The organism is Serratia sp. JKS296, from assembly GCF_900215445.1.
GTDB lineage: Bacteria > Pseudomonadota > Gammaproteobacteria > Enterobacterales > Enterobacteriaceae > Serratia > Serratia marcescens.
Genome location: NZ_OCMX01000001.1, coordinates 3,011,740 through 3,123,623 on the forward strand (window position 1 = coordinate 3,011,740; position 111,884 = coordinate 3,123,623).

General features: G+C 59.7%; 113 protein-coding genes, 2 tRNA genes, 4 other RNA genes and 2 pseudogenes (1 of these 121 running past the window's edge). 51 read left to right on the forward strand and 70 right to left on the reverse strand.

What is annotated here, in order from left to right; genetic code table 11:
• Nucleotides 1–1,453, forward strand: the 3' portion of a protein-coding gene (gene mfd / locus CRO23_RS14365) for a transcription-repair coupling factor (protein ID WP_049300657.1). Its footprint begins 2,021 nt before the window's first position; the window shows 1,453 of its 3,474 coding nt (coding positions 2,022–3,474); its start codon lies beyond the left edge, outside the window; it ends in the stop codon at nt 1,451–1,453.
• Between the two features lie 32 nt (nt 1,454–1,485).
• Here mfd and CRO23_RS14370 read toward each other — a convergent pair whose 3' ends face one another.
• Nucleotides 1,486–2,586, reverse strand: coding sequence for a GGDEF domain-containing protein (locus CRO23_RS14370; protein ID WP_016928092.1), 1,101 nt, complete (start codon nt 2,584–2,586; stop codon nt 1,486–1,488).
• Nucleotides 2,587–2,910: 324 nt separating this feature from the next.
• On the opposite strand from CRO23_RS14370, the gene CRO23_RS14380 reads away from it, so the two are divergent.
• Both CRO23_RS14380 and dauA read left to right on the forward strand, forming a co-directional pair.
• Nucleotides 2,911–3,396: a heme-degrading domain-containing protein gene (locus CRO23_RS14380; RefSeq protein ID WP_004941092.1), complete on the forward strand. Its 486-nt coding sequence runs from the start codon at nt 2,911–2,913 to the stop codon at nt 3,394–3,396.
• A 232-nt stretch (nt 3,397–3,628) separates the two neighbouring features.
• Nucleotides 3,629–5,317 (forward strand): C4-dicarboxylic acid transporter DauA, encoded by a 1,689-nt coding sequence (gene dauA / locus CRO23_RS14385; protein WP_016928094.1) that lies wholly within the window; start codon nt 3,629–3,631, stop codon nt 5,315–5,317.
• Nucleotides 5,318–5,364: 47 nt separating this feature from the next.
• On the opposite strand, the gene kdsA is transcribed toward dauA, so the two are convergent.
• The 6 genes from kdsA to hemA are packed head-to-tail and all read right to left on the reverse strand — an operon-like array spanning nt 5,365 to nt 10,739.
• Complete coding sequence (gene kdsA / locus CRO23_RS14390) at nt 5,365–6,219, reverse strand: 3-deoxy-8-phosphooctulonate synthase (RefSeq protein WP_004941087.1); 855 nt, start codon at nt 6,217–6,219, stop codon at nt 5,365–5,367.
• Nucleotides 6,220–6,277: 58 nt separating this feature from the next.
• A complete protein-coding gene (gene sirB1 / locus CRO23_RS14395) occupies nt 6,278–7,087 on the reverse strand; it encodes an invasion regulator SirB1 (RefSeq protein ID WP_016928096.1) in 810 nt (269 codons plus the stop codon).
• Nucleotides 7,084–7,485, reverse strand: a complete 402-nt coding sequence (locus tag CRO23_RS14400) for a SirB2 family protein (RefSeq protein ID WP_170913124.1) — start codon at nt 7,483–7,485, stop codon at nt 7,084–7,086. The genes sirB1 and CRO23_RS14400 overlap by 4 nt, the downstream gene beginning before the upstream one ends.
• Nucleotides 7,486–7,526: 41 nt before the next feature.
• On the reverse strand, nt 7,527–8,360 hold the full coding sequence (gene prmC / locus CRO23_RS14405) for a peptide chain release factor N(5)-glutamine methyltransferase (RefSeq protein ID WP_097102321.1): 834 nt from the start codon (nt 8,358–8,360) through the stop codon (nt 7,527–7,529).
• Nucleotides 8,360–9,445: a peptide chain release factor 1 gene (prfA, locus tag CRO23_RS14410; RefSeq protein ID WP_016928099.1), complete on the reverse strand. Its 1,086-nt coding sequence runs from the start codon at nt 9,443–9,445 to the stop codon at nt 8,360–8,362. Before prfA ends, prmC begins: the two co-directional genes overlap by 1 nt.
• A 31-nt stretch (nt 9,446–9,476) precedes the next feature.
• The gene (hemA, locus tag CRO23_RS14415) at nt 9,477–10,739 is read right to left on the reverse strand and encodes a glutamyl-tRNA reductase (protein ID WP_016928100.1); all 1,263 of its coding nucleotides are present in this window, start codon (nt 10,737–10,739) and stop codon (nt 9,477–9,479) included.
• A gap of 467 nt (nt 10,740–11,206) precedes the next feature.
• On the opposite strand from hemA, the gene lolB reads away from it, so the two are divergent.
• The 3 genes from lolB (at nt 11,207) to prs (ending at nt 13,815) form a co-directional block, all read left to right on the forward strand.
• Entirely contained in the window at nt 11,207–11,830 is a 624-nt protein-coding gene (gene lolB, locus CRO23_RS14420; RefSeq protein ID WP_004941069.1) for a lipoprotein insertase outer membrane protein LolB, read from the forward strand.
• Complete coding sequence (ispE, locus tag CRO23_RS14425) at nt 11,827–12,693, forward strand: 4-(cytidine 5'-diphospho)-2-C-methyl-D-erythritol kinase (protein WP_016928102.1); 867 nt, start codon at nt 11,827–11,829, stop codon at nt 12,691–12,693. The genes lolB and ispE overlap by 4 nt, the downstream gene beginning before the upstream one ends.
• Nucleotides 12,694–12,867: 174 nt before the next feature.
• Entirely contained in the window at nt 12,868–13,815 is a 948-nt protein-coding gene (prs, locus tag CRO23_RS14430; protein ID WP_004941061.1) for a ribose-phosphate diphosphokinase, read from the forward strand.
• Nucleotides 13,816–14,000: 185 nt separating this feature from the next.
• Here prs and ychH read toward each other — a convergent pair whose 3' ends face one another.
• On the reverse strand, nt 14,001–14,279 hold the full coding sequence (gene ychH / locus CRO23_RS14435; RefSeq protein ID WP_004941056.1) for a stress-induced protein YchH: 279 nt from the start codon (nt 14,277–14,279) through the stop codon (nt 14,001–14,003).
• A 301-nt stretch (nt 14,280–14,580) separates the two neighbouring features.
• Between ychH and pth the strand changes: the two genes are divergently transcribed.
• The gene (gene pth, locus CRO23_RS14440; protein ID WP_028128042.1) at nt 14,581–15,171 is read left to right on the forward strand and encodes an aminoacyl-tRNA hydrolase; all 591 of its coding nucleotides are present in this window, start codon (nt 14,581–14,583) and stop codon (nt 15,169–15,171) included.
• A 37-nt stretch (nt 15,172–15,208) separates the two neighbouring features.
• Here pth and CRO23_RS14445 read toward each other — a convergent pair whose 3' ends face one another.
• Nucleotides 15,209–16,738 carry a SulP family inorganic anion transporter gene (locus tag CRO23_RS14445; protein ID WP_016928106.1) on the reverse strand — a complete coding sequence of 510 codons (1,530 nt, stop codon included), beginning with the start codon at nt 16,736–16,738 and terminating at the stop codon, nt 15,209–15,211.
• A 334-nt stretch (nt 16,739–17,072) separates the two neighbouring features.
• Here CRO23_RS14445 and ychF point away from each other — a divergent pair, with 334 nt between their 5' ends.
• The 4 genes from ychF (at nt 17,073) to CRO23_RS14465 (ending at nt 24,468) form a co-directional block, all read left to right on the forward strand.
• Entirely contained in the window at nt 17,073–18,164 is a 1,092-nt protein-coding gene (gene ychF / locus CRO23_RS14450) for a redox-regulated ATPase YchF (protein ID WP_004941048.1), read from the forward strand.
• Between the two features lie 296 nt (nt 18,165–18,460).
• On the forward strand, nt 18,461–19,045 hold the full coding sequence (locus CRO23_RS14455) for a TetR/AcrR family transcriptional regulator (protein ID WP_016928107.1): 585 nt from the start codon (nt 18,461–18,463) through the stop codon (nt 19,043–19,045).
• Between the two features lie 919 nt (nt 19,046–19,964).
• The gene (locus tag CRO23_RS14460) at nt 19,965–21,131 is read left to right on the forward strand and encodes an efflux RND transporter periplasmic adaptor subunit (RefSeq protein ID WP_100225597.1); all 1,167 of its coding nucleotides are present in this window, start codon (nt 19,965–19,967) and stop codon (nt 21,129–21,131) included.
• Nucleotides 21,132–21,141: 10 nt separating this feature from the next.
• On the forward strand, nt 21,142–24,468 hold the full coding sequence (locus tag CRO23_RS14465) for an efflux RND transporter permease subunit (RefSeq protein ID WP_097102323.1): 3,327 nt from the start codon (nt 21,142–21,144) through the stop codon (nt 24,466–24,468).
• Here CRO23_RS14465 and CRO23_RS14470 read toward each other — a convergent pair.
• Both CRO23_RS14470 and CRO23_RS14475 read right to left on the reverse strand, forming a co-directional pair.
• Nucleotides 24,465–24,896, reverse strand: a pseudogene (locus tag CRO23_RS14470) (tautomerase family protein); the annotation flags it as partial. The gene CRO23_RS14465 and the pseudogene CRO23_RS14470 sit on opposite strands and share 4 nt — an antisense overlap.
• 38 nt (nt 24,897–24,934) lie before the next feature.
• Nucleotides 24,935–25,375: a helix-turn-helix transcriptional regulator gene (locus CRO23_RS14475; protein ID WP_255253511.1), complete on the reverse strand. Its 441-nt coding sequence runs from the start codon at nt 25,373–25,375 to the stop codon at nt 24,935–24,937.
• Nucleotides 25,376–25,993: 618 nt separating this feature from the next.
• On the opposite strand from CRO23_RS14475, the gene CRO23_RS14480 reads away from it, so the two are divergent.
• From CRO23_RS14480 to CRO23_RS14505, 6 genes are read left to right on the forward strand one after another with little or no spacing between them, the layout of a single operon-like run.
• A complete protein-coding gene (locus tag CRO23_RS14480; RefSeq protein ID WP_033640638.1) occupies nt 25,994–26,527 on the forward strand; it encodes a fimbrial protein in 534 nt (177 codons plus the stop codon).
• 59 nt (nt 26,528–26,586) lie between these two features.
• The gene (locus tag CRO23_RS14485) at nt 26,587–27,339 is read left to right on the forward strand and encodes a fimbrial biogenesis chaperone (protein WP_255253512.1); all 753 of its coding nucleotides are present in this window, start codon (nt 26,587–26,589) and stop codon (nt 27,337–27,339) included.
• 20 nt (nt 27,340–27,359) lie between these two features.
• Nucleotides 27,360–29,891: a fimbria/pilus outer membrane usher protein gene (locus CRO23_RS14490; protein ID WP_097102328.1), complete on the forward strand. Its 2,532-nt coding sequence runs from the start codon at nt 27,360–27,362 to the stop codon at nt 29,889–29,891.
• 27 nt (nt 29,892–29,918) lie between these two features.
• Nucleotides 29,919–31,259 (forward strand): fimbrial protein, encoded by a 1,341-nt coding sequence (locus CRO23_RS14495; protein WP_016928116.1) that lies wholly within the window; start codon nt 29,919–29,921, stop codon nt 31,257–31,259.
• Entirely contained in the window at nt 31,259–32,008 is a 750-nt protein-coding gene (locus tag CRO23_RS14500) for a fimbrial biogenesis chaperone (RefSeq protein WP_028128038.1), read from the forward strand. Before CRO23_RS14495 ends, CRO23_RS14500 begins: the two co-directional genes overlap by 1 nt.
• 43 nt (nt 32,009–32,051) lie before the next feature.
• On the forward strand, nt 32,052–32,918 hold the full coding sequence (locus CRO23_RS14505; RefSeq protein WP_016928118.1) for a hypothetical protein: 867 nt from the start codon (nt 32,052–32,054) through the stop codon (nt 32,916–32,918).
• 5 nt (nt 32,919–32,923) lie between these two features.
• On the opposite strand, the gene CRO23_RS14510 is transcribed toward CRO23_RS14505, so the two are convergent.
• The 5 genes from CRO23_RS14510 to CRO23_RS14530 all read right to left on the reverse strand — a co-directional run bounded on the left by CRO23_RS14510 (nt 32,924) and on the right by CRO23_RS14530 (nt 35,405).
• Nucleotides 32,924–33,517: an ATP-dependent Clp protease proteolytic subunit gene (locus tag CRO23_RS14510; protein ID WP_016928119.1), complete on the reverse strand. Its 594-nt coding sequence runs from the start codon at nt 33,515–33,517 to the stop codon at nt 32,924–32,926.
• A 45-nt stretch (nt 33,518–33,562) separates the two neighbouring features.
• Nucleotides 33,563–33,892: an SRPBCC family protein gene (locus CRO23_RS14515; protein WP_097102330.1), complete on the reverse strand. Its 330-nt coding sequence runs from the start codon at nt 33,890–33,892 to the stop codon at nt 33,563–33,565.
• Nucleotides 33,889–34,203, reverse strand: coding sequence for an ArsR/SmtB family transcription factor (locus tag CRO23_RS14520; protein ID WP_097102332.1), 315 nt, complete (start codon nt 34,201–34,203; stop codon nt 33,889–33,891). The genes CRO23_RS14515 and CRO23_RS14520 overlap by 4 nt, the downstream gene beginning before the upstream one ends.
• A gap of 110 nt (nt 34,204–34,313) precedes the next feature.
• On the reverse strand, nt 34,314–34,739 hold the full coding sequence (locus CRO23_RS14525) for a universal stress protein (RefSeq protein WP_015377548.1): 426 nt from the start codon (nt 34,737–34,739) through the stop codon (nt 34,314–34,316).
• A gap of 147 nt (nt 34,740–34,886) precedes the next feature.
• Nucleotides 34,887–35,405 (reverse strand): hypothetical protein, encoded by a 519-nt coding sequence (locus tag CRO23_RS14530; protein WP_048795217.1) that lies wholly within the window; start codon nt 35,403–35,405, stop codon nt 34,887–34,889.
• Between the two features lie 231 nt (nt 35,406–35,636).
• Between CRO23_RS14530 and metQ the strand changes: the two genes are divergently transcribed.
• The gene (gene metQ / locus CRO23_RS14535; RefSeq protein ID WP_016928123.1) at nt 35,637–36,452 is read left to right on the forward strand and encodes a methionine ABC transporter substrate-binding lipoprotein MetQ; all 816 of its coding nucleotides are present in this window, start codon (nt 35,637–35,639) and stop codon (nt 36,450–36,452) included.
• A 46-nt stretch (nt 36,453–36,498) separates the two neighbouring features.
• Here metQ and CRO23_RS14540 read toward each other — a convergent pair whose 3' ends face one another.
• The 5 genes from CRO23_RS14540 to CRO23_RS14560 form a co-directional block, all read right to left on the reverse strand.
• A complete protein-coding gene (locus CRO23_RS14540; protein ID WP_033640649.1) occupies nt 36,499–37,263 on the reverse strand; it encodes an SDR family oxidoreductase in 765 nt (254 codons plus the stop codon).
• 139 nt (nt 37,264–37,402) lie between these two features.
• Nucleotides 37,403–38,323: a sugar ABC transporter substrate-binding protein gene (locus CRO23_RS14545; RefSeq protein WP_097102334.1), complete on the reverse strand. Its 921-nt coding sequence runs from the start codon at nt 38,321–38,323 to the stop codon at nt 37,403–37,405.
• 63 nt (nt 38,324–38,386) lie between these two features.
• Entirely contained in the window at nt 38,387–39,427 is a 1,041-nt protein-coding gene (locus tag CRO23_RS14550; RefSeq protein ID WP_025160279.1) for an ABC transporter permease, read from the reverse strand.
• A 15-nt stretch (nt 39,428–39,442) separates the two neighbouring features.
• Nucleotides 39,443–40,927, reverse strand: coding sequence for a sugar ABC transporter ATP-binding protein (locus tag CRO23_RS14555; protein WP_097102335.1), 1,485 nt, complete (start codon nt 40,925–40,927; stop codon nt 39,443–39,445).
• 75 nt (nt 40,928–41,002) lie between these two features.
• Nucleotides 41,003–41,932: a sugar ABC transporter substrate-binding protein gene (locus CRO23_RS14560; RefSeq protein ID WP_016928128.1), complete on the reverse strand. Its 930-nt coding sequence runs from the start codon at nt 41,930–41,932 to the stop codon at nt 41,003–41,005.
• Nucleotides 41,933–42,416: 484 nt separating this feature from the next.
• Between CRO23_RS14560 and CRO23_RS14565 the strand changes: the two genes are divergently transcribed.
• The 3 genes from CRO23_RS14565 (at nt 42,417) to dcuR (ending at nt 45,710) form a co-directional block, all read left to right on the forward strand.
• Nucleotides 42,417–43,259: a class I fructose-bisphosphate aldolase gene (locus tag CRO23_RS14565; RefSeq protein ID WP_033640653.1), complete on the forward strand. Its 843-nt coding sequence runs from the start codon at nt 42,417–42,419 to the stop codon at nt 43,257–43,259.
• Between the two features lie 125 nt (nt 43,260–43,384).
• Complete coding sequence (locus CRO23_RS14570; RefSeq protein ID WP_016928129.1) at nt 43,385–44,998, forward strand: sensor histidine kinase; 1,614 nt, start codon at nt 43,385–43,387, stop codon at nt 44,996–44,998.
• Nucleotides 44,991–45,710, forward strand: coding sequence for a two-component system response regulator DcuR (gene dcuR / locus CRO23_RS14575; protein ID WP_016928130.1), 720 nt, complete (start codon nt 44,991–44,993; stop codon nt 45,708–45,710). Before CRO23_RS14570 ends, dcuR begins: the two co-directional genes overlap by 8 nt.
• A gap of 37 nt (nt 45,711–45,747) precedes the next feature.
• On the opposite strand, the gene CRO23_RS14580 is transcribed toward dcuR, so the two are convergent.
• The 5 genes from CRO23_RS14580 to CRO23_RS14600 form a co-directional block, all read right to left on the reverse strand.
• Nucleotides 45,748–46,083 carry a hypothetical protein gene (locus tag CRO23_RS14580; protein ID WP_097102337.1) on the reverse strand — a complete coding sequence of 112 codons (336 nt, stop codon included), beginning with the start codon at nt 46,081–46,083 and terminating at the stop codon, nt 45,748–45,750.
• A 48-nt stretch (nt 46,084–46,131) separates the two neighbouring features.
• Nucleotides 46,132–46,437 carry a hypothetical protein gene (locus CRO23_RS14585; protein ID WP_016928132.1) on the reverse strand — a complete coding sequence of 102 codons (306 nt, stop codon included), beginning with the start codon at nt 46,435–46,437 and terminating at the stop codon, nt 46,132–46,134.
• A gap of 171 nt (nt 46,438–46,608) precedes the next feature.
• A complete protein-coding gene (locus CRO23_RS14590) occupies nt 46,609–46,827 on the reverse strand; it encodes a hypothetical protein (RefSeq protein WP_016928133.1) in 219 nt (72 codons plus the stop codon).
• A gap of 226 nt (nt 46,828–47,053) precedes the next feature.
• Nucleotides 47,054–48,253 carry an enoyl-ACP reductase FabV gene (gene fabV, locus CRO23_RS14595; RefSeq protein WP_016928134.1) on the reverse strand — a complete coding sequence of 400 codons (1,200 nt, stop codon included), beginning with the start codon at nt 48,251–48,253 and terminating at the stop codon, nt 47,054–47,056.
• Nucleotides 48,254–48,436: 183 nt separating this feature from the next.
• A complete protein-coding gene (locus CRO23_RS14600; protein ID WP_097102340.1) occupies nt 48,437–48,787 on the reverse strand; it encodes a DUF4377 domain-containing protein in 351 nt (116 codons plus the stop codon).
• Nucleotides 48,788–49,035: 248 nt separating this feature from the next.
• Between CRO23_RS14600 and CRO23_RS14605 the strand changes: the two genes are divergently transcribed.
• Entirely contained in the window at nt 49,036–49,386 is a 351-nt protein-coding gene (locus CRO23_RS14605) for a hypothetical protein (RefSeq protein WP_033640660.1), read from the forward strand.
• 74 nt (nt 49,387–49,460) lie between these two features.
• Nucleotides 49,461–49,679, forward strand: a complete 219-nt coding sequence (locus tag CRO23_RS14610; protein ID WP_033640661.1) for a hypothetical protein — start codon at nt 49,461–49,463, stop codon at nt 49,677–49,679.
• On the opposite strand, the gene CRO23_RS14615 is transcribed toward CRO23_RS14610, so the two are convergent.
• From CRO23_RS14615 to ftnA, 5 genes are all read right to left on the reverse strand, one after another.
• Nucleotides 49,676–50,080 (reverse strand): hypothetical protein, encoded by a 405-nt coding sequence (locus tag CRO23_RS14615; RefSeq protein WP_079449358.1) that lies wholly within the window; start codon nt 50,078–50,080, stop codon nt 49,676–49,678. The genes CRO23_RS14610 and CRO23_RS14615 overlap by 4 nt on opposite strands.
• Nucleotides 50,081–50,569: 489 nt before the next feature.
• Nucleotides 50,570–50,911 (reverse strand): YebY family protein, encoded by a 342-nt coding sequence (locus CRO23_RS14620; RefSeq protein WP_004940890.1) that lies wholly within the window; start codon nt 50,909–50,911, stop codon nt 50,570–50,572.
• Between the two features lie 69 nt (nt 50,912–50,980).
• Nucleotides 50,981–51,862 (reverse strand): copper homeostasis membrane protein CopD, encoded by an 882-nt coding sequence (gene copD / locus CRO23_RS14625; protein ID WP_097102342.1) that lies wholly within the window; start codon nt 51,860–51,862, stop codon nt 50,981–50,983.
• A gap of 2 nt (nt 51,863–51,864) precedes the next feature.
• Nucleotides 51,865–52,248 carry a CopC domain-containing protein YobA gene (yobA, locus tag CRO23_RS14630; RefSeq protein ID WP_004940886.1) on the reverse strand — a complete coding sequence of 128 codons (384 nt, stop codon included), beginning with the start codon at nt 52,246–52,248 and terminating at the stop codon, nt 51,865–51,867.
• A gap of 325 nt (nt 52,249–52,573) precedes the next feature.
• The gene (gene ftnA, locus CRO23_RS14635; RefSeq protein WP_015377481.1) at nt 52,574–53,092 is read right to left on the reverse strand and encodes a non-heme ferritin; all 519 of its coding nucleotides are present in this window, start codon (nt 53,090–53,092) and stop codon (nt 52,574–52,576) included.
• A gap of 344 nt (nt 53,093–53,436) precedes the next feature.
• Between ftnA and CRO23_RS14640 the strand changes: the two genes are divergently transcribed.
• Nucleotides 53,437–53,667, forward strand: coding sequence for a DNA polymerase III subunit theta (locus CRO23_RS14640; RefSeq protein WP_016928156.1), 231 nt, complete (start codon nt 53,437–53,439; stop codon nt 53,665–53,667).
• Between the two features lie 31 nt (nt 53,668–53,698).
• Here CRO23_RS14640 and pip read toward each other — a convergent pair whose 3' ends face one another.
• Nucleotides 53,699–54,652 (reverse strand): prolyl aminopeptidase, encoded by a 954-nt coding sequence (gene pip / locus CRO23_RS14645; protein WP_097103111.1) that lies wholly within the window; start codon nt 54,650–54,652, stop codon nt 53,699–53,701.
• A gap of 156 nt (nt 54,653–54,808) precedes the next feature.
• Nucleotides 54,809–55,204, reverse strand: a complete 396-nt coding sequence (locus tag CRO23_RS14650) for a RidA family protein (protein WP_097102344.1) — start codon at nt 55,202–55,204, stop codon at nt 54,809–54,811.
• Between the two features lie 148 nt (nt 55,205–55,352).
• Here CRO23_RS14650 and CRO23_RS14655 point away from each other — a divergent pair, with 148 nt between their 5' ends.
• The gene (locus CRO23_RS14655; RefSeq protein ID WP_004928843.1) at nt 55,353–56,249 is read left to right on the forward strand and encodes a LysR family transcriptional regulator; all 897 of its coding nucleotides are present in this window, start codon (nt 55,353–55,355) and stop codon (nt 56,247–56,249) included.
• 4 nt (nt 56,250–56,253) lie between these two features.
• On the opposite strand, the gene dksA is transcribed toward CRO23_RS14655, so the two are convergent.
• Complete coding sequence (gene dksA / locus CRO23_RS14660; protein WP_004928840.1) at nt 56,254–56,679, reverse strand: RNA polymerase-binding protein DksA; 426 nt, start codon at nt 56,677–56,679, stop codon at nt 56,254–56,256.
• Between the two features lie 369 nt (nt 56,680–57,048).
• Between dksA and CRO23_RS14665 the strand changes: the two genes are divergently transcribed.
• Both CRO23_RS14665 and exoX read left to right on the forward strand, forming a co-directional pair.
• Nucleotides 57,049–57,795 carry a carbon-nitrogen hydrolase family protein gene (locus CRO23_RS14665; protein ID WP_097102347.1) on the forward strand — a complete coding sequence of 249 codons (747 nt, stop codon included), beginning with the start codon at nt 57,049–57,051 and terminating at the stop codon, nt 57,793–57,795.
• A gap of 26 nt (nt 57,796–57,821) precedes the next feature.
• Complete coding sequence (exoX, locus tag CRO23_RS14670) at nt 57,822–58,490, forward strand: exodeoxyribonuclease X (protein ID WP_048797014.1); 669 nt, start codon at nt 57,822–57,824, stop codon at nt 58,488–58,490.
• Between the two features lie 35 nt (nt 58,491–58,525).
• Here the strand turns inward: exoX and CRO23_RS14675 are convergent, their stop codons facing one another.
• From CRO23_RS14675 to CRO23_RS14700, 6 genes are all read right to left on the reverse strand, one after another.
• Nucleotides 58,526–60,559: a S9 family peptidase gene (locus CRO23_RS14675; RefSeq protein ID WP_097102349.1), complete on the reverse strand. Its 2,034-nt coding sequence runs from the start codon at nt 60,557–60,559 to the stop codon at nt 58,526–58,528.
• A 68-nt stretch (nt 60,560–60,627) separates the two neighbouring features.
• Nucleotides 60,628–61,281, reverse strand: a complete 654-nt coding sequence (locus CRO23_RS14680; protein ID WP_033641437.1) for a tellurite resistance TerB family protein — start codon at nt 61,279–61,281, stop codon at nt 60,628–60,630.
• Between the two features lie 149 nt (nt 61,282–61,430).
• Complete coding sequence (locus CRO23_RS14685) at nt 61,431–62,009, reverse strand: TorD/DmsD family molecular chaperone (RefSeq protein ID WP_016928163.1); 579 nt, start codon at nt 62,007–62,009, stop codon at nt 61,431–61,433.
• A 42-nt stretch (nt 62,010–62,051) separates the two neighbouring features.
• Nucleotides 62,052–62,789 (reverse strand): phosphatase, encoded by a 738-nt coding sequence (locus CRO23_RS14690; RefSeq protein WP_004928821.1) that lies wholly within the window; start codon nt 62,787–62,789, stop codon nt 62,052–62,054.
• Between the two features lie 90 nt (nt 62,790–62,879).
• Nucleotides 62,880–63,821 (reverse strand): glyoxylate/hydroxypyruvate reductase GhrA, encoded by a 942-nt coding sequence (gene ghrA, locus CRO23_RS14695; protein ID WP_097102351.1) that lies wholly within the window; start codon nt 63,819–63,821, stop codon nt 62,880–62,882.
• A gap of 127 nt (nt 63,822–63,948) precedes the next feature.
• Nucleotides 63,949–65,415 carry a peptide MFS transporter gene (locus tag CRO23_RS14700; RefSeq protein ID WP_097102353.1) on the reverse strand — a complete coding sequence of 489 codons (1,467 nt, stop codon included), beginning with the start codon at nt 65,413–65,415 and terminating at the stop codon, nt 63,949–63,951.
• A 447-nt stretch (nt 65,416–65,862) separates the two neighbouring features.
• On the opposite strand from CRO23_RS14700, the gene CRO23_RS14705 reads away from it, so the two are divergent.
• From CRO23_RS14705 to CRO23_RS14730, 6 genes are all read left to right on the forward strand, one after another.
• Nucleotides 65,863–65,952: transfer RNA gene (locus tag CRO23_RS14705), tRNA-Ser, on the forward strand.
• Nucleotides 65,953–65,995: 43 nt separating this feature from the next.
• Nucleotides 65,996–66,116: non-coding RNA, RtT sRNA (locus CRO23_RS14710), on the forward strand.
• Between the two features lie 375 nt (nt 66,117–66,491).
• Nucleotides 66,492–66,581, forward strand: a tRNA-Ser gene (locus tag CRO23_RS14715).
• A gap of 47 nt (nt 66,582–66,628) precedes the next feature.
• Nucleotides 66,629–66,748, forward strand: a non-coding RNA gene (locus CRO23_RS14720) — RtT sRNA.
• A gap of 46 nt (nt 66,749–66,794) precedes the next feature.
• A non-coding RNA gene (locus CRO23_RS14725) (RtT sRNA) lies at nt 66,795–66,914 on the forward strand.
• Between the two features lie 46 nt (nt 66,915–66,960).
• Nucleotides 66,961–67,080: non-coding RNA, RtT sRNA (locus CRO23_RS14730), on the forward strand.
• A 54-nt stretch (nt 67,081–67,134) separates the two neighbouring features.
• Here the strand turns inward: CRO23_RS14730 and CRO23_RS14735 are convergent.
• On the reverse strand, nt 67,135–67,491 hold the full coding sequence (locus CRO23_RS14735) for a helix-turn-helix domain-containing protein (RefSeq protein ID WP_060444322.1): 357 nt from the start codon (nt 67,489–67,491) through the stop codon (nt 67,135–67,137).
• A 296-nt stretch (nt 67,492–67,787) separates the two neighbouring features.
• On the opposite strand from CRO23_RS14735, the gene sdeA reads away from it, so the two are divergent.
• Complete coding sequence (sdeA, locus tag CRO23_RS14740; protein ID WP_016928167.1) at nt 67,788–68,975, forward strand: multidrug efflux RND transporter periplasmic adaptor subunit SdeA; 1,188 nt, start codon at nt 67,788–67,790, stop codon at nt 68,973–68,975.
• A 24-nt stretch (nt 68,976–68,999) separates the two neighbouring features.
• Nucleotides 69,000–72,143 carry a multidrug efflux RND transporter permease subunit SdeB gene (gene sdeB, locus CRO23_RS14745; RefSeq protein ID WP_097102355.1) on the forward strand — a complete coding sequence of 1,048 codons (3,144 nt, stop codon included), beginning with the start codon at nt 69,000–69,002 and terminating at the stop codon, nt 72,141–72,143.
• Nucleotides 72,144–72,208: 65 nt separating this feature from the next.
• Here sdeB and CRO23_RS14750 read toward each other — a convergent pair whose 3' ends face one another.
• The 9 genes from CRO23_RS14750 to hinT form a co-directional block, all read right to left on the reverse strand.
• Nucleotides 72,209–72,688 carry an RrF2 family transcriptional regulator gene (locus CRO23_RS14750; protein ID WP_028128027.1) on the reverse strand — a complete coding sequence of 160 codons (480 nt, stop codon included), beginning with the start codon at nt 72,686–72,688 and terminating at the stop codon, nt 72,209–72,211.
• Between the two features lie 264 nt (nt 72,689–72,952).
• Nucleotides 72,953–73,489 carry a glycine zipper 2TM domain-containing protein gene (locus tag CRO23_RS14755; RefSeq protein ID WP_167325016.1) on the reverse strand — a complete coding sequence of 179 codons (537 nt, stop codon included), beginning with the start codon at nt 73,487–73,489 and terminating at the stop codon, nt 72,953–72,955.
• 355 nt (nt 73,490–73,844) lie between these two features.
• Nucleotides 73,845–75,149: an NAD(P)/FAD-dependent oxidoreductase gene (locus CRO23_RS14760; protein WP_004928794.1), complete on the reverse strand. Its 1,305-nt coding sequence runs from the start codon at nt 75,147–75,149 to the stop codon at nt 73,845–73,847.
• Between the two features lie 332 nt (nt 75,150–75,481).
• Nucleotides 75,482–76,024, reverse strand: a complete 543-nt coding sequence (gene ycfP / locus CRO23_RS14765; protein WP_016928172.1) for an alpha/beta hydrolase YcfP — start codon at nt 76,022–76,024, stop codon at nt 75,482–75,484.
• A gap of 79 nt (nt 76,025–76,103) precedes the next feature.
• Nucleotides 76,104–77,123 carry a beta-N-acetylhexosaminidase gene (gene nagZ, locus CRO23_RS14770; RefSeq protein WP_016928173.1) on the reverse strand — a complete coding sequence of 340 codons (1,020 nt, stop codon included), beginning with the start codon at nt 77,121–77,123 and terminating at the stop codon, nt 76,104–76,106.
• A 37-nt stretch (nt 77,124–77,160) separates the two neighbouring features.
• Nucleotides 77,161–78,027 (reverse strand): thiamine kinase, encoded by an 867-nt coding sequence (thiK, locus tag CRO23_RS14775; protein WP_097102357.1) that lies wholly within the window; start codon nt 78,025–78,027, stop codon nt 77,161–77,163.
• Nucleotides 78,008–78,598, reverse strand: coding sequence for a penicillin-binding protein activator LpoB (gene lpoB, locus CRO23_RS14780; RefSeq protein WP_004928784.1), 591 nt, complete (start codon nt 78,596–78,598; stop codon nt 78,008–78,010). Before lpoB ends, thiK begins: the two co-directional genes overlap by 20 nt.
• Nucleotides 78,599–78,624: 26 nt before the next feature.
• Nucleotides 78,625–79,014 carry a YcfL family protein gene (locus CRO23_RS14785; RefSeq protein WP_016928175.1) on the reverse strand — a complete coding sequence of 130 codons (390 nt, stop codon included), beginning with the start codon at nt 79,012–79,014 and terminating at the stop codon, nt 78,625–78,627.
• Nucleotides 79,015–79,025: 11 nt separating this feature from the next.
• Nucleotides 79,026–79,376, reverse strand: a complete 351-nt coding sequence (gene hinT / locus CRO23_RS14790; protein ID WP_004928776.1) for a purine nucleoside phosphoramidase — start codon at nt 79,374–79,376, stop codon at nt 79,026–79,028.
• 221 nt (nt 79,377–79,597) lie between these two features.
• Here hinT and CRO23_RS14795 point away from each other — a divergent pair, with 221 nt between their 5' ends.
• Complete coding sequence (locus CRO23_RS14795) at nt 79,598–80,503, forward strand: ABC transporter substrate-binding protein (RefSeq protein WP_016928176.1); 906 nt, start codon at nt 79,598–79,600, stop codon at nt 80,501–80,503.
• Here the strand turns inward: CRO23_RS14795 and CRO23_RS14800 are convergent.
• Nucleotides 80,500–80,877 carry a winged helix-turn-helix transcriptional regulator gene (locus CRO23_RS14800; protein ID WP_075205923.1) on the reverse strand — a complete coding sequence of 126 codons (378 nt, stop codon included), beginning with the start codon at nt 80,875–80,877 and terminating at the stop codon, nt 80,500–80,502. The genes CRO23_RS14795 and CRO23_RS14800 overlap by 4 nt on opposite strands.
• A gap of 99 nt (nt 80,878–80,976) precedes the next feature.
• Here CRO23_RS14800 and CRO23_RS14805 point away from each other — a divergent pair, with 99 nt between their 5' ends.
• The gene (locus CRO23_RS14805) at nt 80,977–81,726 is read left to right on the forward strand and encodes an SDR family oxidoreductase (RefSeq protein WP_079449375.1); all 750 of its coding nucleotides are present in this window, start codon (nt 80,977–80,979) and stop codon (nt 81,724–81,726) included.
• A gap of 51 nt (nt 81,727–81,777) precedes the next feature.
• On the opposite strand, the gene CRO23_RS14810 is transcribed toward CRO23_RS14805, so the two are convergent.
• Nucleotides 81,778–82,296, reverse strand: a complete 519-nt coding sequence (locus tag CRO23_RS14810; protein ID WP_097102360.1) for a YybH family protein — start codon at nt 82,294–82,296, stop codon at nt 81,778–81,780.
• 157 nt (nt 82,297–82,453) lie between these two features.
• On the opposite strand from CRO23_RS14810, the gene CRO23_RS14815 reads away from it, so the two are divergent.
• A complete protein-coding gene (locus tag CRO23_RS14815) occupies nt 82,454–83,359 on the forward strand; it encodes a LysR family transcriptional regulator (RefSeq protein WP_016928180.1) in 906 nt (301 codons plus the stop codon).
• Nucleotides 83,360–83,368: 9 nt separating this feature from the next.
• On the opposite strand, the gene CRO23_RS14820 is transcribed toward CRO23_RS14815, so the two are convergent.
• Nucleotides 83,369–84,673, reverse strand: coding sequence for an Nramp family divalent metal transporter (locus CRO23_RS14820; protein WP_028128024.1), 1,305 nt, complete (start codon nt 84,671–84,673; stop codon nt 83,369–83,371).
• A 230-nt stretch (nt 84,674–84,903) separates the two neighbouring features.
• On the opposite strand from CRO23_RS14820, the gene mntR reads away from it, so the two are divergent.
• The 3 genes from mntR to CRO23_RS14840 all read left to right on the forward strand — a co-directional run bounded on the left by mntR (nt 84,904) and on the right by CRO23_RS14840 (nt 86,579).
• Nucleotides 84,904–85,374 carry a manganese-binding transcriptional regulator MntR gene (mntR, locus tag CRO23_RS14825; protein WP_016928182.1) on the forward strand — a complete coding sequence of 157 codons (471 nt, stop codon included), beginning with the start codon at nt 84,904–84,906 and terminating at the stop codon, nt 85,372–85,374.
• A gap of 14 nt (nt 85,375–85,388) precedes the next feature.
• Nucleotides 85,389–85,754 (forward strand): DUF4180 domain-containing protein, encoded by a 366-nt coding sequence (locus CRO23_RS14830; RefSeq protein WP_079449376.1) that lies wholly within the window; start codon nt 85,389–85,391, stop codon nt 85,752–85,754.
• 645 nt (nt 85,755–86,399) lie between these two features.
• Nucleotides 86,400–86,579: an ogr/Delta-like zinc finger family protein gene (locus tag CRO23_RS14840; RefSeq protein ID WP_071525972.1), complete on the forward strand. Its 180-nt coding sequence runs from the start codon at nt 86,400–86,402 to the stop codon at nt 86,577–86,579.
• A gap of 176 nt (nt 86,580–86,755) precedes the next feature.
• On the opposite strand, the pseudogene ptsG reads toward CRO23_RS14840, so the two are convergent.
• The 14 genes and pseudogenes from ptsG to yceD form a co-directional block, all read right to left on the reverse strand.
• Nucleotides 86,756–88,188: pseudogene (ptsG, locus tag CRO23_RS14845) on the reverse strand (PTS glucose transporter subunit IIBC).
• A gap of 342 nt (nt 88,189–88,530) precedes the next feature.
• Entirely contained in the window at nt 88,531–89,307 is a 777-nt protein-coding gene (locus tag CRO23_RS14855) for a metal-dependent hydrolase (RefSeq protein ID WP_033633350.1), read from the reverse strand.
• 19 nt (nt 89,308–89,326) lie between these two features.
• Nucleotides 89,327–90,334 carry a DNA polymerase III subunit delta' gene (gene holB, locus CRO23_RS14860; RefSeq protein ID WP_033640744.1) on the reverse strand — a complete coding sequence of 336 codons (1,008 nt, stop codon included), beginning with the start codon at nt 90,332–90,334 and terminating at the stop codon, nt 89,327–89,329.
• Nucleotides 90,334–90,972, reverse strand: a complete 639-nt coding sequence (gene tmk, locus CRO23_RS14865) for a dTMP kinase (protein WP_016928188.1) — start codon at nt 90,970–90,972, stop codon at nt 90,334–90,336. The genes holB and tmk overlap by 1 nt, the downstream gene beginning before the upstream one ends.
• Nucleotides 90,962–91,987, reverse strand: a complete 1,026-nt coding sequence (mltG, locus tag CRO23_RS14870; RefSeq protein WP_016928189.1) for an endolytic transglycosylase MltG — start codon at nt 91,985–91,987, stop codon at nt 90,962–90,964. Before mltG ends, tmk begins: the two co-directional genes overlap by 11 nt.
• A gap of 13 nt (nt 91,988–92,000) precedes the next feature.
• Complete coding sequence (gene pabC, locus CRO23_RS14875; protein ID WP_016928190.1) at nt 92,001–92,798, reverse strand: aminodeoxychorismate lyase; 798 nt, start codon at nt 92,796–92,798, stop codon at nt 92,001–92,003.
• A 145-nt stretch (nt 92,799–92,943) separates the two neighbouring features.
• Nucleotides 92,944–94,185 (reverse strand): beta-ketoacyl-ACP synthase II, encoded by a 1,242-nt coding sequence (fabF, locus tag CRO23_RS14880; RefSeq protein WP_004928734.1) that lies wholly within the window; start codon nt 94,183–94,185, stop codon nt 92,944–92,946.
• A gap of 82 nt (nt 94,186–94,267) precedes the next feature.
• Nucleotides 94,268–94,504, reverse strand: a complete 237-nt coding sequence (gene acpP, locus CRO23_RS14885) for an acyl carrier protein (protein WP_004719003.1) — start codon at nt 94,502–94,504, stop codon at nt 94,268–94,270.
• 154 nt (nt 94,505–94,658) lie between these two features.
• Complete coding sequence (gene fabG, locus CRO23_RS14890; RefSeq protein ID WP_016928193.1) at nt 94,659–95,393, reverse strand: 3-oxoacyl-ACP reductase FabG; 735 nt, start codon at nt 95,391–95,393, stop codon at nt 94,659–94,661.
• An 11-nt stretch (nt 95,394–95,404) separates the two neighbouring features.
• Entirely contained in the window at nt 95,405–96,334 is a 930-nt protein-coding gene (gene fabD / locus CRO23_RS14895; RefSeq protein ID WP_015377451.1) for an ACP S-malonyltransferase, read from the reverse strand.
• Nucleotides 96,335–96,352: 18 nt separating this feature from the next.
• On the reverse strand, nt 96,353–97,306 hold the full coding sequence (locus CRO23_RS14900; RefSeq protein WP_028128023.1) for a beta-ketoacyl-ACP synthase III: 954 nt from the start codon (nt 97,304–97,306) through the stop codon (nt 96,353–96,355).
• A 6-nt stretch (nt 97,307–97,312) separates the two neighbouring features.
• On the reverse strand, nt 97,313–98,347 hold the full coding sequence (gene plsX / locus CRO23_RS14905; protein WP_004928717.1) for a phosphate acyltransferase PlsX: 1,035 nt from the start codon (nt 98,345–98,347) through the stop codon (nt 97,313–97,315).
• A gap of 11 nt (nt 98,348–98,358) precedes the next feature.
• Nucleotides 98,359–98,526 carry a 50S ribosomal protein L32 gene (gene rpmF, locus CRO23_RS14910; RefSeq protein ID WP_004927778.1) on the reverse strand — a complete coding sequence of 56 codons (168 nt, stop codon included), beginning with the start codon at nt 98,524–98,526 and terminating at the stop codon, nt 98,359–98,361.
• 16 nt (nt 98,527–98,542) lie between these two features.
• Complete coding sequence (yceD, locus tag CRO23_RS14915) at nt 98,543–99,064, reverse strand: 23S rRNA accumulation protein YceD (protein ID WP_004927780.1); 522 nt, start codon at nt 99,062–99,064, stop codon at nt 98,543–98,545.
• A 141-nt stretch (nt 99,065–99,205) separates the two neighbouring features.
• On the opposite strand from yceD, the gene CRO23_RS14920 reads away from it, so the two are divergent.
• Complete coding sequence (locus CRO23_RS14920) at nt 99,206–99,787, forward strand: Maf family protein (RefSeq protein ID WP_028128022.1); 582 nt, start codon at nt 99,206–99,208, stop codon at nt 99,785–99,787.
• A 6-nt stretch (nt 99,788–99,793) separates the two neighbouring features.
• Here the strand turns inward: CRO23_RS14920 and rluC are convergent, their stop codons facing one another.
• The gene (gene rluC, locus CRO23_RS14925; RefSeq protein WP_015377448.1) at nt 99,794–100,753 is read right to left on the reverse strand and encodes a 23S rRNA pseudouridine(955/2504/2580) synthase RluC; all 960 of its coding nucleotides are present in this window, start codon (nt 100,751–100,753) and stop codon (nt 99,794–99,796) included.
• A gap of 552 nt (nt 100,754–101,305) precedes the next feature.
• Here rluC and rne point away from each other — a divergent pair.
• Complete coding sequence (gene rne, locus CRO23_RS14930) at nt 101,306–104,677, forward strand: ribonuclease E (protein ID WP_097102361.1); 3,372 nt, start codon at nt 101,306–101,308, stop codon at nt 104,675–104,677.
• 60 nt (nt 104,678–104,737) lie between these two features.
• On the opposite strand, the gene CRO23_RS14935 is transcribed toward rne, so the two are convergent.
• Nucleotides 104,738–105,025, reverse strand: coding sequence for a putative quinol monooxygenase (locus CRO23_RS14935; protein ID WP_015377446.1), 288 nt, complete (start codon nt 105,023–105,025; stop codon nt 104,738–104,740).
• A gap of 213 nt (nt 105,026–105,238) precedes the next feature.
• On the opposite strand from CRO23_RS14935, the gene pyrC reads away from it, so the two are divergent.
• The 8 genes from pyrC (at nt 105,239) to CRO23_RS14975 (ending at nt 110,809) form a co-directional block, all read left to right on the forward strand.
• A complete protein-coding gene (pyrC, locus tag CRO23_RS14940; protein WP_033640751.1) occupies nt 105,239–106,285 on the forward strand; it encodes a dihydroorotase in 1,047 nt (348 codons plus the stop codon).
• A 75-nt stretch (nt 106,286–106,360) separates the two neighbouring features.
• Nucleotides 106,361–106,600: a DNA damage-inducible protein I gene (gene dinI, locus CRO23_RS14945; RefSeq protein ID WP_015377444.1), complete on the forward strand. Its 240-nt coding sequence runs from the start codon at nt 106,361–106,363 to the stop codon at nt 106,598–106,600.
• Between the two features lie 130 nt (nt 106,601–106,730).
• Nucleotides 106,731–107,009: a hypothetical protein gene (locus CRO23_RS14950; RefSeq protein ID WP_004927809.1), complete on the forward strand. Its 279-nt coding sequence runs from the start codon at nt 106,731–106,733 to the stop codon at nt 107,007–107,009.
• Between the two features lie 200 nt (nt 107,010–107,209).
• Complete coding sequence (gene bssS / locus CRO23_RS14955) at nt 107,210–107,464, forward strand: biofilm formation regulator BssS (protein WP_004927812.1); 255 nt, start codon at nt 107,210–107,212, stop codon at nt 107,462–107,464.
• A gap of 139 nt (nt 107,465–107,603) precedes the next feature.
• Nucleotides 107,604–108,719 (forward strand): N-methyl-L-tryptophan oxidase, encoded by a 1,116-nt coding sequence (solA, locus tag CRO23_RS14960; RefSeq protein ID WP_028128020.1) that lies wholly within the window; start codon nt 107,604–107,606, stop codon nt 108,717–108,719.
• Between the two features lie 216 nt (nt 108,720–108,935).
• Nucleotides 108,936–109,562: a LuxR C-terminal-related transcriptional regulator gene (locus CRO23_RS14965; RefSeq protein ID WP_028128019.1), complete on the forward strand. Its 627-nt coding sequence runs from the start codon at nt 108,936–108,938 to the stop codon at nt 109,560–109,562.
• A 122-nt stretch (nt 109,563–109,684) separates the two neighbouring features.
• Complete coding sequence (locus CRO23_RS14970; protein ID WP_004927822.1) at nt 109,685–109,801, forward strand: DUF2770 family protein; 117 nt, start codon at nt 109,685–109,687, stop codon at nt 109,799–109,801.
• Between the two features lie 3 nt (nt 109,802–109,804).
• A complete protein-coding gene (locus CRO23_RS14975) occupies nt 109,805–110,809 on the forward strand; it encodes a zinc-dependent alcohol dehydrogenase family protein (protein WP_097102363.1) in 1,005 nt (334 codons plus the stop codon).
• On the opposite strand, the gene CRO23_RS14980 is transcribed toward CRO23_RS14975, so the two are convergent.
• Entirely contained in the window at nt 110,757–111,815 is a 1,059-nt protein-coding gene (locus CRO23_RS14980) for an AI-2E family transporter (RefSeq protein WP_079451367.1), read from the reverse strand. The two genes, CRO23_RS14975 and CRO23_RS14980, sit on opposite strands and share 53 nt — an antisense overlap.
• Between the last annotated feature and the right edge of the window lie 69 nt (nt 111,816–111,884).

Sequence of the window (111,884 nt, forward strand, 5' to 3'; positions counted from 1 at the left end):
CGACAACTTCCGCGATCGCTTCGCCACCTGGCCGATCCGCATCGAGATGATGTCGCGTTTCCGCAGCGCCAAAGAGCAGCAGCAGGTGCTGGACGACGCGGCCGAAGGCAAAGTGGACATCATTATCGGCACCCACAAGCTGTTGCAGAGCGATCTGCGCTGGAAAGACCTGGGGCTGCTGATCGTCGATGAAGAGCACCGCTTTGGCGTGCGCCACAAGGAACGCATCAAAGCGATGCGCGCCGACGTCGATATCCTGACGCTGACCGCCACGCCGATCCCGCGTACGCTGAACATGGCGATGAGCGGCATGCGCGATCTGTCGATCATCGCCACCCCACCGGCGCGCCGGCTGGCGGTGAAGACCTTCGTGCGCGAATACGACAGTCTGGTGGTGCGCGAGGCGATCCTGCGCGAAGTGCTGCGCGGCGGCCAGGTTTACTACCTCTACAACGACGTGGAAAACATCGAGAAAGCGGCGCAGCGCCTGGCTGAGCTGGTGCCGGAAGCGCGCATCGCCATCGGCCACGGCCAGATGCGCGAACGCGATCTGGAGCGGGTGATGAACGATTTCCACCACCAGCGCTTCAACGTGCTGGTGTGCACCACTATCATCGAAACCGGCATCGATATCCCCAGCGCCAACACCATCATCATCGAGCGGGCCGATCGCTTCGGCCTGGCGCAGCTGCACCAACTGCGCGGCCGCGTCGGGCGTTCGCACCACCAGGCTTACGCCTATCTGCTGACGCCAAACCCGAAAGCCATGGGCACCGACGCTCATAAACGGCTCGAGGCCATCGCGTCGCTGGAAGATCTCGGCGCCGGTTTCGCGCTGGCGACCCACGATCTGGAGATCCGCGGCGCCGGTGAGCTGCTTGGAGAAGATCAGAGCGGCCAGATGACCACCGTCGGCTTCTCGCTCTATATGGAGCTGCTGGAAAGCGCCGTCGACGCGTTGAAAAACGGCCGAGAACCGTCGCTGGAAGATCTCACCAGCAGCCAGACCGAGGTAGAGTTGCGCATGCCGGCGCTGCTGCCGGAAGATTTCATTCCCGACGTCAATACCCGCCTGTCCCTGTATAAGCGTATCGCCAGCGCGAAAAACGACGGTGAGCTTGACGAGCTGAAGGTCGAGCTGATCGACCGCTTCGGTCAACTGCCGGATGCGGCGCGCAATCTGTTGCAGTGCGCGGCGCTGCGCCTGCATGCGCAGAAACTGGGGATCAAACGCATCGAGAGCAACGAGCGCGGCGGCTTTATCGAGTTCGGCGACAACAACCGCGTCGATCCGGGTTATCTGATCGGCCTGTTGCAGGGCAATCCGCAGGTTTACCGCCTGGACGGCCCGAGCAAGCTGAAGTTCACGCTCGATCTGGCCGATCGCCAAAAACGCCTGTCGTTCACCGAAGAGCTGCTGAACGCCTTCCGCGAGCATACGCTGGCGGCCTGAGCCAACGCCCCCGCCGTGGCGGCGGAGGCGGCTTATTCGCGCGGGAATCCGGCGCCCAGCGGCGCCAGCTGCATCACGCGGCTGGTCACCACCCGGTTTTTACCGCCGCGCTTCGCCTCATACAAGGCCTCGTCGGTCATGGCGATCGCCTTGTCCAGCGTCATGCCCGGCAGATACAGCGACACGCCGATCGACAGCGTGATGTGCGCTTCGTCATGCGCATTCAGCAAGAACGTCGAGCTCTCAACCGCGCTGCGAATGCGCTCCGCCACCCCGCCGATGACCTTCGGATCGTAGCTGGCGGTGATCACCATAAACTCTTCGCCACCGTAGCGCCCGACGAAGTCCTCATTGCGCACGCTGTTTTGCAGCAGCCGGCCGACGCTGGCCAGCAGCACGTCACCGGCCGGATGACCGTAGGTATCGTTGATGCTTTTGAAGTTATCCAAATCGAGGATCATCAGCCCACACGGGCGGCGCTCGGCACGCTGCAGCATCAGCTGATAATCGACGCTGGCGCGGTTGTTGATGTGGGTCAGGCTGTCGGTAGTGGCGCGCGCGCGCATCGCGAAATAGGCGTAGATATGGCGCTCTTTGAAATTCAGCGCATGATAACAAATCGCCAGACAGAGCGCCGAAGCCGCCTGGTACAGCAACACATCCGGCCACAGCCCGCTCAGGTCCACCAACAGCCACACCACAACGATGCGATACAGCGCGATGACGCCGATCGTCAGGTAAAACACCCGATGGGATTTCTTCAGCCACACCCGCGACAGCAGCAGCGGCGCGACGATCGAGGCGATGAACAAGTTATCGACGGTGAAACCGCCGGTCAGCGCCATGGCGAACAGAAAACTCACCAGCCCGCTGACGCCGCCGCCGAAGAAAGTCACCAATATCATCGGGATCATAGCAAAGCTGTAATGCACCTTATCGGTCAGCTCCAGCCGATCCTGGCTCAAATACAGCACCGCCACCCCGGCCAGCAGGCCGAAAACAACGCGCTTCCACAGTGCGGATTGATAAGAAAAAGGGGCATTCTTGCTGAGAAGGAAATAGCTTATCGACAACGTCGCGTAGGTGATGCAGGCGTCGCTGTAAAGGGTGGAAATGGACGCAATGTAAGTCATAAATAGTCAGCGCGCTCCTCGGGATCGCCAGGGGGGTAATGTGCAGACGTTGAATAACGCATCCCTGTCGTCTCCGCTTCGGCGGCGGCCATTTATACCCGTCGTCTTTCAAACCGCAGCGTTGTTACCTGCACGCTCTCACCCCAGTCACTTACCTGAGGAAGCTCCTGGGGATGCGATCGCTGGGCGCCTAGCTGCAATTTGAAATCCATAGGGATACACAGTCTATTAATAGAGTAGCAGTTCTATCTTATCGCCAAGCCGTCTATCTCACGACGCACGCTTCAGGCTACTCTGAGCGTTGTGTTATCGGGGGAGAACCGCATGAATATCGACGATGAACTGCAAGCGCTCAGCGAACAGGAAGCGACGCTGGCCTTTACCCATTTTGACGCCGCCACCGCCTGGGAACTGGGCGCGGCGCTGAAAACCGCCGCCGAGCGGCGCGGCCTGAGCATCGCCATCGAGATCCAACTGGCCGGGCAGACGCTGTTTTATTACGCCATGCCGGGCGCCACGCCGGACATTGCCGACTGGGTGCGGCGCAAGCGCAATCTGGTGAACCATTTTCACAAAAGCTCTTACGCCATCGGCCTGCGCCTGCAGCAGCGGCAAACGTCGCTGGAGGAGCGTTACGGGCTGAGCGTGCGCGACTATTCGGTGCACGGCGGCGCCTTCCCGCTCACCCTGACCGGCCTCGGCTGCGTCGGCAGCATCAGCATTTCCGGCGCGCCGCAGAAGGAAGATCACCAACTATTGGTGAGCACTTTAGCCCACTTTCTCGGCTTATCCCTGCCCGCCCTGCAATAACCGTTAAAACCTTGACTGTCACTTTCCTTTTCAGCCGCAGAATCTGCGGCTGACTTCTCTATTTTCGGCATTTAGCGCCGAACAAAAGGGCGACTCTCTGATTTCCTGCGCCAAATTGACACAGGTCTGGTAATCCGCTGAACAAAAGGCGTATGGTATCTGTCACGTGACAAGACGGACCTCATCGGGCCCGCCATTCCTTTCACTTTTGAAGATTTGGTACGCACCGTAGATGAAAACCCATGAAATAAACAAAATTCGCCCCTTCAGCGCGCTGATAGACGCCTGCTGGCGGGAACCTTATAACCTGGCGCGGTTGCTGAAAGACGCTATCGCCGGGGTGACGGTCGGTATTATCGCCATCCCGCTGGCGATGGCGCTGGCGATCGCCAGCGGCGTGCCGCCGCAGTACGGCCTGTATACCGCCGCCATCGCCGGCATCGTCATCGCCGTCAGCGGCGGTTCGCGCTACAGCGTCTCCGGCCCCACCGCCGCCTTCGTAGTGATCCTGTATCCGGTTTCTCAGCAGTTCGGCCTGGCCGGCCTGCTGGTCGCCACGCTGATCTCCGGGGTATTTCTGCTGCTGATGGGGCTGGCGCGCTTTGGCCGGCTGATCGAGTACATTCCGCTGCCGGTGACGCTCGGCTTTACCTCCGGCATCGCCATCACCATCGCCACCATGCAGATCAAGGACTTTTTCGGCCTGCAGCTGGCGCACACGCCGGAAAATTACGTCGGCAAGCTGTACGCCCTGCTGCAGGCGCTGCCGACGCTGGATTTCGGCGATACCCTGATCGGCGCCGTGACGCTGCTGATCCTGATCTTCTGGCCCAAGCTCGGCCTGCGGGTGCCAGGCCACCTGCCGGCGCTGCTGGCGGGCACCGCGCTGATGGGGCTGCTGACGCTGTTTGACCACCCGGTGGCGACCATCGGCTCCCGCTTCAGCTACCTGCTGGCCGATGGCAGCAGCGGCCAGGGCATCCCGCCTATCTTGCCGCAGCTGCTGCTGCCCTGGGATCTGCCGGGCGGCGGCGGGCAGCCGTTCACTCTGAGTTGGCAAACCGTTTCCGCCCTGTTGCCGGCGGCGTTTTCGATGGCGATGCTCGGGGCGATCGAATCGCTGCTGTGCGCGGTGGTGCTCGACGGCATGACCGGCAAGAAGCATAACTCGAACAGCGAACTGATCGGCCAGGGCGCGGGCAACATCATCGCGCCGTTCTTCGGCGGCATCACCGCGACCGCCGCGATTGCCCGCTCGGCCGCCAACGTGCGCGCCGGCGCCACCTCGCCGGTGTCCGCCATCATCCACGCGCTGCTGGTGCTGTTGGCGCTGCTGGTTCTGGCGCCATGGCTCTCTTATCTGCCGCTGGCGGCGATGGCGGCGCTGCTGTTGATGGTCGCCTGGAACATGAGCGAGGCTCACAAAGTGATTTACCTGCTGCGCCGGGCGCCGAAGGACGACATTCTGGTACTGCTGCTGTGCATGTCGCTGACGGTGTTGTTCGACATGGTGATCGCCATTACCGTGGGCATCGTGTTGGCGTCGCTGCTGTTTATGCGCCGCATCGCCCGCATGACGCGGCTAAGCGAACTGAGCACCGATGACGGCCGTCTGGTGCTGCGAGTGAATGGCCCGCTGTTCTTCGCCGCCGCCGAGCGCATCTTTAGCGAACTGCTGGCGCGCAGCGAGGACTACCGAACAATCGTGCTGCAGTGGGATGCGGTGCCGGTGCTCGACGCCGGCGGCCTGAACGCCCTGCGGCGCTTTATCGACGTGCTGCCGGCGGATAAAAAGCTGGTGATCACCGACGTGCCATTCCAGCCGCTGAAAACCCTGGCGCGCGCGCGGGTGCAGCCGATCGAGGGCCGCTTGCAGTTCTATCCGACCCTGCCGGAAGCGCTGGCGGCCACCGGCGCCTAAACGTAAAAAAGCCCGACAAGTCGGGCTTTTTTTATGGCGACGAGCGCTTAGTTGCTGGTATCCAGCTCCGGGAAGCTCTTCACCAGGTCGTCAATGGCTTTCATCTGCGCCAGGAACGGTTCCAGTTTGTCCAACGGCAGCGCGGAAGGACCGTCGCACTTGGCGTTGTTCGGATCCGGGTGCGCTTCGAGGAACAGGCCGGCCAGGCCAACCGCCATACCGGCGCGCGCCAACTCGGCCACCTGAGCGCGGCGGCCGCCGGACGCGGCACCGAATGGATCGCGGGTCTGCAGCGCGTGGGTCACGTCGAAGATCACCGGATGGCCGCCAGTGACGTTCTTCATCACGTTGATGCCCAGCATGTCGACCACCAGGTTGTCATAGCCAAAGTTGCTGCCGCGATCGCACAGGATCACCTGGTCGTTGCCGCCCTCTTTGAACTTGTCGACAATGTTGCCCATCTGCCCCGGGCTGACGAACTGCGGCTTCTTGACGTTGATCACCGCGCCGGTTTTCGCCATCGCTTCCACCAGATCGGTCTGACGCGCCAGGAAGGCCGGCAGTTGGATCACATCAACCACTTCGGAAACCGGCTGCGCCTGCGCCGCTTCATGCACGTCGGTGATGATTTTCACGCCGAAGGTTTTTTTCAGCTCTTCGAAGATCTTCATCCCTTCTTCCAGGCCCGGACCGCGGTACGAGTGGATGGAAGAACGGTTGGCTTTGTCGAAGGAAGCTTTGAATACGTAAGGAATGCCCAGTTTTTGCGTCACGGTGACGTAGTGCTCGCAGATGCTCATCGCCAGATCGCGCGATTCCAGCACGTTCATACCGCCAAACAGCACAAACGGCAGGTCGTTTGCTACGTCGATGTCGCCAATGCTAACCACTTTCTGTTTCATGCTTTCGCCTTTGTTAAGGTTGTTACCGTCGCCTTGCAAACTGCACGGAGTCATTGAATTAATGCAGCGTCACCTGTTTCGGCTCAATCGAGTGGATCTGTACTTTGATCACTTCGCTGACCGGGTCTTCAGGACACTGCTCGACAAAATAGTTGAGATCGGAAATCGCGATGTGGTTGCACTCCAGCTGGGCATAAATCAGCCCGCGGTCGCGGATCTCGTACGGATCTTCCGGATCGAAGCACAGCACCGTTTCGCTGGTGCGCAGCGCCATTTCCAGCTGCTTTTCTTCCATCAGGGCGGCCTTCAACGTGTCCAGCATCTTGCGCACCACCATGATGTTCTCCGACTCATCGAGGTCGTCGTCTTCCAGCTCGGCACCCAGCCCCAGGTTGCCCTTGATCCACACTTCCAGCTGGTGCTCACTCAGGGTTTCGCCGTTCAGCGGGTTGATCAGCCACAGCTCTTCGTCCAGCCAATCGGCGCGCAGGATCAGCTGGGTGGGGAAAATCACCGGCAGCAGCGGCAGATCCAGCGCGTTGGCGATGTGCAGGAAAATGGTGCCCAGAGAGACCGGCGTGCCCTGCCGCCCTTCCAGCACCTTGTCCAGCCAGATGGCGTCCGACAGGCGGTACACGCCGCTGGCGCCGCCGAATCCCCAGGTCTTGTAGAACAGTTCAATGAGCGCATCCAGTTGCTGCTCCTGAGTGATATCGACCGGCACTGCCGCACGCGCTTCATCCACCAGCTGTTGCAGCTTTCGCTCCACGTCGGCAGCCGGGAAGTCGCGCCGCACCGACTGCGACACCAGGATCACCCCTTCGCTCAGCGGCGAGGTGTTAAATTCAAAATCAGCAATGCTACTCATAGGTATCCCATCAGAAACGGTATTTTCGTCGTGGCAAGTTTAATTATCAGATACAGACAGCCCAACGCCAGCACGAACGCCACGGTTCGCAGCCGCTGACTTTTGGTCTTCTTGCCCAATGCGACATAGCCAAGCAGGATATAGATAATAACGCCAAACAGCTTCTCGGTCAGCCATGAGTCCATACCCAGCAGCGGATAAAACCCGAACGTCACCACCAGCGCGATGCCGCTGACGAACAGCAGCGTGTCATTCAGGTGCGGCGCTACCTTGACCCAGCGGCGCCCCATGATCGGCGAGCGGCGCCACTGCCAGTAGAAACGCAGCACAAACAAGGTAATACTGATGGCGACCGTCAGCAAATGGAAATGTTTCAACGCGGTGTATGCAGTCATGATGCTCCCTTAAATGGCCCGGGCGTCGTTATTATGAGGGGCGCTTATCCCGGCCATTGGCCGAGCGTCACGCGGTCGTTGTCGCCGTAATCACGGTGGGTGGCGACAGCGGAAAATCCGGCGGCCTGCAGCAGCGCGCGCACGCTCTCGCCCTGCTGCCAACCATGTTCCAATAGCAGCCAGCCCTGCGGCTGCAAATAGTGCGGCGCCTGGCGCACGATGGCGGCCAGATCCGCCAGCCCGCGATCGGCGGCGACCAGCGCGCTGCCCGGCTCGAAGCGCACGTCGCCCTGTGACAAATGCGGATCGGCGGCGTCGATATAGGGCGGATTGCTGGCGATCAGCGCAAAGCGTTGCCCCGCGACGGGCGCAAACCAGCTGCCCTGTAGAAATCGGACGTTGTCGATCCTCAGCTTGTGCGCATTGTGCTGCGCCAGCGCAACTGCGTCCGGCTGCACATCGACGCCGATTGCCGAACAATCCGGGCGCTCGCTGGCCAGCGCCAGCGCGATGGCGCCGGTGCCGGTGCCGAGATCGAGAAAGTGACAGGATTGCGGCGGCAGGCGCGCCAGCGCCAGCTCCACCAGGCATTCGGTATCCGGGCGTGGGATCAGCGTCGCGGGCGAGACCGACAGCGGCAGCGACCAAAACTCGCGCTCACCCACCAGATAGGCCACCGGCTCACCGCGTTCGCGGCGCGCCAGCAGCGTCTCCAGTTGCTGTTGCTGCGGCGGCGTCAGCAGGGTTTCCCCGAACGCCATCAGGAAGGTTCTGGCCTTGCCGGTCACGAAACCCAACAGGATTTCCGCGTCGCGCCGGGCGCTGTCGCTGTGGGTCAGACGCGCGGCGGCGGCTTTCAGCCAGTGTTGATAGTCCATCACTCTTGCTCGGCGGACAGCGCAGCCAGCTGATCGGCCTGATACTCCTGCACGATCGGCTGGATCAGCATGTCCAGTTTGCCTTCCATCACTTCGTCCAGACGGTAGAGCGTCAGGTTGATACGGTGGTCGGTCACCCGCCCCTGCGGGAAGTTGTAGGTGCGGTTGCGGTCGGAACGATCGCCGCTGCCCAGCAGGTTGCGGCGCGTGGACGCCTCGGCCTGCTGGCGCTTGGCCATCTCGGCGGCGCGAATGCGCGCGCCCAGCACCGACATCGCCTTGGCTTTGTTTTTGTGCTGCGAACGTTCGTCCTGGCACTCCACCACGATGCCGGTCGGCAGGTGGGTGATGCGGATCGCCGAGTCGGTGGTGTTAACGTGCTGACCACCGGCGCCGGAGGAGCGGAAGGTGTCGATTTTCAGATCGCCCGGGTTGATGTCCGGCAGCTCGGCTTCCGGCACTTCCGGCATCACCGCCACGGTACAGGCGGAGGTGTGGATGCGCCCCTGGGATTCGGTTTCCGGCACGCGCTGCACGCGGTGGCCGCCGGATTCAAACTTCAGCTGGCCGTACACGCCGTCGCCGGAAACTTTGGCGATCACTTCTTTGAAGCCGCCGTGTTCGCCTTCGTTGGCGCTCATCACCTCGACGCGCCAGCGGCGGCTTTCCGCATAGCGGCTGTACATGCGGAACAGATCGCCGGCGAAGATCGCCGCCTCATCGCCGCCGGTGCCGGCGCGCACTTCGAGGAAGCAGCTGCGCTCATCGTCCGGATCTTTTGGCAGCAGCAACACCTGCAGCTGCTGTTCCAGCGCTTCGCTGGTCGCCCGCGCCTGTTTCAGCTCTTCCTGCGCCATCTCGCGCATTTCCGGATCGTCCAGCATCATTTCCGCCGTCTCCAGATCCTCCTGCACCTGACGCCATTCCAGGAAGCAGCGGCTGACGTCGGTCAGCTGCGCGTATTCTCGCGACAGCGCGCGGAACCGGTCTTGCTCGGCGATGACGCCGGCATCGCCGAGCAGCGCCTGCACTTCTTCATGGCGCTCTTGTAACGCTTCCAGTTTGGCAACAATAGAAGGCTTCATGCGTGGTAATAAACCCTGTTAATAGAGAAAACTAATGCTGATCCAGCCCGAGGCTGTCGCGTAATAACTGCAACCGCTCCACGTCGCCGTCGCCGGCGGCCTGCTGGAGGGATTTGGTAGGGGCATGAATAAGACGGTTGGTCAGTTTATGGGCCAGCTCGTGAATAACCTGCTCCACGCTGGCGCCCTGCGCGATGGCGGCCAGCGCTTTGGCCTCCATCTCTGCGCGGATCTGGTCGGCCTGCGAACGGTAGTCGCGGATGGTTTCCACCGCGCCCTGCGAGCGCAGCCAGGCCATGAAGTTGGTGCTTTCCTGCTGCACGATCGACTCCGCCTGCACCGCCGCCGCTTTGCGCTGCGCCAGATTGCTTTGAATGATGGCGTGCAGATCGTCCACGCTGTACAGATAGGCGTTGGCCAGTTTGCCGACCTCCGGTTCGATATCGCGCGGTACGGCGATATCCACCAGCAGCATCGGCTGGTTGCGGCGCGCCTTCAGCGCGCGCTCCACCATCCCTTTTCCGATGATTGGCAGCGGGCTGGCGGTGGAACTGATGATGATGTCGGCGTCCGCCAGGCGTTCGTCGATCTCCGGCAGGGTGATCACTTCCGCGCCGACTTCGTCCGCCAGCAATTGCGCGCGCTCGCGGGTGCGGTTAGCGATGATCATGTGCCGCACTTTGTGCTCGCGCAGGTGGCGCGCCACCAGCTCGATGGTTTCACCGGCGCCCACCAGCAAGACGTTGAGATCGGCCAGAGATTCGAAGATCTGCCGCGCCAGCGTACAGGCGGCGAAAGCCACGGAGACCGCGCTGGCGCCGATGTCGGTTTCGGTGCGCACGCGCTTGGCAACGGAGAAGGATTTCTGGAACAGCCGCTCCAGCTCGCCGGACAGCGACTGGCCGCGTTGGGATTCGGCGAAGGCCTTTTTCACCTGGCCGAGGATTTGCGGTTCGCCCAGCACCAGCGAGTCCAACCCGCTGGCCACCCGCATCAGATGGCTGACCGCGTCGTTGCCTTGATGCCAGTAGAGGCTTTTCTTCACCTCTTCCGGACGCAGGTTGTGGTAGGCGCACAGCCAGGCGACCAGCTGTTCGTGCATGTGCTCCTGCTGCTCCACGCTGAGGTACAGCTCGGTGCGGTTGCAGGTGGACAACACGACGCCGCCCTGCACCAACGGTTGTTGGAGCAAGCTGGTCAGCGCCTCATCGATGGACTCTGGCGAGAAGGTCACCCTTTCACGCAGAGAAACCGGAGCGGTTTTGTGATTTATACCTAACGCCAGCAGGGTCATTGCTTCGAGTAATACTTCTGTTGGTACGGGTTCTCGTTGAACGGCATTCTACTTGATGCGCGGGATCAATAAAAGTAACAACCGCATCTTCCGTTCAATCGCTGTCATAGACGACATCAATTAATGAATAAGTAATAAATACAGCGGGATAAATAGTCAAAGGGTAGGTTGATTGTTTAAATTTTAGCGCAGTTTGCGATGACGCGCACGCTATTCGACGCACATAACGGCGGCGTTTGCGCAACTCTGCACCGCTTATCGGGAGCGCCTCCCCCGCCTTCAGGCGATTGTGTTACGCTTAATGGCAACCCCGACGCGCGCGCCGCGTTGGCACTACGCCGGTAAACGCGGCAAGATTCAACGCGATGCAGCAAAAAATTGACGCGCCGCCGGCGCCCCGTTAGCGTGAGCGCTGAATCCGGGTTTCGTCGCGCATGCCCGCAAGGACAAAAGGACAAGAAAAAGTTATGCCAATACGCAAAGTTAGTTTGCTCCGTCTGATCCCGCTGGCCAGCCTGGTGCTGGCCGCCTGTACCACCACCAAGCCGACCGGCCCGGCCACCAGCCCGACCTCACCGCAGTGGCGCGCCCATGAGCAGGCGGTGCAGCAGCTTAGCACCTATCAGACCCGCGGCTCTTTCGCCTACTTGTCTGATCAGAAAAAAGTCTATGCCCGCTTCTTCTGGCAACAGTTTTCGCCGGAGCGCTACCGCCTGCTGCTGACTAACCCGCTGGGCAGCACGGAAATGGATCTCAACGTACAGAAAAACGTGGTGCAGCTGACCGACAACCAGGGCAAACGCTACGTCAGCGACAACCCGGAAGAGATGATCCGCAAGCTGACCGGCATGGCGATCCCGCTGAACAACCTGCGCCAGTGGATGGTCGGCCTGCCGGGCGAAGCCAGCGATTTTGCGCTGGATGACCAATATCGACTGAGCAAACTGACCTACCAGCAAGGCGGCCAGACCTGGAAAGTGGATTACCAGAGCTACAGCACCGAGGTGCAGCCGACGCTGCCGAACCGTCTGGAGCTGCAGCAGGGCGACCAGCGCATCAAGCTGAAAATGGATAACTGGACGCTCAAATGATCCGCCAGTGGCCCTCCCCCGCGAAACTCAACCTGTTTCTGTACATCACCGGCCGTCGTGAAGACGGCTATCACCTGCTGCAAACGCTGTTCCAGTTTTTGGACTACGGCGACACCCTGACCATTGACCCGCGCCAGGACGATCGCATTAACCTGCTGACGCCGGTCGACGGCGTGCCGGACGAGCAGAACCTGATCGTGCGCGCCGCCCGCCTGCTGCAGCGCTATTGTGATGAACAGGGTCTGCAGACCGCGCCGCGCGGCGCCGACATCAGCATCGACAAGCGCCTGCCGATGGGCGGCGGTTTGGGCGGCGGCTCCTCCAACGCCGCCACCGTGCTGGTGGCGCTGAACGAACTGTGGCGCTGCGGTCTTGGCGACGACCAACTGGCTGCATTGGGGCTCAGCCTCGGCGCCGATGTGCCGGTGTTCGTGCGCGGCCACGCCGCCTTCGCCGAAGGCATCGGCGAGCGTCTGCAGCCGGCCGAGCCGCAGGAAAAATGGTATCTGGTGGCGCATCCCGGCGTCGGCATCCCGACGCCGGTTATCTTCGGCGACCCCGAATTAAAAAGAAACACCCCGGTTCGCTCCTTAAGTGAGCTGTTGCAGGCGCCGTACGCAAATGATTGCGAACCGATCGCAAGAAAACGTTTTCGCGAGGTTGAACAGCTTCTTTCATGGCTGTTAGAATACGCCCCGTCACGCCTGACTGGCACAGGTGCTTGTGTGTTTGCTGAATTCGACACAGAAATCGCCGCCCGTCAGGTGTTAAATCAAGCCCCGGAGTGGTTGTGTGGTTTTGTAGCGCGCGGCGTTAACGTCTCCCCACTACATCGCATTCGTTCCGGGCGGTTTGAGTCGTAGCTCAACGTTTCGCTGCGCAGGGTCATGCACACCTGGCCCTGTTATCCCTGCGCTGCCTGCGGTCTCAATTTTAGTTTTACATACCCGTATGTATATTGCGCCGGCGTCGCCGACTGCCCCTTGGCGATGTCGCATGACAATATCTTCTCTGGACGCAAGCCTGAGGTTCTTCTCGTGCCTGATATGAAGCTTTTTGCTGGTAACGCCACCCCGGAACTAGCACAACGTATTGCCAACCGTTTGTACACCAGCCTTGGTGACGCCGCTGTAGGTCGTTTTAGCGACGGCGAAGTGAGCGTGCAAATCAACGAAAATGTACGCGGCGGTGATATTTTCATCATCCAGTCCACCTGTGCCCCGACCAACGACAACCTGATGGAACTGGTTGTGATGGTCGACGCCCTGCGTCGCGCCTCCGCAGGTCGTATTACCGCCGTTATCCCTTACTTCGGCTATGCCCGCCAGGATCGCCGCGTGCGTTCCGCGCGTGTGCCAATCACCGCCAAGGTTGTCGCCGATTTCCTCTCCAGCGTAGGGGTTGACCGCGTTCTGACGGTGGATCTGCATGCTGAGCAGATTCAAGGCTTCTTCGACGTACCGGTAGACAACGTGTTCGGCAGCCCGATCCTGCTGGAAGACATGCTGCAGCAGAACCTGGAAAACCCGATCGTGGTTTCCCCGGACATCGGCGGCGTCGTGCGCGCCCGCGCCATCGCCAAACTGCTGAACGACACCGATATGGCCATCATCGACAAACGCCGCCCGCGCGCGAACGTTTCTCAGGTGATGCACATCATCGGTGACGTGGCAGGCCGCGACTGCGTGCTGGTCGACGACATGATCGACACCGGCGGCACCTTGTGTAAAGCGGCTGAAGCGTTGAAAGAACGCGGTGCCAAGCGCGTATTCGCCTACGCGACGCACCCGATCTTCTCCGGCAACGCCGTGGACAACATCAAGAACTCGGTGATTGATGAAGTGATCGTCTGCGACACCATTCCGCTGTCGCCGGAAATCAAGGCACTGAAAAACGTTCGCACTCTGACCCTGTCCGGCATGCTGGCTGAAGCCATCCGCCGCATCAGCAACGAAGAGTCGATCTCTGCGATGTTCGAGCATTGATCCGTCATCTTTCCGGTGCGGCGCCCACTGCGCCGGAAAGATAGCGCGCTCGACAGCAGAAAAAGAAAAACCCGTTGGTGCGTGAGCAACAACGGGTTTTCTACTCGTAGTCCGACATGACCTCAAACCTTAATGCACGGCAGATGTTCCCTTGCCCTGCTCTTGCTTCCCTTCTGTTTTTTTAATCAATGCGACGAACGATGTTGATCGTTGCGGCACCGTTTATCAAAGTGTTTTACCCACCAGTAGCGATCCGCCACCTGCTCGCGGCCGCCGATACGCGCGCCCACCAGCCACAACAGCGCGCCGACGAAGATGCTCATGATGGCGCCGTGGGCGAAAAACTGCGGCAGATTGAACTGGGATACTTCAGCAATAATGGAGTATCCGACACCGCCGATCATCACGACCAGCCCCAGCCCCATAAAAAAGTTGCCCACTCTGTCCGCGCTTCTACGTTTCATATGCCACCTCCATGATTGCCATGTGCCAACCGGGATAACGCTGCAACTTGTTAACCCACTTTGATAAGTTAAGTATAGTCCCTGTTGCGGCAAGGGGATTGCGGAGGCGATCACAAATGGTAAAGAATTATTGACACTTCTTAACACGGCGCTGAAAATTAGCGGACAAATTGAATTATTCAGCTAATGAATCACTCGCCTTTCTTACCTAAGGTGACGGCAGAGATCGGGTTTTGTCATTCACCGCCCCGACAGGTAGACTAAGGCCCTTTCCATTACCCTGATCATAGCGAATCTCCCAGTGAGCAGTATTAAATTGATAGTCGGCCTCGCCAACCCGGGCGCGGAATACGCCCAGACACGCCACAACGCCGGCGCCTGGTACGTCGATCTGCTGGCCCAGCGCCACAATCAGCAGTTAAAAGAAGAGAGCAAGTTCTTCGGCTACACCGCCCGTTTGAACCTGGCGGGCAACGACGTGCGCCTGCTGGTGCCGACCACCTTCATGAACCTGAGCGGCAAAGCGGTGTTGGCGATGGCCAATTTCTATCGCATCGAACCCAACGAGATCCTGGTGGCGCACGACGAGCTGGATCTGCCGCCCGGCGTGGCCAAAATCAAGCTCGGCGGCGGCAACGGCGGCCACAACGGCCTGAAAGACATCCAGAACAAGTTCGGCAACAACCCGAACTTCTACCGCCTGCGCATCGGCATCGGCCATCCGGGCGACAAGAACAAGGTGGTGGGCTTCGTGCTCGGCAAGCCGCCGGCCGGCGAGCAGAAGATGATCGACGAAGCGATCGACGAATCGCTGCGCTGCACCGAGATGCTGATGAAGGACGGGCTGGAAAAAACCGTTCAGCGCCTGCACAGCTTCAAGGCGCAGGCCTGAACCTTGCCGCAGCGGGCGCCCTGCCCGCTACCGGCTTCTAGCCGCGCGGGTTGAAGGTCTCCTCGCCCACGCGGCGCTCATCGGCGGTGAAGCCCTCTTCCGCCACATAATACTGCGGATCGTCCAGCTCATGGCTGCAGAACGGCCCGGCGCGCTTGAGCAGGCGCACGCAGTCAGCGCTCAGGTGGCGCAGACGAATGCTTTTCCCCGCCGCCAGATAGCGCGCCGTCAGCTTATCGATCGCCTCTACGCCGCTGGAATCCATCACCCGGGTGCCGGCAAAATCCAGCACCACGCTCTGCGGATCGCTCTGCGGGTCGAACAGCTCGGCGAAAGCCGCAGCAGAGCCGAAGAACAGCGGGCCATCCAGTTGATACACCGCCACGTCGCCCGTTACCTGCCGCTGACGCACGCGGATGCGCGCCTGCTGCCAGGCGAACACCAGCGCCGAAATAATCACCCCGCTGATCACCGCCACCGCCAGATCGGTAAAGATGGTGATCAGCGTGACGGCGACCATCACCAGCGCGTCCGCCTTCGGCATGCGGCGCAAGCGACGCAGCGAGCTCCACTCGAAGGTGTTGTAACACACCACCAGCATCACCCCGGCCAGCGCCGCCACCGGCAGCAGGCCGATATAGCGCGACAGGCTGACCACGAACAGGATCAGCAGGATGGCGCCTACCGTGCCGGAGATGCGCCCGCGCCCGCCCGAGGTGAAGTTGATGATCGACTGGCCGATCATCGCGCAGCCGGCGAAGCAGCCGAACAGGCCGCATACCGCGTTACCGGCGCCCTGCGCGATACTCTCGCGGTTGCCGTTGCCCTTCTTGCCGCCCATTTCATCCAGCACCGTCATGGTCAGCAGCGATTCGATCAAACCGACCAGGGCGATCACCACCGCATAGGGCAGCACCACTCGCACCATCTCCAGGGTAAACGGCGCCGTCGGCAGGCTGAAGTGCGGCAGCGCGCCGGAAATGTCCGCCAGGTCGCCCACCCGCAGCGTGTGCAGGTTGAGGCCGATCGCCAATGCCGAGACCACCAGCAGCGCCGCCAGCGAAGACGGAATGGCTTTGGTCAGGCGCGGGAACAGCACCACCACCGCAATCGCCAGCGCCACCAAGCCGTACATCAGCGGGCCCTGCCCGGCGATCATCTTCAGCTGTGCCAGCATGATGACGATCGCCAGACCGTTGACGAAGCCGTGGATCGCCGGCAGCGGCACCAGCCGAATGAACTTGCCCAACCGGAAGGCGCCGATCAGAATTTGGATCCCCCCGGCAAACAGCGTGGCCCACAGCACGTAACCCATGCCGTACTGCGCCGCCAGACTCATCAGCACCACCACAATGGAGCCGGCGGCGCCGGAAACCATGCCCGGCTTGCCGCCGAACAGCGCCGTGACCAGGCCGATAATAAACGCGGTATGCAAACCGACGATCGGCGAAAGACCGGCGACCAGCGAAAAGCCGACCGCCTCGGGGATCATCGAAACCGCCACCACAAAGCCCGCCAGGACTTCATTTTTAACGTCCGCGATCCTGACGTTACTCAGGTTAAACATGCATTATTCACTTATGACAGATGACATCATCTCCCCGCGTAGCGGGTATGGGGTACCGCAAGGCGCGGCAGAGTGCAGGCGGGCACAGCTCAGGGTGGCGTAGGCAAGAAATACATCCGGCGCGTTTCCTGTCGGTTAATCGAAACGGCCAGTATGGGTAAATGTGATCCAAATCTCAATCAAAAACCGGTCGCCCGCGCTGCGCTCCCCCCCGCCAAGCAAGTCTGATCGAGATAAACGCCCATTACGTGTATAATGGCGGCATTATTTTGCCCTTTATGCAGTCGGTTAAACCTAACCAGCTGATAGTTAAGATATTTAAGGTGATTACAACATGGGATTCAAATGCGGTATCGTCGGCCTGCCTAACGTAGGCAAATCCACCCTGTTCAACGCGTTGACCAAAGCGGGCATTGAAGCAGCCAACTTCCCGTTCTGCACCATTGAACCGAACACCGGTGTGGTGCCGATGCCCGATCCGCGTCTGGATAAGCTGGCCGAGATCGTCAAGCCGCAGCGCATTCTGCCGACCACCATGGAATTCGTCGACATCGCCGGCCTGGTGAAAGGCGCGTCCAAGGGTGAAGGCCTGGGCAACCAGTTCCTGACCAACATCCGCGAAACCGAAGCCATCGGCCACGTGGTGCGCTGCTTCGAGAACGACAACATCATCCACGTCAACAACAAGGTCGATCCGGCCGAAGACATCGACGTCATCAACACCGAGCTGGCGCTGTCTGACCTGGACACCTGCGAGCGCGCCATCCACCGCGTGCAGAAGAAAGCCAAAGGCGGCGACAAAGACGCCAAGGCCGAGCTGGCGGCGCTGGAGAAATGCCTGCCGCACCTGGAAAACGCCGGCATGCTGCGCGCGCTGGATCTGACCGCGGAAGACAAGGCGGCGATCAAATACCTGAGCTTCCTGACGCTGAAGCCGACCATGTACATCGCCAACGTCAACGAAGACGGCTTCGAGAACAACCCGTACCTGGACACCGTGCGTAAAATCGCCGACGCCGAAGGCTCCGTGGTGGTCGCCGTGTGCGCCGCCGTGGAATCCGACATCGCCGAGCTGGAAGACGAAGAGCGCGACGAATTCATGGCCGAGCTGGGTCTGGAAGAGCCGGGCCTGAACCGCGTGATCCGCGCCGGTTACGAGCTGCTGAACCTGCAGACCTACTTCACCGCCGGCGTGAAAGAAGTGCGCGCCTGGACCATCCCGGTCGGCGCCACCGCTCCGCAGGCGGCCGGCAAGATCCACACCGACTTCGAGAAAGGCTTTATCCGCGCGCAAACCATCGCCTTTGACGACTTCATCACCTACAAGGGTGAGCAAGGCGCCAAGGAAGCCGGCAAAATGCGCTCCGAAGGTAAAGACTACATCGTCAAAGACGGCGACGTGATGAACTTCTTGTTCAACGTCTAACCCCTTCCCCGCAGCGCTTTTCTCCGCTGCCGGAAACGGAAACATCCACGCTTCGGCGTGGATTTTTTGTTTCTCGGCTCTGTGTTTTGACGGTCTGGACACAGAGCATCACGGTCTCATGTTTCCCACAGAACGATCTCGCCGTACGTTTCATTGCGCCCGTCATGACGGCATTATTCGCATCGCAGCACGAAAAACGGCTCTCGTGTTGATCCCTTGTCCTACAGGAAAAAGCTTGTCATCTTCCCTCACGCCCTTATAATGAGTATTTACTCACTTATTAAAGGAGCCTCACCGTGGCCCGTCCCCGCAGTGAAGAAAAGCAGCAGGCGCTCTTGCAGGCCGCCACCGACATTTTTGCCGAACAAGGATTAGCGGCGCCCACATCGGCCATCGCCAGGAAAGCCGGCGTCTCGGAAGGCACGCTGTTCCGCTACTTTGAAAATAAGGACGTACTGCTGAGCGCAGTCTGCGACTACCTGCTTGATGAAATGGAGCGCCTGCTGACGCAAAGCTTGCAGGGCGTTTTGCCGGGTAAAGATCAAATGCAGCTCGCCTGGGATGCCTACATTGATTGGGCGCTCGCCAATCCCGCCGCGTATGCGACAGGGAACAAATTGATGGTCTCCGGCAAGTTATCCCCTGCACAGAGGGAAAGAAGCGTACGGTTCGGTGATATTTCCCAGCTGGGTATTCCATTGGTCCAAGGGCTGGATTTAGCGCAGTCGAGCGAGTTTCAGGGCATGATCTGCACGGTAATGGCCAATGGCGTTATCGATATGGCCGTTCAAAAACCGCACCTGTTGGATATTTACAAACGCGCAGGTTATGAAGCCATGGTGCGGGCCATTGAGCTTCCTGGCGCTCATACAGCCATCTAGCTTCTTTTTTTTTAATTTAATAATGAGTATGTACTCACGCATTAAAAAAGACACGACAATCATGCCACCCGTTTCAAAACTAAAAATGCTGCGGAGACGGGCCTGTCCAAGGCTCCGCCGACTCACAATCGTTTCTTTTATTCTCAACGTGTCTTTGATCCTCTGCGGGTGCGTAACCTCGCCTGCATCAGACCGTCTGTCAGGAACCCAGCATGTTCCTGCAACATGGCGAGCCTCCCTGCCTGACTCGGCACATGTGCCTGTGTGGAATGCATGGCCCTCCGCCCGAAATGAATCAGGCGCCCGGCGCTTGCGCGCTCCGGCTGGCAAGCCCAGCCACGAGGAGAATGAGCGCGGAGCAAAAACGCCGGTTGCGCGTGCAAATTTGGAGTGCGTTCAAGCGTTATGGAATGACGCTCGCAAACTGGTTGCGGCAGAGGCTGCGGCCCTCTATTACGCATCACGCACCTGCCGGCGACAACACGCGTTCTCTCTCCAAAGCGCGCCATTGCCTGAATCCCCCGAACGGGCGAGACAAACGCCTCCGCTTCGAACGACCTCCCCTCTGCGTGGGGACGTCGCCGAGCGTGGCAAGACCGCTGCCGATGGAAACGGGAGCAACCGCCACACCACCAGGAATTCCGTTTCCTTGATGTTGGATTTATCGCGCGTGGATACCGAACCCGGCGAAAGCGCAGCGGATTGGCAGGCTGAACCGCATGAGCATCATAACCGCGTGCGATCGACCGTGCGGAAGTGGATACGGCGTTTGTTCACTTCGTCAGAGCGGGCAATGCTTCAACGCCAGGCTGAACCGCAGCAGAACAGCACCGGATTCGTTTGAAATTCAATACAGAACAATACATCGCCGCGCCGTTGGCGACTGGTCCGACAAATAATTACCTTATGGGTTCTCCCGATGACACAACTGATAGCTCAAAACACGCGCCCCCGCTTTTGGTCTTTACAGACACTTCGTACAACCGCGCTGATGATGCCGATTGCCGCCGCCTTATCGGCCTGCGATGCGCCGGCGGACAAGGTTGCCCCACCGGCAGATAAACCGACGCTGACCGTGGCCCTGACGACGCCGGCAAGACAATCCCTTTCCCGCACCATCACGGCCAATGGTTCGATTGCGGCCTGGCAAGAGGCGATCATCAGCCCGGAGGCCAATGGACTGCGCGTGCAAAAACTGTTGGTGCAGGAAGGGGATGTGGTGCGCCAGGGCCAACCTCTGGCGGAATTTACACGCGATTCCGTGATGAATGACTGGCTGCTGGCGAAAGCCGATCTCAACGAAGCGAAAGCGGTCGCGTTGAATGCGCAAGCGGACGGAAAACGAGCGCGGTTGTTGCGCGGTGTCGGCAGCCTGAGCGAACAGGATATCCAAAAGCTGTTAACCCAGGAAAAGACGGCGCAGGCGCGTCTGGAATCGGCGAAAGCGCGGATGGCGGCCCAGCAGTTGCGACTAGACCAGACGATATTGCGCGCCCCCGATGACGGCATCATTTCCGCGCGATCGGCCGCGGTCGGTTCAGTTCCTATGCAAAGCACCGAAATGTTCCGCCTGATCCGCCAGGCAAAATTTGAATGGCGAGCGGAATTGTCGGCGCAGCAGCTGGAACAAATCCAACCGGGGCAAAAAGCGCAGATCGCTTCACCTGGCGGTAACACCTGGGAAGGCATCGTGCGCCTGGCGGCACCGACGCTCAATTCGACCTCGCGCCGCGGAATTGCCTATGTGGACATCCTCCCATCAACCGCGAAGAATGCCTCGCCGATTCGGCCCGGCACGTATGCCAGCGGTACGATTACGGTAGGCGATCGGCAAGGGCTGACCGTACCGCAATCCGCCGTCGTGGCGCGCGACGGTTTTCACCTGGTGTTCACCGTAGATGACGAGCTGCATGCACATCCGCTTAAAGTCGCGGTAGGCCGTCTGGTGAATGACCAGCAGGAGATCCTGTCCGGTCTTCAAGGCGCGGAACGCATCGTCGCCAGCGGCGGCGTGTTCCTCAATGAGGGCGATAAAGTCCAGTTGGCCAACACGGCCGAGGCTTCCCACTCATCGGAACCGCGCTAAGAGGCTCATTATGAATATCTCAACCTGGTCCATTCGCAACCCTATTCCGTCCATCTTGCTCTTTGTCATCTTGAGCGTTGCCGGCTTTTATTCTTTCAAATTGATGAAGATCCAGAGCTTCCCGGACATGGATGTGCCCACGGTCACCGTATCCGCTTCGCTTCCGGGTGCAGCGCCGCCCCAGCTCGAAACGGAGGTGGCGCGCAAGCTGGAGGACACCGTCTCTTCGGTACAGGGTTTGAAGAACCTGCGCACCACGATCCAGGATGGACTGGTCGATATCTCAGCGGAGTTTCGTCTGGAAAAACCCGTTCAGGAAGCGGTGGATGAAGTCCGCTCAGCCGTGCAAAGCATTCGCACCGAATTGCCGACGGATTTGCGTGATCCTATCGTTCGCAAGCTCAACATCACGGGCAAGCCTGTCCTGGCCTTTTCCATCAGCGCCAGCAAGATGGATGAGAATGAGCTGTCCTGGTTTGTGGACAATACCCTGTCGCGGCGTCTGAGAGGCGTCGCCGGCGTAGGGTCGGTCACCCGTGTGGGCGGCGTGAACCGCGAGATCCAAGTCGAACTCGATCCGGTCAAACTGGAGGCGATTGGCGCCACCGCCGCCGAGGTTTCCCGCCAGTTGCGCGATGTACAGATGGACGCGACGGGCGGGCGAGTCGATCTGGGGCGGGGAAAACAGCCGCTGCGTTTGGTCGCCCGCGTCAAGAACGTGGATGAATTAGCCGCGGTCGAACTGTCGTTGCCCGGCGGGCAACGTTTTCGCCTGGACGACGTGGCGACGCTGAAAGACACCATTGCGGAACGCAGTTCGCTTGCGCTCCTCAACGGCCAGAAGGTGGTTGGCTTTGAGATCACGCGCGCCAAAGGCGCCGGTGAAGTCGAGGTCGGCGACAAGGTTGAAAAAGTTCTGGCGCAATTGCGTGCGGAGCGGCCTGATTTGCACGTCACGCAGGTCTTCGACTTTGTCCGGCCTGTGCAGGAGGAGTTCGACGCCTCCATGCACATGATTTATGAAGGCGCCATTCTCGCTATCCTGGTGGTCTTCATGTTTCTGCGCGATATCCGTGCGACGTTGATCTCGGCGGCGGCGTTGCCCCTGTCGATTTTACCGGCCTTCATCGGTATGGACATGATGGGCTTCTCGCTCAGTATCGTCACGCTGCTGGCGCTGTCGCTGGTGATTGGCCTGTTGGTGGATGATGCCATCGTCGAAGTGGAGAACATCGAACGCCACATCGGCATGGGCAAACCGCCGTACCAGGCCGCGATGGATGCCGCCTCGGAAATCGGCCTGGCCGTCGTCGCCACGACATTTGCCTTGATCGCCGTTTTCCTGCCGACGGCCTTCATGTCCGGCGTTGCCGGAAGATTCTTCACGCAGTTTGGATGGACGGCGGCGCTGGCGGTGTTTGCCTCGCTGGTTGTGGCGCGCTTGCTGACGCCGATGATGGCCGCCTACCTGATGAAGCCGCATACGCGCCCTCAGCGCGATCCTTTCTGGATGGCGCTCTACCTGCGCGCCTGTCGGTGGACGCTGCGGCACCGCGGGCTCACCCTGGCGCTGGCCGGCGGGTTCTTTATCGGCTCTCTGATGCTTATCCCTCTGCTGCCCCAGGGCTTTTTCCCTGCAGATGACAACTCCCAGACGCAGGTGACGTTGGAACTGCCGCCGGGGAGCACGCTGGAACAAACCCAGGCAGTGGCCGAACGCGCTCGGCATCGCCTGGCCCCCATCCCGCATATCCGCAACATCTATACCACCATCGGTGGCGGCGCAACGGGCGGCGATGTCATGGCTTCCGACGGAAAAACCGATGTTCGCATGGCAACGCTGACGGTGTTGTTGGATGCGCGTAACGAGCGTCCGAAGAAACAGGTCATCGAAGGCGAGATACGCACGGCGATGGCAGCGCTTCCGGGCGTGCGCAGCAAGGTGGGGTTTGGCGGCTCAGGTGAGAAATACCAATTGGTGCTGGCCGGCGATGATCCTCTGCTGCTGGCAAAGGCGGCCGATGCCGTATTAAGTGACCTGCGGCAGATCCCTGGCCTCGGCAATATTGCCTCCAGCGCCGGGCTGGCGCGCAGCGAAGTCCTCTTGCAGCCCAATTTCGCCAAAGCGGCCGATCTGGGGGTATCGGGCGTCGCGATTGCCGATACCTTGCGTATCGCAACCGTGGGTGACTACGATCAGTTTCTGTCAAAATTCAACGTGGAGCAGCGCCAGATCCCGATCGTCGTCAAGCTGTCAAAGGACATCCGTGAAGATATGGGGGTACTTGAACGTTTGACCGTACCAGGCGCCAGAGGCCCGGTGCTGCTCAATCAGATCGTCAATATCGAGCAAGGCAGTGGGCCGGCGCAGATTAATCGCATCAATCGCACACGCAGCGTGACCCTTGACGTGGAACTGTCGGGCACCCAGCTCGGGGATCTGGCCGCTCAGGTGGCGAAGCTGCCGTCAGTCCAGAATCTGCCGGCCGGCGTGCACCAGGTTGTGCAGGGTGATGACGAAATGATGAAGGAGCTGTTTTCCGGTTTCGGTACGGCAATGGTCGCCGGCATCCTGGCCATCTATATCGTGCTGGTTCTGCTGTTCAAAGACTTCTTCCAACCGATCACCATTCTGGCCGCGCTCCCGCTGTCATTGGGCGGCGCATTCGTTGGGTTACTGCTGGCGGGCCAGTCTTTCTCGATGTCATCCCTGATCGGGTTAATCATGTTGATGGGGATTGCGACCAAAAACTCGATCCTGCTGGTCGATTATGCGATCGAGTCACGGCGCGGCCATTACGGCCCGAATGGCGAAGTGCTCAATAAACCCATGAGCCGGACAGAGGCGCTGATTGATGCCTGCCACAAACGTTCCCGCCCCGTCATCATGACGACGTTAGCGATGGGGGCGGGCATGTTGCCCGTGGCTCTGGGTTTCGGCAGTGCCGATCCCAGCTTCCGCAGCCCGATGGCGGTGGCCGTCATCGGAGGATTGATCACCTCCACCGTGCTGAGCCTGCTGGTTATCCCTGTCGTTTATACCCTGATTGACGATCTCGAAAACTGGCTGCGCAAGTTGCCCAGCCTACTGGCACGCAGCAAGAACCTGAGCGGGAGGAAAAAAGCCGGGTTTGCCATGCTTATCGTGGTTTTGCTGTATTGGCTGGCATTTCCTGTCATTCCGTTCCTCGACATTCCCTACAAGATTGTCGTTGTCTCTACGCTTGTCGTGGTCGGTGAAACCTTGTTTGTCATTGCCATCGCCCTGCTGGGCAAAGAGTATTGGGGCCAGATCAAACACTGGCTGCGGCAGAAGGTCTTTAAGCGAAAAGGCTAAGCGCTGATGACGGTTCGCGGTGGCGAATAGCGTTTTGCCGCCGCCGCGCCCCCATCAACGTCTCCCCACGCCGAAGGCCGATTCTCGCTGCGCCACCTCACCCCCGCTGAAGACCCCGGCGCCGGCGGTTTCAATCCGTCAATGGTCCACAGCGAGAACGGCGTTTCGTCGGCGTGCAGTTCCCGACACAGCCCGCGGGCGGCGATGTCGGGTTGCAGGATGCGGGTGCAGGCCGCCAGGAATTGCTGCTGCTCCGCGTCGTTGTCCATGGCTCGGGCGATATGATCGATGGTCACCCGCACGAAGTCATCGGCCGGCTCGCCGCCGAGATAGGCCGACCCTGGCGGCAGCGCGTGAAAAAACACGTTGACGTAAAAACGCGGCAAGAAGTCCTGATACAGGGCGGTGGCCTTCTGTGCGATCGCGCGATGGCGGCTGGCCGTCGTCCAGGCCCGTTAACGGCGCGCTACAACAGCGCAATCATCTTCAGCAGTTCCACCCGATTACGGATGCCGAACTTCTTGCCGGCATTGTTGAGGTGCGAATAAACGGTTTTCGGGTGCAAATTCAGCCGCCGCGCGGTCTGGCGGATATCTTCGGTGCGGGCGGTTTCACACAGTACCGCCACCTCGCCAGGCGTGATCGCCGCCGCCCGATGCCGGCTCACCACGCGCCGTTCGCCCGCCGCTTCACGGCGGACTAGCGCCGCGCAGGTTTCCCGCACCACCTGCAGCGCTTCCCGTTTGTGCAAAATCGCATCCGGCCGCGCCGCCGCGATAAATGCCAGGATCAGCGGCGAAGTCTTATCGACGAAGAACAGTATCCGGACGTCTTTATATTCAGCGCGGCAAAGGTCAACAAACCTCAAATAGGCTTCGAACCGATAGATTTCATGGGGAAAATCCATGATAATTAAATCAGGCGCCGGGCTTATATTTTTAACGATGTTAATATTAGGCGCAGATAAGGTTATCACCCCACCGCCCAATAATGTTTTCATACCTAACCGGCACAACGACGAACCGTCGATATAAATCACTCTCACTTTAATTCTCCTTATCAGCATGAAAACATGCTTCCACACCTTAGGCAGCTTGTCGCTGTTCTTTTTTGGGGTAATTCGTTTGCAAAGCACACCGATATAAAACATCTTGATAACATGTTTTTCAAATAATCACGCAACATTCAGCACGTTGATTAATACGCAAAAAAGGCATGAATGTTTCAAATTATTTCATAAGTAAAAACTGACAACCCAATAAAAACGCAACGCAATGATATAGATCTATTTTCCATTTTGTATGATATAAGGGAAAATGAAAATAAATGTAACAACCCACACCATCACCTTATTACCATGTGGAAAACACCTATAGGGAAAATTCTTAGTTTGTTAGGATGAAAATCCATGTTTGCCGACGCGTTTAAAAAACAATTGCGCAACATGATTAATCAACAAACGCACGTCAGTAATTTATTACTGTCAGGAAAGCTTTTCTCTAAAGTTAATTAAAGGGCATTTCACATGAATGTTAAATTAGTCGCATTATCCATGCTGGCTCTCTCCGGCGCCTGTGCGGCCGCCTCATCCAATACCGTGCAATTCAAAGGCGAAGTCAGCACGCAAACCTGTTCGGTGAATATTAACGGCAACCAATCCAACCCGGTCGTGTTGCTGCCGACCGTCGCCGCCAGCAAACTCGCCGCCAAAGGCGCCACCGCCGGCGACACCACCTTTACCGTTAACGTGACGGGCTGCGCCGCGGCGACCAGCGATACGGCGATCAAAACCGTGCTGGCGGGCAACAACCCGACCACCAACGGCAACCTGGGCAACGCGGGCGATGCGGCCAAGGTGTCCATTCAACTGCTGGACAGCGACGCCACCACGCCGCTGTCATTCGCCAGCGGTTCGACCGTCACCACCTCCGCGATGACGCTGGCGAAGGACGCCACCTCCACCTCACAGAATCTGGTGGCCCGCTACTACGCGGAAGACACCGGCGTGGCGGCCGGTTCGGTGATCGCCACCGCCCAGTTCGCCATTAGCTACAAATAAGCCGGCGTCAGGCGCCATACCTGTTGATGCCAGCGCCGTTCCTTAGCGGGCGGCGCTGAATGACTCGCTCCCTTTATCGGTTCACGTTTATGCCGCAGATAACCCGCTCCGCCCGCCGATGGGCCGCCCTGTCGCTTTGCCTGATGAGTTTTGCCGCCACCCACGCCTTGGCCAGCGTAACGCTGCTCGGCAACCGCGTGATCTACCCCGCCGAGGCGCGGGAAAAAACGCTGCAGTTCACCAATGACGACGGCACCCCGGCGCTGATGCAGATCTGGCTCGACATCAATAATCCGCAGTCCACGCCGGAAAACGCCGATGCGCCCTTTGTCGCCTCGCCGCAAATCTTCCGCATGAATCCGCACAGCGGGCAAATGGTGCGGCTGTCGTTCGTCGGCCAGCCGCTGGCGCGCGATCGCGAATCGCTGTTCTACCTCAACTTCCTGCAGGTGCCCGCCGTGCGTCAGACGGACAGCGACAAGAACAAACTGCTGCTGGTGGTCACCAATCGGCTGAAGGTGTTCTATCGCCCCGCCGGGCTGGCCGGCGACGCCAACCACGTCATCGATCGCCTTAGCCTGCGCCAGATCGGCAACGCGCTGCGCGTCGACAACCCGACCGGCTACTACGCCAACGTCAGCCAGGCCACGATCCTGAGCGGCGCGAAACGCACCGTGATCCCGCAGGCGGATCTGATCCCGCCGTTTTCGCAGGCCAGTTGGCCGGTGAACGGGGAGGTGCGGCAGGTCGAGCTGCGCGTCATCAATGACTATGGGGTGGAAATCACGCGCACCCTGAACGTCGCGCGCTGAAACCAGACAGGGAGGTTTTCATGTTCGATGTCCGCAAGGCGACGCCGCTGCCCGCGCGCTGGTGCTGCGCGCTGCTGGCGCTGCCGCTGGGCTGCGCCGCCGCCGACGGCTATACCTTCGATCCCACGCTGCTGCGCGGCAGCGTGCTGAGCAACAGCGCCCTGAGCCAGTTCAACCAACAGGACGCCGTCGCCCCCGGCAGCTATCAGATCGATCTGTACCTCAACGGCCAGTTTCTCGAGCGCGACCAAATTCGCTTCGTGCGCGCAGACAAGCAGGTGCTGCCCTGTTTCGATCGGCCGCAGCTGACACGCTTCGGGCTGAAGAATCCGCCGGCGGCCGAGGCGGAATGCCTGCTGCCCGGCCGGGATCTCAAAGACATCGCGGTGAACGCCGATATCTCGCGGCTGCGGCTGGATCTGAGCATTCCGCAGGCGCTGTTGAACGGCCAGCCGCGCGGCAGCGTCAACCCCGCCAGCCTGGACAGCGGCGAATCGATGGCCTTCGTCAATTACAACCTCAACCAGTACCACGTCAGCTACCGGCAGGGGCAAACCCGCGACCTCGATTCGACCTACGCCAACCTGAACGGCGGGTTCAACCTCGGGCTATGGCGCTACCGTCAGCAGTCCAGCTACCGCTACGATCGGGAGTTCGGCGGTCACCTGGACACCAGCCGCCGCTACGTGCAGCGCGCAATCCTGCCCTGGCGCAGCGAAATGCTGTTGGGCGAAGGCTTTACCGACGGGCACTTCTTCTCTGGCCTGGGCTTTCGCGGCATTCAGCTCAGTTCGGACGATCGCATGCTGCCGGATTCACAGCGCGGCTATGCGCCGGTGGTGCGCGGCGTGGCGAAAAGCAACGCGCGCGTGACGGTGCTGCAGGGCAAAAGCACGCTGTACGAAACCACCGTAGCGCCGGGGCCGTTCGCCATCAACGATCTGTACGCCACCAACTACGCCGGCGATCTGACCGTAGTGGTGACCGAAGCCGACGGCAGCGTCAGCACCTTCACCGTGCCGTTCGCCGCAGTGCCGGAATCCATCCGCCCCGGCCAGTCTCGCTACTCCGCCATTGTCGGCCGTTCCCGCTACGTCGGCGACAACGATCTGTTCAGCGAAGTGACCTGGCAGCACGGCCTGACCAACGCCCTGACCTTCAACCTCGGCAACCAACTGGCGGACGGCTATCAGGCGATGATGCTGGGCGGCGTGTACAGCAACGAACTGGGCGCCTTCGGCATGGACACCACCTATTCCCACGCCAGCCTGCCGGACGGCGGCGCCTCAGGCTGGATGCTGCATCTCTCTTACAGCCGAACCTTCAGCCCGACGGACACCACATTATCCATCGCCGGCTACCGCTACTCCACCGAAGGTTTCCGCGATCTCAGCGACGTGCTCGGCGTGCGGCGCGCCGCCGTCACCGGCCAACGCTGGCAGTCCGACTCCTACCGCCAGCGTTCGCGTTTCGAGGTGGCCGTCAATCAGGGCATGGGCGCGTTCGGCAGCCTGACGATGTCCGGCTCGACCCAGGACTACCGCGATCAGCGCGGCCGCGATAATCAGCTCCAGTTGGGCTGGGGGAAAACCTTCGGCAACGGCGTGGCGCTTAACCTCTCCGTCACCCGCACCCGCAGCTTGGGCTACAGCAACGGCGACTACCGCGGCTACGGGCCGCTGGACAACGTCTACAGCGCGCCGCTGGCGCAGAACACGCAGACCGTCACCGCCCTGTCGCTGAGCTTCCCGCTCGGGCGTTCGTCATCCGCCCCCAGCGTCTCGCTGCTGGCCAACCACAGCCAGGGTCAGGGCGGCAACTATCAGGCTGCGCTGTCGGGCAGCGTCGGTGACGAGCAGCCAGTCAGCTACGGCCTGAACTTCACCACCGACGACGATCGCCAACAAAGCATCTGGGGCGGCAACCTGCAAACCCGCCTGCCCTACGCCAACGTCACCGGCTCGTTCTCCACCGCGCGCCAGTATCGACAAGGCTCACTGTCGCTGCAGGGCGCGGTGGTGGCGCACCGCGGCGGCGTGACATTAGGGCCGTATGTCGGTGACACCTTCGCCCTGATCGAGGCGCCCGGCGCCAACGGCGCGCAGGTGATGGACGGCCAAGGCGCGCGTGTCGATCGCTTCGGCTATGCGCTGGCGCCGGCGCTGGTGCCCTATCACTACAACACCGTCGCGCTGAACCCCGAGGGCATGAATGACAAAGCGGAACTGGAAGACGGCCAGCGGCGCGTCGCGCCGTACGCCGGCGCCACGGTGCGCCTGCGCTTCAACACCGTGCGCGGCCAGGCACTGCTGATCACCGCGCAGCGGCCCGATAACGCGCCGATCCCGATGGGCGCCAACGTATTGGATAAGGCGGGGAACAGCGTGGGCATGGTCGGCCAGGCCAATCAGGTGTATCTGCGCAGTGACCGGAATGCCGGTGTGCTGAGGCTGAACTGGGGCGACGCGCCCGGTCAGCAGTGCACGCTGCATTACCGCCTGCCCGTCGCGGAAGACAGCCCGATCCAACGGCTCAGCGCCCCGTGCCGCTAGCCCGTTTAACTTATCTCAGGAGAGACGATGAAACGCATTTCTTATCTGGTCGCCGCCCCGGCGCTGTTCGCCCTGTCGCTGTTCGGCGCGCCCGCGGCGCTGGCGCAATGCACGCGGGTCGCCCCCTGGATCGACTCCGGCTGCGATCCTTGCGGGGTGGGCACGGCGCTGGGTCGGGTCAACCTGACCAGCACCTATCTGCAGCCCGTCGGCACGCCGCTCGGCACCAGCGTGTTCGATCTGACCTCCGGCACCCGCTATCCCGATCCCAATAAGGTGCTGTATGAATGCGATGCCGGCGATGTCGGGCAAATTTATGAAGTCTTCGCCACCAACGGCGACGATCGCGTCGGCGGCTATTACGATCTGGGCGCCAGGGACGGCAACCCCAACTATTACGCCACCTACTTCCCTTACGTCGGCATCCGTTTGACCCACCTGGATTCCGGCAAGGTTTTTACCCGTTACTGGCAGTCGGCGCCGATTACCCGCTACGCCACCGTCGGCAACAAAATCCAGATCCGGGTGAAAGACTTCAGCGCCATCCGCGCCGATCTGATCCGCATCAGCTCGCTGCCGGGCGCGGGCGCCAGCAACTACTGCGGCTACAGCGCCGGCAACCCGCTGGTGGGCATGGCGTCGACCACCGGCAATTCGAACTATACCTGCACGCAGCCGAACGGCTATGTCACCTTTCAGGGGCCCGGCATCGCCTCGGATCCTATCGGCAGCGATTCCGCCACCAACTACGCCACCTGGGGCACCGGGCGCTGGAATGCGATGGGCATGGGCACCGCACCGATCTCTTCGCTGACCTATACCGCCACCTGCGTGGCGCGCAACGTCACGCCGCTGGTGATCCTGCCGACCCTCTCCGTCAGCCAGTTGACCGCCGGGCAAACCTCACAGGCGCAGTTCACCCTCAATATCGAATGTGACAACGCCGCCGTGTCCGGCGTCAGCAGCAACAATACCGCCCTCGGCCTGCAGGTGCCGTATGAAAGCTATGTCGCGGCGCAGCGACTCGGATTGGTCAGCGCCAACGGCGGCGTGAGTTACCTGCTCTCCAGCGGCTACGGCACCGACAGCAGCGTCGCTACCGGCGTGGGCATCGCGCTCGCCAACGCCGGTAACGGCGCGCCGATGAACTTTGTCGGCTGGGCGCGCTGCAGCGCCGGGCAATGCCCGCAGGGCAATGACGCCGGCTGGTATCCGGTGCTCAACGGCGCCAGCGGCGGCGGCAGCACCGCGGCGGGGTTTACCCACTACACCACCCAGCTCACCGCCACGCTCGCCCGGCTGCCTGGCCAAACCGTCACCGCCGGCAAGGTGGACGCCAGGGCCTACGTCTGGGTTAAGGTGCAATGATGAGAAAGAAATGCCTGATTATGGGATGCGCCCTGCTGCTGGCGCTGGCTTCCATCGGCGCGCAGGCGGGCATCATCGCCTCCGCCACGCGGGTGATCTTTCACGAGGGCGAGACGGAAAAAACCCTGATGCTGCTCAACACCAACGGCTATCCGATCGTGGCGCAAACCTGGGTCGATAACGGTGACGTCAACGCCGCCCCCGAACTGTCCCGCGCGCCGTTTGTCACCCTGCCGAGCGTATTCGCCCTGCAGCCTTCGGCGCTGAAAGGGCTGCGGATCCTGTTTGCCGGCGCGAGCCTGCCCGCCGACAGGGAGTCGGTGTTCTGGCTTAACCTGTATGAGATCCCGCCCAGCCGGCCGGCCACGCCGCCGCTGGCATCGCGCGTGACGCTGGCGATGAACACGCAGATGAAAATCTTCTACCGCCCCAGCGCGCTGAAGGGAAACGCCGACAACGCGGCCAAGGTCGTTTCGTTCACGCTGCAAAAATCACCGGGCGGCTATCTGCTGCGCTGTCACAACCGGTCGGCGTTTTATCTCTCGTTCGCTCGCATCACCGTGCAAACCGACAGGCGCGATGCCCCGGTGCGGCAAGAAAGCGACATGATGACCGCGCCATTCAGCACGCGAGATTATCACCTGGACAACGTTGCAGCGTCGGAACTTCCCTCTCAGATCACCGTTCAGGCCACCCTCATCAACGACCAGGGCCAACAGATCGTCAAGTCATACACAGCAAACCCATAACGATAAAAAGCAGCACATTTTTTAAGTACAGGAAATAGGGAAAATGAGTCTAAGCAGATTCCAGCTACAGTTTCACCTGGAGAAACAGGCCAACATCATCAGGCAGTCACCGGCGTTTCACGCCGCCATCGTCAAACACGGGGAGTTATTGAAAGAGACCTACAAGAAACATCCGCTGTTTTACAAAATCATCTTCAGGAACAGCCGGTTCATCATTTGTTCCACCATCCTGTCCATTTATTACCATCAGCCCGCCGCCGGGCTGAAAGACATCAAAGCCTTTTTTAAAGGGAAAAATTTGATCAGCGAGAACTCCCTCGACTCCTTTCTGTTTTTTTTGCGGGTCGGGCGCCGGTTGGAGGTCAAACCCTGTGAGCATGACAAACGCCAGTTACGCTATAAGCCTACGCCGCACGCGCTGGCGGAAACCCAGGCGCTGATCGCCTCAATGGCGCGGCCTTATCAGGCGCTGGCACCACAGATGCCCATCGCGACGCTGCTGGCGGCGCCCGGCTTTCTGTCCACCTTTTTCGCCGCCTACGGGCAACTGATGCTCAAGGAGATCTACCTGATCGATCTGGTGCAACAGTCAGGGCTGTTTATCAGCAAAGATGCCGGCCACATGGTGCTGTTGATGCTGTTTATCGAAAGCATCCGACAGGACGCCCCTTTTCTGCTGCTCTCCTCGGCCAAAATCGCCAAGTCCTGCTCCGTCTCACGCGCGCACGTGAACCGCATTCTGCAGGCGGCGGAAAAATCCGGCCTGCTGACCACCACCAATAATGTGGTGATCGAACTCAACAGTTCGTTCTTCATCATGGCGGAACGCTATTTCAGTCTCTATTTTGCGATGGTCGAATTCGGGCTTGAACGGGTTTGGCAAACGCAACAATCCGCCTCGCACTCCTGAGCCCTTTACCGCGCCCGCAATACCCGATCGATCAACCCCCAGACCGCCGCTTCGTCGGCGGTCATGAAGCGATCGCGATCCAACACCCGCTCCACCTCTTCATAACTTAGGCCGCAATGTTGGGCATACAACCGAATCACCCGGTCTTTGGTGCGCTTCATCTCTTCGGCGTGGATCAAGATGTCGGAGGCCTGCCCCTGAAAGCCGCCCAGCGGCTGGTGCACGTGCAGGCTGGCATTAGGCAGCGCCATGCGGTGCCCCGGTTCGCCGGCCATCAACAGGAACGACCCCATCGAACGCGCGGTGCCCATGCACAGCGTATGCACCGGCGCGCGGATATACTGCATGGTGTCGTAAATCGCCAGCCCGCTGGTGATCGCCCCGCCCGGCGAGTTGATGTACAGGTGGATCGGTTTTTCCGGGTTTTCCGCCTCCAGAAACAGCAACTGGGCACACAGCATTTCGGCCACGTCGTCGTTGACTTCGCCGTTAAGGAACACGATCCGATCGCGCAGCAGGCGCGAATAAATATCAAAGGAACGTTCTCCCCGGCTGGTCTGTTCCACCACCATCGGGACGAGCATCATCTTCTCACGCATCGGTGAACTCCTGGGTTGGCAACAAAGAGAAATGTGTTTAACGCGTCAGGCGGCGCGCATCACCGTCGGCGGGCCATCGTTGGCGGCGTCGAGCTGGTGGATAATCCGCAGCAGGCTGCCGCCGCCGGAGTCCGGCACGATCTGCAGGGTGACGACGCTTTCGAGAAACGGCGGTTGGTCGTCGCGCAGGCGATAGCTCACCGCCTCGCCCGGCGTGGCGGCCAACGGTTCAGCCTGCGCCAGATCCCCCGTCGGCAGCCATTGCTCGCGCAATTCGGGAACGCTGAGCGCCCGCCACACTTTTTCCGGCGGCGCCTCGAGCGCATACTCCAACACCAGCCGGTCGCGCGGCGGCCGCTCAGCCTGTTTGTTCATTGATCCATGTCCTTCAGCAAGTTTTGCAGCGCGTCGATGCGCGCCGGCCAGTAGGCGCGGTACTTCGCCAGCCACTGGGCGATCTGCGCCAGCCCTTCCGGGTCGACCTGGTAATTGACGCAGCGCCCCTGCTTCGTCTCGCGTACCAGTCCGGCGTTACGCAGCACCGCAAGGTGTTGTGACATCGCCGACTGGCTGATGGGCAGCCCTTCGCGCAACGCACTGGCGTTCATGCTGGCGACAGCGAGTTTGTCGAAGATGCGGCGGCGGGTCGGATCGGCCAACGCCTTGAAGATGTCATTTTCGTTCATATAAACACATTAGTATTCACTTATGTATTATGCAACCGAGCACGGCATTTTTTGCTGCAAAAGAGACTCCGCGCCGCAGCGCGGAGTGAATGGACGAGGCATGATCGCGCTTATGAACGGATCGGGATCACCAGCACGTCGATATTCAGTTGGTTGATGGCGTTGCGGGTAGAGGAAAACAGGTTGCTCCACAGATCGTGGTGATGGCCGAACACCAACAGATCGATGTTCTTGTCCACGACCGCCGTGCGCAGTTCGTCAACGAAGCCGCCGCGCCCGATAATCACTTCCGCGATCGGGTAATTGACGTTTTGCGTGGTGGGTTCCAGCTCTTTGCGGATCTTCTCTTCGAACGGCACGCCGTCATAGCTGCGTTCCGAAAAGCCGATCGCCGCGTGATAGGTGTCGTAGTGGACGTCCACATAGATCAGCGAGAGTTTGGCCTGCAGCGCTTCCGCCAGCAACGCCCCCTTTTCGACCAGCCGTTTGCCGTCATCGCTCAGATCGGTGGCGATGACAATATGGTGGTAACACATAGCGCCTCCTGTCATGGACTCGGTTGAGCCGAGGCTCCGATATCACGCCGGGGTCATATCGTTATGATTAATTTTAGTTCAGAAATGGCGCTCATGGCGGGAGGTGATGCGGTGGGAAAGCCCCGTTGCCGGGGCTGAAGGCAGAAATTATTTCTCGCGCTGCGCCTCAAACCAGACGTTGCACAACGACAGGATCAGCGTGTTGGCGTCTTTCACCAGCACGTTATCGCCGGGCACCCCATCAGTGCCCTGATCGGTGATGCCTTTGATGACGGTATCCGCGTGCTGAATGGCCACACGCTCGACCGACGGCGTGCTGATGCCCAGCATCGGGAAATCGATATAGGAGCTGCTGCCGGCATTGTCCTCGACAAACTCCTGCGCTTCTACGGTGCTGACGGTCGCCCCTTCGCTTTTCAGCGCCGTGTCGTTCCAGCTGAACGCATCCGCCTTATAGCTGATTTTGCCGCCGATCAGGCTCTGCGCCTGTTGCTGATCCCAGCAGCCGGTGGTTTGAGTCGGCACAATTTTGTTGACGCGCCAGTTGCCCAGCAGCTGTTTAGGGATCGGCCCGGTATCGCTCTCCGCCGCCCGAACCTGAGTCGCCGAGACGCAGGCCAACACCACCAGCGGCAGCAGCGCCTTGCTCCAAGTGTTCAATCGCATTGTCTATTCCTTCGTTTCAGTACCCAGTCTGCCCTTACGGGCCAATGGCTATCATAATAAGCCCGCCGATTCGCCGTCAAAACAATCCGCACCGCGCAGCGGCCGCTCATAGCTAATCGCTATGAGTCATAGTGAATCAGTATTTTGTTTTAGCCCAGCGATTACCTACAGTCACTGCCACTATTCTGCCCGCCAAAATTAGCAGGCAATGTTGACAAGGACCCTGGGAAAATGACATTTACGCTGAAAAACCTCACGTTGGCGCTGGCCGCCGCCGGCACGCTCCTGCTGACCGCCTGCGGCCCGACCGCACAGGACGAGCACCACATCAAGGTCGGCATCAGCGCCGGCATCGATCAGTCGCTGTGGGCGGTGGTGCAGAAGGTCGCCAAGCAAAAATACGATCTGGACGTGGAGGTGGTGACCTTCAACGATTACGTGCTGCCGAACGAAGCGCTGAACAATGGCGATCTGGACGTCAACGCCTTCCAGCACAAGCCTTACCTGGACAAGCAGATGCAGGAACGTGGCTACAAGCTGGCGGCGGTGGGCAATACCTTCGTCTACCCGATCGCCGGGTATTCGAAGAAGATAACCGCACTCAGCCAGTTGCCGGACGGCGCGCAGGTGGCGGTGCCTAACGATCCGACCAACCTGGGCCGTTCGCTGCTGCTGTTGCAAAAACAGGGGCTGATTACCCTGAAAGACGGCGTCGGCCTGCTGCCGACCGCGCTGGATATCGTCAGCAACCCGAAAAAGCTGAAGATCGTCGAGATTGAAGCGCCGCAACTGCCGCGCGCGCTGGACGACCAACAGGTGACGCTGGCGATCATCAACACCAACTATTCCAGCCAGATTGGCCTGTCGCCGGCCAAGGACGGGCTGTTTGTCGAAGACAAAAACTCGCCTTACGTCAACATCTTCGCCAGCCGCATCGACAACAAAGACAGCGAGAAAGTGAAGGATCTGGTCAAGGCCTACCAGACCGACGAAGTGGCGGCCAGCGCCGCCGACATCTACAAAGGTGACGCCGTCAAAGGCTGGTAAATCTCTCCCGTATGCCCGTGGCGCCAGGCCACGGGCCATGCCAACCTCAGCCGCGCTGAATGGACACGCCGCCGTCCACCAGCATCGCGGTGCCGGTGACGAATGAGGAAGCGTCAGACGCCAGATACAGCGCCGCCTGCGCGATCTCCTCCGGCATCGCCAGCCGCTTCAGCGCGTGCAGATCGGCCACCTGCGCCAGCGCCTCCGGGGTATTGCTCATCTGCCGGCCCATCGCCGTGTCGGTGCCCCCCGGCAGCAGCGCGTTCACCCGAATGCCGCGCCCGCCAAACTCCACCGCCAGCGCCTGCGTCAGGCCGATCAGCCCCGATTTGCCGGCCGCATAGGCTGCCGTGCCGGGAAACGCCGCGGTGTGGCCGACGAACGTGGAGGTGAAAATCACCGAGCCCGCGCCGCGCGCCAGCATGGCGGGAATTTGATGCTTGGCGCCGTAATAGGCGCTGGACAGGTTGGTTTCCAGCACCTCGCGCCATTCTGACGCGCTGAGCGCCAGCGACGGCCCCAGCGGCCCCAAGGTGCCGGCGTTGTTGAAGGCGATATCCAGCCCGCCGAATTCGTCGACCGCCGTCGCCGTCAGCCGTTCGGCGAAGGCTTCGTCGCGCACGTCACCCACCACCGCCAATGCTCGGCCGCCCTCGCGCCGAATGTCCTCCACCAACTCGGCCAACAGCGGCGCGCGCCGGGCGCCCAACACCAGCGCCGCCCCCTGCCGGGCGAACAGCAGCGCCGCCGCTTTGCCGATCCCCGAACTGGCGCCGCCGATCACCGCCACCTTGCCGTTTAATGCATTCATCGCTCATCCTCACGCGGTTTAAAGATCCTCAGTGTGAGGCAAGATCCCGCGCCGCGCTGGCCGCAAGCGGACATGTAACTGACGCCAATAAAAAAGGCGCTGCAAGCAGCGCCCCGGCAACGCGAATCTGACGGTTAACTCACGGCCTGGTCGCATACTTCTGCATCGTGGCCGGCGTCACCAGCTCGAACGGGATCCAGTAATACGGCTCGAGCTTTTCACCGTTGATCATGCGCTGCGCCACATCGACCGAGGCCTTGCCCTGGCCGACCGCGTCCTGGAACACCGTGACCTGCATCTTGCCGGAGGCCAGCGCCTTGAGGCCGTCGGGCGTGGCGTCGATGCCGCCGATCAGCACTTTCTTGTCCGCCTTGCCCGCCTGCTGCAGCGCCATGATCGCGCCGATCGCCATCTCGTCGTTGTTGGCGGCGACGATGTCGATCGCTTCGCCGTTGGTCAGCCAGTTCATCATCAGATCCATGCCTTCACTGCGTGAATAGTTGGCGCTCTGCTTCTGCACCACTTTCATTTTCGGGTACCTGGCCACCACCTGCTCCACGTCTTTGGTGCGCTGCAGCGCGCCGGCGTCGGTCAGGTTGCCGATCATCACCGCCACGTTGCCCTGGTAGTTGGCCAGCCGCGCCAACTCTTCCATCTGCAGCGTGCCGGATTCCCGCTCGTCGGAGCCGACGAACACCACGCCCTGCGGCAGTTTGGCGTCGCCCGGCGTGCGGTTCACGTACACCAGCGGCACGCCGGCGGCCTGCACCATTTTGGTCATTACCGGCGTGCTGGCCGAGTTGACCGGATCGACGATAATCGCGTCCACCCCGGCGCTGATAAAACTCTGCACCTGATCGGTCTGGCGGCCGACGTCGCCGCGCGCGTCCTCAAACTGCACGGTAATGCCGCGCGCCTTGGCCTCCTTGTCGATCGCCTGGCGGATAATGGTGAGGAAATTCTGGTCGAAATAGGCCATCGATACGCCGATGGTTTGCGCCAATGCCGGGGTGGACGCACACAGCGCCACCGCCAGCCACAGCCCTTTCAGGTAATTCATGATGTGCCCCCCGGCAAAAAAACACCGCCGGCCAACTTTGGCGCCGGCGGCAATTCACGGCAATCAGTGTTTTTTGCGGTTGCGACGCATGTCGATCGACACGGCGGCGACGATAATCACGCCTTTGATGATGTCCTGAATGTAAGAATCGACGCCGATAAAGGTGAAACCGCTTTTGATAAGGCCGAGGATCACCGCGCCGATCAGCGTGCCGGTGATGCGCCCGACGCCGCCCATCAGGCTGCTGCCGCCGATCACCGCCGCGGCGATGGCGTCCAGCTCGTACGACATCCCCATGCTCGACTGGCCGCTGCTGACGCGCGCCGCCAGCACCACGCCCGCCAGTCCCGCCAACCCGCCGGCGATGGTGTAAACCGTCACCAGATATTTGTTGACGTTGATGCCGGACACCCGCGCCGAAGTCATGTTGCCGCCGATGGCGTAGATGTATTTGCCGTAGCGGGTGTGTTTGAGCGCGATATGGAAGATCACCGCAATCACCAGGAAGATGATCACCGGCATCGCGCCCTGGCCGATTGACGTGAAGCCGTCCGACAGGAAGCTGACCGGATTGCCCTTGGTGTAGTACTGCGCCAGACCGCGCGCCGATACCATCATCCCCAGCGTGGCGATGAACGGCGGAATGCCGGTGCGGGTGATCAGGAAGCCGTTGATAAATCCGCAGACGATGCCCACCCCGATCCCCGCGCCGATCGGGATCGCCGCCGGCAGATCGAGCAGCCCCGGGTACATCGGCGAAATGCTGTCCGAGGTCTGCGCCAGGCTGGCCGCCACCACCGCGGTCAGCGCAATCAGCGAACCGGAGGAGAGATCGATGCCGGTGGTGATGATCACCTGGGTGACGCCCACCGCGATAATGCCGATGATCGCCACCTGCAGCACGATCAGCAGCAGGCGGTTCGGGTTCAGCAGGAACGACTGATCGCGCATGTACCAGCCGAGGATTTCGAAGATCAGCGCGATGCCGATCATCACGATGAAGATGCCGGTATCCTTCGGCATTTTGCCGCTCAGCCCGGAGAACAGCGTTCCCTTGCCCGTTGAATCGGCGGAGAGCGGCTTCTCAATCTTTACGTTACTCATGATGTTCACCCTTCGTTATTCTGAGGCCAGCGCCAGGATCTTCTCCTGGTCCGCGTCGTCTTTGTCCAAAATGCCGGTGATGCGGCCGCCGTGCATCACCATCACCCGGTCGCTCATGCCGAGGATCTCCGGCAGCTCGGAGGAGACCAAAATGATGGCGACGCCGCGGTTGGCCAGCTCGCTGATCAGACGGTAGATTTCCGCTTTCGCCCCCACGTCGATGCCGCGCGTCGGTTCGTCGAGGATCAGAATTTTCGGCTGCGCCAGCAGCCAGCGCGCGATCAGCACCTTCTGTTGGTTGCCGCCGCTGAGGTTATTGATGATCTGATCCATGGTCGGCGTTTTGATGTTGAGTTTTTTGATCTGATCCATGCAGTCTTTGGCCATCTGTACGTGGCTGACGAAACCGTTCTTGCCGATGTATTCCGACAGGTTGACGATGCTCATGTTCTCGACCACCGACAGCACCAGAAACAGGCCGGATTTTTTGCGGTCTTCGGTGAGAAACGCCAGCCCGCTCTCGATCGCCTTCGCCGGGGAATCGACCTTCACCGCCTGGCCTTCGATAAAGATCTCGCCGCCGTCCGCCGGGTGCATGCCGAACAGGCTTTCCATCACTTCGCTGCGCCCGGCGCCCACCAGCCCGGCGACGCCGAGGATCTCGCCGCGTTTGACACTGAACGACACGTCATGGAACCAGCCGCTGCGGCGCAGCCCCGCCACCCGCAGCACTTCCTCGCCGATATTGTTGTTGAATTTGGGGAACATCTGCGTCAGTTCGCGCCCCACCATCATGGTGATCAGCGACTGTTTGGTCAGGTTTTCGGTTTTGTCGCAGGCGATGAAGGTGCCGTCGCGGAAAATGCTCACTTCGTCGGTGATGGCGAAGATCTCGTCCATCTTGTGGCTGATATAGATGATGCCTTTGCCCTGCTCGCGCAGTTCGCGGATGATGGCGAACAGATGCACCACTTCACCTTCGGTCAGCGCCGAGGTCGGTTCGTCCATGATCAAGACGTCGGCGTTGTAGGACACCGCCTTGGCGATCTCCACCATCTGCTGGTTGGCGATGCTCAGATTACCCACCAGCGTGTCCGGCTGCAGTTTGATGTTCAGCCGCGCCAGCAGCTCGCGGGTGTTCTCGTTCAGCTGTTCGTGGTTGACGAACCCTAACCGCGCCGGCTCGCGCCCCAGCCAGATGTTTTCCGCCACCGTCATGTAAGGCACCAGGTTCAGCTCCTGGTGGATCATGGAAATGCCCGAATGCAGCGCCTGCAGCGTGTCGCTGAAGGTGACCGGCCGGCCTTTGATTTTTATCGAGCCTTCATCCGGGTGGTAGATGCCGATCAGGCATTTCATCAGCGTCGATTTGCCCGCGCCGTTTTCTCCCATCAGCGCATGCACGCTGCCGGGTTTGATTTTAATCGAGACCTTATCCAGCGCTTTGACGCCGGGGAACTGCTTGCTGATGCCTTCGGCCTCAAGAACATAAGGGTACATACCGCTTACCTCCGCACTGACCCACGTTTTCCGCCGCGCTCGCCCCACACCGGCGCCCGCGGCGGGCTTCAAGGCTTATTTCTTGTTTTTATCGGCGAATTGCTGGTAATTGGCCTGAGTGATCAGCTGGTAAGGGATCAACACGTTGCTTTCCACTTTTTCGCCTTTCACCAGTTGAACGGCGGTCTGCACCGCGCCCTCGCCCTGGCCTTTGGCGTCCTGGAACACGCTCAGCGCCAGATCGCCCTTCTTGATGAACTCCAGCGCGTCCGGCGTGCCGTCAACGCCGGCCACCAGCACGCCGGATTTTTTGGCTTGCTTCAGCGCCAAAATAGCGCCGATGGCCATTTCGTCGTTGTTGGAGGCGATGGCGTCGATCTGCTGGCCGGACAAAATCCAGTCGGTGGTGACGTCCACCGCCTCTTTGCGGAAGAACTTGGCGGTTTGCTTGTCGACTATTTTGATGCCGGGATAGTTGGCCGCCACTTCTTCCACGCCGCGGGTGCGGTCGCGCGTGGCTTCGCTCGACAGCTCGCCCATCAGGATCATTACGTTGCCCTTGCCGTTCATCAGCTTGGCCAGCGCTTCCATCTGCAGTTTGCCGGCCAGCTTGGAGTCGGATCCGACGTAGGCCATGCCGGCCGGCAGCGCCACTTCCGGCTTGCGGTTGACGAACACCAGCGGGATCTTGGCGTTCTCGGCCAGCTTGATCATCGGCTTGACGCCCTGGGTATCCACCGGGTTGAGGATGATGGCGTCGACGCCCTGGCTGACGAAGTTTTCGATTTGTTGAATTTGCTGCGCGATGTCGCCCTTGGCGTCTTCGAACTGGCCGCTGACGTTGCCGTCGGCTTTCATTTTGCTTTGCATCGACTGGCGCAGAATGGTGAGGAAGTTGTCATCGAAGTAAGCCATGGAAACGCCGATCTTGATGTCTTTCGCCAACACGCTGGCCGGCAGCATGCACATCAGTACCGAGGCGGCGATCAGTTTCTTCAGCTTCATGTTCGTTACCCTTTAATCGTTAGAATGAAGAGGTCTGTTGGTTGACAGCTAATGAAAAATATTTTTTACATTCAAACAACAATACGGTCGGTGTTATCCCTTTGATACGGCGAAATTACCGCGTTATCGCCGTATTAAGGCCGTGAACAAAATGGTGATCGATATCTCAAAACAGATTAAAAACAATCAATTGAAATAAACCCCTGGAGGAGAAAGCCGCGTCCTCGCCGCTTTTTTAAATGTTTATTTCATAATTTAGATTATTGAAACTTTTTAACCCAAACAAGCGAAACATGCGTTTTGGAATGGCTTATTAACAAAAACATGACATGGATCTAACAAATGAAATGAAAGCCGCCCGCGAGCGTTCCCCTTTCGTGCGCCGGCAAAAACTGCGAGCGGGCGCGCAGTTTGCGGTTTCCGCGTTTCCCGACCATCCTTACTCGGCAATAATGGACATATCCCTATCTCAGGAGGACCTGACATGCAGCTCAGCAGTAAGGTGCGGATGAACCGCCTGTTCAACAACGGCAAGTGCCTGGACGTGGCGATCGATCACGGCATCGCCAACGAACCGGATTTCTTAATCGGCCTGGAAGATATCGAACGGGTGATGGGCAACCTGATCGCCGCGCGCCCCGACGCCATTCAGGTCAACTACGGCCAGGCGGATCTGCTGCAGCGCGCGCCGCAGCGCGAAAAGCCGGCGCTGGTGCTGCGCACCGACGTCGGCAACGCCTATAACGCCGCGCGCCACCGTGAGATGTGGGCGGTGTTGCACAATCCGGAAGCGCCGATCCTGGCCGCGCTGCAAATGGACGCCGCCGCGGTGGTGGTCAACCTGTATATGATCCCGGATGAACCCGGCATTTTCCGCCAATGCGTAGAGAACATCGGCCGCCTGCGCCACGCCTGCGACCGCTACGCCATGCCGCTGATGATCGAACCGCTGGTGATGGCCCCGGCCGGCCAGGGCGCCGCCTACGGATCGCTGGGTGACGTGGAGAAGATCGTGCCGCTGGTGCGGCTGGCGCGCGAGCTGGGCGCCGACATCATCAAGGCCGATCCGACCGATCGGGTGGAAGATTTCCACCGCGTGGTGGAAGCGGCGCGCTGCCCGACGCTGGTGCGCGGCGGCGGCAAGGGTGAGCTGGGCCCGGTGCTGGAGAAATCCGCCGCGCTGATGGCGCAGGGCGCCTCCGGCATGGTCTATGGCCGCAACGTCTATCAACACAGCAACCCGTCGCAGGTGGTGCGCGCCCTGATGGCGATCATCCATCAGGGCGCCAGCGGCCAACAGGCGCTGGAGATCTACCACCAGCAGTAACCCGCTTTTGTAACTAAAATAACCCCCCGCTCCCCCGGCAGCATGCTATAACCTGCTGCCGGTAACTGCAGCTTGCCGCATTCCTCGCTAGAATACGCCGTGATATCGCCATTCGGAGAACCGCCATGCCAAAACAACGGGTGCCGCTCAAGCTGAGCACCTCCATCACGCTGATGGTGTCCGCCATCATCGCTTCGGTGCTGCTGGTGGTGTTCGCGCTGTTTTTCGTGCAGATGAGCCGCGAGGGGCAAGATCAGCTGCAGCAAAAAGCCATCGCCGTCGCCAACACGCTGGCGCTCTCCAACACCGTGATCGACGGCTTGCAGCGGCGCGATCACAGCGGCGCCATTCAGCGCTTCGCCGAGCAGGTGCGCCATCAAAACGAGCTGCTGTTCGTGGTGGTGGTGGATATGCAGGGCATCCGCTATTCGCACCCTAAACCCTGGCTGATCGGCAAGCATTTTATCGGCGACGATCTGGCGCCCGCGCTGCAAGGCAACGTCAACAGCGCCATCAACCGCGGCACGCTGGCCCCGGCGCTGCGGGTGTTCGTGCCGGTGTATGACGATCAGAAAAAACAAATCGGCGTGGTGGCGCTCGGCATCGCGCTGGACACCGTGCAGCGGGTGGTGGCGGAGAGCCGTTGGATCATCTATTGGACCATCGCCTTCGCCGCCCTGGTCGGCAGCCTGGGCACCTTTTTCCTGGTCTCTGCGCTCAAACGCATCATGCTGGGTTTCGAGCCTTACGAAATCTCCAACCTGTTCGAACAGCGCAACGCCATGCTGCAGTCGATTAAAGAAGGCGTGATCGCGGTCGATAATGAATCTCGCATCACCATCGTCAATGACGAAGCCAAGCGCCTGCTGCGCCAGAGCGGGCCGGTGGAAAACCTGCTGCTGGAAGCCGCCAGCAAGCATTGGCCGGCGCAGCTGCATCTGGCGGAGGTGCTGGCCAGCGGCGAACCGCTGCGCGATCGGCAGATCAGCTTCAACGGCAGCGAACTGCTGACCAATACCGTGCCGGTGATCGTCAACGGCCAGGTGACCGGCGCCATCGCCACCTTCCGCGACAAGACCGAGATCAGCCGCCTGCTGCAGCGGCTGAGCGGCATGGCGCACTACGCCGACGCCCTGCGGGTGCAGTCGCACGAATTTATGAACAAGCTGCATGTGATACTCGGCATGCTGCACATGAAGGCCTATCAGCAGTTGGAAAACTACATCATCAACACCGCCAGCAACTATCAGGAAGAGATCGGCGCGTTGCTGCGCAAGATCCATTCGCCGGAAGTGGCGGGCTTCTTCATCGGCAAGATCAGCCGCGCCCACGAGGCCGGCATCGAACTGACCATTGAGGAAACCAGCCTGCTGCCGGAAACCGACGATGCGGAGACCACCCACGTGCTGATCAGCGTGCTCGGCAACCTGATCGAAAACGCCATCGACGCCATCGACGGCGTTGAGGGCCACGAGATCGGCCTGAGCTTCCATCATCACGACGATCAATTACACTGTATCGTCAGCGACGACGGCCCCGGCATCGATCCGGCGATCGGCGCGCGCATCTTCGAACACGGATTTTCCACCAAGGGAACGGGACGCGGCATCGGCCTGGCGCTGATCCGCAGCCATCTGGAGAAACTGGGCGGCAGCATCGATTTCGAATCCGAACCGGGCGAGCTGACCCAATTTTTCGTGCACCTTCCCTATCAGGCCAAGAGCAGAGCCCATGATTAACGTACTGATTGTCGACGACGACCCGATGGTGGCGGAGCTGAACAAATACTACCTGAGCCAGGTCGGCGGTTTTCACTGCCAGGCGACGGTCGCCACCCTGAGCCAGGCGCGCGCCCTGCTGGCCGATGCCAGCGTCAACATCGATCTGGTGTTGCTGGATATCTACATGCAGCAGGAGAACGGGCTGGATCTGCTGCCCGGTCTGCGCGAACTCGGCGAGAAGACCGATGTGATCATCATCTCCTCCGCCAGCGACGTGAACACGGTGCAAAAAGCGCTGCACTACGGCGTGGTGGATTATCTGATCAAGCCGTTCCAGTTCAGCCGCTTCAAGGAGGCGCTGAGCCACTATCGGCAACAGTCCCAGCTCTTGGCGCAGCGCGAGTTTTCGCAGGCCGACGTCGACAGTCTGTTGCGCCGCCAGCCCGGCGGCCAGGAGAGCAAAAAGCTGCCGAAGGGCCTGACCAGCATCACCCTGAGCACGGTGTGCGAGTGGATCGAACAGCAGCACGACAGCGAATTCTCCACCGACAACCTGGCCAACGCCATTGGCATTTCGCGAGTGTCCTGCCGCAAGTACCTCATCTATCTGGCGGAGAGCGGCATCCTCGGCACCCGTATTCTGTACGGCGCCACCGGCCGACCGGTCTATCTGTATCAGCTGAAACCGGACGCGATCGCCATGCTGAAAGAGCATTGCCGCCCGGCCTAAACGACGTCGGGCGCAGAAAGCGCCCGGACGTTGAAGGTTAGAAGTTGTGCCTGTAACACTTCGCCTCGGGGTGAGGATCTTTCGAGTGTCTCCGCAGGCAGCGCTGCTTTTTCTGCTGCTGTTCCAGATTCCGCTGCTGCCGCTCGGCGGTCTCAGCGGCTTCGCGCTGCTGTTCGCGTGCAATCGCCTGCTCGTTGGCCAGCATCAGGTTATCGACATTCCACACCTTGTGGCGCAATGCGTCGCGCTTTTTCTGGTACTCCTCGGTGACCTTACTGTCCTTCGGCGCCGCCGCATGGTATTCCAGATCCACCCGCGCCTGCGCGAAGCTGGAACAACACAAGGCCACGCCGGCCAACACGATCCTTTTCATCAATGACTCCTTTTACATTACATCGCTTGACTCTGCGCACACGCTGGCTCAGCAACCGTTCGGCGATGCCGTCGGCTTTTCCTCTGAACGGGAGACGCGCTGCCCGCCGGTGACGGGCGCCTTGCCGGGCTCGATAGCGCACTCCGCCAACCGCGCCAGCTCTTCCGCATCGCGCTCCGTCGGCGGCGCTTCCTCGCTTATTTCCTGCCGCAGATCCTGCGCCAGCGCTTTCAGGCGCTTTTGAAACAGCACCGGCGACACCCCTTCGCACGGCCTGTCGTAGCGCGCTGCGCCGGCGCTTTGGCTTAGCGGCGGCAACAGCAAGAGAAAGATCGCGGCCATGTTCTTCGTCATGGGCAACTCCTTTGATTACGCCGAAATAAACCGGCGGTTCCCTATAAGGAAAACGAATTGTCTGCTAACGCAATGAATGGTCAAGCCACGGCAGAATAACGCAGGAAAGGTAAACCCTCCGACAATATCGGCAGAATGCGCGCATTAATTTGGCTGAATATATTTAGCGGTTTAACGATCGAATATTTTCGCCCCATCTAACGTGCCGCCAATACCGATATTCCCTTCCTGCAATACCGACGAGGCAGACTCACCCGCCATGATGCGTTGCCGCTGTTCCCGCGTGGCCGGCTGGGGCTGAGACCAGTCTGGGGACGTCGACGTCGGCTGGATCGCGCCGCAGCCGCTCAACAAAAACAACGATACCGTGGCACAATAACGCCATGTCATAGTTTTCTCCTTAAAAGAAATAAAATACCCGCAGCCGGCGGCAAGGGTAAATAAAAAATGACTTTCTTTAGTTTAATAACCGCCGTTATTTCACCTTCCGACCGCCGATGTTAACCACTCGGTTCCTCTGTTAACCCGAAATAAACATTTTCGCTTAGCCAGCCGATAATTCGCAGGCAATAAAAAAGGCCGGGCTAACCCGACCTTGTTTGACCGCTCGACGCGCTTAGACCAGCTCGATCACATCGAAATTGGCTTCGCCGCTCAGATCGGCGTCGTAGTCAACGCCCTGCAGACCGAAGCCGAACAGGCGCAGGAATTCCGCCTTGTAGCCCTGGTAATCCGTCAGTTCGTTGATGTTGTTGTCGTTCAGCTGCCGCCAGATTTCACGACAGGTTTCTTGCACTTCGTCGCGCAGTTCCCAGTCATCCAGACGCAGACGGTGCTTCTCGTCGGTGTCCGGCGCCGCGCCGCTGTACAGCTTGGTGGCGAACAGACGCTGGATCTGCTCGATGCAGCCTTCGTGAATGCCCTGTTCCTTCATGATTTTGAACACGATGGAGATATACAGCGGCATCACCGGAATGGCGGAGGAAGCCTGAGTCACTACCGACTTGAGCACCGCAACGTAAGCCGCGCCGCCTTTGGCCTGTAGCTTCTGGTTGATGGCGTGCGCCGCGCGATCCAGATCTTCTTTCGCCTTGCCCAGCGTGCCGTGCCAGTAAATTGGCCAGGTCAGATCGGTACCGATGTAGGAGTAAGCGACCGACTGCGCGTTATCCGCCAGCACGCCCGCTTCGTCCAGCGCGTCCATCCACAGCTGCCAGTCCTGGCCGCCCATCACCTTCACGGTGTCGGCGATTTCTTGCTCGTTGGCCGGCTCGACCACGGCTTCAACCAGCACGTCTTTGTTGGTGTCCAGCGCAACGGATTTGTACGGCTCGCCGATCGGCTTCAGTGCGGAACGCACCACTTCGCCGGTTTCCGGCATCTTACGCACCGGCGAAGCCAGCGAGTAGACCACCAGGTCAACCTGACCCAGGTCTTTTTTGATCAGATCGATCACGGTCTGACGGCACTCGTTGGAGAATGCGTCGCCGTTGATGCTTTTCGCGTATAGGCCTTCTTCTTTAGCTGCCTTGTCGAAACCGGCGGAGTTGTACCAACCGGCGGAACCGGTTTTGCCTTCGCTGCCAGGCTTCTCGAAAAATACGCCGATGGTGGCCGCACCGCTGCCGAAAGCGGCATTGATGCGCGAGGCCAGACCGTAACCGGTGGAAGCACCAATGACCAGCACCTTTTTAGGCCCGTTTTTCAGTTCGCCGCGCGACTTAACGTAGGCGATTTGCTCACGGACGTTGGCTTCACAGCCTGCCGGGTGAGCGGTGGTGCAGATAAAACCACGAATTTTAGGTTTGATAATCATAGTAATTTTTTCTTGGTAGCTAAAAACCGAAGGACAATATACCTGATTTTCTCGATATACTTAAGAAAGTGCGAAAACAAGCGCAGTGAACAGACCAGTCGGAAAGCCCGCCGCCGAGACATGTCATGATGGCAAAGGGATAATCATGGCAGGCCGGGTTGCGATTACCCGGCCAGTCGAGAGTCACGCCTTGTTCTTTTCCAACTGCTCAATCAGCGTGTAACGCAGCGATGAGGCGTCGGCCGGCACGTTCTCCACCGGAGTGACGCGCACTTTCAATCGATACTGATAGCCCGGTTCGAAAGTGAAGCCCTCGATGCCGGTATAGAACAACTCCCACGGCTGCTGCGTGGAACGGCGCACCTGCATGCACTTCATCGGGCCGACGCCCACGCAGTCCACCAGCGCGCTGTTCACCAGCAACACTTCCGTTTGGCCGCCTTTCTCGTTTGCGGGCTGATTCATCGAGGTTCCCTCCTGGCTGCAGCCGGCCAGCGCGGCCAACGCAACAAATAACAACGCTTTAATTTTCAATGTACTGCACCAATAGTCATCCAGGGGCGCCATGCTAACAAATTAACCGGCTCAAGAGAACGGATAGCGATGCGGATCCACACATCCAAAATATCATTCCTCTGTGCCCTATCAGACTGGAAAATATCGCAAAATAAACCCCCTGTTCTTATCCGAACCGGTAATTACCCCCGCTATTTTTTCTGTTAAAAACAGCTGGCTTGCGCAAGCTTTACTGAATTTAACTGAATCGATAAAGAGGGAATTTTATGCAAGAGATCGATGCCAAACACTTTCACCTGATCGCCGGCGCCGGTAACTTTGCCGACAACCGCGGCAGCAATGGCCGCGTCAACAACAACGGCGGCAACAAGAACGGGGGCGGGTCATCCAATCAGGGATTCTACGGCAAGCACACCTCGCCGGATTGCGTTAACGGCGTGATCACCGGCTCTCTGGGCGGCCTTGGCGGCCTGGCGGTGGGCGCGCTCAACGGCGGCTGCTTCAAGGAAGGCAGCAAAGGCGGCGGCAACGTCGGCATGGGGAAAGGCGGCAACAAAAACAGCGGCAGCAACTGCAATAACAATAGCAGTAAAGGCGGCAATACCTGTTCGCGCTAAGCGGTTTTAATTAATCAAAGCTCCGGCTGAGCCTATCCGTTCGGTCGGCGCTTTCCGTATTTTTGGTGATAACCATGTTTAAACTGTTTCGTACCTTATGCCTGCTGCTCGGCTTCTGGATCGCCACCCTGCTGCTCAGCGGCGCGGGGGTCTCCTTTACCCACGGCTATGCCGCGCCTAAAAATCTGTCGCATTTCGTCGTCTCGCTGGTGGTGGTCGGCGCCATCCTGCTGTGGATCCATAAATTGCTGCGGTTCTTTTTTGCCGAGAAATTTGAGAAGAAACCGCGTTAAGCCGTGTTCTCGTTGGGGGCGCCGCCCGCAACGATAAAACCGGCATCGCGAATCGCCGCTTTAACCTGCCTGGCGTCCATCACGGCCGTTTTCACATAGCCAAAAAAGGCCACCCGTGCGCTGGGCAAACGGATTGGCGTCGCCAGTTGAGCCATCAGCTCACGATTGCGCTGCGCCATCAGCTCGGCGCGCGCCTGCCAAAACGCGGCCGGTTCGGAGGGGGCTTCAGTGGCGGTTTCGAACCGAGACGCCAACTCGCTTAGCGCCTCCCACTCCGCCAACAGGGCGGCAACCACTTCAGGATTAACCACCTGCCCCCAGTCAGAGGGTAAGGCCCCCTCACGCCACGCCTCGAGATAGCCGGGCAACATCATCTTTAATTGATTCAGTTGCTCGTTCACTGCGGGTTACCTTTTATAGCGCCTGATGCCGGGATATTTCCCATAATGACACTCTCGTTAAACCGTTGATGGGAGCAATGGCCGAAGCTTATCAGCGCCATAGATGACGTAATGACTTTTGGTGCGGCTAAATTAGCGATAGGTGCGGTGGGTGTGTGGAGCCAGAGATCGGGTTGAAATGTGACGACGGAAAAGAGAAACCAGAAATTTATTGGCGCTTTAAGTGGAATTTCCTTATAAATCAATCACACAAAAAAAGACCGAATACGATTCCTATATTCGGTCTAGGGAAATGGCTCTTGGGAGAGAGCCGTGCGCTAAAAGTTGGCATTTAATGCAGGGCTTGTTCAGCCGTGCACTTTAAGAGTAGCCTACCGCGCCAGTTTTGCCAGCCGCCCGGCGGCTGCGTGATAGTTTCGTGACGAAATAACTATGCGGCAAATGCGCATCAATCTGCGCACGCTGGGCAAGGCGTTGGCAAACAAGCGGTTAGTCAGCGCACAGCTTCTCGGCGCGCTCAATAAACGGCGCCATGCTCATTTTTTTCCCCGGTTCGGCAGGGTCGTCCAGCAGGATCACCTCCAGCGGCTGCGCGCGCTGATGGCCCTTCTTCACCTGCTGCTCCGCCGCGTCGTTGAGCGGATATTGCATCAGGGTGCTGTTATTCAGCACAAACAGCGCGCCGCCGCTGCGGCACTGCAGCGTCACTTCTTCCTTGGTGAACGCCCACTGTTTGCCGTACTCCAGTTTGGTGATGTTCACCAGTTTGTCTGCCGCCAGCGCGCCGGTCGCGGTTGCCAGCAGCGTAATGCCGAGTAATACCGATTTCATGTGATGGCCTTAAGGTTGCTATTCGCGCCGATTTTCCCGCAGCTTGCCCGGCTGCGGCAAGCTGAAATGTCATACCGGCGCATAGGTTGCAAATAAACTGACCAGCAGCAGCACCGCCATCCCCAACCCGACTTCGAGCCAGCAGGCCAGCACCACGCCGCGCTGCGCCAGCGCCGGTACGCGGCTCATCGCCGGCACGATGGCGTAGCGATTGGCCAGCGCCACCATCACCATCAGCGCCACCAACGCGGTTTTGATCAGCAGCAGGCGCTGATAAGGCGAGCCGAGGTTGAGCGGCCAACCGCCGAAAATGATCAGGCTGTTGACGATGCCGGTGACGATCACCGCCGCCACCGCCAGGTGCCCCCAGCGCGAGAAACGGATCAGCGTGGTGATGGCGTCGCTGCGCCACTGCGGCGGAGGCAGGTAACGCAGGCAAACCAGCAGCGGCGCCAGGCTGCCGAACCAGTAACCGGCGGCCAGCAGGTGCACCGCATGGTTGGCGCGGTGCAGCGCGCCCAACGCGCCTTCATGCATCGCCGCGTGGCCGATAAACGCCAGGCTCACCAGCAGCAGCGCCGAGCACAGCGCCAACGCCTGTGCGCGCGGCCGTTCCGGCAGCAGCAGGCTCAGGATCGCCAGCAGCGACAGGCCCAGATGCCAGCGCCACACTTCGCCGAAGGTGGTGCCGAGCACCGCCCACCAGACCTCCAGCCGCCAGGCGTCTTGCCAACCGTCGCCCATCTGCCCGGCCTGAATGGCCAGCAGCGCCACGGCGGAAAGCCCGGCAATCCAGGTGCCGGCAAGCAGCAGGGGGCGCACATCGCGGGAGAGGATCGGGGAGAGGCGCTGCGGTGCCAATAAGGCGGTGAACAGACTGATGCCAAACATCAGCATCACCGCCGCAAAGTGCACCAAGCGACACAGAACGAACAGAGTCGCCAGACTCACGATCAGTTTACGGTGAAGCTGTACTGGCCTTTGGTTTTATGCCCGTCGACCGAAACCACATGCCAGCTGACGTTGTATTTGCCCGCGCTCAGCTCGCCTTCAATCGGCACGTTGACCTGGGTGTTGTTGTTCGGATCGAGCTGCAGCTTGCCGGTTTTCACCACGGCGTTGTCCGGGCCGGTGATTTTCACGCCGCTGAAGTTCGGCTCGATGCCTTCGGAGAAGCTGAGGGTCAGCGCCTTCGGCGCCGGGCTGACGCTGGCGTCGGCCTTCGGCGTTTCCACTTTCAGGTGGGCGTGCGCCAGCGCTTGCTGAGAAGACAGGCCGACGAACAGAACGAAAACGGTGGAAAGCAGGCGACAGGAGGAACGAATTTTACCGATCACAGTGGTATCCCTTAACAGTATAAAGAGGGTCATAAGGGTTAAGGCCACAGCCAAGGCGATGTATCAGCGGCCCCAACCCACCGCAATGATTGCGCCACGGGTAAACAGAAAAACGGGTTGTATCGGCTAACCCGCTGTTTTGACTCTACCATCCCTGTAGCGTATCGCGGTAAATCATAACGACCACGCTGCGGCAAGTCGAGCGCATCACTGGCATTTTGCGATCCGGCAGCACGTATCGCCGCATAACCGCGATAAACGCAGGGTAAAAAAAACCGCGCGTCAGGCTCGCCCGCGCGCGGTTTTTTCGATGTTCTGATGCAGATCAGGCCTGGTCGTTGCCGCCCTGGCCCATCGCGCCCATTTTCTTCAGATCTTTGTCGATGAAGAACAGGCCCTTGCCGCTGGTGCCCACCAGCGCCAGCTTGTCCAGCACGGATTTGAACAGTTTCTCTTCTTCATGCTGCTCCGCCACGTACCACTGCAGGAAGTTGAAGGTGGAGTAATCGTGTGCGGTCATGGCGGCGTGCGCCAGTTCGTTGATCTGACGAGTGATCAGCTGTTCGTGTTCGTAGGTCTGCTGGAACACGTCCGCCAGCGATTCGAACGCTACCGGCGGCGCGGCGATGGTGCCCAGCAGCGGCAGAGAGCCGGTGTCGCTCAGATAGTCGAACAAACGTTGCATATGCTGCATCTCTTCCTGAGAATGCTCCTTAAGAAATGCGGCGGCGCCTTCAAAGCCTTTATCGCTGCACCATGCGCTCATCTGCAGATACAGGTTGGCGGAGTAGAACTCCAGATTCAGTTGCTCATTCAGCTTTTGAGTCATTTCTTGCGTCAGCATAATGATTCCTTTTATTTTGCAGGTCATGAATTTAATTTCCGCGCATTATGCCTTGCTGCCATAAAAATAAAAACACATTATTCACACCAAGCAAACATTAATTATAAAAACTATAAATATCAATAAATTAAGATATATCTACCACATTGAGAATTCACATGATAATTATTTTCATCTTTTATTTTAATCAAAAAGCGAATCATTCTTATTTAAAAGAATAAATAGATTGCATTACTCTCGGATAAATATCGCTCCCGGCAACGGCGTAATGGGCTTGCCAAGCGCCGCCGGGTGGATTACCTTCTGCGCAGATTCAATGCGGCAAAGTAAGTAAGGAGCATAGCGTGGGTTACAATCTGGCCGAGCTGTCCAAAGAGGAAATGGACAGGGTGAATGTGGATCTCGCCGCCTCAGGCGTGGCGTACAAAGAGCGCTACAACATGCCGGTGATCCCGGAAGTGGTGGAGCGCGAGCAACCGGAAGCGCTGCGCGACTATTTTCGCGAGCGCGTGGCGCACTACCGCGCGGAATCCCACAAGTTTTCGCGCCTGCCGTACGAGCCGAAGGCTAAATAGAAAAACCCGCCGTTACGGCGGGTTTTTTGCGTCACTTGCCGGCAAACCGGTCGGTGGCGATCATCAGCTGGTGCAAAATGCCCGGCTCATCATACGAATGCCCCGCCCCTTCCACGATATGCAGCTCCGCCTCCGGCCAGGCCTTGGCCAGGTCCCAGGCGTTCTGCACCTGGCAGGCCATGTCATAGCGGCCGTGGACGATCACCGCCGGAATATGGCGGATCAGCGGCACGTTGCGCAGCAGTTGGTCGTCGCTTTCCAGGAAGCCCAGATGGGTGAAGTAGTGGTTTTCAATGCGGGCGAACGCCAGCGCGAAATCATCCTCGCCGAACGAAGCGGATTCGCGGCTCGGCAGCAGCGTGACCGTCTCCCCTTCCCACACGCTCCACAGCTTGGCCGCTTCAAGCTGCACCTGCGGATCGGTCGAGGTCAGCCGCTGCCGGTAGGCGGCGATCACGTCTTTACGCTCGTCATCCGAGAGGATGGACAGCACGCGCTCCCATTTTTCCGGGAAGAAGCGCGAAGCGCCGTCCTGGTAATACCAATGCAGCTCCTGCTTGCGCAGGGTGAAGATGCCGCGCAGCACCATTTCACTGACGCGCTCCGGGTGGGTCTGCGCATAGGCGAGCGCCAGCGTCGATCCCCAGGAACCGCCGAACACCAGCCACTGCTCGACGCCGGCCATTTCGCGCAGCCGCTCGATATCGGCCACCAAATGCCAGGTGGTGTTGTTGTCCAGGCTGGCATGCGGACGGGAGCGGCCGCAACCGCGCTGATCGAACAGCAGCACCTTGTAGCGTTCGGGATCGAACAGCTGACGATGATGCGGGGAGATGCCGCCGCCCGGCCCGCCGTGAATGAATACCGCCGGTTTACCGTTCGGGTTACCGCTCAGCTCCCAGTAGATCCGGTGGCCATCCCCAGTATCCAGCCAACCGCTGTCGTATGCCGCTAACGGCGGGTACAAACCTCGTAATTGTTCCATGGCGCTTTCCGTCTCTCTGTGAGTCATGCTTTCATCAAAGCGGAAGCCGCCCGGCAGGTCAACGGTAAAACCCGAAAACTCGAACGCGCGCCGAGAACTCGCCGCGCGTTTGCTCAAAATCACAACGACCTGCCTGTAAAATGCCCACAGGCCCGATCAGTTAAGGTGCGCGATCGCGCTGATCTCCACCAACTGCTCGGGCGAAGCCAGCCCGGTGACGCCGATCAGCGAACCGGCGGGTCGGTGATCGCCGACATAGCGCTTGAACAACGCAATGCACGGTTCAACGTGCGCCTGTACGTCGGTCAGGTAGATCTCCACATACGCCAGGTTCGAACGTTCGGCGCCGAATCCCGCCAATACCCGATCCAGGTTGTCCAACGTCTGCTGGGTTTGCCGTTCAATATCGCCCGCGCCGATAAACTCACCCTGCATATCATGGGAAAACTGCCCCGAAATGTAGAGGGTGTCTTTGACGCGAACGCCTTGGGACACGCCATTCTCCTCTTCCCAAATGACCCCGTGATGGTAGTGCGTGATGCCGTTTCTCATGCTGCTTCTCCAACCGTTTATCGTTTCCATGACGACTATAATCGTTTGATTGGCGAATGAATGTCGTCACTGAAACGACATTGACTATGCATTTAATCCATTGAATATGTTAAATTAATTATCTTATCACCGGCTCTCGGGGGGCGGCATGCTGCGGGCGAATCTCAATGACATTCAGGTTTTCATGGCCGTCGTCGACGCCGGCAGTTTTGTCGCCGGCGGACAGACGATGGGGCTATCGCGCTCGGCGGCGGGCAAGGCCATCGCGCGTCTGGAGCAGCGGCTGAGCGTGCGGCTGTTGCATCGCACCACGCGTTCGCTTGGCCTGACCGACGAGGGGCGAGAGTTTTATCGGCGCGGTCTGCAGATCCTCGCTTCGGTCGACGACGCCGAGGCCAGCGTGGCCGGCGACAAAGGCACCGCACGCGGGGTGCTGCGGTTGACCGCTCCCGCCGCCTTCGGCAGACGGATCCTGTTGCCGCTGGTGCCGAAATTTCTCGTCGCCTGGCCTGAGGTGCAGGTGGAGATCAGTTTTTCCGATCGCCTGGCGGATATCGTGGAAGAAGGATTTGATTTGGCGGTGCGGATTGGCGTCACGGCGCCGGATACCCGGCTGGTGTCCAGAACCCTCGCCAGGTATCGCGCCCTGCTGTGCGCCTCCCCCGCCTACCTCGCCGCCCGTGGCGAACCGCAAACCGTCGAGTCGCTCGCCGGGCACGAGGCTCTGCTGTTCAGCAGCCGCAACCAAAAACAGCCCTGGCGGCTGCGCGACGAGCGCGGCGAATGGGTCAAGGCCCCGGTTCGCGGCCGCCTGCGGCTGGACAGTGGGGAAGCGTTACGCGACGCCGCTCTATCCGGGTTGGGCATCGCGTATCTGCCGGAGTTTATGATTGCGGAAGATTTGGCCGCCGGCCGTCTGCGGCAGGTGTTGCGCGCCGTGGCGGGTGAAGAAGTCAGGATTGTGGCGCTCTATCCGAATAAGCGCCTGCTGGAACCCCGCGTCAGGCGCTTTCTCGATCTGTTGGTGGATACGCTCGGCGGCTGAGGCCTTACCCGCCTTTACGCATATGCGGCTCGCGCATCTCCTGTGCGGTTTTCGCCTCGATGCTCAGTTCCGCCGTCGGGCGCAGCAGCAGGCGCGCCAGCCCGATGGGTTCGCCGGTTTCCCGGCAGTAGCCGTATTCGCCGTTCTGCAAGCGCGCCAGCGCCGCATCGATTTTCGGCAACAGGCGGCTTTCGCGATCCAGCTGGCGGAACAGCAAGCGCAAATCCTCTTCGCGCGCCGCCTTGTCGGCCTCATCGCCCGTCGCTTCGCCGCCGTCGATCTCTTTTTTCAGCTCATCGATGTGCAGCAGCAGCTTTTGCCGCTCATCCTGCAGCAACTGACGGAAAAACGCCCGTTGAACCGAGTTCATATAATCAGAATCCGGCATGGCCAGCAGTTGCTGCGCATCCGGTAATGCCATCACAGTCATTGCGTTCTCCGAACATTGAAAGTGTAACATTATAACATAATAATTATTTTTATCACCCGGTCATCCTAAAACAAAATCTCATGTGTAAACAGCCGGTTAAATGCAATTCGCACTTTGTCGCTTGCATCCTGCCGGCTTTAGGCGGTTAATGACTGAGCAAGCCACCCAATCATAGGTAACGAGAGGCCATCATGAGTAAGGGAATGGATAGCAAAAAAAATGCGAAGAAGAAGCCGTTGAAAACCCCAGCTGAGAAACGTGCGGAGAAACGCGCCAAAAAAGCGCATCCGTCTGGTGAGTAAGCGTCCTTCCATCCGTCATTAAACCCGCCAAGGCGGGTTTTTTATTGCCTCACAGGAGAGATGGCCAATGCCCTGCTTTACCCTCGCCGCCGCCCAATACCCCGCCGCTGCGGCCGATATCGCCAGCAACCTTGAACGTCACCTTGAATTTGTCGCGCAGGCAGCCGAACAGCAGGTGCAACTGCTGGTGTTTCCCGAACTGTCGCTAAGCGGCTATGAGTTGGCCAATGCTGCCGAACTGGCGCTGACGCTGGGCGATCCCCGCCTGCAACCGCTCAGTGCAGCGGCGCAATCGCGGCAGATGACGATCATCGTCGGCGCGCCTTTGCACAGTGGCCAGGCGCTGCATATCGCCGCCTTGATCTTTCACCCCAACGGCATGGTGGCCGTCTATACCAAACAGCATCTGCACGGCGCGGAACAGCAATTCTTCTCGCCCGGTGAGGGCGGCACGCTGCTGGAAATACAGCAGCAACGCATCGCGCTGGCCATCTGCGCCGATACTTCGGAGCCCGGCCACGCGAGCGCCGCCGCACGGGCGGGCGCGCAGATTTATGCTGCCGGCGTGCTGGTATCTGAAGCCGGTTACGCGAAAGACAGCGCCGCGCTGGCAGACTACGCCCGGCGTTATGGCATGGTCACGCTGATGGCCAACCATGCGGCGCCGACCGGCGGCTGGATCCCGGCGGGCCGCAGCGCCATCTGGGATGAAACGGGAGCGCTTTTGGTTGCCGCGCCGGATGACGCTCCTGGGCTGATCATCGCCGGCAAGACTTCCGACGGTTGGCACGGCCACCTGTGCCGGTTAAGCTGAAGCCTGACGGCAACGCGGAGGAAAGCATGACGTTACGCGTAATAGATACCGAAACCTGCGGGCTGGACGGCGGCGTGGTGGAAGTGGCCTCCCTCGATCTGCTCGACGGCCAGTTAACCAATCCGATGAGCGATCTGGTCAGCCCGGACCGCCCCATCAGCCTCGACGCGATGGCGATTCATCACATCACCGAACAGATGGTGGAAGGTAAACCGCGTATCGCGGTGGCGATCGGCCGCTATCAGGGCAGCCCCTACTATGTGGCGCACAACGCCGCCTTTGATCGCGGGGTGTTGCCGGAGATGAACGGCGCCTGGATCTGCACCCTCAAGCTGGCGCGCACGTTGTATCCGGACATCAAGTACGGCAACCAGTATCTGCGCTACGCGCTGAACCTGGACGTACAGCTGCCGGCAGACGCCACGCTGTACCCGCACCGCGCGCTGTACGACTGCTACGTCACCGCCGCGCTGCTGCAACGCATCATCAAGGATTCGGGCTGGACGCCGGAGCAAATGGTGCAGATCACCGAACAGCCGGTGCTGCTGAAGAAATTCAAATTCGGCAAGTATCGCGGGCAGGAAATCGAACGCATCGCCCAGGAAGATCCCGGCTATCTGCGCTGGATGCTGAAATCCATCGACGATCTGAGCCCGGACATGAAGCACACGCTGAAATACTATCTGATTGGCTAGCACAGCGGGCGGCGCAGGCCGCCCGCTGTTCGCCGTTACTCCGCCAGCGCCAGAATGAAGGCGTACTCCAGAGCAATATCCTCATAGGCCTTGAAGCGGCCGGATTTTCCGCCGTGGCCGGCATCCATGTCGGTATACAACAGCAGCTGCCGGTCGTCGGTTTTCAGCTCGCGCAGCTTGGCCACCCACTTGGCCGGCTCCCAATACTGCACCTGCGAATCGTGCAGACCGGTGGTCACCAGCAGATGCGGGTATGCCTGCGCTTTCACCTGATCGTACGGGCTGTACTGTTTGATGTAGTCGTAATAGGCCTGCTCGTTCGGGTTGCCCCACTCGTCGTATTCGCCGGTGGTCAGCGGGATGGACTCATCCAGCATGGTGGTCACCACGTCGACGAAGGGCACCTGCGCCACCACGCCGTGGAACAGCTGCGGCGCCTGGTTGATCACCGCGCCCATCAGCAAACCGCCGGCGCTGCCGCCCATGGCGAACACCCGCTTGCCGTCGCCGTACCCCTGGGCGATCAGCGTTTCGGTCACGTCGATAAAATCGTTGAAGGTGTTCTGCTTGTTGAACAGTTTGCCGTCTTCATACCACAACTGCCCCAGCTCGCCGCCGCCGCGAATGTGCGCCAGCGCGAACACGACACCGCGATCCAGCAGGCTCAGGCGGCTGGCGCTGAACGCCGGATCCATGCTGCTGCCGTAAGAGCCGTAGCCGTACACCATCAGCGGGTTGGCGCCGCGCTGGAAGCTGTCCTGGCGATACACCAGCGAAACCGGCACCTCGACGCCATCGCGCGCCTTCACCCACACCCGCTCGCTGCGGTAGTTTTCCGGCGTGAAGTTCTTCACCTCCTGCCGTTTGAGCATCGTCCGCTCGCCGCTGTCCATGTTCAGCTCGTACAGCGTGGTCGGGGTGGTCATCGACGAATAGCCGTAGCGCAGCAGCGCGGTTTCCGGATCCGGGTTATACGCCAGCCAGGTGGTGTAGGTCGGATCGTCGAAGGCGATGCGCTTCTCTTCGCCCGTCTGCCAGTGGATCTGGCGCAGCAGCGTCAGGCCGGCATTGCGCTCTTCCACCACCAACCAATCGCGGAACAGGCTGAAGCCCTCCAGCATCACGTCGGCGCGCGGGGCGATCAGCGTCTGCCACTGCGCTTCGTCCGCCTGCTCGCTCTGGTAAAGGCCGAAGTTCTTGCCGTCCTTGTTGGAGCGGATATAGAAATGCTGGTGATAGTGATCGATGGCGTACTCGTGATCCTTGCGGCGCGGCACGAACAGCTGCGGCTTGGCGTCCGCACTATCGGCGTCCAACAGCAGGATCTCCGAGGTGGTGGTGCTGCTCAGGTGGATCAGGATAAAGCGCTCGGAGGTGGTCTTCTCCAGCCCGACGTAGAAGGTATCGTCCAGCTCTTCGTAAATCAGCTCGTCCTGCTGCGGATCGCTGCCCACCACGTGGCGATAAACCTGATACGGCAACAGCGTCTTGGCGTGCTTGCGCACGTAGTACACCGTCGAGGAGTCGTTGGCCCACTCGAAGCTGCCGGAGGTGTTTTCCAGCACTTCGTCGGCCCAGCTGCCGTCGGCCAGGTTCTTGAAACGAATGTCATACTGGCGGCGCGACAGGAAATCCTCCGCCACTCCCAGCAGCTGGTTGTCGGGGCTGACGTCCAGCCCGCCCAGGGTATAAAACTCGTGGTTCTCGGCGCGCTGGTTGCCGTCGATAAGCACCTCCCAGTGCTCACTCTCGGCCTGCGGCTGGCGCACGGAAATCGCGTATTCGTTGCCCGGCTCGTAGCGCGTCTGATAGCGATAGCCATGGCGCACGTAAGGCACCGAATGTTCCTGCTGCGGAATGCGCGCCACCATCTCTTCGTACAGGGTTTCGCGCAGCGCCTGCTGCGGCTTCAGCATCGCATCGGTGTAGGCGTTCTCCGCCTGCAGGTAGTCCAGCACCTGGCGGTCCGCGCGCTCATCGTCGCGCAGCCAGTAGTAGTCATCCACGCGCGTATCGCCGTGGATGGTGATGGGATAAGGGCGTTTTTCCGCTTTCGGTGGGGTCATCATTGCTAAATCATCCGCTTACATAGATTGCGGCAAGAGTGACACGATTCCCCCCGGCTTGCCAAGCGGCGCTACGCCAGCTCGCGCTTTTTCTCGTTGACGTCGCTCTCGATGCCCTGCTTGACGTCCGCCGGGATCTTCAGCGCCTGCGCCAGCGCATCGAGGTAGCCGCGCTCCATAAAGTGATCGACGTCGATCACCAGACAACTCAGGTAGTAAACCTCCAGCGCCTCGTCTTCGTTTTGCACGCTGCGGGCGATCAATGCCGGGTTGAGCGGCTGATCGAGCGCTTCCTGCACCCAGCCCTGCGCCTCTTCCCCCACCTGCAGCTGCGACAGACTATGATCGATGGCGCGCTGCTCGTCGGCATCGATATGGCCGTCGCTCTTGGCGGCGAACACCAGCGCCTGCACCAAACGCTTGGCGCGCAGATCCACCGGCGTGGTTTGCAAACCGAACTGCGGTTCGTCCTGATGGGTCTCTTTCACCCGCTGCTTATACTTGTTCCACAGTACCGCGCCCACCGCCGCGCTGCCGCCGATAATCAGCGCATTCTTGCCGAATTTGCCCACCAGCTTGCGCGAAGATTTGTTGGCCAACAGCACGCCGACCAGGCCGCCCAGCGCCGTGGGCGCCAGCAGTTTGCCGATGCCTTCCGCCCCGCCCATCGCACCGGCCTTCTGCCCGATCAACGTTTGAATCTGCTGCATCCAGTTACTTTTCATCATCTACCCCTTGCGTGAGAAAACGCGGCGCGCAGGCGCGGCCGAACCGACGGTAAACCGCCAGATTAGGGGATCTTTTGTCAATTTACGTCTGGGGGATGCAAACCTGTGTTTAGCGGGCCGGGCGGCCCGCCTGGATGCCTGCGGCGTTACGCGTCTTCGTCGCCCGCTTCGTCGTCCTGCTCGTACTCCGCAAGCTCGTCGCGCATCGCCTGGATGGCGTCGCGGGTCATCAGCGCCAGCGTGCGGTAGAAACCGGTGGTGGCGTGCGCTTCCACTTTACCGAGGAAGCGGCCGCACCACGGCAGCAGAAACTCGTCGAACAGCGCGATCTGCGCCTGCGCTTCATCTTCCTGCGACTGATCTTCCAGCCAGGAGGCCGCCAGCAGCAGTTGGCCGAAATGGTCGGCCGGCGCCTCCGCCAGCGGCATGCCGCGCTGCTGCAGGAAGGCGCGCACTTCCGCTTCGCTGGCGCCTTCGACGTAGTCGGAGCGGAACGGCGACACGCTGCACTCGCTGCCGACGAACATCGCGTTGAAGTCGGTCGCCAGCTGGTTGACGTCACAGCCCTGTTGCAGGCGCTTCAGCAGCTCATCCTGCTCCAGCGGCCAGTGCTGCTGCAGCTTGCCCTCTTTGATCAGCGCGAACAGCGGCACCAACAGCGGATCCTGCGGCTGGCGGTAGAACAGCGTACCCAGCACGCGGCAGACAATCGAAAACTCATTCATGATAAGGCCTTATACAATACGGAAAATTTTGCCGGGACGATGTCACAAATCGGCCAATTCCGCAATCGCCGGCTTGCCGCGCCGCTCGAGAAAATCCAGCAACCGGCGCGGGCTGACGTTAAGAATGCGCTCTTGTGGGAAGCCCACCTCTTCGATGATGCGCTCGCAGTGCTCGAAATTACCCAGTGAAAAAGCGACGTGCGAATCCGAACCCAGCGCCAGCCAGCCGCCGGCGTCGCGCACCGCGGCGGCGATCGCCCGGCAGTTGGCCTCGCTGCCCTTGCGGGAGTGGGTGAACGACGAGTTATTCAGCTCCAGCGCCACTTCGTATTTGGCGGCGGCCGCCGCGACGGCGGGAATGTCGATCGGGTAACGCGGGTTGCCGGGGTGGCTGATGATATGCACGTCCCCCTGCGCCATCGCGGCGATCATCGCTTCAGTATTGGACGCTTTATCCTGCGGCGCAAACACCGGCTCGTGGAAACCGGCGATGATCACGTCGGTGGCGGTCAGCATCGGGCCGGTGCAGTCGATGTCGCCCTGCAGGTTTTTGATGTTGGCTTCGATGCCGCGCAAGATGCCCACGCCGTTCACCCGGCGCGGCCACACGTGCATGTTCATAAAGTGCCAGTAGTGCGGCGCATCGGCCATGTCCGGGCCGTGATCGGTGATGGCGAACAGCTTGATGCCCTTCTGCTGGGCTTCGGCGATGTAATCGTGCAGCGTGCTGTAAGCGTGGGTGCTGGCGACGGTGTGCATGTGCAAATCAACGGGGTACATTGTTTCTCCTTCCAGAGGGCCCGCCCGCAAAGGTACGGGCAGGCGCGATGACGATAACAGCTTATCAGTTACCGAACGGCGGCTGAAGGATCAGTATCCCCGTTGCCTGTCGACCACGCCGGCCGGGGCATGCCCCGCCTCCAGCGCGCGAATGTTGGCGGCGATCTGATCCATCGCCTGCTGCGGCAACGTGATGGCAGCAATATGCGGGGTAATGGTGACACGCGGATGACGCCAGAACGGATGATCCTGCGGCAGCGGCTCGCGGGCGAACACGTCCAGCGTGGCGGCGGCCAGCTGCCCCTGTTCGAGCGCCGCCAGCAGATCGGCTTCCACCAGGTGCGCGCCGCGCGCGATGTTGATGAGATAGGCGCCCGTGCTCAACTGCGCGAACAGCTCACGGTTGAGAATGCCGATGGTCTCCGGCGTATTGGGCAGCAGGTTGATCAGCAGTTTGACGCCGTCGAGGAAGGCCGCGCGCTGCGCCTCCCCGGCGAAGCTTTGCACGCCGTTAATCTGTTTGGCGCTGCGGCTCCAGCAGCGCACGCTAAAGCCAAACTCGGTCAGCTTGCGCGCCACGCTCTGCCCCAGCACGCCGGCGCCGAGGATGCCGATAGTGAAATCATCCAACGAGTGAGGATCGAGCGGCTGCCATTCCTGCCGCTGCTGGAGCGCCTGATACTCGTCGAAACGGCGGAAATAACGCAGCGCATAGCTCAGCGCATATTCCTGCATCTGCTGCGCCATGCCGGTATCCTCCAGCCGCAGCAACGGCACGCCGGCGGGCAGCGTGCCAGGGTGTTTGCGTTCCTGATCAAGAATGGCGTCGACGCCGGCGCCGAGGGCGAACACCGCTTTCAGATCGCGGCGGTTGGCCAGCATCTCGTGCGGCGGGCGCCACACCAGCGCGTAATCGGCCGGCCGCTCGTCGCCGCGCTGCCATTCGCGGATCTCGGCCTGCGGCAGGCGTTGCTTGATGCCGGCCAGCCATTCCTGGGCGTTAAACAAGGGGTGGTAATAAATGATGTTCATGCTGCGGGCTCCCGTTTGTTTTTATTGGTTTTCCCCCAGCCTTCCGCGATTCGCCGCCGGATGCAAGCGTTAAAGCCCAAAATAAAAACAGCCCCGACCAGTGGGGGCTGTTGCGCATGCTCGTCAATCAGGCGGCAGACGGGCCGTCGCGCCGGATAAGGCGCCGCAGCAGCGGAATGAGAATCAGCATCGCCACGCCGACGCCCGTCGCACCCCAGCCCAGCGCGCTGAAGATTTCGCTGTAGCCGGGGTTGGTTTGCAACGGCGTGCTGCCGCTGTTTTCCGGCATCAGGCCGGAGACGTACCCCGCCAGCACCGAGGCGACGCCGGTCACCATCATCCAGCAGCCCATCATCACGCCCTGATAGCGCGGCGGCGCCAGCTTGCCGATCATCGCGTAACCGATCGGCGAGATAATCAATTCACCGACGCTTTGCAGCACATAGCTGATGACGATCCATTTAAACGCCACCAGCCCGTCGCCGCCCGCCATGCTGATGCCCAGCGGCAACACCAGCATGCCGAGCCCGATGCAAAACAGCGATCCGGAGAACTGCAGCGGAATGTCGATGTTGCAGCCGCGAGCGCGCAGGCGGTTGAACCACCAGGCCAGCAGCGGGCCGCCCACCACGATCACCAGCGTGTTGATGTTCTGGATCCACTGCGGCGCCACCTGAATGCCGTAAACGTTCAGATTGATGTTGTGCTCGGAGAACAGCATCAGCCCCATCGGCGCCAGCTGGTACAGCGCCCAAAACACCAGCGAGCCCAGCGCCAGGATCAGATAGGCCGCCATTCTGCGGCGCTCATCGCGCGGATGGTGGCGCAGCGTCACCACGCACAGCATCAGGAAGATCAGGGCACCGAGTACGATCACAAAGTGCCCGCTGAACTCGGCGTGGGTCAGCATCACGCGGATGATCGGCACCAGCGCGACCAGCACCGCCAGCCCGACCAGCATGCGCCAACGGTATTGGCTGCGGCTGGCGTCGTGCAGCGGCGTATTGAGATCCGCCAGAATCCGCCAGCGGCAGACGGCGACGATGATCGCCGCCGCATTGCCCAGCGTGGCGAACAGGAACAGCGCGCGATAGTTTTCCGTCAGTTGGAAATACCCGGCGACGGTAAAGCCAACGAAGAACCCGAGGTTCATGCCGGCGTAGTTCCACAGGAATGCCGATTCACGCCGGTCATCGTCCGGCTTGAAACGCTGGGTCAGCATCATGTTAATGCAGGTGACGTTAAGGCCGCTGCCGGTCAGGAACATCGCCAGCCCCCAGTACAGCCCCCACACGCCCGCGACGGCAATCAGCGCGCAGCCGAACACCTGCAGTACCATACCGAGCACGAACAGGTTGCGGTTACTGAGGAAACGGCCGCCGAGGTAGCCGCCGAACATGTGCAGACCATAGTTGAAGGCGCCGAACACGCCCATCATGGCGTTGGCGCTGCTTTCGTTGAAGCCCAATCGCTTGGTGGCGTACAGCACCAGCGTGGAGTAAAGCACGGCGAAGCCCAGCGTGGCGAAGATTTGGATGAAGAACAGCGCCCCTGCACCGGGGGGAATGGCATGGCGCGCTTGCGGCGCCGGCATGGCATCTGAAGGAGTCAAAACCAACCTCTACTGCATTATTATGTAATGAGTCTGTCCCTGTCTGCGGTATCGCCGGCCTGTCTCCCGGCAATCTGCGCGGCGTCGTGATGTTCCTTGCCAAAAACGCCGCGCCGACACAATTCCATTTAGCGACACATTTGACTAATAATCCAGTATTAATGCATATAACAGCAAATAGACCGATCTCATTGGCGATATATTGAGCTATTTGAACAGAAAAAGGTCAAACAATCGTCTGTCATGAATTCTGGCCGCTGCCTACCCTGCCCGCTGGCGACCGCGAGTGGGAATATCGTTCGGTAAATCAGCAAATTGCTGCAAGTTTGGCTAAACGGTCATGAGAATGAAATAAGAGGGTTGACGCTGAGATCAGATTCTCCTACATTAGCGCCCGTCGACAGCGCAAAGCGTTTTCGACAACAAAACGGTGAGGTGTCTGAGTGGCTGAAGGAGCACGCCTGGAAAGTGTGTATACGCGAAAGTGTATCGAGGGTTCGAACCCCTCTCTCACCGCCAAATTCAAAGAGAAAGCCTGGATTCGCGTCCAGGCTTTTTTTTGCATGGCGCACCGCCGAGAGGGGTGAGAAGCCTCGACAGGGTTCGACAAAACGCCTGCGTTTTGGACCGCCAACGGCGGCCCGCAGGGTGAGCGCAGCGAATCAAGCCCTCTCTCACCGCCAAATTCAAAGAGAAAGCCTGGATTCGCGTCCAGGCTTTTTTTTTGCATGGCGCACCGCCGAGAGGGGTGAGAAGCCTCGACAGGGTTCGACAAAACGCCTGCGTTTTGGACCGCCAACGGCGGCCCGCAGGGTGAGCGCAGCGAATCAACCCCCACAGCCCGCGCCGGTAATTCCCATTTCCACCGGTTATCCGCGAACCTTACTTCTGATTTTCCCACCTTTTCATGACTTCTGCCCTGCCGTTCGCCGCAGTTTTCAGCAAAGTGAACACGGCTTGAGCGGACGAACAAAAACACAGAAATTATTCTTGACCGGATCGGCCCCACTCCCTATAGTAGCGCCCCGTTGCAGCGATGATTTCGCAACAAAAAATATGGTGAGGTGTCCGAGTGGCTGAAGGAGCACGCCTGGAAAGTGTGTATACGCGAAAGTGTATCGAGGGTTCGAATCCCTCCCTCACCGCCATATTCTAACGAGAAAGCCTGAGCGAAAGTTCAGGCTTTTTTGTATGCATCGCGCACCGACTGGGAGGGTGAGAACCCTCGACAGGGTTCGACAAAACGCTTGCGTTTTGGACCGCCAACGGCGGCCCGCAGGGTGAGCGCAGCGAATCTATCCCTCCCTCACCGCCATATTCTACGAAGAAGCCTGAACTCGCGTTCAGGCTTTTTTGTTTGCATCGCGCACCGACTGGGAGGGTGAGAACCCTCGACAGGGTTCGACAAAACGCTTGCGTTTTGGACCGCCAACGGCGGCCCGCAGGGTGAGCGCAGCGAATCTATCCCTCCCTCACCGCCATATTCTACGAAGAAGCCTGAACTCGCGTTCAGGCTTTTTTGTTTGCATCGCGCACCGACCGGGAGGGTGAGAACCCTCGACAGGGTTCGACAAAACGCCCGCGTTTTGGACCGCCAACGGCGGCCCGCAGGGTGAGCGCAGCGAATCTATCCCTCCCTCACCGCCATACAAAAAAGCCCGAACGCAAATTCAGGCTTTTTTATCCCCGCGGCCCAACCGTTCAGTGGTGCGTGCATCTCACCGACGTTGGCTGCGCCAGCGCGCGGCGCCAGTCGCCCGGCGTTTGGCCGAACTGGCGTTTGAAGCTGCGGTTGAACGACTGCTGTGAGTCGAAGCCGAGCGAGATCGCCACGCTGACGATAGGCTCGCCGCTGTTGGCCAGGCGCTCCGCCGACACTTTCAGTTTTTGCATGCGGATATACTCCCCCAGCGCGTAGCCGGTCTGGCGTTTGAACATGCGCTGCAGATGCCATTTGGAATAGCCCGCGCGGTCCGCCACGGTGTTGATATCCAGTTTTTCTTCCAGATTGTTGTCGATCCACGCCTTCAAATCGGTAATAAAGCCCGTAGTGTTCATGCAGATGCTCCCATCATTCGGCAGGGTCACCCTCTGCCCGATGCACATACGTTGCAACAGTTTCGCTTTAAATGCAATTTTTATTATTGCATTTATCGGAAAGCCGCCACTATACTCCACCCAATTAATGTAACCGATATTGATACATTAATGTGACACCAATATGTTTCAAAACCTAACGTTGCGCCATGACAAAGCGCGGCGCCCCTTCCGCCGAACGCCGGCATGAAGGGAAAAGCCCGAGAAACAGGGTTGGGTATGGGGCCAGACAGCGCTTACTTATCGGAATAAAAATAATGCCAAATCAACCAAACTCATCGTTCAACGCCGGCGGCCGCACGCGCGCCGTCGCTCTGGGCCAGCGGCTCTCCGGGGTGGCGCTGTTGGCCGCCCTGCTCGCCGGATGCGACAACAGCGTCGCGCACAACGCCCCGCCACCGCCACCGGTGGTCAGCGCCGCCAGCGTGGTGGTCAAACCGATCAGCCAGTGGGATGCGTTCAATGGCCGGGTCGAAGCAGTGCAAAGCGTACAGCTGCGCCCGCGAGTTTCCGGCTACATCGAGCGGGTCAACTACACCGAAGGCGACGAGGTGAAGAAAGGCCAGGTGCTGTTCACCATTGACGATCGCACCTACCGCGCCGCGCGCGAACAGGCGCAGGCGGAGCTGGTGCGGGCGCGCAATCAGGCAGCCCTGGCGCGCAGCGAATCTTCGCGAACCGAGAAACTGATCGGCACTCAGGCCATCTCGCAAGAGGTGTGGGAACAGCGCCGTTCGTCCGCCGCGCAGGCGCAAAGCAACGTGCTGGCGGCGCAGGCCCAGCTCGATATGGCGCAGCTTAATCTCGACTTTACCCGCGTCACCGCCCCGATCGACGGGCGCGCCAGCCGCGCGATGATCACCGCCGGCAACCTGGTCACCGCCGGCGACAGCGCCAGCGTGCTGACGACGCTGGTGTCGCTCGATAAGGTCTACGTCTATTTCGACGTGGATGAAGCCACCTTCCTGCGTTATCAGCAGCAAGGCCGGCACGATGCCCGCCTGCCGGTGAAAGTCGGCCTGGTGGGCGAAGACGGCACTCCGCATCAAGGGCTGGTGGACTTCACTGATAACCAACTGAACGCCGGGACCGGCACCATCCGCATGCGCGCCCTGCTCGACAACCGCGATCGCCGCTTCACGCCGGGGCTGTTCGCACGGGTACAGATGCCCGGCAGCGCCGAGTTCAACGCCATGCTGATCGACGACAAAGCGGTGATGACCGATCAGAACCGCAAGTTCGTTTACATCGTCGATAAAGACGGCAAGGCGCAGCGCCGCGACATCGACGTGGGCCGGATGGCCGAAGGATTGCGCATTGTGCAAAAAGGCCTGGTGAACGGCGATCGGGTGATCGTCGACGGCATGCAGAAAGTGTTTATGCCGGGCATGCCGGTCGACGCGAAAAGCGTCGCCATGACCACCACCGCCTCCGCACTTAACTAAGCTCCCAGCAGAGAACTCTGACCCATGGACTTTTCCCGTTTTTTCATCGACCGGCCGATCTTCGCCGCGGTGCTGTCGATACTGATTTTTGTCGCCGGGGTGATCGCCATTCCGCTGCTGCCGATCAGCGAGTACCCGGACGTGGTGCCGCCCAGCGTGCAGGTGCGCGCAGAATACCCGGGCGCCAACCCGAAAGAGATCGCTGAAACGGTGGCCACGCCGCTGGAAGAAGCGATCAACGGCGTCGAAAACATGATGTACATGAAATCGGTTGCCGGTTCCGACGGCGTGCTGGTGACCACCGTCACCTTCCGCCCCGGCACCGATCCCGATCAGGCGCAGGTGCAGGTGCAAAACCGCGTGGCGCAGGCCGAAGCGCGCCTGCCGGAAGACGTGCGCCGCCAGGGCATCACTACCCAGAAACAGTCTCCGGCGCTGACGCTGGTGGTGCATCTGGTGTCGCCTTCCGGCAAGTACGACTCGCTGTACCTGCGCAACTACGCCACCCTGAAGGTCAAGGATGAACTGGCTCGCCTGCCGGGCGTCGGCCAGGTGCAGATCTTCGGCGCCGGTGAATACGCGATGCGCATCTGGCTCGATCCGAACAAGGTCGCCGCGCGCGGGCTGACCGCCTCCGACGTGGTGAGCGCCATGCAAGAGCAAAACGTGCAGGTCTCCGCCGGCCAGCTCGGCGCGGAGCCGATGCCGACGCGCAGCGACTATCTGCTGTCGATCAACGCCCAGGGCCGCCTGCAAACTGAAGAAGAGTTCGGCAATATCATCCTCAAAAGCGGCGATAACGGCGAGATCGTGCGGCTGCGCGACGTGGCGCGCATCGAGATGGGTTCCGGCAGCTACGCGCTGCGCGCCCAGCTCAATAACAAGGATGCGGTCGGCATCGGCATCTTCCAGTCGCCGGGCGCCAACGCCATCGAGCTGTCGGACGCGGTGCGCGGCAAGATGGCCGAGCTGGCGACCCGCTTCCCGGATGGCATGAGCTGGAAATCTCCGTACGATCCGACGGTTTTCGTGCGCGATTCGATCCGCGCGGTGGTGGATACCCTGCTGGAAGCGGTGATCCTGGTGGTGCTGGTGGTTATTCTGTTCCTGCAGACCTGGCGCGCCTCGATCATTCCGCTGTTGGCGGTGCCGATCTCCGTGGTCGGCACCTTCGCCGCGCTGTATCTGCTCGGCTTCTCGCTCAACACCCTCAGCCTGTTCGGGCTGGTGCTGGCGATCGGCATCGTGGTGGATGACGCCATCGTGGTGGTGGAAAACGTCGAGCGCAACATCGAAGAGGGGCTGTCGCCGCTGGCGGCGGCGCACCAGGCGATGCGCGAAGTCTCCGGCCCGATCATCGCCATCGCCGTGGTGCTGTGCGCGGTGTTCGTGCCGATGGCGTTCCTCTCCGGCGTCACCGGCCAGTTCTACAAGCAATTCGCCGTCACCATCGCCATCTCGACGGTGATCTCCGCCATCAACTCGCTGACCTTGTCGCCGGCACTGGCGGCGCGCTTGCTCAAACCGCACGGCGCGCCGAAAGATCTGCCATCGCGCCTGATCGACAGGCTGTTCGGTTGGCTGTTCCGGCCGTTCAACCGCTTCTTCGCCAGCGGTTCGCAACGCTACCAGCGCGGCGTCTCCCGCGTGCTGGGCCGGCGCGGCGCGGTGTTCGTCGTCTATCTGCTGCTGCTGGCCGCCGCCGGGGTGATGTTCAAGACCGTGCCCGGCGGCTTTATCCCGACGCAGGACAAGCTGTACCTGATCGGCGGCGTGAAAATGCCGGAAGGCGCCTCGCTGGAGCGCACCGATGCGGTGATCCGCAAGATGAGCGCCATCGGCCTGAGCGTGGACGGCGTCACCGATGCGGTAGCCTTCCCCGGCCTGAACGCGCTGCAGTTCACCAATACGCCGAATACCGGCACGGTGTTCTTCGCACTGGAGTCGCTGAGCACCCGTACCCGCACCGCGGCGCAGATCAACGCCGAGATCAACGCGCGCATTTCGCAGATTCAGGAAGGTTTCGCCTTCTCCATCATGCCGCCGCCGATCCTCGGCATCGGCCAGGGTTCCGGCTATTCGCTGTACGTGCAGGATCGCGGCGGGCTGGGTTACGGCGCGCTGCAGACGGCAATCAACACGATGTCCGGCGCCATTATGCAAACACCGGGCATGGGGTTCCCGATCTCCTCCTATCAGGCTAACGTGCCGCAGCTGGACGCCAAAATCGATCGCGACAAGGCCAAGGCGCAGGGGGTGCCGCTCAATGCGCTGTTCAGCACGCTGCAGACCTACCTCGGTTCGTCTTACATCAACGACTTCAACCGCTATGGCCGCACCTGGAAGGTGATGGCGCAGGCCGACGGCCAGTTCCGCGACAGCGTGGAAGACATCGCCAACCTGCGTACCCGCAACGACAAGGGCGAAATGGTGCCGATCGGCAGCATGGTCAACATCGGCACCACTTACGGCCCGGATCCGGTGATCCGTTATAACGGCTTCCCGGCGGCGGATCTGATCGGCGACGCCGATCCGCGCGTGCTCTCCTCTACCCAGGCGATGGGTGCGCTGACGCAGATGGCCGATAAGCTGTTGCCGAACGGCATGAACATCCAGTGGACCGATCTGAGCTATCAGCAATCGACCCAGGGCAACGCCGCGCTGGTGGTCTTCCCGGTGGCAGTGCTGCTGGCGTTCCTCGCGCTGGCGGCGCTGTATGAAAGCTGGACGCTGCCGCTGGCGGTGATCCTGATCGTGCCGATGACCATGCTGTCGGCGCTGTTCGGCGTGTGGCTGACCGGCGGCGACAACAACGTGTTCGTGCAGGTCGGGCTGGTCGTTCTGATGGGGCTGGCCTGCAAGAACGCCATTCTGATCGTCGAGTTCGCCCGCGAGCTGGAAATGCAGGGCAAAGGCATCGTCGAGGCGGCGCTCGAGGCCTGTCGCCTGCGGTTGCGGCCGATCGTGATGACCTCCATCGCCTTCATCGCCGGCACCATCCCGCTGATCCTCGGCCACGGCGCCGGCGCCGAGGTGCGTGGCGTCACCGGCATCACGGTGTTCTCCGGCATGCTGGGGGTCACCCTGTTCGGGCTGTTCCTGACGCCGGTGTTCTACGTCACCCTGCGGCGCCTGGTGGCGCGCAAAGCGCAGCCGCAGACGGCGTAATCATCGTCTTAACATGCAAAAAGGTCGGGCATTGCCCGACCTTTTTTTATGCATGCGAACCGCGATTATTTATCGGCGGTTTCAGCCTCTTGCTCGGCGGCGTACTCCGCGCAGGCGCGTTTGTCGCCCCGCTCCAGCTCGGCCAACGAGTCGGCCACAGTGTGGCGCGCCAGCACCGCGAGCGAAGCCTGCTCGGCCTCGTTCACCACCGATTTGAAATACCAGCAGGCGTTGGCGCTCACCAGGCAGCGGGCCGGCACTTCAGGGCGGGAAGCCCAGATGCGCTTGTCGTCGATCACCGCCAGATAGATGTCCCGCAGGGTGATCTCTTCCGCCGGGCGGCCGAGGTGGATAGAGCCGTTTCGGCCCAGGGTGGAAACGATGATGCCGTCTTTGGTCAGCGGCACCATCAGTTTGCGGATAAAGCTGGGGTTGGCTTCCAGAGCGGCGGCGAGGGTGGCGCTCGTCGAACGCATGCCCTGCTTCTCAGCTACGGCGACGCTAAGGACCATTTGCAACGCTGTCGGAAAGCGAAAATCTAACATGTCGTTATCTCTGCGAGACGAAATACTCGGGTTTGGCCGGTGTGGCGATTGGCGCCGAACACACCGCTTAATCGCACAATAATATAACAAACGCGGGGGCTTTTTTGAAGTTTCGCCCAGCGATATCGCACGCAGACATTAGAACGATCGCAAATTTTTAGGCAGGCAGAAAACAGAAACCCGCGTCAATGTTAACGCCGCTCGCTTAACCGGGTTAAACGATCAGAACTAACACTGCCCGCGGGTTTAATTCGAATGTGGCGATCAGGCTCTGTTCAACACCAGCTGGCCGTTTTTATCCAACGGGATTTGCGTGCCCGGATCGTGATCCATGCGGATCTTGCCCTGCTGATTGCCGATCTTGTAGGTCACGTCATAGCCCAGCATTTTCTGAGACTTGTCGTAGACCGTTTTGCAACGCTGCTGAACGCTGGTGCTGACGTCGTTATTCTGCATCGCCCCTTGCACCTGGTTGCCGGCATAACCGCCGCCCAGTGCACCTACCACCGTCGCCACGTCGCGCCCGCGACCGCCGCCGAACTGGTGGCCAATCACGCCGCCCGCCACTGCGCCCAGCACAGAACCGGCGATGCGGTTTTCATCCTGCACCGGTGCGCGGTGCGTCACGGTGACGTTGCGGCATTCCTGACGCGGCGTTTTGATGGTTTCTTTAATCGGCGTTGCGGCGAGCACCTGCGCATATTGCGGACCGGCAGAAAAGACGTCCAGACTGGCTACCGCGGCAATCCCCAGAGCGGCAGCGACACCAATTCCAACACCGGCTAACATTGACTTGTTCACAGGAAACCTCCTGAAAGTGTTACCACGCATTTTTTCCGGGGTCTGTTACCGGCTGCACCGCGCTTATTATTTTGCGCATGGGCGGCTTGCGGTATCCCGGTTTACGGCGTGCGCGACGCGCCGTCTGTAAACGAGGTAAAGTCTGCACAATGATCTGGAGGCCCGCAATAAGACAAGGGGACCAAAAATGCGGGAAAACGGCCGTTTTCCCGTTGTTTAGGAGGAATCTTAAGAATTTTACCCATGCCAACGACGGCTTGTGCAGAAGAATCAAACAACCGCCGCCGATCGCCTCGCGCCGCCATAAAAAAACCCGCGCGGGCGAACCGGCGCGGGTTGGTCGACAAAGGCGAGATCAGTGCATCTTCAGACGCGGACGGATCACCCGGTTGATGCCGCCCACCAGCATCATCAGGCCGGTTTTGATGTAGCCATGCAGCGCCACCTGGTGCATGCGGTACAGCGAGATGTAAACGAAGCGCGCGATGCGCCCTTCCACCATCATCGAGCCGCGCATCAGGTTGCCCATCAGGCTGCCGACGGTGCTGAAGCGCGACAGCGACACCAGCGAGCCGTGGTCTTTATACACGTATGGCTTCAGCGTCTGGCCGTTCATCAGCGCCAGAATATTGGTGGCGCAGCGTGAGGCCATCTGGTGCGCCGACTGCGCGCGCGGCGGCACGAAACCGCCGCCCTCTTTCGGGCAGGAGGCGCAGTCGCCGATGGCGAAGATGTTCGGATCGCGCGTGGTCTGCAGCGTCGGCTCTACCACCAGCTGGTTGATGCGGTTGGTTTCCAGGCCGCCGATGTCCTTCATAAAGTCCGGCGCCTTGATGCCGGCCGCCCACACCATCAGATCGGCGTCGATAAATTCGCCGCCCTTGGTGTTCAGCCCCTTGGCGTCCGCGCTGGTCACCATGGTGTTGGTCAGCACGCGCACGCCCAGTTTGATCAGCTCCTGGTGCGCGGCGGCGGAAATGCGCGGCGGCAGCGCCGGCAGGATGCGCTCGCCGGCTTCCACCAGCGTCACGTTGAGCGCGCTGTTGTCCAGGCCTTCGAAACCGTAGCTGTGCAACTGCTTCACCGCGTTGTGCAGTTCGGCGGACAGTTCAACGCCGGTGGCGCCGCCGCCGACGATAGCGATGTTGACCCGCTCTTTTTGCCCCGGCTGCGCCGAGAACTTCAGGAACAGGTTGAGCATTTCGTTGTGGAAACGACGCGCCTGATGGGGGTTATCCAGGAAGATGCAGTGCTCTTTCACGCCCGGCGTACCGAAATCGTTCGAGGTGCTGCCCAGCGCCATCACCAGGATGTCGTACGGCAATTCGCGCGCCGGCACCAGCTCACCGCCCTGCTCGTCGCAGATCTGCGCCAGCTGCAGCGTTTGCGTCTCGCGGTTGATGTTGGTCAACGACCCCAGTTGGAAGCTGAAATGGTGATTGCGCGCGTGCGCCAGGTAGCTGAGCGCATCCACGCCGTCATCGAGGGAACCGGTCGCCACTTCGTGCAACAGCGGTTTCCACAAATGGCTGTGGTTGCGATCCACCAGCGTGATCTCGGCTTTGTTCTTGCGGCCAAGTTTATGGCCCAGGCTGGTCGCCAGCTCCAGACCACCGGCGCCGCCGCCAACAATAACGATTTTCTTCTTTGGCGTTGTCAAAATAACCCCCTAAATGTGAACCATTTGTTATCCCAGGGTAAATAAATAATATCCTTAGAATACATAGGGTTCGCGTAAAATAAATCGGCTCTCTGCAGCCAGAATAGCATGTGAGGTTATTTGGTCATACCAAAATTGACGTACATCAAATTTTTTTGGTTAAAGGCTGGACGCGGGGATTTTTTGGGGATTGTGATTCAAATAGTTAGCGCTGAGTCACAGTTTTAAATTTTGCCGATTGCCACAGAGAATCTTGCTTTGACGCACAAAAAAGCCGCACTTTCCGCCGGTGAAAAACGGGGCGCGCGGCTCGCGGCAGCGTTATGAAACTGTTAACCCAGCGCCTTGAACGCCTTGAGCCGCTGCAGATGCGGCGAGATGTTTTTGAACTTGTGCGTCTGCTGTTCATCCCAGACGATTTCGTAGTAGTGATGCAGCAATTCGGCGCTGCGCCGGTTATCCAGCACCTCGTCGTGGCGCGACAGCACCACCAGACAGCGATCGCGGTTTTTCTCGCGGAAATCCTCCACGCACTTGGTGGCAATATCGCGATACTCTTCCGGCCGGTCTATCTTGCCGTGCATGTGCTCTTCCGGGTACAGGTTGGGATTGAACATCGCCTGGCGAATGCCGCACAGGAAACCGATGCGCTCCGCCCAGAAGCCGCCGAGGCCGACCCCGCAGATCAACGGGTGCGCGTCGCCGCCCTGCTGCACCGCCTTGTCCACCTCTTTCAACAGATGCTGCATGTCGTGACGCGGATGCTGCGTGCTGTAGCTGATAAAGCGCACGTCCGGATCGATAAACTGCAGCTGTAACACCTTTTCATGATTGCCGGGACTGGTGGAATCGAAGCCGTGCAAATAGATAATCATGTGGATCCTCGCAACAAGCCAAGGGCCGCGGGCGCGGCCCTCATCATTTCCGCTCTGCGCCGCGGTGCGGCGCCTGGATTCACCCTTGCGAACGCTGCTTGTGCTCCTCCCAGCGCTCGCTCAGCGCGCTGAGCGCCTTGTGCGCCTGCTGCCAGCGCTCGGAGTCGCGCAGTTCCTGACGGGTGAACTGACCGCGATGATATAACCGCTTCACCTTCTCTGCTTTGACCGGGGACAGGTTATCCAACACGCTGACCGCGCCTTCGCGGTGGTTGCACACCAGGATCATGTCGCAACCGGCATCCAGCGCCGCCTGGCCGCGTTCGGCATAGCTGCCCATGATGGCGGCGCCTTCCATCGACAGATCGTCGGAGAAAATCACGCCGTCGAAGCCCAGCTCCTGACGCAGGATCTGCTGCAGCCAGTACGGCGAGCCACTGGCCGGACGCGGGTCCGCTTCAGTATAGATGACGTGGGCCGGCATGACGGCGTCCAACAGCTGGCGGTTGATCAGCTCGCGGAAGATCGCCATGTCGTGCTCGCGGATCTGCGCCAGCGGCCGCGGATCGCGCGGGGTTTCCTTGTGCGAATCGGCGCTGACGGCGCCGTGCCCCGGGAAGTGTTTGCCGGTGGTTTTCATGCCGGCGCTGTGCATGCCGAGGATGAAGCGTTCCGCCATCGCCAACGCCTGCGGCGGATCGCTGTGGAACGAACGCTCGCCGATCGCCGCGCTGCCGTGGCCGATGTCCAGCACCGGCGCAAAGCTGATGTCGATATCCTGCGCGATCATTTCCGCCGCCATCAGCCAGCCTGCCTCCTGCGCCAGACGGCCGCCTTCCTGCGCATCGTGCAACGCGGCAAACGACTGCGCCGCAGGCAGACGGGTGAAGCCCTCGCGGAAGCGCTGCACGCGCCCGCCTTCCTGATCTACCGCCACCACCAGCCGATCGTGCGATTCGGCGCGGATCTGGCGCACCAGCTCACGCAGTTGCTCCGCATCGTGGAAGTTGCGGGTAAACAAGATCAATCCGCCAACCAGCGGGTGTTTCAATATTTCGCGTTCTTCTGCATCCAGCTCGTAGCCGGCGACATCTAGCATTACTGGGCCCACGGGCACCTCACTTCATTGTGTTCGTTCAGAATTCGGATGGTGATAAACAGAATCGCCGGCGCAGCGCAGCGCCCCAGCGCAAAAATTCAACGTCGCCGCTCTGCTGCCAGCGCACTTCAAACCACAGCAGCATCAGATAATCCACCCACGGCAGCCAACGGCGCACCTGTGTCTGCAGCCGGGCGATGTCGTGATAATCCTGACGCGCGTAGTGCTGCAAAAAGCGCTGCTGCTGTTCGGCCGACCAGCCGTTGCTGCGAAACAGCGCGGCGATATCCAGCGCCACATCACCGTCGGCGGCATACTCCCAGTCGATCAGCCGCAGCCCTCCGCCGGTGGCGAGCAGATTGCCCGGATGGATATCCATGTGCAGCGGCGCCAGACGCAGCGGCCGTGGCAAGGCGCTGCGTAAAAAATGACGCTGCAGGCGCAGCCAGGCGGGGGTTAAACGCCGCGTATCCAGCTGCTGCCAGTAGCGGAGGAACTGCCGCCGCAGATCCAGCCGGTAACCGCTGAGCGGCCGCCGATGCAGCGTCGCCACCATCGCCGCCAGCTCGCCGCGCTGATTCAGCGCGTCAAACTCGGCAATTGTGACGACGTCACCTTCAAGCCATTCGAGGATAAGCCACTGATTATTCTGCGCGAAAACCCGTGGCCCCAGCCCCGGCGCGCAGCGACGCAAGACCTGCGCTTCCCGCCGCCTGCTCACGCCCAGCGCGCGTTTCTCCGCGCTGTGTTGCCGCGCCAGCAGCGTAATGCCCGCGCCGTCGATACGCCAGCTCTCGCCTGTCAGCCCCTGCACCGGGCTGAAATGACAACCGGCGGTATTCACCGCCGGCAGTCTGGTTTCCATCAATCGTCGCAGCGCGGCCTCAGCGTTTAACGGCGCCATTGCCCGACCAGACGATCTCGCCGGTTTGCACCAGCATCAGCTGCATATCCAGCGCCGGCGACTTCACGTCGCCGCTGACATCGCTGTACAGCACGTACTGCGCGCCGACGATGCGCGCCAGGCCAATCGCCTTGCTGCGCGAGCCGAAGCTGTCATCCGCCGACAGGCCCAGCGTTTGTCTGGCGCTGGTCAGCTTCGCTTCCGGCACCACGCTGAAGGTGGAGTTCGACGCCAGCGCCTTATACAGCGCCGCGGTGGCTTTGCCCATCTGCAGCGAACCGTTGGTGTTGTTCTTGACGCTGTCCAGCAGCAGCACGCTGCCGGCCGTGACGCCATCGGCCTTCAACATCTGCCCCACCAGCGGCTGAACGCTGCCCAGCCAGTCGAGCTGCTGGATTTTCGGCGGCTGCGGCACCGGCTCGGTAGTTGGCGGCTGCGGCTGCTCGACCGGCGGCGTCGGCTGATCCGGCTCGACGGTGACCGGCGGCAGCGGTTGTTCCGGCTCAGGCGGGCGCGACAGACAGCCGCTCAGGGTGAATGCGGCCAGCGCCACTAAGACGTACTTTTTCATGCTTTTTCTCCAAACCTGGCAAGCGCTTACAGGTACAGATACAGACGCGCGCTTTTAGCGTCCAGATTGCCGTTAATCGAGTAGATTTTGGCGTCCGAGTTGGGCGCCACCACGATCTCGCGCGGTTTCTCGAAGGGGCGAATATCCAGCCCCTGCGCGTCGTACCAATAGAAACGGTAATGTACGGTCACCGGCGTCGGCTGACTGTTATTGAGCACCGAGGTTGCCATCACCCGCCCGGAAGCGTTCGAAATCGAGGGCGTATCGGCCAGAATGCCGGCAGTCAGCACCGAAGGATCCATCACCACCGTCTGCCCTTGGTTGACCGCGATGCCGGGCGGTGAGCTGCATCCCATCAACAACGCGGCGGGCAGCGCCAACGCCATCAGACCACGCAGAGTTTTTTTACCGCGCATGATTTCCTCGCTTAACGTGACAACAGCGGCCCCAGCGAGCGGCCACCGACCAGGTGCATATGAATATGATAGACCTCCTGACCGGCGTGGCGATTGCAGTTGACGATCAGGCGGTAGCCGTCCTCGGCGATGCCTTCCTGTTCGGCGATTTTCGCCGCGGCGGTGATCATGCGGCCCAACGCGGCCTCATGCTCCACGGTCACATCGTTGACGGTTGGGATCAGCACGTTGGGAACGATCAGCACATGGGTGGGCGCCTGGGGGGAGATGTCACGGAAAGCGGTGACCAGTTCATCCTGGTAAACCACATCAGCAGGGATTTCGCGGCGGATAATTTTACTGAAAATCGTTTCTTCGGCCATCTGGCGTTCCTTGTTTTACACAATTAGCTGTACGCAGTATGAGTGACAAATTCTACTGCTTTCAACCTGATTGCGCACTTTCCACGTCGAGTGCTGCAGATTCGCGCAGCCCGGCCCCCCGCTTGTGCATCTTTTCACTTTGGTTATTCACTATTGTTGCTTTACTTGCCCCGCGCCGCCGCCAATAGTAACCCCATGATTAACAAAGGATAGAGGGCGTTATGTTACCGAGGATTCCGGCGCTGTGCGCGCTGTTGCTGAGCGCCGCCGTGCAGGCGGCCCCGTCGGGCGGTATCGATCTGCAGGCTAATCGACAGCCGATACGCGCAGAGAAGAACCCCGCCGCTATCGCGCTGATTCCGGCGAACTTTCACTTCGCGGTGCCCGGCAAGCTGACGGTGGCGGTGGCATTCGAGAACTCCCCGCCGCTGGCGCTGTTCGCCGAAGACAATAAAACGCTGATCGGCAGCGATCCGGACATCGCCCGCCTGGTGGCCGACAGCCTCGGGCTGGAGCTGAATCTGGTGCCCACCTCCTGGGAAGATTGGCCGCTTGGCATCAGCGCGGGCAAATACGATGCGGCGATCTTCAACATCGCCGTCACCAAACAGCGTAAAACCAAATTCGACTTCGCCACTTACCGAGTGGACACGCTGGGCTTTTACGTCAAATCCACCAGCAACATCACCGCGATCAACCGGCCGCAGGACGTCGCCGGTCTGCGGATCATCGTCGGATCCGGCACCAATCAGGAAAACATTCTGCTGGGATGGGATAAGCAGAATCGCGCCGCCGGGCTGCCGCCGGTGCAGCCGATCTACGTGACCGACGACGCCGCCACCAACCTCAGCATTCAGTCCGGGCGCGCCGATGCGTTCTTCGGCCCCCACTCCACCGGCGCCTACAAGGCGGCGCTGACCGGCAAAACCAAAATGGTCGGCATCGGCCCCAACGTGGCCTATGTCGCGGTCACCACCAAAAAAGGCAACGGGTTGGTGAACGCCGTCAACGCCGCCATCAACGGCGTCATCGTCAGCGGTGAATACGCGCAGGTGCTGGAACGCTGGGGCGAAGGCGACGAAAAGGTCGAGCGCTCCGCCATCAATCCGCCGGGCATCGGCGACTAGCTGCCGATCAGCTGCGGCGCATGCCGACGCATCCACTCAGCCAGCGAGTCCAACGTTGGCCGCAGCGATTTGCCCAGCGCGGTGACCTGATACTCCACTCGCGGCGGCACTTCGGGAAACACCTGCCGCGTCACCAGACCGCGCTGTTCGAACAGCCGCAGCTGGCGCGTCAGCTCTTTTTGCGCAATGGGCGCCACCGCCCGCTGCAGCTCGCTGAATCGTACCGGGCCATCGATCATGATCAGCCGGTACAAGATCGGTATCGCCCATTTGCCCGACACCAGATTGACGAAGTCCACCATCGGGCAAGGTTCACCCGCCGTCGGCAACGCCGCCAAATTATTTTCCGCCGCTAAGGGCGCTTGCGTCGTCATTTCATCCCACCTCGTCCATTAGTATCCAAAAGGTGCCTACTATGCAAAAGTAACTATAGCGCAAATAATGCCGAAACTGACGCTAAAGAGGAATCGGTTATGTCACGACTGCAAGGCAAATACGCATTGATCACCGGCGGCACCAGCGGCATCGGGTTGGAAACCGCCCGCCAGTTCATCGCCGAGGGCGCTTTGGTTGCGATCACCGGCCGCAGCCAACGCGCCCTGGACGCGGCGGGCCAGGCATTGGCGGGCAACGCGCTGCTGCTGCTGAGCGACGCCGGCGACCTCCCACAACAGCGCGCGCTGGCGCAGCAGTTGGAGCAACGGTGGCCGCGGCTGGACGTGCTGTACGTTAACGCCGGCGATGTCACGCACCGCCCGCTGCAGGAATGGGATGAACAGAGCTACCAGCGGCTGATGGACATCAACCTCAAGGGACCGTTCTTTCTGATCCAGGCGCTGCTGCCGCTGCTGGCCAACCCTTCTTCGGTGATCCTGTGCGGTTCGGTCAGCGCCCATATCGGCCTGCCGCAGAGCAGCGCCTACGCCGCCAGCAAAGCCGGTTTGTTATCTTTGGCCAGAACGCTCTCCGGCGAGCTGCACGCACGCGGCATTCGCGTCAACGGCCTCAGCCCCGGCCCGACCGAAACCCCGGCGCTGGGTAAGCTGGGGCTGGCGGAAGCGGATGAGCAGGCATTGCGCGACGATATCCGCGCGCTGGTGCCGATCGGCCGCATGGGCAGCGCGCTGGAACTGGCCAAAGCGGCGGTGTTTCTGGCGGCGGACGAGTCGGCATTTATGGTCGGCGCGGAGCTGCAAATGGACGGCGGCGTGGGGAACCTGTAACCGCGCGCGACACCCTAAGAAGGCCGCTTGCGCGGCCTTTATCTGTCCTTATCAGCCCACCCCTTGAATCGGATTGGTATTAAAGGTGTAGACCACGATCTTCCATTGGCCCTGCTGTTTCTCCAATACAAATACTTCACGGTTTAAATCGATCAGGGTGGCGCCGTCGCTTATTCGGGTGACCGTTGCGCCGCGATGATGGTGCGTTCGCACATAGGCCATATTACCGTTCACGCTGACGCTGTCATAAGCAAACTCGGTTTCAAATTTCTCGTTTTTAAATAAGTTGTCATATTGTTGGCGGCGCTTTTCATTGCTGTCCGCCGTCGGTTTTTCATTCCATTGCGAGTAACTTTCTGGCGCAAAAAGTGACAAAATCGTTTGTGTGTCGCCGGCGTTAAGCGCTGTCTGGTAGCGGTTTATCAGCTCATACACCGCCTTCTGCTCTGCCGCGACGCCCGCCTCTGCGGAAACCCTGTAACGTTGCGCTACGGCCTCGCTGCTTGCGGCATAAGTTTGGCCGCACAAACCCGCGCCCGCCAATAACAATACGGCAGTTAACTTTTTCATATAAATATCCTCTTCGGCGTTATTTCATTATGGCAATAAGGATGCGATTTCAGATAAATAAAAGCGCTTAAAATAAATTATCCAATGCCGCGTTAAATTGACAGCTGGCATATTTAAAAATACTCTTTTAATAATTTAAATAATGGAAGCTGTTAACATGAACGAACTGCATGCGTTGCGCGTGTTCTGCCAGGTGGTGGAAATGGAGGGATTCAGCCAGGCGGCAACCAAAATGGGGCTCTCCCCAGCCAGCGTCACGTACAGCATCAATCAGCTTGAAAAACAGTTCGGGCAGTCCCTCTTCAAGCGTTCAACCCGGCGCTTCTCGCTGACCAGCGCCGGGGAGCGTTGCTATCGCACCGCGCAAGAGATACTGCGGCAGTTTGACCAGCTGAAAAACGACATGTCGGGTGACTTTGAACAACCGCGCGGACCGCTGCGGGTTGAGATAGCCTCAATGCTGAGCAGCATGCATATCGCCCCGGCGCTGCCGGCTTTTTTGGCGCAATACCCGGAGTTGCAGCTCAGCGTGTCGGTTAGCGATCGCTTGGTCAATCCGGCGGAAGATCGCGCCGACGTATTTATTCGCATCGGCGCCGGCGACATCCCCGAGATGGTCAGCCGTCAATTGCTGCAACCACGCTACCTGTGCTGTGCGTCGCCCGATTATTTTGCGCGCCATGGCCGGCCGGAACACCCGGAACAGCTGCAACAGCATCAGCGGCTGGGATTTATGCGTTCAGGCGCAGCGGCGGCGGACGACTGGCAGTTCATTCGCGGCGACGAACGCTACTCTCTGGCGCCCAGCCCGCTGCTGAGCTTCAACCATTCTCAATCGCTGTGCGAGGTGGCCAGGAATCACCTCGGCCTGGTTTACTTGCTGGATTGCACGCTGGAAAATTATCTGAAAACAGGGGAATTGGAGCCGATACTGCAGGAATGGGCGCCCACAGGGGCGCCGATCAATATTCTCTATCCGCGCCTGCGGGATCGCAGCCACAAAATTCGGGTCTTCGTCGACTTCATCAGCGAGCTGTTTACCGACAAATTCGCCAGGCCCTGAGCGCGCGCCTCACCCCAGTCCAGGGATATCGACGCCGAAAGTCTGCAGCAGCAACACCCCGTTGAGCAGCACGATCACCACCGTGCCGACCACCGCCGCCAGACTGGTCCAGCGGCCGTTGGCGAACTCGCCCATGATGTCGCGGCGACGGGTGAACATCACCAACGCGATCATCGGCGCCGGCAGCGCCAGGCTCAGCACCACCTGGCTGTAGACCAGCGCGTCGGTGGCGTTGACGCCCATCGCCACCACGATAAACGCCGGCACCATGGTGACCAGGCGGCGCACCCACACCGGGATACGGAAACCGACGAACCCCTGCATGATCATTTGTCCGGCCATGGTGCCCACCACCGAGCTGGAAATGCCGGAGGCGATCAGCGAAGCCAGGAAGATGCCGGCCGCCGCCGCGCCGAACAGCGGCGTCAGGGTATGGTAGGCAGTGCCAATTTCGGCCACGTCGCTGTTACCGGCGTGGAAGGCGCTCGAGGCCATGATCACCATCGCAATATTCACCAGCCCGGCAAGGGCCAGCGCGATCACCACTTCAATATTGGAAAAGCGCAGCAGCTTGCGCCGCTCGCCGTTGTCGCTGGCCGGGCTGCGGTGCTGGGTCAATCCCGAGTGCAGGAAAATGGCGTGCGGCATCACGGTGGCGCCGATAATGCCGACGGCGATGGTCAGCGCCTGGGCATCCGGCAACTGCGGCGTCACCATGCCGATGCCGGCCGCCTGCCAGTTCACCGGCACGATGAACATCTCCACCAGATAGCACAGCGCGATGATGCCCACCAGGCCGCCGATCATCAGCTCGACCGGGCGGAAACCTTTCTTTTCCACCATCAACAGCGCATAGGTGATCACCGCCGTCACCCCCATCCCCGCCAGCAGCGGCATATGGAACAGCAGCGCCAGCGCAATCGCCCCGCCGAGAAACTCCGCCAAATCGGTGGCCATCGCCGCCACTTCGCTGAGCAGCCACATGCCGATCACCACCGGCCGTGAAAACTGGTCGCGGCACATTTCCGCCAGATTGCGGTTGGTGACGATGCCCAGTTTGGCCGACAGCGCCTGAAACAGCATGGCGATCAGGTTGGCCATCACCACCACCCACAGCAGGCTGTAGCCGTATTTCGCCCCGGCCTGAATGTTGGTGGCGAAATTACCGGGGTCCATATAGGCGATCGAGGCAATCACCGCCGGGCCGGCGAACAGCAACGGCGTAAAGGCGCCGCGCTTGCGTCCGGCAAGGGCGGCGCCAATCGCAATGTTGGTCCGTTCGGTTAACGATGAGGGAGTAGCCGCGTCTCGCATGAAGTACCCTTAATCTTTTACTGGTTATTTTTCCACCGATCATGCTGACAATGTAGCATCGGCTACACTTTATGCAACAGGCGAAATTAATGGGCTTTGTGTAGAGATATTTCTAACTACCACAATGCGTGGCATCGAATTGATAATGTGTGCTATTTGGACTAACTTAGGGCAACCCTCCCCGCATTGCCGGGAGACGCCATTTTTATGCTTACAGGACGCCCCACGCTATGGTTACCCGCGCGCCAGATAACGCCGACCGCCACGCCCAGACCGACATGCCGGACGAGGCCGAGCACGCCCTGCGTTTTAGCCGCGCCCGCGAAGCGCAGTCCAATGCGCTGATCGAAGATTACGTTGAGCTGATCGCCGATTTGCTGCAAAGCACCCGCGAAGCCAGAACCACCGATATCGCGCGCCGCTTCGGCGTCTCTCACCCGACGGCGATCAAAAATATCGCGCGGCTCAAAAGCGCCGGGCTGGTGGAATCGCGCCCTTATCGCGGGGTGTTTCTAACCGAGGAAGGCGAGCAGCTGGCGCAGAAGGTGCGCCGCCGTCACCGCATCGTGGTCGATCTGCTGATGTGCCTCGGGGTGCCGAGCGAAACTGCCGAGCTGGACAGCGAAGGGATTGAACACCATATCTCGGACGAAACGCTGGCGGTGTTCGAGCATTACCTGCAAAAACATGCCAAACCCTGACTCCCGGAGCGCCGATGAGCTACGCCGTGCAGCAAGTCTACGATCTGTGCCTGGTGGTTTTCGCCGAAGCCGGGCCGATGTTGAAAGACGAAAACGACGTCAGCCTGTTTATCGCGCCCGCCTTTGAACACGAGGCCGGGATGATTGCCCTCCCCATCAACCGCCTCGACGCCACCTTTTTCCAGCTCAAAAGCGGCATTGCCGGCGCCGTATTGCAGAAATTCATCAACTACCACCTGCGCGTGACGCTGCTGGGCGATATCACCCCTTGGTTAGCGCAAAGCAACGCGCTGCAAGATTTCGTTCGCGAAGCCAATCGCGGCGAACAGGTCTGGTTCCTTCCTTCTCTCGCCGAACTCGAACAGCGCCTTGGCGCCTGACGGCAGGCAATAAAAAAGCCCTACTTGTATTAGCTCAAACTTGACAGTCAGAGTTGGATGAAAGTAAACACAAGGATTTTATTAATGGACGGTTTATTGATATTTACATTTAGAGACTTAGTTGCCTTTATGATCCCTGCTTTTATTGGAGTACTCATCTTCATTAGGAGGAGTAAACGGAACAAAGTCAGGGTAAACTGTCTTTTTCTTTGGCTTGTTTTAATAACAGGTTCTTTTGTGGAAATATGTACAACTATATACACAACATACTCCTACAGGCACAATCACCTATATAATAATGATAATTATACCACTACATTTAATTACGACCTTGCGAGCATTGTTTTTTCTGCAATTGTCATGCTTGTTTCTGTTGTGCTTTTTCTTCAGGAGTTACGTTTAAAAAAAAATGTTCATTGAAGTATGCCGACTTCCGGCACAGCGATTTCCTGTCCGATTAGGTTAAACCTCTGTGCCGAAACAATGCCAGATCAAATCTGAGCTAATCCCCCCACTCAAGGCTCTTTCTTCTCCTGTAGCACCGCCGGCACCGCCTATATCTGCCAGTATCAAGTACAGTCAGATCACGGAAAAGAAATTGTCGGTCATACTGTACCGCAATCATGCTTGTGAGTTCGTGGTGATATACGCCAATATCATCAGTGTCAGAATTTCGAATGCAGTATCACATTCACGACGCTAAACAGCGTTGAAAAGCTGGTAACAAAGCGCGGCCCGCGCGAAGAGCTACCGCCCGACTTTATCCCGCAAGACGCTTTCCCCACGTCTCACTATGGGCGTGATCAGCTCAACCTGTCACTGTGAATCGGCACCGCCTTTGAGCGGGGTTTTTTATCATCTGTTTTCATAGAGATGCTAGGCACAGAGCAAACCAGACGGGTAAAAATGTGGTCAACAAAAATACAAAACTTATATTTTTCAATGAAATAAAAAACAAAAAAGGGAGGCTTTCGCCTCCCTTGATAACTCCCCTGCCTGAATCAGTGATTACGGATGTATTCGTCCATATCGGTTTTCAGGTTGTCGGACTTGGTGCCGAAGATGGCCTGCACGCCGGAGCCAGCGACGACTACGCCGGCTGCGCCCAGCTTCTTCAGGCCCGCCTGGTCGACTTTGGACACGTCGGCCACGCTGACGCGCAGACGGGTGATACAAGCATCCAGGTTAGTGATGTTTTCTTTACCGCCGAAGGCCTGAACCAGCGCCGCGGACATTTCGGAACCGCCCTGCGCAGTCTGCTCGGCAGCGGTGTCTTCACGGCCCGGAGTTTTCAGATCCAGCTTGGCGATCAGCACGCGGAAGATGGTGTAGTACACCAGACCGTAGACGATGCCGACGATTGGGAACAGCCAGATTTTGCTGCTGTTGCCGCTCAGTACGATAAAGTCGATCAGGCCGTGCGAGAAGCTGGTGCCGTCACGCATGCCCAACAGGATGCAGATTGGGAACGCCAGACCGGCCAGGATAGCGTGGATCACGTACAGGATCGGCGCGACGAACATGAAGGAGAACTCGATCGGCTCGGTGATACCGGTCAGGAACGAGGTCAGCGCGGCGGAGATCATGATACCGCCGACTTTCGCGCGGTTTTCCGGCTTGGCCGAGTGCCAGATGGCGATGGCCGCAGCAGGCAGACCATACATTTTGAACAGGAAGCCGCCGGACAGTTTGCCCGCGGTTGGGTCACCCGCCATGTAGCGAGGGATGTCGCCGTGGAACACCTGGCCCGCCGCGTTGGTGAATTCACCGATTTGCATTTGGAACGGCACGTTCCAGATGTGGTGCAGACCGAACGGCACCAGAGCACGCTCAACCACGCCGTAAATGCCGAAGGCCACGACCGGGTTCTGATAAGCCGCCCACTGCGAGAAGGTCTGGATAGCCGTACCGATCGGCGGCCAGATGAAGGACAGCACTACGCCCAGAACGATCGCCGCCAGACCGGAAATGATCGGCACGAAACGCTTACCGGCAAAGAAGCCCAGGTATTCCGGCAGTTGAATGCGGAAGAAGCGGTTGAACATATAGGCCGCGATGGCGCCGGAGATAATCCCCCGAGCACGCCGGTATCCGCCAGGTGTTTGGCCGCAATCTCTTCAGCCGGCAGGTGCAGCACCAGCGGCGCAACCACCGCCATGGTTTTCACCATGATGCCGTAAGCTACCACCGCCGCCAGCGCGGAAACGCCGTCGTTGTTGGTGAAGCCCAAGGCGACGCCGATGGCGAAAATCAGCGGCATATTGGCGAAGACCGAACCGCCCGCTTCCGCCATCACGTGGGAGACTACCGCAGGTAGCCAGCTAAAGTTGGCGGAGCCGACGCCCAGCAGGATACCTGCGATAGGCAACACGGACACCGGCAGCATGAGCGATTTACCTACTTTTTGCAGGTTTGCAAATGCGTTCTTGAACATAGTTGAGTGTGCTCCTGAGTAATAATGCTTTGCTACTTCTTGTCGCGATGATTCGCGCTGCAAGGGGGGGAGAAAAACCCCTGCAATTCAGGGTGTCTGAGCACCCCTTGAATTTATTACGCAGAGTAAAATAAATAGCCTGCGCAATGTTTGATGACAATCACGTTTCGATGATCGAGCCGCGCAACTTTGCAAAAATCGGCGTTTTTTTGGCAAAACAGAGCAAAAAACGCGCGCCAACCACCTTGAAACGGGAGGGAACCTTACCCGTTTCAGTGATTAATTACGAGCTTAAAAAAAATTACGCAGACAATGACCTACAGCTATAGCCTAGGTCAAAGATCACAGATCGAGGTGAAATAAGCGTGAAAAGTTGGCGGTGGTGGCTTCGGCCAGTTGTTCCAGGCTAACGCCCTTCAATACCGCCATGTATTCAGCCACATCACGCACATAGGCGGGTTGGTTTTCTTTGCCGCGATGCGGCACCGGCGCCAGGTACGGCGAGTCGGTTTCCACCAAAATGCGATCCAGCGGCACATAACGCGCCACTTCGCGCAGCTGTTCGGCATTGCGGAAGGTGACGATACCGGAGAAAGAGATGTAGAAGCCCAGATCCAACAGGGCTTCGGCCGTGGCCAGATCTTCGGTGAAGCAGTGCAGCACGCCGCCGCAGTCCTGTGCATTCTCTTCACGCAGGATCGCCAGCGTGTCCGCGCGCGCATCGCGGGTGTGGACGATCACCGGCTTGTTCAGATCCCGGCCAATGCGGATATGTTCGCGGAAAGAGTCCTGCTGCAGCTCAAGGTTGTCTTTCTGGTAGAAGTAATCGAGCCCGGTCTCTCCCAGCGCCACCACCTGCTCCGCCGCCGCCAGGCGACGCAGTTCGGCGTAATCATAACCCTCTTCCAGATTGAGCGGATGCACCCCGCACGAGAAGGCCACGTCGTTGCGCTCGCCGATCAGTTCGGTCATGGAACGGTAACCCGGCAACGTGGTGGCGACCGCCAGCACATAGCCGACGTCGCGCGCTTTGGCCTTGGCCAGCGCGTCGTCCACATTCTGGTGCAGCGTCTGATAATCCAGACTGTCAAGGTGGCAATGAGAATCGACTAACAACATAATGTTTAACTCTTTAACTTTACAGCGAGTGAGGGTGGGAATAGCCGGCGGCGCCAAGCATCTGTTCCCAGCGAAGTAACTGTTCGGTCAGCAGCAGCTCGCGGTTGACGCCCACCACGCTGAGCAGCTGATGGCGGCAGTTCAACCACTGCTGCACGATCTGTTGCAGCGAGGCGCTGCTCAGCAGGCTGGCCAACTGATGCACCAGCGGCTGCTGATCCTGATTCAATACATAGTGATGCGCGCCCTGCTGCCACTTCATGGCGTCCACCAGCAGCGCGCACAGCCAGTGCAGGCGCTCGGCGACGTCTTCATGGTTCAGCGCCGGCAGCAGCGACAGCATATCGCGCTGCGGCAGCGCGGCGCTCAAGGCGGCACACAGCGCGCTGCGCTGCTGCCACTGCTGCGGCTGTAACAGCTGTTCGGCGGCCAGCGGCGCGCCGTCGTGCAGGCGCAGCGCCGTGAGGCGGTCCGTCTGAGAGCCGGCCGCCTGCCGGCTCAGCCACTGCAGGCTGAGTTGTTCATCCGGGCTGGCCAAATGCCAGTACAGGCAGCGGCTGCGCAACGTCGCCATCAGCCGCGACGGCTCACGGCAACCCAGCAGAAAATAGGTTTTCTCCGGCGGCTCTTCCAGCGTTTTCAACAGCGCGTTGGCCGCCGCCTCGGTCAGCTGTTCCGCCTGCGGCAGCCAAATCACCTTGGCGCCGCCCTGTTGAGCGTGAGCGTACAGCGTTTCAATCACCTGGCGAATCGGTTCGATACCCAGGCTGCTCTTGCCCTTTTCCGGCGCCAGCACATGATAATCCGGGTGGTTGCCCGCCAGCATCAGCCGGCAGCTGTGACACTCGCCACAGCTTTTTTCGCCGTTGCGCTGTTGGCAGATCAACCAGCGGCTCAAGCCGTAGGCCAGCGCATCGTCACCATTGCCCGCCGCCGCGTGCAGCAGCAGCGCATGATGGCCACGGCCCTCAGCGTACTGCCCAATCAGCTGGCGATAAGGGCCGTTCAGCCACGGGTACCAGTTCATTATGCGCCTTCCTGCTGCCGCAGCCAGTGGCCGACGCAGTCGCGGATCGCCGCGGTCACCTGCTCCAGCGGCTGGGCGGCGTCGACGGTGACGATGGTTTCATCCTGCGCCGCCAGCTCGAGATAGCGAGCGCGGGTGCGTTCGAAGAACGGCAGCGCCTCCTGTTCGATGCGATCCAACTGGCCGCGCGCCTGCGCGCGTTGCAGGCCGACCAGCGGCGGCAGATCGAGATAGACCGTCAAATCCGGGCGGAAATCCCCCAGCACGGTGTCGCGCAGCGAGGTCATCAACTGCGGATCCACACCGCGGCCGCCGCCCTGGTAAGCCTGTGAAGAGAGATCGTGGCGATCGCCCACCACCCAGGCGCCGCGCGCCAGGGCGGGTTTGATCACGGTTTCCACCAGCTGCACGCGCGCAGCGTACAGCATCAAGACTTCGGCCTTGATGGTCGGCAATTCGCCGTCGATGCCGCGCTTGAACAGATCGCGCAGCTTCTCCGCCAGCGGCGTGCCGCCGGGTTCACGGGTGAAGACGATATCGTTGATGCCATGTTCACGCAGCACATTGACCACCGTATCGCGCGCGGTGGTTTTGCCCGCGCCTTCCAGCCCTTCAATTACAACGAATTTACTTTTCATTCTTTTCCTTTAACGCCTGACGGTACACGCGCACCGCCTGGTTATGGCTCGCCAGATTGGTGGTGAAGGTATGCCCACCCTTGCCGTCGGCGACAAAATAGAGATATGGCGTTTTGGCCGGATTGGCGGCCGCCTGCAACGAGGCCTCACCCGGCATGGCGATCGGCGTTGGCGGCAGGCCGGCGATCACATAGGTGTTGTAAGGCGTCGGCGTCTCCAGATCCTTGCGTGTGATGTTGCCATTATAGCTTTCGCCCATGCCGTAGATCACCGTCGGATCGGTCTGCAGACGCATGCCGATGCGCAAGCGGTTGACGAACACCGACGCCACCTTGCTGCGCTCTTCCGGCACGGCGGTCTCTTTCTCGACGATCGAAGCCATGGTCAGCAGCTCTTCCGGCTTTTTGTACGGCAGGCTGGTGTCGCGGCCGGCCCAAGCGGCCTGCAGCGCTTTGTTCATGCGCACATGCGCGCGTTTGAGCAGCGCGATGTCGCTCATGCCGGCGGTATACTGATAGGTATCCGGGTACAAATGTCCTTCCGGGGTTTCTCCCGCAGGAATGCCGAGCGCAGCGGCGATCTCCGCTTCGCTCTTGCCCGCCAGGGTGTGTTTCAGGTATTTGGACTGCTGCAACACCTGCTGCCAGTCACGCAGGCGTGAGCCTTCGATAAAGCGTGCGGTGAACTGCGCCTCTTTGCCGCTGGCCAACAGTTTCAGCATCTGGCGCACCGTCATGCCCGGCGTGAACCGGTAGGTACCGGCTTTAAATTCCGCCAGCTCCGGCTCCAGCTTCAGCAGCCACTGGAACCAGCGGCCATTGTGCACCAATTTATCGCGTACCAGTAACCCTTCGAGCGCTACCCGGCCAGTGCCGGCCGGCAGTTTGAAGATGGTTTCTTGTTGGATAGCCAGTGGCGTATCGGCAAAGCGTTCGATCTTCTGGTAGCCCCAAAACAACAGCGCCAATACCAGAACAACAATAACAGACAGGACCTTCAGCTTTCTTTTCTTCATCAATTAGCCATGGTTAACAGTGTGGACGCAAAAAATCATACAGCTGACGTGAAGCATAACGCCATGATTGCGCAGCGTTTACCGGCAGCAACGGCATTAGCGCATTGCTCACCAGGACTTCGTCGGCATCGGCCAGCGTATCCAGCGGTTCACTGACGCAGTGCAGACGGTATTCCGAGCCCGCCAGCAGCGCGATCACTCGCCGCCGCATCAGGCCCGCGACGCCCGCCTGGCTCAGATCCGGGGTAAATACCGCTTTTCCCTTACGCCAGAACAAATTAGCCGCACAGCATTCCACCAGCATACCGGCAGTGTCAAGCACCAGCGCCTCGTCGGCGGCCGTCTGGTCAAGATGCGCGCGGATCAGCACCTGCTCCAGGCGGTTCAAATGCTTCAACCCCGCCAGCAGCGGATTGCGCGCCAGCGCCACCGGGCTGAGCGCAAGCGTAATGCCCTGCTCGCGCCACTGCAAATAGTGCGCAGGGTAGCTGCTGCGGGCCACGATGCGCGTCGGGTTTTCGCACCCGGTCGGGCTGTAACCCCGCCCGCCGCTGCCGCGCGTCAGTATCGCTTTGACCACGCCGAGCGGAATTGATTCGGCCGCCTGCGCCATCTCGCGCTCGAAAGCCGGCCAATCGGTGGAGGGCAGCATCAGCCGCTGCGCCGCTTGCTGCAGCCGCTCCAGATGCCAGGGCAGCAGCTCGATTTTACCGTCGATAACCCGGGCAGTCGTAAAACAGCCATCGCCGAACTGCAGGCCGCGATCGCTCGGCGCCAGCGCATCGTGGCGTTGTCCGTTAATCCAGTACATGCTTCCTCCTGTTGCCGGGTGATATCATTACGCTCGCAGAATAGCAGGCGGCGAGGCAATACGCAGCCCTGCTGACGGCCGGACGCCAGGCGTAAAAAAGCCCGGTTAAAAAACCGGGCTTTTCATCAGCGAACAATCGCGCGAGTTACACTCGGCGGAAGATCAGCGAGCCATTGGTGCCGCCGAAGCCGAAGGAGTTACACAGGGTGTACTCCATATCGCTGACCTGGCGCGCTTCGTGAGGCACGAAGTCCAGATCGCAACCTTCATCCGGGTTATCCAGGTTGATGGTTGGCGGTACCGCCTGATCGCGCAGCGCCAGCACGGTGAAGATAGACTCGATCGCGCCCGCCGCGCCCAACAGGTGGCCGGTCATCGATTTGGTCGAGCTCACCAGCACGCGCTCTGCATCGGCGCCGAACACGGATTTCACCGCCTGCGCTTCCGCCTGGTCGCCCGCCGGCGTAGAGGTGCCGTGTGCGTTGATGTAACCGATTTGTGACGGGGTCACACCGGCGTCAAGCAGGGCATTTTCCATCGCCAACGCAGCGCCAGCACCGTTTTCTGGTGGTGACGTCATGTGATAAGCGTCGCTGCTCATCCCAAAGCCAACCACTTCGGCGTAGATTTTCGCGCCGCGTTTTTTCGCATGTTCGTACTCTTCGAGCACCATCATGCCGGCGCCGTCGCCCAGCACGAAGCCGTCGCGGTCTTTATCCCACGGACGGCTCGCCGCCTGCGGGTTGTCATTACGGGTGGACAGGGCGCGCGCTGCGCCAAAGCCGCCGACGCCCAATGGGGTGCTGGCTTTCTCTGCCCCACCGGCCAGCATCACGTCCGCATCATTGTAGGCAATGATACGCGCCGCATGGCCGATGTTGTGCACACCTGAAGTACAGGCGGTGGCGATGGAAATGCTTGGGCCACGCATGCCGTACATGATTGTCAGGTGGCCTGCAATCATATTCACGATGGTGGATGGCACGAAGAACGGACTGATTTTCCGTGGGCCACCGTTAACCAGTGAACTGTGGTTTTCTTCGATCAAACCCAGGCCGCCGATGCCGGAACCGATCGCGGCTCCAATGCGGGTGGCGTTAGCCTCGGTGATGTCCAGGCCAGCATCCTGCATGGCTTGCATGCCGGCAGCGATACCGTACTGGATAAAGGCGTCCATCTTGCGCGCATCTTTGCGAGAGATGAAATCCTCAGAATTAAAATTCTTTACCAGGCCAGCAAACTTGGTCGCATAGGCAGTGGTATCGAAATGGTCGATCAGGCTGATGCCACTCTGACCGGCAAGAAGAGCGTTCCACGTGGACTCTACCGTATTGCCGACAGGAGACAACATGCCCAGTCCGGTCACAACTACTCGACGCTTAGACACGTTTGTCCTCCAGGGAGGGAAAAATATGACACTAGGGATAGAAAAAACTTAGGCGGTCGAACGACCGCCTAGATATGTTCTCTTACTGCTGGCTAGCGTTGATGAAATCAATAGCTGCCTGAACAGTAGTGATCTTCTCAGCTTCTTCGTCTGGAATCTCGGTGTCGAATTCTTCTTCCAGTGCCATTACCAGCTCAACGGTGTCAAGAGAATCAGCGCCCAGATCTTCAACGAAAGAAGCGTTGTTCAAAACTTCTTCCTGTTTAACACCCAGTTGCTCAACAATGATTTTCTTAACGCGTTCTTCGATAGTGCTCATACTCTTAAATTTCCTATCAAAACTCGCTTTCGCGATGGTTTTCGTAGTGTATAAAATGCTGAAAAAGATGCAACTAAATCCCGGCTGGTCAAACCACGATTTTACGCTATTTTGCGGTTTTTGCCTCAAATAACGCAAATGGTTTTCACATTTTTTAAATCATGTACATGCCGCCATTGACATGTAACGTTTCACCGGTGATATAGCCGGCCTCATCAGAGGCCAAAAATGCAACAGCGCTGGCGATTTCTTTAGCATCGCCCAGCCGGTTGGCTGGAACTGATGACAAAATGCCTGCGCGTTGATCATCTGTCAACGCCCGTGTCATGTCCGTCTCAATAAAGCCAGGCGCCACGACGTTGACCGTAATGCCACGCGAAGCAACTTCACGTGCCAAAGATTTGCTAAAACCAATCAGACCGGCTTTAGCCGCCGCGTAGTTCGCCTGCCCTGCGTTCCCCATGGTGCCGACAACGGAACCGATGGTGATGATACGGCCAAACCGCTTTTTCATCATAGCGCGCATTACCGCTTTTGACAGGCGGAATACGGAAGTCAGGTTAGTGTCGAGGATATCCTCCCACTCATCATCCTTCATACGCATCAGCAGGTTATCACGCGTGATGCCGGCATTATTCACTAAAATGTCGATTTCGCCAAATTCGGCGCGAATCGATGCCAGCACGCTGTCGATAGATTGCGCATCAACAACGTTCAACATAAACCCTTTGCCGTTTGCGCCCAGGTAGCTGCTGATCGCTTCAGCGCCGCTCTCGCTGGTCGCGGTGCCGATCACTTTGGCGCCGCGTGCCACAAACGTTTCTGCAATAGCTCGGCCAATACCGCGGCTCGCGCCGGTGACCAGAACGATTTTACCTTCGAAGCTCATCATTTTCCTCTTTATTGTTCAAGCGCCGCCGACAGGCTGGCGGTGTCGTTCACCGCCGCAGCCGTCAGGGTGTCAACAATACGTTTAGTCAGACCGGTCAGCACTTTGCCCGGCCCCACTTCCAGCAGCGACGTCACTCCCTGTGCTGCGATAAATTCTACGCTCTCGGTCCAACGCACCGGGCTGTACAGCTGACGCACCAGCGCGCTGCGGATCGCTTCAGGATCGTTTTCGGTGCGCACGTCGACGTTGTTCACCACCGGCACCTGCGGCGCGTTGAAAGTGATGTCCTGCAGCGCTACGGCCAGCTTGTCAGCGGCCGGCTTCATCAGCGCGCAGTGCGAAGGCACGCTCACCGGCAGCGGCAGCGCACGTTTGGCGCCGGCGGCTTTGCAGGCGGCGCCCGCACGTTCAACCGCTTCTTTGTTGCCGGCGATGACCACCTGGCCCGGCGAGTTGAAGTTGACCGGAGAAACCACCTGCCCCTGTGCGGACTCTTCACACGCCTTGGCGATCGCGTCGTTGTCCAGACCGATGATGGCGTACATCGCGCCGGTGCCTTCCGGCACCGCTTCCTGCATCAGCTTGCCGCGCAGTTCGACCAGACGGATCGCCGCCTTGAAGTCCAGCACGCCGGCGCAGACCAGCGCCGAGTACTCGCCCAGGCTGTGGCCAGCCATCAGCGCAGGCGCTTTACCGCCCTGCTGCTGCCACACGCGGAAAATCGCCACCGAAGCGGCCAACAGAGCCGGTTGGGTCTGCCAGGTTTTGTTCAGTTCTTCCGCCGGACCTTGCTGCACCAGCTGCCACAGGTCGTAACCCAGGGCGGAAGAAGCCTCGCCGAAGGTTTCTTCGACGATCGGGAACTGTGCGGCCAACTCGGCCAGCATGCCAACGGTCTGCGACCCCTGGCCCGGGAAAACAAAAGCAAATTGCGTCATTTTTTCTTCCTGTCCAAATCAGAAACGAACCAGCGCCGAGCCCCAGGTAAAGCCGCCGCCGAAGGCTTCCAACAGCACCAGTTGACCACGCTGAATTCGCCCGTCGCGCACGGCTTCGTCCAGTGCGGAAGGCACCGAGGCGGCAGAGGTGTTGCCGTGACGATCGAGCGTCACCACCACTTTGTCCATCCCCATGCCCAGTTTTTTCGCCGTTGCGCTGATGATGCGCAGGTTGGCCTGGTGCGGCACCAGCCAATCCAGCTCGCTGCGGTCCATGTTGTTGGCCTGCAACGTCTCGTCGACGATGCGCGCCAGTTCGGTGACCGCAACCTTGAAGACTTCGTTGCCCGCCATGGTGACATAGGCCGGCTTGTCTTGATTCTGGCGATCCTTGTACGGCAGCGTCAGCAGGTTGCCGTAGCTGCCGTCGGCATGCAGATGGGTAGACAGAATGCCCGGCTCTTCAGACGCCCCAAGCACCACCGCACCCGCGCCATCGCCAAACAGGATGATGGTGCCGCGATCTTCAGGATCGAGCGTGCGCGACAAGACGTCCGCGCCGATAACCAGCGCATGTTTGACCGCGCCGTTTTTCACGTACTGATCGGCCACGCTGAGCGCATAAGTAAAGCCGGCGCAGGCCGCAGCCAGATCGAACGCCGCGCAGTCTTTGATGCCCAGCATTTGCTGCACCAGGCACGCCGCGCTCGGGAACGCGTGAGTGGTCGTGGTGGTCGCCACGATGATAAGCCCAATGTCTTCTTTAGCCACACCTGCCATTTCCAGCGCGTTCTCAGCGGCCTGGAAGCTCATCGTCGCAACGGTTTCATCCGCAGCGGCGATGCGACGTTCGCGGATACCGGTACGCGTGACGATCCATTCGTCAGAGGTATCCACCATTTTTTCCAAATCAGCATTGGTGCGCACTTGTACGGGCAAATAACTCCCCGTACCGAGAATCTTTGTATACATGTACGATCAGTCACTCTTAGGTAATACAGCCTCAAGGCGCGCAGCAATCCTTTCCGGGACTTGCCGCTGCACCGCCTGCACAGCCTGTTCGATTGCGACTGCAAACGCGTGAGGGTTCGCAGCGCCGTGGCTCTTGACTACGGTGCTGCGCAATCCTAACAGACATGCGCCATTATACTGGTCGGGGTTCAGGTGGCCGAACCGCTTAACCACCCGTTTTTGCAACCAACGGCCCAACAATTTCAACCACCACGCTCGCTTGTTTCCGTCGCCGGACGATTTCAACAGCGATAAGAACACCCTGACCACCCCTTCCATGGTTTTCAGGGTGACGTTGCCCACGAAGCCATCGCAAACCAACACGTCGGTCTTGCCGGTGAGCAGTTCGTTTCCTTCCAGGTAACCAATATAGTTGATTGCCGGAGTATTTTTTAGCACAGCGGCCGCTTCGCGGATATTATCCAGGCCTTTGGTCTCTTCTTCGCCAATATTCAGCAGCGCCACCCGCGGTTGCGCAATGCCGATCACCTCTTCCGCCATCACCGCACCCATCACGGCAAACTGCACCAGCATGGTGCTGTCGCACTCGACGTTGGCGCCGAGATCCAGCACCACGGTTTTGCTGCGTTGCTGATTCGGGATCGCCGTCATCAGCGCCGGGCGCTCAATGCCTTCCAGCGGCTTGACCAACAGCTTCGCCAATCCCATCAGCGCACCGGTATTGCCGGCGCTGACGCACCCCTGCGCGTTTCCGCTGCTGAGCTGCTCGAGCGCAATGCGCATCGACGTGCCGCGGCTGGCGCGTATCGCTTGTGAAGGTTTGGCGTCGCCGGCGATCACGGACTCGGCGGGCACGACTTGCAGACGCTCCAGAAGAACCGGATCGGCGTGGGCAAGCAAGGGAGAGATGACGTCGGGATTGCCGACCAGCAGGAGATGAAGCTGTAAATTAGAGGCCAGTGCCTGCAACGAAGCAGGCACTGTGACGCAGGGACCGAAGTCCCCGCCCATTGCATCTAACGCCAGGGTTAGACGAGTCAAGGTATCGCTACTTAGCCGATAACCTTGCGACCGCGGTAGAAACCGTCGGCAGTGATGTGGTGACGACGGTGAGTTTCACCGGATACTTTGTCTACAGACAGAGTAGTCGTGGTCAGAGCATCGTGAGAACGACGCATGCCACGCTTGGAACGGGTTGGTTTATTCTGTTGTACGGCCATGGACCTTACTCCTCAATTACTTACGCTTTAAACTGGCTAATACGGCAAACGGATTCGGTTTCTCCGCCTCAGGAGGCAGTTGGCCAAATACCATGTCCGCTTCGGACACTTCACAGTGTTCAGATTCATGTACCGGAACGACAGGCAGTGAAAGAATAATTTCGTCTTCAATCATTGCCAACAGATCGACTTCGCCAAACTCGTCAACTTCGATCGGTTCGTACGCTTCCGGTAATGCCTCAGCCTGCTCATCATTGACGACCGGGCTAAAACAATACGTTGTGTGAACCTGATGTTCGAACGGGACTCCACAGCGTTGGCACATCAACGTTACCGTGACGTCCGCATGCCCTGTTATCACCGCGAGGCGTTGATTGTCGATATTAAACGACAACGACACCTCGACATCACTGTCCACACTGACCACGGAGTCGGCAACACGAGTAACCTGCTCAGGCGCATAGACACCAGCATAGTCCAGGCGTTTCTGAGCGGTACGTACCGCATCAATGGTCAAGGGTAATTTTACCTTTTGCATAGGGCGCGCATATTAACTTTGTAACGACATAGAGTCAAAGAAAAAGGCCGTAAAACGGCTCCTTTCACCAATATTCGCTTCCACAGCGGCCGACAGTTTAAAATGCCGTACCCATTTACGCTACGGTTTGCGAAAAAAATTATGCAGAGATTGCTTTTAGCCTCCACCTCCCCCTATCGAAAAATGCTGCTGGAGAAGCTGCAGCTGCCGTTCGACTGCGCCGCGCCGGAGGTGGATGAAACCCCCTTGCCCGGCGAAAGCGCGGAAGCGCTGGTGCTGCGCCTGGCGGCGGCGAAGGCTCAGGCGTTGGCCCTCGCCTATCCCGAGCATCTGATCATCGGCTCCGATCAGGTCTGCGTGATCGATGGCAACATCACCGGCAAGCCCCATACCGAGGAAAACGCCCGGGCGCAGCTGCGGCAGGCCAGTGGCCAAGCCGTGACTTTCTATACCGGCCTGGCGCTGTACAACGGCCGCAGCAAGCAGCTGCAAGCTTTGTGCGAGCCGTTTCACGTGCATTTTCGCGCGCTGAGCGAAGCGGAGATAGCCGCCTATGTACGTCTGGAGCAACCGCTGAACTGCGCAGGCAGTTTCAAGAGCGAGGGATTGGGGATCGCGCTGTTCGACAGGCTGGAAGGCCGGGATCCGAACGCCCTGATAGGCCTGCCGTTGATCGCGCTGTTGGAGATGTTGCGGGCTGAAGGCATCAACCCGCTGGTCTGACGCGGATTATTTGGCGGCCTGCCGGCGCAGCACCTGCAGACAGTGGCGCAGTTCTTCGTCCATCGGCGCTTCGATGCGCATCGTTTCGCCGGTGGCCGGATGCTCGAAGCGCAGCGCAGCGGCGTGCAGGAATAGCCGCTTCAGGCCGGTACCCGCCAGTTGGCGATCGAACTCGCGGTCGCCATAGCGGTCGTCAAAGGCGATCGGGTGCCCGGCATGCAGAGTGTGCACGCGGATCTGGTGGGTACGCCCGGTGATTGGGCTAGCCTTCACCAGGGTGGCGAATTCGTAACGCTCTTCCACCTTGAAGCGGGTTTCCGAAGGCTTGCCTTCGCTGTTGACGCGCACGATGCGTTCACCGCTTTGCAAAATATTTTTCAGCAGCGGCGCCTGTACGGCCTTGCAGTGCGATTGCCATTGGCCGCGCACCAGCGCCAGATAATCTTTCTGCATGCCTTTCAGCCGCAGTTGCTCATGCAGCGAACGCAGCGCGGAACGTTTTTTGGCGACCAACAACACGCCGGAGGTGTCACGATCCAGGCGATGCACCAGCTCCAGGAAGCGGGCTTCCGGGCGCAGCGCGCGCAGCCCTTCGATCACGCCGAAGCTCAGGCCGCTGCCGCCGTGCACTGCGGTGCCGGAAGGCTTGTTGAGGATCAGCAGGTGGTCGTCTTCATACAAAATACAGTCGGCCAGCGCGGCCACCTTATCCAGCTTGGCCGACACCGGCGTCTCTTCGCGCTCGGCCACCCGCACCGGCGGCACGCGCACCACGTCGCCAGCCGCCAATTTGTATTCAACCTTGATGCGCCCTTTATTGACCCGCACCTCGCCTTTACGCACGATGCGATAAATCATGCTCTTCGGCACGCCTTTCAGGCGAGCGAGCAGAAAGTTGTCGATTCTCTGACCGGCTTCGTCGTCGGAAATCGTGATGAATTGTACTGCTGGATTGTTCGTTTTCATGGTGCGGGATTCTAAATAGAGCGCGTGAATAGCGCCACATCTTTTTCTGTGCTTAACTGTCTCTCTGACGGCGGGCGAAACCCCAGCGGACAATAAGGCAGCAAGCCGATTTGAACGTTTGCGATTTCTTCCGCAGTTAAGGAAAAGTCACCTTGCTATAACGGCATCAGCAGTGGAATAATGCAGTCACTTTCCGCGTTGATTCTCGTTAAACAGGGAAAACGGTGGAATTATAAAATTTGTCTGATCGCGCAAAAACGCAGCAATGGCGTAAGACGTAATGCGAAATCAAACAATTAGCGGGCTGCGGGTTGCAGCTTGGCCGGCAAATGGAATCAGATCTGTCGACGTAAATCAGAGGCTATTCCCCTAGTAAAAGTGCTGTCTTTCACAAAGAAAAGCAGGCTTACCGAGATAATGCGCCCCTATGCAGGCGACAACCGTGAGGTTGACGACTTTGCGAGAAGACACGGGGCTTTCGGTTTAACTCCGGCCATGAGGTTATTTTGCCCGCAGCTTTGTCGATAATGTAAAAATAACGAGTAAGTTAAGATGAAAAGAATGTTGATTAACGCAACTCAGCAGGAAGAGTTGCGTGTTGCCCTCGTAGATGGACAGCGGCTGTATGATTTGGATATTGAAAGTCCGGGTCATGAGCAGAAAAAAGCGAATATTTACAAAGGCAAAATCACCCGCATTGAACCAAGTCTTGAAGCAGCGTTCGTGGACTACGGCGCAGAACGACATGGTTTCCTCCCCCTTAAAGAAATCGCCCGCGAATACTTCCCTAGCAATTACTCTTCCCATGGTCGCCCGAACATCAAAGATGTGCTGCGCGAAGGCCAGGAAGTCATCGTTCAGGTAGACAAAGAAGAACGTGGCAACAAAGGCGCCGCCTTGACCACCTTCATCAGTCTGGCGGGCAGTTATCTGGTGCTGATGCCGAACAACCCGCGCGCCGGCGGTATTTCTCGCCGCATCGAGGGCGACGATCGCACCGAGCTGAAAGAAGCGCTCTCTTCGCTGCAACTGCCGGACGGCATGGGCCTGATCGTTCGCACCGCGGGCGTAGGCAAATCCGCCGACGCGCTGCAGTGGGATCTCTCCTTCCGCCTGAAGCACTGGGAAGCGATTAAAAAAGCCGCCGAAGGCCGCTCTGCGCCGTTCCTGATCCACCAGGAAAGCAACGTTATCGTGCGCGCCTTCCGCGATTACCTGCGCCCGGACATCGGCGAAATCCTGATCGACAACCCGAAAATTCTCGATCTGGCCAAAGAGCACATCGCTGCGCTGGGCCGCCCGGATTTCAGCAGCAAAATCAAACTGTACAGCGGTGAAATTCCTCTGTTCAGCCACTATCAGATCGAATCGCAGATCGAATCCGCCTTCCAGCGCGAAGTGCGCCTGCCGTCCGGCGGCTCGATCGTCATCGACAGCACCGAAGCGCTGACCGCCATCGACATCAACTCCGCGCGTGCAACCCGCGGCGGCGACATCGAAGAGACGGCGTTCAACACCAACCTGGAAGCGGCGGACGAGATCGCTCGCCAACTGCGCCTGCGCGACCTCGGCGGCCTGATCGTCATCGACTTCATCGACATGACGCCGGTTCGCCATCAGCGCGAAGTGGAAAACCGCCTGCGTGACGCCGTGCGCCAAGACCGCGCGCGCATCCAAATCGGCCGCATCTCCCGCTTCGGCCTGCTGGAAATGTCGCGTCAGCGCCTCAGCCCGTCGCTGGGCGAGTCCAGCCATCACGTGTGCCCACGCTGTAACGGCACCGGCACCATTCGCGACAACGAATCGCTGGCGCTGTCCATTCTGCGCCTGATCGAAGAAGAAGCGCTGAAGGAAAACACCAAAGAAGTTCACGCTATCGTGCCGGTTCAGGTCGCTTCGTACCTGTTGAACGAAAAGCGCGAATCGGTCAGCGCGATCGAAAAACGTCAGGGTGGCGTGAAAGCCGTCATCGTGCCGAACGATGAAATGCAAACCCCGCACTACTCGGTGCTGCGCGTGCGCAAGGGCGAGGAAACCTCTACCCTCAGCTACCTGCTGCCGAAGCTGCACGAAGAAGACATGGAGCGCCCGCTGGAAGACGCGCCGATGGAGCGCAAGCGTCCGGAGCAACCGGCCCTGGCTTCCTTCTCGCTGTCCGCCGATGCGCCGCCGCCGGCTGAAGAACCCGTCGCCGTGGCCAAGCCTGCCGCTGCAGCCGCCAAGGCGAAAGCCGCAGCGCCGGCCGCCGCCAAGCCGGGCTTCCTGGGTCGCCTGTTCGGTGGTCTGAAGAACTTGTTCGCCGGTGAAGAGCAACCTGCCGTCGAAGAAGCCAAACCAGCCGAAGCGCCGAAGGCGGAAAGCAACGGTGAAAACCGTCGTCAGGATCGTCGCGGTCAGCGCCGTCAAGGCACCGGCCGTAAAGAGCGCGGTGAGCGTAGCGACCGTGGCGATCGTCCGGAACGCGGCGAGCGTAAAGAGCGCGGTGAAGGCCGTGACAATCGCGAGCGCGACAACCGTGAACCGCGTGAGAACCGTGAAGGCCGTGAATCGCGTGAGTCCCGCGATGAGCAGCGCCGTAACCGCCGCAACCAGCAGCAGAACGCGCCGGTAGCGGAGGAAACCGCTTCAGAAGAAGGCGCTAAAGCGCCGCGCGAAGATCAGCAGCAACGCCGTGAGCAGCGCGCTGAACGCCAGCGTCGCCGTCAGGAAGAGAAACGTCAGGCTCAGCAGGAAGTGAAAGCGCTGGAAAGCGTTGAAGCGGTCGAGAGCACCGACGAAGAACAGGAAGAACGCCAGCAGCAGAACATGCAGCGCCGTCAGCGCCGCACGCTGACGCAGAAAGTGCGTATCCTGTCTGCCGAAGAAGAGCTGCAGCGCGCAGCGGAAGAGCTGTTGGCGCCGAAAGCGCCGGTAGCGAAAGCCGAAGACGCGCAGCCGACCGCCGACGACAGCGTCAAGCTGCTGCCGGAAACCGTTGCCGCACAGCCGGAAGACGATGCCCAGGGCGAAAGCCGCGGCAACGGCGAAGGCATGCCGCGCCGTTCCCGCCGTTCACCGCGCCACCTGCGCGTCAGTGGCCAGCGCCGCCGTCGTTACCGCGATGAACGTTACCCGCTGCAATCTCCAATGCCGCTGGCGGGCGCGTTCGCTTCGCCGGAAATGGCATCGGGCAAAGTCTGGGTAAGCTACCCGGTCGCTCAGATTGAAGAAGCCGAAGTGCAGACCGAAGCCGTAGAACAGGCTGCGGCACCGGTTGTCGCTGCCGCGGTTGAACAGCACAACGTTGCCGTGGAAGAAACCCAGGTGGCGGCCAGCATCAACCCGCCTGCGCCAGAAGCCGCCGTTGAAACTGCTGCCGTTACCGTAACGGAAGAAGCTGCAGCCGTAGCGCCTGTCGTGGCTATCCCGGCCGAGGAAATCCCGGCGCCGGTGAAAACCGCCCCGGCAACTGTTGCAGTTGAACAGCCGAAAGCGGAAGAGACTGCCCCTGCAGTGGAAGCCGAGCCGGTAGCTGAAACCGTAGCTGTAGAGCCAGTGGTTGAACCTGCGCTAGCGGAAGACGAGCCTGTGGTCGAAACTGCACCGGTGGTAGAAGCCACGCCAGCGGAAGAAACGCCAATGGCAGAAGTAGAAGCCGCACCTGCGGCGGCAGCCGTGGAAGCCGCTCCGGTGGAAAAAGCCCCTGCGCCAGTGGTTGCTCAGCAGCCGGCGCCGGTGAAAGCCGTGCAGGACGCGCTGTACAAACACATCGCCACTGCGCCGATGACCAAAGCGCCTGCGCCGGCCTATGTGCCGGAAGAACGCAAGCACAGCGACTGGCAGCGCCCTTCCTTCAACTTTGAAGGCAAAGGCTCCGCAGGCGGCCATTCGGCGGTGAGCCAGGCGACCGCGCCGGCCACCAAACCACAGCCGGTTAACGAATAAGTTAATCTGCAACCCTAAAAAAACCCGCCATCGGCGGGTTTTTTCTTGCCTGTAACGTCCTCAGGCGATCTTCTTCAGTTTTTTGATGTCCAGAACATCCAACTTGCCGTCAAGCCGGCTGACGAACTGCTGAAAATGCGCCGTCTCATTATGCTTATCCAGCGCTTCGCTGCTGGCCCAACGCTCAAAGAACACGAAAACGCCCGGTTTTTCCAGATCGCGATGCAAGTCATATTGCAGGTTGCCCAACTCCTGGCGGCTCGGCTCGATAATGTCGTGCACCGCTTCGCTGACGGCGGCTTCAAATCCCGCTTTCGCTTGCAGGGTGGCGATAACGCGTACTTCCATTGCTTTCTCCCTTTCCACTTGATGAAGGTCGACGGTATTGGCGTCGGCATCGTTGAAATCCCGGTTACTATGCGCCCGCCGCGCTATTGATTTCAACTTGTCGCCAACAAACAGATGCATCTGCGGCACTTTCCGCTTATCCTTACACCCCGGCGTGAATAAACCCATTATTCGCTTTTCATTAGACGTATTTGACCGCCGGAGCCTAGCTAGATGACCGCACAACCTCAAGTTCTGAAAATCCGCCGCCCAGACGACTGGCATATCCACCTGCGTGACGATGAAATGCTGAAAACGGTGGTGCCCTATACCAGTCAGGTATTTGGCCGGGCGATCGTGATGCCGAACCTGGTTCCGCCCGTAACGACCGTGGCCGCCGCGCGCGCCTACCGCGATCGCATTCTGGCGGCGGTTCCGCAGGGTCACAATTTCACTCCGCTGATGACCTGCTACCTGACCAACTCCCTGGCGGCCAGTGAACTGGTCAACGGCTTCGAACAAGGGGTGTTTACTGCCGCCAAGCTGTATCCGGCCAACGCCACCACCAACTCCAGCCACGGCGTCAGCGACGTGACCGGTATTTACCCGCTGTTCGAGCAGATGCAAAAAATCGGCATGCCATTGCTGATCCACGGCGAAGTGACCGATCCTTCCGTCGATATCTTCGACCGCGAGGCGCGCTTTATCGAGCAGGTGATGGAACCGATTCGCCAACAGTTCCCTGAGCTGAAGATCGTCTTCGAGCACATCACCACCAAAGAAGCGGCGCAATACGTGCAGGCAGGCAATCGTTTCCTCGGCGCCACCATCACGCCGCAGCACCTGATGTTCAACCGCAACCACATGCTGGTCGGCGGCATTCGCCCGCACCTGTTCTGCCTGCCGATCCTCAAGCGCAATGTCCACCAGGAAGCGCTGCGTCAGGCGGTCGCCAGCGGCTCGGATCGCTTCTTCCTTGGCACCGACTCCGCGCCGCACCTCAAGCATCGCAAAGAGTCCAGCTGCGGTTGCGCCGGCTGTTTCAACGCGCCGAATGCCATCCCGGCTTACGCAGCGGTCTTCGAACAGCTAGGCGCACTGGAGCACTTCGAAGCCTTCTGCTCGCTCAACGGCCCGCGCTTCTATGGCCTGCCGCTCAACGAAGACTTCATCGAACTGCAGCGCGTGCCAACCACCCAGCCGGAAGAGATTACCCTCGGCAATGAATCCGTGATCCCCTTCCTGGCGGGTGAAACCCTGAACTGGTCGCTGAAAGACTGATATTTTTGCTTCGCCCTCTTGCCCCCGCACTCGGTTAACTGTATAAATAAACAGTAAATCGCTTCGGGGGCAATTATGCGTGTTGAAGTCACTATAGATAAAACCCGGCCGCTGCCGGCGGGCGCCATTGAGGCGCTGACCGGTGAACTGGGCAAGCGGGTCAACCGCCAGTTTCCAGACGCCGTCGTGCACGTACGTTATGCCGGCGCCAACGGGCTCTCCGTGCTGGGGGGCGCCAAAACCGACCGGGATCTGATTGAGGAAATCCTTCAGGAAACCTGGGAAAGCGCAGACGAATGGTTTAGCGCAGAATAACACTGCAATGCTGTTTTTGCCGGGGGTCGCTCTCCGGCTTTTTTGTTTCTGGCGCCCTGCCCATTCATCGCTTACCCTTACTCTGAAACAAAATCTGCCTCAGCGCTGTATTTAACGCAAAGGAGTAAGCATGGCCCCGGACAAGGTGAAATCCGAAGACGCAATGACGTTTGGCGAACTGCTGGCGCTGATTGCCGATCAGAAAAGGCGCTTGAACGTACTGGAAGTGGCTTTCTCTTATCTGGCCTTCAGCCTGGATGACAAAGCCAACCAACGGCTGATCCACAGCCTGAAGCTGGAATCGCACAGCCAGAATCGTGATGCCGAAACGCAAAAGCATTTCGCCCATTTGGCCGAAGAGCTGGAAAAATGTCTGCACGGCGCATCGCCACCTGCCGACGCGGAATAACGCGCTGCGCTTGACTCATCCACTGCGCACATACAAATTTGTAGAATAATTGTTCAAATAAATATTTATTTTGCAAATTTCGGTGACAACCCCCTCCACCGATGAAAGCGGATGCGTATACTGTAATTGCTCTCATGATGATGAGCCGCATTGATCCTCGTTAGTCACTCACGGTAGTTACTACTCAATAAGGGGTCTTTATGGACAGAAATGATGAAGTAATTCAGACGCACCCGCTTGTCGGTTGGGATATCAGTACTGTCGACGTTTACGACGCCATGATGATACGCCTTCATTACCTGTCTTCACTAGACCAAACGCCCGAAGAAGCCCAAGTAGACCGAACGCTTTGGCTCACTACAGATGTCGCCCGTCAATTAATCAATATCTTAGAGGCCGGCATCGCCAAGATTGAAGCTACGGATTACCAGGATCTTGATCGCAGAAAACATTGATACATCGTCCCCTAACCCCTAAGGCGCCGTGATCGATCCCGGCGCCTTTTCTTCGCCTTTCGCCGTTCAATCAGTGCATTGCGCTCGCCAACCTTTTATCATGGGGCGATAAGAAATCGCTATCAGAGAGGGTGGGCACGTGGAATATGATTTGATTGTGGTGGGCAGCGGTTCAGTCGGCGCGGCGGCAGGGTATTACGCTACCCGGGCCGGCTTGAAAGCGCTGATGATCGACAGCGCCATTCCTCCACACCGCAACGGCAGCCATCACGGCGATACCCGCATTATTCGTCACGCTTACGGCGAAGGTGAAAAGTACGTGCCGCTGGTGCTGCGCGCACAGGCGCTGTGGAATGCGCTGATTCAACAATCCGGTGAAGAACTGTTCCAGTCGTGCGGCGTGCTAAACCTGGGGCCGCAGCACTCCGAATTCATTCGCAATGCTCAGCAGAGCGCGCAAAAGTTTCGCCTTAATGCGCAAACCCTCAGCGCCGAACAGATCGCTCAACGCTGGCCGGAATTCCGCGCGCCGGAAGGTTACGTCGGTGTCTTCGAGCCGGACGCCGGCTTCCTGCGCTCCGAACTGGCGGTTGCCAGCCTGATCAAACTGGCGAAAGAGGCCGGCTGCAGCCAGCTGTTCAACTGCCCGGTCAGCGCGGTTAACCCCATTGATGGCGGCGTTGAGGTCGTCACCGACGAAGGGCGTTTCACGGCGCGAAAAGCGGTGGTCACCGCAGGCACCTGGGTGAAGGCGCTGTTGCCGCAGCTGCCGATCGCGCCATTGCGCAAGGTATTCTCCTGGCATCAGGCGGACGGCCGCTACAGCGTGAACAATCGCTTCCCGGCCTTTACCGTCGAAGCGCAGGACGGCACGCACTATTACGGTTTCCCGGCGGATAACGATGGCCTGAAAGTGGGCAAACACGACGGCGGCCAGCCGATGGATGCCCCCGAGCAGCGCAAGCCCTTCGGCAGCTACGCCAGCGACGGCACGGAAGTTTTCTCCTTCCTGCGGCAATTTTTGCCGGGTGTAGGCGTATGTTTACACGGCGAAGCCTGCAGTTATGATATGAGCCCTGACGAAGACTTTATTATCGATACGCTGCCGGATTGCGATCGCCTGATGGTCATCAGCGGATTGAGCGGCCACGGCTTCAAGTTCGCCAGCGCTCTGGGCGAGATCGCCGCGCTGTTCGCGCAGGACAAAGCGCCGCCGGTTGACCTCTCCAGCTTTGGTCTGAAGCGATTTAGCTGAGCGGAGGATTTCGCTGTCCACGTTCCCGTCGAGCCCTGGACAGCGAAATCTGGCGGTTACAATTTATTAACCTGCTAACTCTTTTAAATACCAAGTAAAAATTCTGATAACGGAAATTTCTTGCATTCAGCATTTGAATTTCCGAATTGAACACTTGCAGTGTAAGTCCTATTTTACAGAAGATATGCTCCATCGGCTTTCAACAAGGACGTCACCATGAAACTACTTGTCGTGGACGAATGCTGCTTCACCCGGGTCGGTATAGCCAGCTACTTTGCTGATAGTGGGATTACGACGATCAAGTGCTGCCACAGCATTGAGTACGCTACGCCACTGTTGTCCAGCTTTCAGCCGAGCCACATTCTGGTGAACCTCAGCAACCAATGCCGCTATAACGAAGCGGACGCACAGCTGCTGGCATTTATGGAAGCCAGCCAGTCTGCCTTGCTGTTTATTTATCTCGATACGCCTTACCCTTACAGCGAAGCGCCAATGCGCATCGCCGATAATGCCTTTCTGTTCAATAAAAGCATTCTGCCGCTCACCTTACGCACGCTGCGCGAAAATCCGCTGGCGCTGGCCGATGACGGCGAAGAGCGTTCCCTGTTCAGCCCGCAGGAACTGACGGTAATGAAATATTGGATGGCGGAGATGCCCAACTACCGCATCGCGAAAAAGCTGCAGATCAGCTCGCATACGGTGTACGTGCACAAGCGTCACATCACGGAGAAGATCAACGCGCGCAACCGGCTGGAGTTCTACTCGCTGTATAACGTGCTGCGCTATTTCTACCCGCCGAGCACGCCAACAAATTCGACGCCGCTGGCGCTGCTGGCGGTATAACATCAAGCCTGCGATAACGCAGGCTTTTTTATCGCCGCTCTTCCAGCGCACACGCGCGGCGCGCTGTAAAAGACGTCGAGAAAAGGACTATAATCAAGGGTCCTTCTCTTCAGGCGGCTGAAATGTTAAACCGAATACTGGCGGCTATCGTCAACAATGTGCGTGAGCACCTGGTGCTTTACCTTTGTCTGTGGCTGGTGCTGCTGGCGTTGGATGTCTATTTCTTCTTCGTCATGTAATCCATGCCGCCGTTATTTCCCCGATTGAGCTTCAACCGCTTCGGCGATCCCGCCCAGGTGCTGGAATTGCAGCAGATGAGCAGACCGCTGCTGCGCCCCGGACAGCAGTTATTGCAGATGCGCTATGCCCCGATCAACCCTTCCGATCTGATCCCGATCCACGGCCAATACGCGCACCGCATCGCCCTGCCGCAGGTGCCGGGATATGAAGGCGTGGGCGTCATCGTCAATCCGCAGAATGGGCATTCAACGGACCGACGCGCGCTGGCGGTAGCGGGTGACGGCAGTTGGCAAACCTTCGTCACGCTGCCTGAGACTCGGGTGGTCTGGGTGCCGGATGACATTGACGACGCCTGCGCAGCGCAAATCTATATCAACCCGCTCACCTGCTGGGTGCTGTTGACGCAATGGCTGCCGCTCAACGCCGGCGACGTACTGCTGATCAACGGCGGCGGCTCCGCTGTCAGCCTGCTGCTGGCGCAGCTGACGGCGCTGCGCGGCATTCGTCTGGCGGTCGTGGTGCGCAACGCCGCTCATCGCCAGGCGTTACTGGCCGCCGGCGCCTGGCGCGTTATCGAAGCACCTCAGCTGGTGGAAATGACGAATTTTGGCGCCCGTGCGGCCATCGACTGCATCGGTGGGGAAGACGGATTGCAGCTGGCGCAGGCGGTCCGCACCGGCGGCGATTTTGTGGCGCTGGGCCTGCTGAGCGGCCGCCAGGTAGACTGGCGGCGCGTGGTGGACGAGTTAAAGCTGCGCGCTTCGCTGTTCCACCTGCGCAAATGGAACGCACAGGCGGCGCCGGCGCAGTGGCAGATGGCGTTTTATCAGCTATTCCAGCTGCTGCGGCGCGGCCAGCTGGCTTTGCGCCCACCCGCCGCGATTTATCCTTTGCATCAGTACGCAACGGCGCTGCAGCACGCCACGCAGCCCGGTGTGAACGGCAAGATCTTCCTCACTCCGGCGCCGCCGGAGGCTGACGCGGCGGGCGGCCGTCCCCCAGGATAACCGCCAGCCGATAGCCGCCCTCGGTAGTCTCCAGCGCGATGCGCGCCACGATCGTCAGCGGCACCGACAGCAACATGCCCACCGGGCCGAGCAGCCAGCCCCAAAAGATCAGCGACAGGAACACCACCAGCGTCGACAGCCCCAGCCCGCGCCCCATCACCCGTGGTTCGAGGATATTACCGATCACCATGTTGACAGCGATAAAGCCGCCCGCCACCACCAGCGCATCGCCCAGCCCGTTGAACAACAGCGCCTGAATCAGCGGCGGAATGGCGGCCAATACCGAGCCAATGTTGGGAATGTAGTTGAGCAGAAACGCCAGCAGCCCCCAGATAAAAGCGAAGCGCACGCCGACCGCCGCCAGGAAGATCCAGACAATCACCCCGGTGGCCAGGCTGATGATGGTTTTAATCACCAGATAGCGCGTCACGCCGTCCAACGCCCGCCGCATCGCGGCGAGCCCCTCGTTCGGCTTATCCAGCGCCTGCTGCAGCTTATACGGCAGCAGCTGCACTTCAAACAGCATAAACACCACGGTCATCAGCAGCAGGAAGACGTTGGTCATGGCGCCAGACAGGTGCCCCAGCATGCGGGTGACCAAATTCATCGCCGCGCTCGGATCGACATACTGCAGCATCGCTTCGCTGGAGAGGCTGATATTGAAGCGATCGGCGTAATGCTGCAGCTCGCGCAACTTCTCGATCATCATGCCGCGGTACTGCGGCAGCGAGCGGGCGAACTCATTGAGCGAAGCGCCCAGCATGCCGATAAACAGCATCACGACCACGATCACCGCCGTCACCAGCAGCGTCACCCCGACGATACGCGGCACCCGCTTGCGTTCCAGCATCGCCACCAGCGGGTTCAACACCATGGCGAGAAATATCGCCAGCAAAAACGGCACCACGATGTCAGCGGCGGCTTTCACCCCGGCCAAAATGATCACCAACATCGCCAGCAGGACGGCCAGACGCAGGCTGCTGTCGGTCACGCGGGTTCGGCCCATGACGTTTCCTTGTTATTTCACTGGGTTAACCGGCCACCAAGAGCCGACTCTTGGCGCTAATGGTAGCAA

Excerpts from the sequence above, each read along its gene's own strand:
- CRO23_RS14370 (WP_016928092.1), bottom strand. The coding sequence starts at position 2,586 with ATGACTTACATTGCGTCCATTTCCACCCTTTACAGCGACGCCTGCATC.
- CRO23_RS14815 (WP_016928180.1), top strand. The coding sequence starts at position 82,454 with ATGAACGAACTGCATGCGTTGCGCGTGTTCTGCCAGGTGGTGGAAATG.
- CRO23_RS14560 (WP_016928128.1), bottom strand. The coding sequence starts at position 41,932 with ATGAAGCTGAAGAAACTGATCGCCGCCTCGGTACTGATGTGCATGCTG.
- CRO23_RS14620 (WP_004940890.1), bottom strand. The coding sequence starts at position 50,911 with ATGAAATCGGTATTACTCGGCATTACGCTGCTGGCAACCGCGACCGGC.
- CRO23_RS14490 (WP_097102328.1), top strand. The coding sequence starts at position 27,360 with ATGTTCGATGTCCGCAAGGCGACGCCGCTGCCCGCGCGCTGGTGCTGC.
- exoX (WP_048797014.1), top strand. The coding sequence starts at position 57,822 with ATGACGTTACGCGTAATAGATACCGAAACCTGCGGGCTGGACGGCGGC.
- pyrC (WP_033640751.1), top strand. The coding sequence starts at position 105,239 with ATGACCGCACAACCTCAAGTTCTGAAAATCCGCCGCCCAGACGACTGG.
- prmC (WP_097102321.1), bottom strand. The coding sequence starts at position 8,360 with ATGGACTATCAACACTGGCTGAAAGCCGCCGCCGCGCGTCTGACCCAC.
- CRO23_RS14460 (WP_100225597.1), top strand. The coding sequence starts at position 19,965 with ATGACACAACTGATAGCTCAAAACACGCGCCCCCGCTTTTGGTCTTTA.
- rpmF (WP_004927778.1), bottom strand. The coding sequence starts at position 98,526 with ATGGCCGTACAACAGAATAAACCAACCCGTTCCAAGCGTGGCATGCGT.
- CRO23_RS14650 (WP_097102344.1), bottom strand. The coding sequence starts at position 55,204 with ATGAGAAACGGCATCACGCACTACCATCACGGGGTCATTTGGGAAGAG.
- CRO23_RS14680 (WP_033641437.1), bottom strand. The coding sequence starts at position 61,281 with ATGAAAAGTAACTGGATGCAGCAGATTCAAACGTTGATCGGGCAGAAG.
- fabD (WP_015377451.1), bottom strand. The coding sequence starts at position 96,334 with ATGACGCAATTTGCTTTTGTTTTCCCGGGCCAGGGGTCGCAGACCGTT.
- dauA (WP_016928094.1), top strand. The coding sequence starts at position 3,629 with ATGAAAACCCATGAAATAAACAAAATTCGCCCCTTCAGCGCGCTGATA.
- CRO23_RS14530 (WP_048795217.1), bottom strand. The coding sequence starts at position 35,405 with ATGCGATTGAACACTTGGAGCAAGGCGCTGCTGCCGCTGGTGGTGTTG.
- CRO23_RS14495 (WP_016928116.1), top strand. The coding sequence starts at position 29,919 with ATGAAACGCATTTCTTATCTGGTCGCCGCCCCGGCGCTGTTCGCCCTG.
- CRO23_RS14550 (WP_025160279.1), bottom strand. The coding sequence starts at position 39,427 with ATGAGTAACGTAAAGATTGAGAAGCCGCTCTCCGCCGATTCAACGGGC.
- hinT (WP_004928776.1), bottom strand. The coding sequence starts at position 79,376 with ATGGCCGAAGAAACGATTTTCAGTAAAATTATCCGCCGCGAAATCCCT.
- CRO23_RS14540 (WP_033640649.1), bottom strand. The coding sequence starts at position 37,263 with ATGAATGCATTAAACGGCAAGGTGGCGGTGATCGGCGGCGCCAGTTCG.
- lolB (WP_004941069.1), top strand. The coding sequence starts at position 11,207 with ATGCCAATACGCAAAGTTAGTTTGCTCCGTCTGATCCCGCTGGCCAGC.
- CRO23_RS14935 (WP_015377446.1), bottom strand. The coding sequence starts at position 105,025 with ATGGAAGTACGCGTTATCGCCACCCTGCAAGCGAAAGCGGGATTTGAA.
- pip (WP_097103111.1), bottom strand. The coding sequence starts at position 54,652 with ATGGAACAATTACGAGGTTTGTACCCGCCGTTAGCGGCATACGACAGC.
- dcuR (WP_016928130.1), top strand. The coding sequence starts at position 44,991 with ATGATTAACGTACTGATTGTCGACGACGACCCGATGGTGGCGGAGCTG.
- kdsA (WP_004941087.1), bottom strand. The coding sequence starts at position 6,219 with ATGAAACAGAAAGTGGTTAGCATTGGCGACATCGACGTAGCAAACGAC.
- CRO23_RS14565 (WP_033640653.1), top strand. The coding sequence starts at position 42,417 with ATGCAGCTCAGCAGTAAGGTGCGGATGAACCGCCTGTTCAACAACGGC.
- CRO23_RS14590 (WP_016928133.1), bottom strand. The coding sequence starts at position 46,827 with ATGACATGGCGTTATTGTGCCACGGTATCGTTGTTTTTGTTGAGCGGC.
- yceD (WP_004927780.1), bottom strand. The coding sequence starts at position 99,064 with ATGCAAAAGGTAAAATTACCCTTGACCATTGATGCGGTACGTACCGCT.
- CRO23_RS14500 (WP_028128038.1), top strand. The coding sequence starts at position 31,259 with ATGAGAAAGAAATGCCTGATTATGGGATGCGCCCTGCTGCTGGCGCTG.
- CRO23_RS14380 (WP_004941092.1), top strand. The coding sequence starts at position 2,911 with ATGAATATCGACGATGAACTGCAAGCGCTCAGCGAACAGGAAGCGACG.
- CRO23_RS14570 (WP_016928129.1), top strand. The coding sequence starts at position 43,385 with ATGCCAAAACAACGGGTGCCGCTCAAGCTGAGCACCTCCATCACGCTG.
- hemA (WP_016928100.1), bottom strand. The coding sequence starts at position 10,739 with ATGACCCTGCTGGCGTTAGGTATAAATCACAAAACCGCTCCGGTTTCT.
- CRO23_RS14795 (WP_016928176.1), top strand. The coding sequence starts at position 79,598 with ATGTTACCGAGGATTCCGGCGCTGTGCGCGCTGTTGCTGAGCGCCGCC.
- CRO23_RS14750 (WP_028128027.1), bottom strand. The coding sequence starts at position 72,688 with ATGTTAGATTTTCGCTTTCCGACAGCGTTGCAAATGGTCCTTAGCGTC.
- ycfP (WP_016928172.1), bottom strand. The coding sequence starts at position 76,024 with ATGATTATCTATTTGCACGGCTTCGATTCCACCAGTCCCGGCAATCAT.
- CRO23_RS14690 (WP_004928821.1), bottom strand. The coding sequence starts at position 62,789 with ATGTACCCCGTTGATTTGCACATGCACACCGTCGCCAGCACCCACGCT.
- CRO23_RS14830 (WP_079449376.1), top strand. The coding sequence starts at position 85,389 with ATGAGCTACGCCGTGCAGCAAGTCTACGATCTGTGCCTGGTGGTTTTC.
- CRO23_RS14970 (WP_004927822.1), top strand. The coding sequence starts at position 109,685 with ATGTTAAACCGAATACTGGCGGCTATCGTCAACAATGTGCGTGAGCAC.
- CRO23_RS14900 (WP_028128023.1), bottom strand. The coding sequence starts at position 97,306 with ATGTATACAAAGATTCTCGGTACGGGGAGTTATTTGCCCGTACAAGTG.
- CRO23_RS14610 (WP_033640661.1), top strand. The coding sequence starts at position 49,461 with ATGTTTAAACTGTTTCGTACCTTATGCCTGCTGCTCGGCTTCTGGATC.
- dinI (WP_015377444.1), top strand. The coding sequence starts at position 106,361 with ATGCGTGTTGAAGTCACTATAGATAAAACCCGGCCGCTGCCGGCGGGC.
- fabG (WP_016928193.1), bottom strand. The coding sequence starts at position 95,393 with ATGAGCTTCGAAGGTAAAATCGTTCTGGTCACCGGCGCGAGCCGCGGT.
- CRO23_RS14465 (WP_097102323.1), top strand. The coding sequence starts at position 21,142 with ATGAATATCTCAACCTGGTCCATTCGCAACCCTATTCCGTCCATCTTG.
- CRO23_RS14665 (WP_097102347.1), top strand. The coding sequence starts at position 57,049 with ATGCCCTGCTTTACCCTCGCCGCCGCCCAATACCCCGCCGCTGCGGCC.
- sdeA (WP_016928167.1), top strand. The coding sequence starts at position 67,788 with ATGCCAAATCAACCAAACTCATCGTTCAACGCCGGCGGCCGCACGCGC.
- CRO23_RS14525 (WP_015377548.1), bottom strand. The coding sequence starts at position 34,739 with ATGTGTTACCACCATATTGTCATCGCCACCGATCTGAGCGATGACGGC.
- CRO23_RS14445 (WP_016928106.1), bottom strand. The coding sequence starts at position 16,738 with ATGTTTAACCTGAGTAACGTCAGGATCGCGGACGTTAAAAATGAAGTC.
- CRO23_RS14820 (WP_028128024.1), bottom strand. The coding sequence starts at position 84,673 with ATGCGAGACGCGGCTACTCCCTCATCGTTAACCGAACGGACCAACATT.
- CRO23_RS14675 (WP_097102349.1), bottom strand. The coding sequence starts at position 60,559 with ATGATGACCCCACCGAAAGCGGAAAAACGCCCTTATCCCATCACCATC.
- CRO23_RS14485 (WP_255253512.1), top strand. The coding sequence starts at position 26,587 with ATGACTCGCTCCCTTTATCGGTTCACGTTTATGCCGCAGATAACCCGC.
- CRO23_RS14505 (WP_016928118.1), top strand. The coding sequence starts at position 32,052 with ATGAGTCTAAGCAGATTCCAGCTACAGTTTCACCTGGAGAAACAGGCC.
- tmk (WP_016928188.1), bottom strand. The coding sequence starts at position 90,972 with ATGAAAAGTAAATTCGTTGTAATTGAAGGGCTGGAAGGCGCGGGCAAA.
- thiK (WP_097102357.1), bottom strand. The coding sequence starts at position 78,027 with ATGGCGCCGTTAAACGCTGAGGCCGCGCTGCGACGATTGATGGAAACC.
- nagZ (WP_016928173.1), bottom strand. The coding sequence starts at position 77,123 with ATGCTAGATGTCGCCGGCTACGAGCTGGATGCAGAAGAACGCGAAATA.
- sdeB (WP_097102355.1), top strand. The coding sequence starts at position 69,000 with ATGGACTTTTCCCGTTTTTTCATCGACCGGCCGATCTTCGCCGCGGTG.
- CRO23_RS14475 (WP_255253511.1), bottom strand. The coding sequence starts at position 25,375 with ATGGATTTTCCCCATGAAATCTATCGGTTCGAAGCCTATTTGAGGTTT.
- CRO23_RS14735 (WP_060444322.1), bottom strand. The coding sequence starts at position 67,491 with ATGAACACTACGGGCTTTATTACCGATTTGAAGGCGTGGATCGACAAC.
- CRO23_RS14685 (WP_016928163.1), bottom strand. The coding sequence starts at position 62,009 with ATGAATGAGTTTTCGATTGTCTGCCGCGTGCTGGGTACGCTGTTCTAC.
- ispE (WP_016928102.1), top strand. The coding sequence starts at position 11,827 with ATGATCCGCCAGTGGCCCTCCCCCGCGAAACTCAACCTGTTTCTGTAC.
- acpP (WP_004719003.1), bottom strand. The coding sequence starts at position 94,504 with ATGAGCACTATCGAAGAACGCGTTAAGAAAATCATTGTTGAGCAACTG.
- CRO23_RS14800 (WP_075205923.1), bottom strand. The coding sequence starts at position 80,877 with ATGACGACGCAAGCGCCCTTAGCGGCGGAAAATAATTTGGCGGCGTTG.
- CRO23_RS14515 (WP_097102330.1), bottom strand. The coding sequence starts at position 33,892 with ATGAACAAACAGGCTGAGCGGCCGCCGCGCGACCGGCTGGTGTTGGAG.
- lpoB (WP_004928784.1), bottom strand. The coding sequence starts at position 78,598 with ATGAAAAAGTACGTCTTAGTGGCGCTGGCCGCATTCACCCTGAGCGGC.
- CRO23_RS14480 (WP_033640638.1), top strand. The coding sequence starts at position 25,994 with ATGAATGTTAAATTAGTCGCATTATCCATGCTGGCTCTCTCCGGCGCC.
- holB (WP_033640744.1), bottom strand. The coding sequence starts at position 90,334 with ATGAACTGGTACCCGTGGCTGAACGGCCCTTATCGCCAGCTGATTGGG.
- rluC (WP_015377448.1), bottom strand. The coding sequence starts at position 100,753 with ATGAAAACGAACAATCCAGCAGTACAATTCATCACGATTTCCGACGAC.
- ychF (WP_004941048.1), top strand. The coding sequence starts at position 17,073 with ATGGGATTCAAATGCGGTATCGTCGGCCTGCCTAACGTAGGCAAATCC.
- CRO23_RS14805 (WP_079449375.1), top strand. The coding sequence starts at position 80,977 with ATGTCACGACTGCAAGGCAAATACGCATTGATCACCGGCGGCACCAGC.
- ychH (WP_004941056.1), bottom strand. The coding sequence starts at position 14,279 with ATGAAACGTAGAAGCGCGGACAGAGTGGGCAACTTTTTTATGGGGCTG.
- bssS (WP_004927812.1), top strand. The coding sequence starts at position 107,210 with ATGGACAGAAATGATGAAGTAATTCAGACGCACCCGCTTGTCGGTTGG.
- ghrA (WP_097102351.1), bottom strand. The coding sequence starts at position 63,821 with ATGAACATCATTTATTACCACCCCTTGTTTAACGCCCAGGAATGGCTG.
- sirB1 (WP_016928096.1), bottom strand. The coding sequence starts at position 7,087 with ATGAGTAGCATTGCTGATTTTGAATTTAACACCTCGCCGCTGAGCGAA.
- rne (WP_097102361.1), top strand. The coding sequence starts at position 101,306 with ATGAAAAGAATGTTGATTAACGCAACTCAGCAGGAAGAGTTGCGTGTT.
- mntR (WP_016928182.1), top strand. The coding sequence starts at position 84,904 with ATGGTTACCCGCGCGCCAGATAACGCCGACCGCCACGCCCAGACCGAC.
- CRO23_RS14520 (WP_097102332.1), bottom strand. The coding sequence starts at position 34,203 with ATGAACGAAAATGACATCTTCAAGGCGTTGGCCGATCCGACCCGCCGC.
- CRO23_RS14580 (WP_097102337.1), bottom strand. The coding sequence starts at position 46,083 with ATGAAAAGGATCGTGTTGGCCGGCGTGGCCTTGTGTTGTTCCAGCTTC.
- CRO23_RS14975 (WP_097102363.1), top strand. The coding sequence starts at position 109,805 with ATGCCGCCGTTATTTCCCCGATTGAGCTTCAACCGCTTCGGCGATCCC.
- CRO23_RS14950 (WP_004927809.1), top strand. The coding sequence starts at position 106,731 with ATGGCCCCGGACAAGGTGAAATCCGAAGACGCAATGACGTTTGGCGAA.
- metQ (WP_016928123.1), top strand. The coding sequence starts at position 35,637 with ATGACATTTACGCTGAAAAACCTCACGTTGGCGCTGGCCGCCGCCGGC.
- mltG (WP_016928189.1), bottom strand. The coding sequence starts at position 91,987 with ATGAAGAAAAGAAAGCTGAAGGTCCTGTCTGTTATTGTTGTTCTGGTA.
- CRO23_RS14555 (WP_097102335.1), bottom strand. The coding sequence starts at position 40,927 with ATGTACCCTTATGTTCTTGAGGCCGAAGGCATCAGCAAGCAGTTCCCC.
- CRO23_RS14785 (WP_016928175.1), bottom strand. The coding sequence starts at position 79,014 with ATGCGCGGTAAAAAAACTCTGCGTGGTCTGATGGCGTTGGCGCTGCCC.
- CRO23_RS14655 (WP_004928843.1), top strand. The coding sequence starts at position 55,353 with ATGCTGCGGGCGAATCTCAATGACATTCAGGTTTTCATGGCCGTCGTC.
- CRO23_RS14510 (WP_016928119.1), bottom strand. The coding sequence starts at position 33,517 with ATGCGTGAGAAGATGATGCTCGTCCCGATGGTGGTGGAACAGACCAGC.
- ftnA (WP_015377481.1), bottom strand. The coding sequence starts at position 53,092 with ATGCTGACGCAAGAAATGACTCAAAAGCTGAATGAGCAACTGAATCTG.
- pabC (WP_016928190.1), bottom strand. The coding sequence starts at position 92,798 with ATGTACTGGATTAACGGACAACGCCACGATGCGCTGGCGCCGAGCGAT.
- prfA (WP_016928099.1), bottom strand. The coding sequence starts at position 9,445 with ATGAAGCCTTCTATTGTTGCCAAACTGGAAGCGTTACAAGAGCGCCAT.
- CRO23_RS14810 (WP_097102360.1), bottom strand. The coding sequence starts at position 82,296 with ATGAAAAAGTTAACTGCCGTATTGTTATTGGCGGGCGCGGGTTTGTGC.
- CRO23_RS14545 (WP_097102334.1), bottom strand. The coding sequence starts at position 38,323 with ATGAATTACCTGAAAGGGCTGTGGCTGGCGGTGGCGCTGTGTGCGTCC.
- CRO23_RS14585 (WP_016928132.1), bottom strand. The coding sequence starts at position 46,437 with ATGACGAAGAACATGGCCGCGATCTTTCTCTTGCTGTTGCCGCCGCTA.
- CRO23_RS14855 (WP_033633350.1), bottom strand. The coding sequence starts at position 89,307 with ATGTTGTTAGTCGATTCTCATTGCCACCTTGACAGTCTGGATTATCAG.
- CRO23_RS14700 (WP_097102353.1), bottom strand. The coding sequence starts at position 65,415 with ATGCCGGCGCCGCAAGCGCGCCATGCCATTCCCCCCGGTGCAGGGGCG.
- CRO23_RS14920 (WP_028128022.1), top strand. The coding sequence starts at position 99,206 with ATGCAGAGATTGCTTTTAGCCTCCACCTCCCCCTATCGAAAAATGCTG.
- CRO23_RS14980 (WP_079451367.1), bottom strand. The coding sequence starts at position 111,815 with ATGGGCCGAACCCGCGTGACCGACAGCAGCCTGCGTCTGGCCGTCCTG.
- CRO23_RS14965 (WP_028128019.1), top strand. The coding sequence starts at position 108,936 with ATGAAACTACTTGTCGTGGACGAATGCTGCTTCACCCGGGTCGGTATA.
- dksA (WP_004928840.1), bottom strand. The coding sequence starts at position 56,679 with ATGACTGTGATGGCATTACCGGATGCGCAGCAACTGCTGGCCATGCCG.
- CRO23_RS14605 (WP_033640660.1), top strand. The coding sequence starts at position 49,036 with ATGCAAGAGATCGATGCCAAACACTTTCACCTGATCGCCGGCGCCGGT.
- fabV (WP_016928134.1), bottom strand. The coding sequence starts at position 48,253 with ATGATTATCAAACCTAAAATTCGTGGTTTTATCTGCACCACCGCTCAC.